Here is a 111,978-nt window from a genome sequence, read left to right on the forward strand (position 1 = left end):
TTAATTGGGTCAACAGGTAAAAAATGAGTAAGATTACTCATTGACAATAGTGTTTTTAGCTTAACTTGTGAGCAATGTGCTGGCATCTACAGCTCACAGGATATTGGCTCTGAAAAATACCATTTTATACCCACTAATAAAGGAGCAAATTGGGAAACTTCCGCCCAGGAAATCGCTCCGCAATCAGAATAAGATGTCAAAAAAAATCTTCATGATTTATATTAATAGCAGAAACTCTTGATTTGTGGCTGGTAATAGTGTCAGTGCGCTCGATGATGTTTCTCTATCAAGTTCATCGCCCTAATGAATTATTTGATTGTTATGCAGCAAGATACCACTACTTGAGATATTTGCGGTCTAACTCCTCCGCAATGCCTTCCTGGCTGCCACGTTCAATCATATCTGCATGACAGCTTAGTGCGGTTTAGTCTAGTGTCCGGTGAGTAAAGAAAGCGATCGCCCAAACAAATCCTTTTTTAGGTAAAATGACAGCGATCGCCTATTTCCTCCCCATAGTTTCTCCCAGTTAATTTAGGCAGACCAAGCTTCGCGAAAGTCACCATAAAGGGTCAATCCACCATCAATATAGAGCGTTTGTCCCGTAATGTAAGCCGCTTCATCTGATGCAAGAAAGGCAACAGATGCAGCCATTTCCTCCGATGTACCTGCCCGTCCCATTGGGATATGGCTTTCCACTACTGCCTTTTGTCCTGGATTGTCCGTCCAACTTTCATTAATCGGTGTAATTGTTGCACCCGGGGCAATAGCATTGACGCGGATGACTCGGCTTGCGTATTCCAACGCTAGGGTTTTAGTCAGATTTCCCATGCCACCTTTGCTGATGGAATAGCTGATATACATCGGGCAGGGAATGATTTCATGCACACTCGAAATATTGATAATCACCCCAGAGCGCTGCTGCTCTAACAGATGCTTAATGGTTTCCCGCGCACAGAGATATGCACCTCGCAAATAGACTGCTATCACGCGATCGAATTCATCCGTTGGCACTTCATGGGATGCGCTTTCTGTTTGAATCCCAGCATTATTAATCAGGATATCCAGACTACCAAATTTATCAATGACACTCTTCACCATACGAAGGATATCATCTTCTTTGGAGACATCTCCCTGAACTAATAGCGTTTCAACCCCGCATTCCGATGCTTGTCCACAGGCTTTTTGCAGAGCTACTTCTTCATTATCTTCTGCCTCTTCTAAGCTTTTGCGATAGTTAACGGCAATGTTGCAACCTTCTTGAGCAAGACGAATGGCGATGCCTGCCCAATACCTGAACTCGCTCCAGTAATGAGTGCGTTTTTTCCCTTTAAACCTTTCATTATTGCTCTCCCAGAGATTTAAAACAAAATATCTTAACCGAAATCTCAAGCCAACTAGCTTCAACATCAACCAGAAAATTGTTCTGTCTTTTCCCCACGAATTTCATCGCGCCAATACGGGGAATAAGGTCAAATGCGCCTGCGACTGCCGCCAGGAACAGTGCATAGGGAATATCCACCAAGATAAACACCACAAAGGTAGAGAAGCCGAAAAATATTGATAATAGCAACCGAGCCAAAAGAAACCTAAAAATTTATTTTGGATTTCCCTGGTCAAATCCTCGTATAAGCCGGGTGGAAAGAGCCTCACATCAGATCCCAATAGTCGTCTACCATCGATCAGCATAAAGAAGGGAACCACGTAAGCACAATCACATCTAGCAAACTGAATAACAGATTTTGCACTGTGGAAAATTCCAGGCAGATTATGCCTATGACTTGTTGGTGCAGTGGTTGCTTAAAAGTGCTAAAATCTAACGTAATATGGGGATTTAACAGAAACTATTGAAATGTTTCCAACAGTGCCAGTGGCGAGTCTAAAAATTGAGGATCCTGTTCTAATAAATGCTGTGCTTGGGAAATGTTAGCTAATCCTAACGTTGCCATTAACGCACCTACAATCAATCAATAAGGCAAGTAAAAAAGCCAGCACTACCGCTAGCCAACGAGGGAGGAAACGAGATACAAATTTGACGGGTTAGTTCAGCAGAAAGGCGAGAGTAGCTGCAAAAATAAAAGCCAACACCTGCACGATAGCCCAAGCAAGCACAAAGAGTAGCAGGTAGCGAATTAGTTGAGCATTGTTGAGGTGTTCCCACATCCGATAGGTGTTAATTTTTGGGTTGTCCATTACAGCCTGTCAACCTTTCCACCGTTCCTCATCCGCTCGATAAAGGTTTTGCTCTACCTTATGGATTTGATGTATGCTTACCTAACTATTGAAGTTTCCACGCAATTAGACCAACAAGCACAATCAGACCTAATGCTCTACGAAAGTAATTAACGCCTTGAAATAATTCTTCCCAAGCCCAAGTAAACAAAGAGCCAAAGGCTACTAGCTCCAACCCTAAATTAATTTTACCTGTTGTAACAATCAGCGTTAATAAAGTAGCTACAATCCCGACACTCAGTGGTAGATTGGGCATCTGAGCTATAACTATTTTGCCTTCGCTGTCCCGGAATGTGCGATCGAATAATGTGTTTTCCATGAGTTTATCGTGTCAATGCAATAAATAGAAACAGCTTAACATTCAATCAATACTGCGTTTTTTTGGGAAACGATGATACAAGCTTGATAGGGCAAGGACCATAAAAAAGTCGAATTAAATGCAAGTCAGGAGTGGAGATGACTTTGATTTAATTATCCCCCGTGGCTCTAAGTCTTATAAAATCAGGCATTGAGCCAGAGCAAAACTGTCGGCACTATTGAACAGTGAAATAAGAGATTAATCCTGAATAAAGTTTTTTTGTCTCTATCAATAATTTATTCTGCTTGTTTTTTCCATCATTTTATTTTTTTTATTTGAGTGGTTAGAGGATATTTTTATATTAAAATTCAAAATTTAAAAGATCATCTCTCGCTTGGAATAGTTTAGAGTAAAAGGTAATCTATAATTGGACAGACATCATCGTTTCTCTAGTATCGTATCGAGAGCGATCGACTCGATCCTCAAATCCAAGGTCAGCAATTCACAGGTCTAAACCTTTTCCTCAAGCAGGCTTGAACCTTCGCAGTGCAGTAATTTTTGTTTCCACAGCTTGAATTGATTGTGTAGCAGCTATTTCTGCTCCATCGCTCTCAGCATCCTGACTCACAAAAAATGTGCCCAGCGTTGCTGTCAAATAACCACCTAGCGCGATCGCACAAAATGCCAGGAAAAAACAAAGCACCTGCCCTTGGGCTGTTCTAGGAAATTCGCACTCAAACGCATTAATGCTAGCCGCTCCAGCTATGGTGACTATAGCGATCCTAAATGATTTTCTATGTAAAAGTATAGCAACCGCCAAGGCGGTTAGAACGCTTTGCTGAGGACATCTTCCAGAGCATCTCGAACACAGCTAAATCTATGGGTTTGTTGACGGATGCGACTTTTTTGCCATGACCATCATTCTCAATTTTGTTTAAATCTGTCGCATAAGGTGCCAAATATAGCAATCGACATCCCGTACATTCAATTATCTCTTGAATACGTCCACCTTTGTGGAATGTTATATTATCTGCTATCACAACGGGTCCAGGTTTTAATACTGGTACTCAACAAGTTTCTAGTCAGATTTCAAATACGCTTCGATTACAAGCTCCTTCTACCGTAAATGGTGCTAGTAATTTTCCATTAAACTCCCGCCGCAATTATATTTATTCGTCCTCTTCTTATTTTACCAATTTTTAGTGCTTCAAACCTGTCACCTATCTCATTATACCCATACCCATATTCATCTCGGTCATCCATCCCTGACTCATCTATATAAACTCGTTCTTCTTGGCTATATCTGGCTAACTGTTCTGTGAATTATGGGTCTTTTTATTCGCCCCTTTCTCGATATCCATAAGTTTTTTACGACTAAAACCAATTTTTTCTAAGACTTTTGAGATTGTTATATCGCTAATTTCCTCAAACAATAGTTCTGCCATCTCTACTTGTGTTTTATCCCCATGGGCCCTCACAAATTCTTTAAATTGTACCCCCTGTAATTTTATGACCATTACCCAACGGTTGATTGGGCAATGCCTCAAACCCCCCTGTTTGGGCAAGTCATTTTAGCCAGAGACCGATCGTGTTGCCACTAATATTGAACAGTTGACTGGCTTCAGTAGTTTTCAAGACATCGACTTTGATAGCGATTATCACCTGTTGACGAAGGTCGTAACTTTAGGGCTTGGGCATAAGTTGTACGCTCGCAATCGAGCAATTGGGAATACTTACAGTTTATGCCATAACCGCCTTGGCGGTTGCTATATCAAAGAAGTGCCCGATGTTGAATTACATATTTTTTATGGTTGGCAAGGAATTGATTCTTTAATTAATTTACCTTATCTTGAGAAATTTCTATATTTACCCGATAAAAAGAAAAGAAATTACAACTTTTAGAGCAGGAAAATGTCTATGAAGATGGCAGTATTCGACACAAGGAGTTAGTGAAAAAATTATTCAAATCAGGTATCTGGGTTTATCCTTGTCATACTGCTGCGGAGATTTTCTGTATTAGTGCTTGGCGCAAGCTACTGGTTGTGTTCCTGTGGTGACAACTTATGCAGATTTAGATGACACTGTAAAATCAGGTATCAGAATTAAGGGATCTGCGGGGAATGAGGAAACTAATAATGCTTTTATTGCAGCAGTGATTGACTTGGTAAAAAATCCTGAAAAACAAGACTTTTTAAGACAACAAGCATTAGCTATTAAAGATTACTTTGGCTGGAATAGAGTCACTCAACGATGGGATCGGGAGTGTATATAGGCTGAAATTAAGTAGAAAATAATGAATCAACAACCCGCATTTTGAATGTGGTTCAGGCTTCAGGTGATTCAGGCAGGATACAACCGCTATCTTTAAACCATCAAGATAGTAAAAACCTCCTGCTTATTTACTATTTTTTTGACGCAATGGATCGAAGCCAGCCACTTCTGCCAGCGTATAAAGTGGCCGGCCCTTCACCTCCTCGTAAATCCGCCCTATATACTGGCCCAAAATCCCAATACTCACCAACTGTACCGCCCCCAAAAAGAAAACTGCCATCATCACAATTGTCAAACCAGTTAAGGCAGAGTTTGGATAAAAAAGCCGCCAGTACAAAATCAAAAAAGCCATTAACACTGATATAAATGCAGCAAACAACCCCAAATAAATCGAAAGTCGGAGGGGAACTTTTGAAAAAGATACTAAACCATTCATCGCTAAACTCAAAGATTTTCTGAAGGTATACTTAACCTCACCTGCAAAGCGCGGATCACGTTCAAACTTAACTGCGGTTTGTTTAAAACCAATCCAAGCGCGCAATCCCCGAATGTAGCGGTTACGTTCTGGCATGGCGTTGAGTACATCCACCACGCACCTATCCATCAAACAAAAATCTCCCGTATCTATGGGAATATCCACATCAGCAAGATTCCGCAAAATGCGATAATACATATAAGCTGGCAATCGCTTAAACCAACCTTCTTGACGGCGTTGAGTGCGCTGAGCGTAAACAACTTGATAGCCCTGCTGCCACTGTTCTACCATATCTATAATTAGCTCTGGTGGGTCTTGCAAATCGCCGTCCATGATGACTACCACTTGACCTCTAGAAAAGTTTAAACCTGCAGTTACAGCTATTTGATGACCGAAATTGCGGGCCAAACTGAGGTAACAAATTCGTGAGTCTTTTTCGTGCAATTCTCGCAAAAGTTCTAGAGAGCGATCGCGACTGCCATCATTGATTAAAATTAATTCTACTGGACCGTCCATTCGATCCATCACGGCACTAATTCGCCGATACAATTCAGCGAGATTTTCTTCTTCGTTATAGATAGGAATTACCAAGGAATACTTAGGTGTATCTTTCATAGCAGTTTCTGTTTAAGAATTGGCTTTTCAACCGTTAAATCAAAAGTTTCTTTTTCCCCACACCCCCTAGCTGCTTCACGAGAGAGGTTCGGCACGTAATTTCGCTCTTTTAGCCGGACAATATCCGCCCACAAAATAGCCGCGTACCAACAATTATCTATTTTTTTAAATACAAAAAATAAAAGATATCATAAAAATGACACACGCCACGCGAAAACATCTGTTATCATAGATGTTTAGTCAGATTATAAAAATTACAATCATAACCCATCGATTCAAAATTGCATGACAAATTCCAATTATCTTTGGCAAGCAAATCAAGACTTAAGCGAAGCTTGTCTACAACATCCCTTTGTCAGAGGCATTGCTGACGGCAGCCTCCCCCAAAATAGTTTTGCATATTACGTTGCACAAGACGCATTTTTTCTGGGAGCATTTGCTCGCGCTTACAGTATCGCTGCCGCAAAAGCACCTGACTGGGAGGGGTTTGAAATCCTTCACGATCTCGGTAGTGGCGTTTTAGAAGAACTTCGTTTGCATCAAGGATATGCAGCCAAATGGGGTGTAAACTTGCAAGAGGCAAAACCGGAAATTGCTACCCGTCGCTATACAGATTTTTTATTAGCGACAGCTTGGGGAAGTGGTGTAGGTTTAACAGCAGCCGCGATGACTCCTTGCTTGCGGTTGTACGCTTTTTTGGGACAGCAGCTAGCTAAACCTAATATACCGGAACACGCTTTTAGCGACTGGATTTCCACCTATAGCAGCCCGGATTTTGAGATTTTAGCAAAACGGCTGGAAATTTTAGTCGATCGCTACGCAGAAGCTGGGCTGGAGGTAGAAACAACCTATCGCTACGCTATGCTGTGTGAAAGAGACTTTTTTCAGGCAGCTTGGGAAATAGAGTAAATTAAGTTTATGCAAAAGATAGGGAGAAGTATATTAAGCTACCTAGACCCACGCAGCAAATTCAACAGCCATGTACAGCACTAATGTAGCAAATAATGTCATAACACCATATTCCCAACAAGTCGGATTAATCAACACGAAACCGAGTGCCATTGAAACCTCCATAATGCCGTAAGCTTAGGGGTCCAATGATTGCATATCAACGGAATTTATCAGTAGCGCTAAAGATCCAACCAAAACCGGAATATCCGACTGTAATGCTCAGCCTCTTTCACAAATCCAACAAATAGCTACCGCCCTAAATTAGGGTAACTTTACTAATAGTTTGAATCTGCTAATAAGGCACCAAAAAATGCCCAAATATTAATTAGTAGCCCGGCTACTTCCACTTGCATTCCAAAAGTTGTGAAGCCGCGCATTAGCAAAAGTGACAGAGGCTAAAAAGCCATAGAATGCTGCTGCTCATCATCTGCATAGCTGTTACCTAAATTAGCGATTTATAGGTGCCATTTATCGTCCCATCAGAAAGCACCTAGCAGCGACAAAAATTACCTCGTCCAGGCTTTTGGAGCGCTCCAGGCGCGGAATTACTTCTAGCCTTAAATCCGTATTTGTCAGGGCTAAAACAGCGCCCGACTGTAGATTTAAAATTAAAGTATAGTCCGCTGCCGAGCGATCGCCAAATATATACCTAAGTACAGCGGTACTGATAATTTTAACGTCCGAGTTTATTGGGAATCCCTTCGCAGCCACCGGGAATAGTCTCTCTCGACTTCGAGCCGCACCAAGCGCAGCAGTAATAGCGCTGTTCCTCCGACAGCCGCTTGACACCGGTGAAATCAGCACGTTCAACCACAGCGCCGGTATGTTCACCCGTTTGATAGTTAGGAAATTCGGTACGGCTGCGAGGGGATGCAGTTTGTGCCGAGCCGTAGAATAATGCGGCGGCTCTCATGTCGGCGCGAGCGAGATTGGCGTCGTACAAGACAGCGCGCGAGAGGTTGGCTTTCACTAAATCGCATTTGCTGAGATTGGCGCGGACGAGGTTGGCTTCGCTCAAATCCGTCCACCGCAAATCGGTGCCAGCCAGGTTAGCACCCGCTAACATGACATTGAGATCGATAACGCGGATACCGTGATCTCTATCTTCCGCGTAGCCACCGTCGCCGTCAAGGATGGGGCGGCCTAAAAGCCGATCGCGCTTCAGAGGAGTAACCAATCTAGACTGCGACAAAAACCGCAGAATTTTAGCTTTACCTTCAGCATCTACACTGCTCATAATCGCAGCGGTGCGGCCTTCTGCGATCGCCCTTTCCTGCGGCCAGTCTTCCAAAAACCCTTGTTCGTCAAGGGCTAAGTCGGAAACCCCTTGAAAATAAGCATCGATCGTTTGCTGCTGCGTAATTCTATTTTGCTGAATCGTCAAATCTTTCGAGATCACGTACTGCCGCCAAGCCACGTAAACGCCCAAAATTGCGATCAAAATTTGGCCCAAAGCGCCGATCAACTCGCCCAAAGCGCCGATGGCGTCCCAGTTGATTTGGATGTTGCGGCTTCCCGGTTCAGTATTAGTACCGCTGAGCATCAGCAAGCCAACAATCCCAGCTAACAGCCCGAAGCAGGCGACGATCAGCGTGCGCCAAGTCGGCGGAATTACCTGCGCCCAGATTTTGCCCCAACTCGGCCACATCAGCCGCAGCGATATGCCGATCGCACCTACGGCGCCAATTAAGCCCAGCCAAATGTTGTCATTTGCCAGCCCAAAAATCATCGCAGCGATCAACCCCAGCGTCAGCACGGACCCCGACTTCTCAGCAGTCGTTTGTTCCGGCTGCGGTGGCAAAAAAACCTTGCGAGTTGGAGGCGGTGGCACCGGTTTTTCCGGTTCAGCAGTAACGACGATTGTCCCTGATTCTGGTGGCACAGTAGGGCTCGCACCGTTCTGACTTTCTACAGTCACGTTAGACTCAGGGCGATTGGGTTGAGAAGAGTTGTTTTCTGGTGTCATGCGTTGAGGCAAATTCTAATTTTAGCCGGTCATTAAAATGATTTTAACTAACTTTCGCAGGATTATAGATAGCCTTACAATAGAAACATCCACTAATTACACTCAAAGAGGTAACATATTATGACCCTGGTACTCCCCAATCTACAAGAAAAACAAATGGGTCAAGTAATCACGACAATCACCGTCACCAATCGCATCGATATAGTTATGGCTGAACGGGGATTCATTGGTGCTGAGGAAGTTCGCTCTGTTACCCTCGATAACGTTGTTGTCGATACCGGAGCGACACTACTTTCCTTGCCAGCTCTTATTATTAGCCAACTAGGTTTAAAACAAGTAGGAGAAAGAGATGTAGAAACATCGCCTGGCATCAAAAAAGGTAGAATTTTTGCAGATGCTCAAATTATTGTAGAGGGGAGAGAGGGCAGATTTGATTGTTTAGAACTGCCCGCAGGCGTTTCCGCTGTTTTGTTGGGGGTGATTCCAATGGAAGAACTAGGCTTAGAACCTGATTTAAAAAATCGACAGTTGCGAGTATTGCCGATCAACAATAAGCAAACATATCTGATGGGTTAGTCGAGCGGCATCTACCGTATAACTAACCCCTCGCGTATGATTACTATCATGTCTCCTCAATTACCAGAAATCAAAAATGTTTGTAGTGATAACTAAACTCCTCATAAAACTTAGATGACTTGAGTCCTCAATACAAAAAAAAATATTTATTTATTTAGGCACAATAATATTACCTGGAGTTAAAAACATCATACCAAAAAACTTTATTGTTGGGTATATAGCGGTTCTCAAAAAAGTGAGGAAGGCCCTATGCCCTATGCCCACTCGTACCTCATATTTCTGAGAAAGGCTATATGTAAGTTTTTTGCCCTAGATCTAGCGAGCAGAATAAGCCTTGAGCAAATACACGCCAACTGTCCCAAATATCAAAAAAACTAACCCTAAAAGTAACTCCATACTCAATCTTTGAGCATTGCCCAAAGCGACAAGAATTTGCTGTCGCACCACAAACGCCAACAGCCAGCAAATCTCCGCCTTCAGCCAAGCCAAAAGGTCTCTGCCCAACAGATATTGCCGATGAGCGTTCTCAGAATTAATCGGTACCGGATAATTAAAAGTATGGGGATAGCGCGAAACCGCAGTTAAAACGGCAAAAATAATGGCAGCAACCGCCGGCACGATCCAAATCATCACCTTGTCTCCCCAAGCATCAGCTAGCCCCCCCAAGCCGAAATGTATCGGAATTCGATCGGGCAAAACCGCCCAAAACTTGACGATGAGCAAAACAGCTAGCAAAATCGCGATCGCACCCAAAAGCTCTACCGCGACTATAACAGGCGAAAGCCCCAGAGAAATAATCGGCCGTTGGTTTGGTTTGTTTCCAGTCATGGCTACTTAAAATTAGATTAATATTGAAAACAATAGTATTGGTTCCAATTTCATTCCCCAACAGCTTTCGTTGGGGGTTTCCAAATATCCCGCGAGGTTTTATGACGGCTCAGGTCTTGATTGAAAAGAAAAAGTTAGAAAAACCGCCCCTAACAATACACACATTAGGCGATCGCGTCCTGCGGCAGCCAGCCAAGCGTGTCAAAAGCGTCGATGCAGAAATTAGGCAGCTAGTCCGAGAAATGCTGCAAACCATGTACAGTGCCGACGGTATCGGTTTGGCCGCCCCCCAAGTGGGAGTCCACAAACAAGTAATCGTCCTCGACTGCGACCCGGAAAACCCCGCCACACCACCAATCGTTTTGATCAACCCCACCATCAAAAGTAGCAGCAGCGATATCTGCATCTTGCAAGAAGGGTGTTTGAGCATTCCGGGAGTTTATTTAGAAGTCAAACGCCCAGAAGTCATTGAAGTCTCCTACCGCGACGAATACGGCCGCCCACAAACCCTGATAGCAACAGACTTACTGTCGAGGGCAATTCAGCACGAAATGGATCACCTCAACGGAGTGCTGTTTGTAGACAGAGTAGAAAACAAGCTGGCACTGAATGAAGCATTAGTCAAGCATAAATTTTCGCCAAAGGCAGTAAAATCAGTATGATGGCAGGAACTCCGAAAAGTGGTTTACTCTTAGCTCTTTCGTGCATCACTGCGATCGCGGCAGTCGGCTCCATCTTTGAGCTGTCATCGGGAGAAGCTCAACTTGGCAATTTAGTCACGGGCATCATCCTCGCCCTGAGCGTACCGCTAACTGGCATATTTTTCTATGCAGCCGTTCAGGATGCCAGAGCAAATCTATAAGCAGAGTGATTAGTCATTAGTCATTAGTCATTAGTCAGCAGTTATTAGTAATTAGTAATTAGTCAGCAGCTAACAACTAATAACTGTGGAATAAAGACTGCTCAAAAATAACATCAGCTAACAGCTTGCGAGCTCATGACCAATGACTAATGACTAATGACTAATGACTCATAACTCATGACTAATGAAATCGGATTTCTGCGACAAGTGCCAGCCAAAGATGCTGTGGGAACCCCAGCATCCCAGTACCAACTTTCTGAAGATGGGGAATTGGTCATAGGACGCGATCGCAATTGTCAAATAGCCTTAGAGTCGATCGGTCACGGCATGGTTTCCCGTCGCCACGCCACGATCCGTCCCCTAACTCAGGGTAATGTGACGAGATGGGAAATTTGCGACCTCAACAGCGCTAACGGAACTTATATCAACGGAAAAAAGCTCTCTGGCTGCCAAACTTTAGAAACAGGCGATCGCATCAGTCTCGGCCTTGACGGCCCTGAATTCATCTTTGAATCTCCCGTAACCCCTTACCAAAATCAACCCGGATTCCCTGCACCACAAACGGGCAATTTTGCGGCTAGCGAAAAAGATGCTCTCACTTTAACTCAATTATTCCCGATCGCCTCCACTGGCAAACAATTAAGTCAAAAAGCTTACTTATATCCAGGTATCGCCACAGTTATTGTTGTCGTGTCGATGTTTGTCGCAGTTGGCAATTCTGCAGCATTCAACTTGCTGCTGTCAGCTTACCTCGCCGGTGCGGCTTACTACTTTATCTATCAACTGTGCGGCAAACACAAGCCTTGGTGGGTATTGCTTGGTTCTGCCTTAGCTACAGTCCTGATTGTGATCAGCCCCTTATTAATTGGATTTATATTCGTATTTAGAGAAATTTTGCCCGGCCGCCTGCCAACCGAAGGCGAAACAATCAGTTTTTTGCCTTTTTTGAACAGAATGTTTTTCGGGGCGGGTCTGATGGAAGAATTACTGAAAGCCTTGCCCGTTTTGGGAGCGATGCTGCTGGGAAATTGGCTGCGAAATCCGTGGCGCGCTCGAATCGGCGTTTGGGAACCTTTAGACGGAATTCTGTTAGGAAGTGCCTCGGCCGTCGGCTTTACACTGTTAGAAACTCTGGGACAGTACGTTCCCAATGTCATCCAAAATGTCACCCTGCAAGCAGGGGCGGAGGCGGGACAATTAGTAGGATTGCAGTTGCTAATTCCCCGCATTTTGGGTTCCGCCGCCGGACACATGGCTTACAGCGGCTATTTGGGATATTTTATCGGTTTGAGCGCCCTCAAACCTAGGAAGCGCTGGCAAATTTTGGGCGTCGGCTATTTCAGCGCTTCGGCACTTCACGCTTTGTGGAACGCGTCGGGAGCCGTCAGCGTACTTTTGCTGGCCTTGGTGGGAGTTTTGTCCTATGCGTTTTTGGTAGCTGCGATTTTGAAAGCCAGAGCTCTGTCTCCCAATCGAGAGCAAAATTTTGCAACTCGAATATTCTTTGAAAAGTGACTTCTGAGTGCTTAATTGTTGAGGTGCGATCGCACCTCAAGCTGCCATTTTTTTCTTGTGTTTTAACCAGCTTAAACCTGCCAATGCTAAAGCTGTACTCCCAACGGTGAGAGGTTCGGGAACTGGTTCGGGTTCGGTATTCACTAGGGTGTAATAAACATCGGCAGAGTCTATCTTCTGTCTGTGTTCCTCTGAAATACCGTTGCTGCGGCTAATAGATACCTCCTTAAACCCCTGGAACCAAGATGGCCCAATAATACTAATACCCCTATAATGCTGCACGTACATTTCCATATACGCAAATGCCCTGCCGCTATACTCAATACGATCGGGTCCTCCTAGTTGGTCTGGAGGAACTATTAATTCTCTTGTCGCTGAGTCATAGCCGCCTCCTGTGATTCCGTGAAAAACCCCTTCATAAAATATAGCTATAGCCCCTGCCAAATTGTAGTATTCTTTGCGTTCTTCAAAAAAAGGCTCAAGAATAAAAGGAGTGTTTAATCTTCCCTCGCTTACAGCAATTTCTTGATATCCTCTTTCTGCGCTAACCGAGGAGTAATTCACCTTGAAAAAACCACTACCTCCACCCTCGTCCACTTGAAAATTGTAGGTAAGTACGGCGGCTTGTGTTTTGTCAACTCCTACCAATGAGAGGGCTGAAAACAAACTTAAAATTGTGCTAGCGATCGCACTTCCTAATCTGGGCCTTTGTTTTTGAATCATTGTTTTTTATTAAGCTTTACGTAAGTCTAGTTTATTTGAGTGAACCGTCGCCCGTAATTATCCGCATTCTTAAACTAAATTTTTTTGAATTCAAAGATTGCAAAATGTAAATAACCGAACTAATACGGATGCATCCTCTGTTCTGTTTGTATAATTTATGACTTTTACTATTACTTTTGAACATAAACTAGAAAAATGTTTTATCGTCATAGCCAAATATTCCGACGGGTTTGTGTTCTGGTGATGCAGCAGGCGATCGTCCCAATGCCAATACATATTTAATATATTTTGTCAATACGCAATGTCCAGACATTTGACCCCTGTATTCTGCCCTTGTGTATGACTAGCTTCTGCTTAATTGCCTGATGCGATAATCGCAACTGAACTTAGAAATTCTTCACAAATAGTTTGACTGTGGTACTATCTGGATGGCTGTGAGTAGCTGAGGGAAGCCAAGGGGCTTGATTCCTGTGGTGGTGGAGGAGAATCCAGGAGTGCTAGATAGGATGTCATTGGGATACGCAAACGTTTTCGCCCAGCGAAGTCAACTCGAACCCCTCCGCATTGGGGTGATTGGGGTTGGCAATATGGGCCAGCATCACACGCGAGTTCTGAGCTTGCTAAAAGATATCGAACTCGTGGGTGTTGCAGATATAAATGTAGAGCGGGGAATAGATGTAGCAAGCAAATACCGGGTTCGCTTCTTTGAAGACTACCGAGATTTGCTCGCCCACGTAGATGCAGTTTGCGTCGCCGTTCCAACTCGCCTGCATCACCCTGTGGGGATGTCTTGTCTCCAAGCGGGTGTTCACGTTTTAATTGAAAAGCCGATCGCGGCTAGCATTGCCGAAGCCGAATCTTTGGTAAACGCGGCTGCTGAGGCCCACCGGATTTTACAAGTGGGTCACATCGAGCGCTTCAATCCAGCTTTTCAGGAACTCGGCAAAGTGCTGAAAACTGAAGAGTTACTGGCATTGGAAGCTCACCGGATGAGTCCCTATTCCCAGCGGGCTAACGACGTATCGGTTGTTTTGGATTTAATGATCCACGACATCGACTTGCTTTTGGAATTGGCAGATTCCCAAGTGGTGAAGCTGACAGCCAGTGGCAGCAGAGCCTCAGATTCAGGTTATTTAGACTACGTGACAGCGACGTTGAACTTTGCTAACGGCATTGTCGCCACTCTGACTGCCAGTAAGGTGACGCACCGCAAACTCCGTTCAATCGTGGCTCACTGCAAGAATTCTCTGACAGAGGCAGATTTTCTCAACAACGAAATCTTGATTCACCGACAAACAACCGCCAATTACGTGACGGATTACGGTCAGGTGCTTTACCGTCAAGATGGGTTGATCGAGAAAGTTTACACCAGCAATATTGAACCGCTCCACGCAGAATTGGAGCATTTTATTAATTGCGTGCGGGGTGGAAATCAGCCTTCTGTAGGAGGAGAACAAGCTCTCAAAGCTCTGCGGCTTGCGAGTTCGATCGAGCAAATGGCTCTCGACGGTCAAGCTTGGTATCCGAAAGAGCTAGAGTCTACTTTGCAAGTTAGCTAAATCGAGACAAATCGTGTCGTTTCCGGGTGCTTTTACAGTTTGGGTTTGTTGTTCGTTGAAGAGGGTAACTGTTCCCATGCAACCGGATTCGATGTCAGTCGATTTGAGATTGGACAATTCGGCGTGAGAAGTTCGGCGAGTGCGAGCGTCGAGTTGCCCTCAGTCGAACGATTTTATATCTTAGATTGACTCTGCAGATAAATCTGGGGGCTTCAACTAAGGTTTCAAATTTTTTGCTCTCGACAACAGAAGTCGTGGGCAAGTATCCGTTTTTAGGTGAAGTCACGATTTATGCCAAAAAAGAGCGACTATTTGACGACTGATGGTTTTGCTAACTAGCTGATTTCCTTGAGGACTGAGGTGAATGCTGTCTCGATACAAAGTTGGAAATTCGGCCGCACAATTGAAAATGGAAAGAAAATCTATGTAAGTAATTTTCTCTGTTTCTACGAGTTCGGCGAGACGCGCTCTAGCATTGACTTCCCAGTCGCGAGGGCCCGGGCCGCCGAGTTCGCCACGCTTGGGCGTGACGGCTAGCAAAAACTCGATGTTGGCGGATACAGCTATTTTCTGGATTTGCCGAATAGCCTCTAAGTTGGAGCCTACTACATCGCCGCTTGTGGCTCCGGGTACTGCCAATTGGCGAGTCGGCGCCGCAGGGAGCAGGTAGCGGCTCAATAACTCTAGCGTAGCCGATCGGGGTTTGCGATCCGGGTAAGATCGATCGCGCCCCACAACCAGAGAACAGGGAGCCGACGCAAACAAATCGTCCGTATTGAGCAGCAAAACCAAAGCCTTTGCCCCAAAAATACCGAACCGCTTGGCGTAAGCAAGTTGATTCCTCGGTCCCCAAGAATTGGCTGAGGCGTTTAAAACTTCAAAATCTGAATAGTTGACTTGTGGATCTAATTGTGTATGGTTCGCCAGATTCTGTACTAGCAGTCTCAAATTCCGAGCCATAATTTCCGAGATCGTATCTGTCTGATGTGTCCACCAACCGCCGTTGGCGACAGAATCTCCCAACAGCAAGAGGCGCAGAGTTTCTGGAGGGGCTATCGGGGCGATCGCTCCACTACGCATCGAATACTCGTTAATCTCAATCCGGTTGCCCAAGCGACGCACCTTCTGGTTAGGCGCCAACAAATAGCCGCACTCGGCATCGGCAATGTAAATCAAGGGATTGCCAAAACCCAGCAGCACCCGCAGCAGCACTTCGATTGCTGCTGCGGGTGCTGCGGTGACAGCCAAAATTATGAGAACAACTTCCACCACTTAACCTCGATATAGAAGGAAAAACCCCTGCCGAAACCAAGGTATAAAAAAGAATGCAACAGCAGTCAAGCTCTCAACCCCGATTGTAGTCAGTAGATTTTAGATTAAAGATTAAAGTATTGACTCCACAGATGAATCTGGGAAATCTCCCTAAAATCTAAACTTTTTTTGCTTTCGAGGACTCGTGCCTTGAAGCAAGTATCCCTCTTGGAGTGAGGTAAGTATGTTGTCCTTGTAAAAACTAAAATCTAAAATCTAAAATGTTATGCCGTCGGGCTTTGAGCAACTTGGCAACCCGATTAAGTCAACCGGATCGCCCTCGTGGATATAGAATTCTAGAATATACCGTCAAAATCCGCCGTCAGCCGTCAGTGAACTTGGTGGTTTCAGGAAAATCCGTGGACTTAAAACAAATATTCAAAACGCCGAATCCCATAATCGGTGTCGTACATTTACAGCCTTTGCCAACTTCTCCCCGCTGGGGCGGAAACCTCAAAGCTATTATCGGAAGAGCCGAGCAAGAGGCTACAGCGCTGGCTTCTGGTGGCGCAAACGGTATCATAGTCGAGAACTTTTTCGACGCTCCTTTTGCTAAAGACAGCGTAGATCCGGCTGTTGTAAGTGCCATGACTCTGGTAGTTGAGAGGCTAACAAATCTCGTGACGCTGCCGATCGGCGTTAACGTACTGCGAAACGACGCCCAAAGCGCGATCGCCATCGCCTCCTGCACAGGAGCTCAATTCATCCGCGTCAACGTCCTCAACGGCATCATGGCTACAGACCAAGGCTTAATTGAAGGCCAAGCTCACCAGCTACTGCGCTACCGCCGGGAATTGGGCAGCGATGTCAAAATATTAGCAGACGTGTTAGTCAAGCACGGGCGCCCCCTAGGCAGCCCCAACTTGACCACAGCCGTTCAAGAGACGATCGGGCGCGCTTTAGCCGACGCCGTGATCCTTTCCGGCTGGACAACTGGCAGCCCTCCCAATCTCGAAGACTTAGAACTCGCGAGTGCAGCAGCGGCGGGAATTCCAGTTTTCATCGGCAGCGGCGCCTCCTGGGAAAACATTTCCACCCTCATGCAGGCCGCTGACGGCGTAATCGTATCGAGTTCCCTGAAGCGAAACGGCCGCATCGAGCAGCCCATCGATCCGATCCGCGTCAGTCAGTTTGTAGAAGCCGCCCGCCGCAACTTGTCACAGAAAGAGCGCGAACAGGAAAACAGAGACGCTAATGGCTCAAGAGGGCCCACACCGGAACCGGGCAAACTTACAAGTAAAACGTAAAATGGGAATTGTTGACTGTTGACTGTTGGCAGTAGTCATTTGGCAGTTGGCAGTAGTCAGTAGTCATCAGTTATCGGTCATTAGTTAACAATTAACAGTCATTAGTCAACAGTCATTAGAACAGTCAACAGTCAACAGTCAACAGTCAAAAATTCCCAATTCCCAAATTACCAAATCAAAAAATGATTCGCCGACGTTCAACCCCTTGGATTCATCGCTGGTCTAGGACTCTGATGGCAGCGATCGCAGCCATAGGCGTCGTAGAAACGGCCTATCTCACGATCGCTAAATTCACGACTGGCTCGGTCATTTGTCCCACCAGCGGCTGCGACAAAGTTCTCAACAGTCCCTACGCTACAGTCTTTGGTACAGTGCCTTTAAGTTTGTTAGGCTGTCTGGCTTACCTGAGCATAGCAATCCTGGCATGGGCTCCCAAAGCTGTAAATCCCGACACCAAGAAAGGACTGCACTCTCAACTAGAAAACAAAACTTGGCAAGCGCTATTTATCATCACCGCTGCGATGGTAATTTTCAGCAGCTATTTGGTGTATTTGATGGCTTTTGAAATTCAGGAACTGTGCATTTACTGCATCACTTCTGCCTTATTTTCGCTGTCGCTGTTTGTGCTGGTGCTAGTCGGGCGCGAGTGGGAAGATATCGGACAGTTGGTGTTTACAGGCATTTTGGTGGCAATGGTGAGTTCGATCGGTGCCTTGGCACTTTATAACAGCGTCAACTCACCTGCTCCTACTGTCTCTACCCCCGGAATTTTACCCCCTGCAGTCACTACAACCTCCGGCCCTGCAGAAATTGCTTTGGCCCGCCACCTCCGACAAATTGGCGCTAAAGAGTACGGCGCTTATTGGTGTCCCCACTGCCACGACCAAAAAATGCTGTTCGGCCAAGAAGCAGCCAAAATAATTGATTATTTTGAATGTGATCCCAGGGGGCAAAATTCCCGTGCTGAAATTTGCCAAGCTGCTGCTGCGAATGTTAAAGGTTTCCCGACATGGGAGATTAATGGTCAGTTTTATTCGGGGACGCAATCTTTGAATAAACTCGCTGATTTATCTGGTTACACCGGCCCGCGCAACTTTCAAAACTAACAGGAAATTTGGAGATTTTAGATGACAGATTTTAGATTGATGGGCAAGAAATATCCTAGTTTTTAACTCTGTTTATTTTTGGCTCGTGCTGCGAAATTAATCTAAAATTTGCCATCTATGTATAATCAATAAAAATATAGTAAAAATTAGTGAAAACAAAAAAATCAACCAGTTGTGGGTTTCTGGTATTTAGATCGGTAAATAACTACTAAAAATTTTACATAAAAATGCAAGAAACCGGGTTTCTGCTTCCAGAATGATTTTTGAAATGACATATTTTGGTTGTAAAACCCGGTTTCTGCTCTTGGAGTCCGATCGCACCGAAAAACCAAAAAATTGGATAATCTAAAATCTAAAATCGACTCGCCCGCACCGAAAAACCAAAAAATTGGATAATCTAAAATCTAAAATCTAAAATCGACTCGCCCGCACCGAAAAACTAAAAAATTGGATAATCTAAAATCTAAAATCTAAAATCGACTAGGAGATGTAAAACCTATAGTTAGTAGTAGTTTAGATGCTCACAGGGCGAGGCCCAAATCCCCAAAATATGCTAAAAACTATCAAAAAATGGGTCGATAGAGAACGCCGAGTATTGATTACTGCAAGTGCCGTTGCTAGTACGGTTATTGTAATGCGCTGGTTCGGATTTTTTCAGGTGTGGGAATGGGCTGCTTTCGACCACTTTGTGCGCTGGCGGCCGGCCGAACCCATTGACTCGCGCATCGTCATTGTAGAAATTAAGGAGGCTGACTTGCAAAAATACGGCTACCCAATTTCGGATGCTGTCTTGGCCCAACTGCTGCAAAAATTGCACGCTGGCAAGCCGCGGGCGATCGGCCTCGACGTTTACCGAGATTTGCCAACTCAACCGGGTAACGCAGACTTGCTCAAAACTTTTAAAACTATTCCCAACTTAATCGGCATTGAGTTGATGCCAGACGAAACCAGGCTCGGAGTTCGCCCGCCTCCGGTACTTGACAAGCTCGATCGAATTGGTTTCAACAATGTTGTGATCGACGCTGACTCAAAAGTGCGGCGAACTTTGCTCTATGCTTGGCCCGGAGACGGCAAAACTCATCAAAGTTTCGCACTCCGACTGGCTTTGCTTTACCTCAAAAGCGAAGGAATTTCTCCTCAACCAGCAAGAATCAATCCTAAATACTTGCAGTTAGGCAAGGGGGTTTTTCGGTCTTTTCAACCGAATGATGGTGCTTACGTTCGATCGGACAGCCGTGGCTATCAAATTTTGACCAACCTGCGCGGCCCGCGAGGCAGTTTTCGCACTGCATCGATGAGTGATTTGCTCTCTGGCACAGTACCTGCGGATTTTGTACGATCGCGCGTTGTCTTGATCGGCTCAAATGCCCCCAGCCTCAGAGACTTTTACCAAAATGCTTACAGTTCCGGTTGGTTTGGTCCTCCCCAACAAATACCGGGAGTCGAGCTTCAGGCTCATTTCTTGAGCCAAATTTTGAGTGCGGCCCTCGACGGGCGCGGGGGTATCAATGTCTGGCCAGAGGCTGCAGAGTTGCTGTGGATTTTACTGTGGTCTTGGGCTGGAGCAAAGGTGAGTTGGAATTTGCGATCGGTTGGTCGATCGGCTTACTGTTTATTAAGTATCTGTCTAGGCCTGAGTACGACTTTATACTTAGTATTCTTAGCAGGTTGGTGGCTACCGTTAATTCCTCCAATCCTCAGTCTTGTGGGTTCTGGCGCAGCAGTTGTGGGTTATCTGGCTCACTTGCAAGAAGAATTAAAACGGTCTAAAGAATTTTTACAATCGCTAATCGATACAATTCCAGACCCCATTTTTGTCAAAGATCGAACTCACCGCTGCGTAGTTTTGAATCAGGCATATTGTCGGTTTATTGGCTATCCTTTAGAAATTTTAACTTGCCGAACCGATTACGATTTATTTCCCCACGCCGAAGCCGAGATATTTTGGCAGCAAAACGAATTAGTATTTCAAAATCATCAGCCGCGAGAAAATGAAGAATATTTTACTGACGCTCACGGAATTACGCATTTGATTGCGACTAAAAGATCCCTACATAAAGATGCTGCAGGCAACCTATTTTTAGTCGGAGCAATTAGAGATATTACCGAGCGCCAACTTCGGGCAAATGCTCTCGAACAAAAAAATGCTGAGCTCAGCCACCAAGCTTATCACGATGCTCTTACCGGCTTGCCCAACCGCCAAATGTTCTACGAATGCTTGCATAAGTCTCTAGAAATAGCCTCCAGCACTCAGGAATTGGTAGCTTTACTCTTTTTAGATTTAGATGGCTTTAAGTCAATCAACGACACTCTTGGACACAATGTGGGTGATTTACTCTTAAAAACAGTTGCCAGTCGGCTCAAAAAATGCTTGCGTGGCAGCGATACAATCTCGCGGTTGGGCGGCGATGAGTTCACAGTCATTTTGCCTGCAATTCCCGGTCGAGAAGAAGCTGCGAAAGTAGCGGAAAAAATTTGCGACGCCATCATGCAGCCTTTTATTTTAGAAGAACATACAATTTCTGTAACTACAAGTATTGGCATTAGTTTATATCCCATTGACGGTCAAGAGCCCGAAATTTTAGTCAAGAATGCCGATGTTGCGATGTATCGTGCTAAGGAACGCGGGAAAAATCAATATCACTTTTCTTAATTAAGAGCCATTAAAAACCTAATGCACCAGTAGGTAAATTTCCCACACTTTGCTTTATAAGTCATTTGTAAATATTCAACCTTTTATCTAAAATCTCAATTATTTTAGACAAAATTTGAGCCATTTTTAGATATCAAACCCTAATAGGGTCGTGAGGGGGATATTATTTTAAACGTCCCCTATGTACCTAACTTAAAAATAATAGCTCGATTCTTAAACTGTAAGGCCTCTAGGCTTTTTAAAACCGTTCAAGAAAAGGTCCAAATTAGTGAAACCTCAAATCTCAACTCACTTAATTTAAAATCCTCTAATTTGTCATCTGCCATTAGATATACTTAGCAAAATATAAAACTTATGAAAGTTAATTAAAGTAAATGTAAAGATATCAGTGGAAATACGGAAATTGATAGATATAATAGGTGGTATAGACGTGGATCTATTGCGGTGATTTGAATAAGGGTGTGAATACTATGCGTACTTTGATTCAGCTTACAACAACGGCAACCCTGGCGGCCTGCCTGCAAGTGAATATAGTCGGCACCGCAAATGCGGCTCGACTTGCCAGCAACTCAACTAGCAATTTCACAAAAGCCCCTAGTACGGGCGAGAACCCAACGCCATCGACCCCCAGAGTTTGGGCAGTTACACCAACCTATAGGTTTGGAAATCCCCAAAAATACGAACCACCCCCGAACGGGAACCCCGAAAGTGACGGTACGGGGACGCGCTGACCCCAAATTTTCAATAAATTTTCAATCTTCTATTCGCGGAGATTTGTACCAATTCGATTGGTTAATTAAAGTATGGCTGCACCAATCCGGATCGGTGAGGGGATAGTCCACTCGGTAATGACCGCCGCGACTTTCGGTGCGAAACGCAGCACTTTTGACAATTAAATAGCCAATATCCAATAAATTCCCCACTTCTCCCCAATTTCGCAAAATCGAGCTATTCTCCGCCTCAGCAGGGGAAAAATCAATAATTTGTCCGGGCTGTAAATTGTCAAGCGTTTGACTCAAAGGCAATGAAGCAAATTCTTGCCGCCAAATCTCAAGTTGGACGATCGCACTTTCCAAATCGCGTTGTCCCCGGCAAATTCCCGCACTCTGCCACACCAAATTCGGCAATTCGACTCGCAACTTTTCGATCGCCTCAATGTCCTTTTCAGAAATCGATTTTTCCAAGATTTCCCCCGCCTCGAACTGATCGGCGAATGCCTCGGGCCTTCCACCTTCTAGCTGCAAAAGTCCCATCTGCGCCCCAAAAACCAGACATTCCAGCAGCGAATTGCTCGCCAACCGATTAGCGCCGTGTACCCCCGTGCTCGCAGTTTCTCCCACCGCGTACAAACCCGGAATCGAAGTTTGGTTAAACTTGTCAGCGACAATTCCTCCCATCCAATAATGGGCGGCGGGCGTCACCGGCACCGGTTCGGAAAAAATATCAATTCCCCAATCAGCGCACACTTGAATAATATTGGGAAACCTGTAGCGCAGTCGATCGACCGCAATCGGCCGCAAATCCAGCCAAACATGAGGTTCCCCCGTCTTCTGCAAGTGGCGGAAAATAGCGCGGCTGACAACATCTCGAGGGGCGAGTTCCCCGCTGGGGTGAGAGTCAAAAGCAAAGCGATATCCCTTACTGTCAACCAAATGAGCTCCTTCTCCCCGCACCGCTTCGCTAATGAGAAACCGAGGCGCGCCCACTTTGCTGAGTGCCGTCGGGTGAAACTGCACAAATTCTAAATCTCGCAGCAGCGCCCCGGCGCGCCAAGCAATTGCTACCCCGTCCCCGGTACTTACCGACGGATTGGTAGTTTGAGCAAAAACCTGTCCGCCGCCGCCTGTTGCCAGCACTACGGCTTGGGCCCGCAGCCACTTGACTTGTGAGCCGCAAATCGAGCTAATCCCCTGACAGCGCCCGGTTTCGTCTAGCCACAGACTCAAAGCAAAGGCAGGGGATACGAGTTGAATGTTTTTGCGGCTCAATACTTTTGCTGTCAGCGTACTGATAACGGCTTTGCCTGTAGTGTCGGCGGCGTGGAGAACTCGGCGGCGGGAGTGGGCTGCTTCTAGGGTGAGGGCTAAATCTGGGCCGGTGCGATCGAATGCAACGCCCATTTTCACTAGGGAGTCAATGCAGGCTGAAGCTTCATCAACTAAAAATTTCACCGCATCCAAATCGCAAAGACCGGCTCCCGCAGCCAGTGTATCCTGAACGTGCAGTGCTGCGGAATCTTCAGGGGCGATCGCTGCGGCAATCCCTCCTTGAGCCCAATCGCTGGCAGAAACAGGTAGGGTATTTTTATTGATCAAGCCCACCTGCAAATGCTCTGGCAGGCAAAGTGCTGTGTACAAACCCGCCGCGCCAGCACCTATTACCAATACGTCAAATTTGTCAGTCATAAGTCTGCCGCCAGTCAATTTTAGATTTTAGATTTTAGAATTGAATCTACAGATGAATCTGGGGACTGCAACTAATGTCAGTCAAGGGATTGTAGATTTTAGATTTTAGATTTTAGATAAATCTGGGGAAACCGCTTATTTAAATCTAGGGAATTTGGGTCGGCTTTTGCCGAATCATGGTTTAAACTAAGTGTTCAGAAATTAAAGGCAGAAGTCATCAGCCTGTAGAAAAAATTTTTTCTTTCTGCCGAATGCCTTCTGCCAAATGACTTCTGCTTCAAATGAGACCCGCTGCTACCTAGTCGTAGAGACCATTATTCAACCGGTTGTCTCCTTCAATAAAGACTGATTCAACATCAGTTACGGTGAATTTGTCCATGTTAGCTTGCAGCACTTTTTTCTGAGCATCCGTCAAGTCTGAAATATTGAGTACGTCCTCAACATTTTCGTAAGGAGCATTCTTAATAATTAGTCGAGCTAAAGTGGGATACAACCCTCGAAATTCCCGAAAGTCCCGGACGGCGCTGTTGTTCAAATCAAGTTTTTTGCCGTATTCTGTGGCAAGCTTCTCATCGGCGCGATTGGTTCTAGCCGGAGCTTCAACAGCTAGGAGCGAGGATGATGGCAAGACGATGCGGCTTAATGACGCCGCCATCGCGCTTTGGTCTCCAGCCCATGCAAAGCAGCCCAGCACTAAGCCCAATACTGCCAATAGACGACCCAATCGTTTCATGAAGTTTTGTCTCCCAATTTCATACACAGCATTTATGTAGAGACTACCATTTTGCTTATGCAGTTTTTCAGATAAATCCGCAATAGGTAGAGGGATGTTATAAACTTTACATCTGGGTCTTGACAAATATGAATATATATGATAATGGTCGAGTTTTAAGCATCCCAGGCAAATTTATAAAAGGCAGTCCAAATTAAAAACTCGAACTACCATTTTCAACGGTTAATTTTTGCCCTGCACCCCATTTTCTAGCTATCGAGAACTCTTTCCTTTCCTTTTGAGAAAAGCGTTCAAGTCAGCATAAGTACCAGCGTAAGTCAGGCTGGGAGTGTCGTAACCCTTCAAAGCCACGGTGTGCGGCTCGAAAGCGCCCTCTGCCCCCAATTGCGTCAGGTATTTGTAGGTCGTTTCTCCCACAGCGATATCCTTGCCGAGTTGCTTAGTGCAAGATTCAAGGCGAAATGCTGCGTTTACAGTATCTCCCAAGGCGGTATAGTCCGATCGGTCGCTGCTGCCAGAATTTCCCACCATTGCATAACCAGTATTGATTCCGGCCCCGACTCGCAAAGGAAAAGGTAGGGGGTAACGGCTGCTGAGTTCATCTGTTGCCTTGTGCAATTCGCTCAAAGCTTGGCAAATCCGCATCATTTCCTCGCTGCTAACACCGCTGGTTTTGTGGAACCAGACGGCCATGATGGCATCGCCGATGTATTTGTCCACCCAACTGCCATGTTCGCGAATAATCTGTCCTGCTTTGCGGAACCAATTGCCGATGACTTCTGAAAGGAGGGTTTCGTCTAGCTGTCTAGTCAAAACTGTAAAGTCTCGGATGTCCATTACCATGACGCTAATCAGGCTACGCACCGTCAAAGTCGCCGTAAAATCTTCAGAGTCTGTCTCGTGTATTGGATCGTGTCGGTGTCCGGCGGTTGGGTTGTAGAAGTCCAATTCGGTTTGACCGAAAATAATCCGATCGCCATTTCTGAGAGTTACAGGAATACTGACCCGCCGCCCGTTGACAAACGAACCATTGCGGCTGCCCAAGTCGATCAGGTAGAACTCTCCTGTCTCCATCTGCTGTAACATCGCGTGATTACGGGAAATCCAGCGATCTGTCAGTACAAAATTATTGTCATCGCTCCGCCCTACTGTCCAGCAATTGCTGCCGGAGAGCGGCAAGTAGCGATTGCCGCCTTCTGTGCGAAGTACCATATGTGGATTGGGTTGCACTCGTCACAACAGTCCTAGAAACGACACAAAATTAACCGATTTGAGATTTGAGACTTCAGATTTTAGATTTTTTAGTCCATCGTCGATGCACCTAGCCCCTGCAGGATTTCAGAACCATAAATTCGATCGAGCGAGCGAAGGTATTTATGATTCGATCTACCGAAGCAGACAGTAAAAACATACTGTCTACCAAGATTGTACCTGATAATACTGCCTGCCCCAGAGCGGAGACAACTTTTATTTATTTTGATGGACCATAAAAAAGTGGGAAAATGGCTCTCTGACTAGGCTGCTAGCGTGTAAACACAAGTCCGAAATCTTGCCACACTATTCCTGAAACCCAAGTTTCGCATGAATCTCAGAAAGGAAGCTTATTTTCATGAATTTTAAGTTATTGATTCGGCCAAACGAGAAATCAAGATTTTAGGAAACAGGGTTTCTGCAATATGGGTCAGCGATCCACTTGTCTGTATAAGGTAGAGCTAGGCGTGGGGTAGGGGGGTGAGCTGGTATGCAGCTCCAGAGTTCTGTGCACTACTCCCTCTGGTGTAAGCTTCCAATTTCAACCGGAACAGCCACTCATACCGAAGATTTCCTTCCAAACGTCGAACTTCCATTCCGTTCATGGGCAGTAGTGCTAGTTCCTAACGCTAATAATCCCAGCTCTTCATCGCCAATAATGATAGCAGAATTCACATCTCTATCGTGCTTAATTTTGCAGTTGGAACAAGTCCAGCTACGTACTTCCAACGGAAGGCTACCCACCTGATTCAGACCTACGTGGCAACTCTTACTCGATGGTGCAAAAAAACTACCAGTCTCTAGGTAATTTTTACCGTCTCTTTCAGCCTTGTATTTCAACGTTCGGGTCAAAATTGACCAGCAGCAATCGCTACTTTTTTGGGATAGAATTTTATTTAACCAATTTATTAACTGCCAGCTTTTCAACAACGATGACTTGGTTTTCCTGCACCAATTTTGGAGATATTTTTTCCGGTCATTACTCACGAGCGTTTGCCTTTTTTTTGTGAGTAATGACCGCTAAACTGGCTGTATTGCGAGGATTTTAATCTTGATGTTTGCGAAATAGTTTATACTGCTTACGGTTTATATTTTTAGAAATTATGGTTTATTGTAGTAAAAACAACCCCCAGCTTTCCTAGAAAATGGAGGAATTTATCACCACCAAAAATTTGTACTTTTTGTGGGGTACTGAATTGATTGGTCTGCCTTGACTAGAAATTCGGGAAAGATGCCCGTCCTTCAAAGAAGCTGATGAATGCTGTGCATAGGTTTAGTGAACTCAAATGATGTAGTTTTGGGTGACAGGGCAATCGCATATGGTAAATAGCAATTTGTGAAGCCAAACTGAGCTAGCGGGGTAACAAGTAAGCTGGAAAACTTGCCAGGCAATGGTTTGAGGGAACCGTGTCTGAGCGCTGATATTTTTTACTGTGCATTGTGCGATCGTTACGATCGCCATTCTTGCCGGGAGCAATAATCATTCTAAATTAACCATTTTTCTCAGTATTTTTACTCAGAAATCCGACATCAATTCACCCCCATCAGCTCGAAATAACCGATGTGACAGTTGAGGGTGCGGAAGGGAATTATAAATTTACCTAAATTTTCCTTTTCTTCCGGATGAACATAGTTAGGTCTAGTAAATTATGTAAGCCTATGTCACGACCAAAAGTTTGGTGTTATTGATTACTGCCTTTGCAAGCAAAATAAAGACGGTCAAGCACCAGCAAGGGCTAGCTAATCAATGCTTAACATCCTACAGAGCGTCGTGAGCTAGGTTCGTAATAACTTATTTATCAATATTTGTAATGACCGCCATCGAAAAAGTCTGCATTCATAAGTTAGTAGAATCACAAGTAAGGCAAACACCAAATGCTATTGCTGCTATTTTCAAAAATGAGCAAATAACTTATCAATAATTAAATAATAAAGCCAATCAATTAGCACATTATTTGAAAAGCTTAGGAGTTAATTCAGAGACGCTTGTTGGAGTATGCGTTGATCGATCGCTGAATATGTTAATCGGACTTCTGGGAGTCTTAAAAGCCGGTAGTGCTTACGTCCCTCTTGACCCAACTTATCCCGAAGACCGGTTAGCTTTTATGTTGGAAGACTCCCAGCTTCCGATACTAATTACCCAAACCCATCTTCTCAGCTCCCTACCTAAAAGAAATGGTATGCGAGTGGTATGTTTAGACTCAGATTGGCAAGAAATTGAGCAATTCAGCCCAGATAATTTAGATAGCGAAGTCACGCCAGATAATTTAGCCTATACAATATATACATCTGGTTCAACTGGTAAACCAAAAGGCGTGCAAATTATTCATGCTGCTGTAGTCAATCTTCTTCTCTCGATGAAAGCAGAACCAGGATTGACAGAACAAGATGTACTACTAGCAGTCACTACGATATCTTTTGATATTGCTGTTTTAGAACTTTTCTTACCGTTAATAGTTGGTGCTCGCGTTGTGATTGTTAGTCGCGCAGTCGCCATCGATCCAATGAAGTTATCTAAAACCATCACTGAATCGGGCGCTACAGTCATGCAGGCAACCCCTGCAACCTGGAAAATGCTATTAGCCGTTAATTGGCAAGGCGATCGCAATTTAAAAATTCTTTGTGGAGGAGAACCTCTCAATCGACACTTAGCTAATCAATTGCTAGAGCGAAGTTCCTCCCTTTGGAATATGTACGGCCCGACTGAGACAACTATTTGGTCAACCATTCATCAAGTAGAAGCAGGTGAGGAAACTATACCAATTGGTCGCCCCATTTTAAATACTCAAATCTATCTGTTCAAGTATCCACGCCATTCTCACAACGATAATCTTGAGCTTGTTACTGACGGATCTGAGGGAGAGATTTACATTGGTGGTATGGGAATAGCAAGAGGTTATCTTAACCGTGCAGAGATAAATCAGGAAAGGTTTATTGATGATACTTTTAACAATGAACCGGGTGGTCGTCTTTATAAGACAGGTGACTTAGCTCGTTATCTTCCAGACGGTAATATTGCGATTATTGGGCGCAGTGATTACCAAGTCAAAATTCAGGGACACCGAATTGAATTAAAAGATGTTGAAGCAGCATGCTTCGACAATCCTGCGGTAAAGGATGTGGTAGTTGTTGTTAGTAATAATGCTCATGAACACGATTACTTAGTTGCTTATGTGGTGTTGAATTCACCAGAATTAAAGCAGAGTTCAGCAGCCTTTCGAGCAATGCTCAAAGAAAAATTGCCTGAGTACATGATTCCTGCGCTTGTGGTCTTTATGGATGCTTTGCCATTAACACCTAATTGTAAAATAGATCGGCAAGCACTACCGGCACCAACTCTTGATAATGTTGAAAAATTTGTTGCTCCACGCACGAAAATAGAGAAACAATTGGTTGAAATTTGGGCCTCTGTTTTAGGAGTGCAAATTGGCATACATCAAAACTTTTTTGAGTCAGGCGGAAATTCATTACGCGCCGCCTTATTACTAAATCGAGTATCGCAAGCTTTCCCAGTGGAATTATCTTTAGATTGCCTGTTCAAATCTCCGACAGTTGCTGGGTTAGGTGAAGTAATTGAGGCTGTGCAGTCGGCGGGGTCTACGGCGATTTTTGAAACAAATATAGCTGACTTATCGGCTGATGCAGTCTTAGATGAAACTATTCACCCATTGACAATTACCAGATTCAGACCGAAGCACATTTTCTTGACAGGGGCAACGGGTTTTGTTGGTGCTTTTCTATTGCATGAATTGTTGCTGCATAATCCCCAAGCGACTATTTATTGTTTAGTTCGTGCTGATAATTTGGAATTCGCAACCTCTCGACTGTGTAGCACTCTGCAAAATTACGAAATTTGGGAAGAAGACTTTAGTAGGAGAATTATCCCCATAATTGGAGATTTATCCAAGCCATTCTTGGGACTATCGACACCAAATTTTAGTGAATTAGCAGATGTCGTTGATGTGATTTATCACTGTGGTGCTTATGTCAATTTGGTTTATCCCTACACTGCGTTACGGGATGCCAATGTGGGCGGGACAAAGGAGATATTGCGTCTAGCCACCATGACTAAAATTACACCTGTCCACTATATTTCTACTCTGGATGTCTTTCAAGCATCGAACTATGATGGTATCAAAGTAATTGCCGAAACAGATGATTTACTTAGTGCTGAAGGATATTCCGATGGTTATGCTCAAAGTAAATGGGTGGCTGAAAAATTAGTTATGGCTGCCCGCGATCGCGGTTTACCAGTTTCCATCTATCGCTTGGGAATGGTGACAGGTCATAGCAAAACAGGTGCTTTTCAACTGAGTAATACGATTTGTTTGATAATCAAGGGCTTGATTCAATTAGGGTATGGCCCTGAATTAGATATCAAGATGAGTCTCGCTCCTGTGGATTATATAGTTCAGGCGATTCGGTATTTATCGCATCAACCAGAGTCTCTTAACAAGACATTTCATGTCTTAAGCCCCCATGTATTACCAATGAACGAACTTATCTTGAATCTTAACACCCTTGGTTATGCCCTCCCTTCTATTCGTTACCCGCAGTGGCAGGCAAAACTACTCAATATGTCTCCAGACAATGCTTTAACTCCGATGGCTTCTCTATTTGTCAAAAAAATATCTCATAGCCAAAAAACTTTTATCGAGACAACATCTTTTGTCTATCAAAAGTTTGACGACCGCAACACTCAGGATGGACTGGTCGGTACTGATATTCTCTGTCCTCCCATTAATGAGTCCGTATTAAATGCTTATTTATCCTATTTCCATCGTCAAGGTTTTCTGTGATATAGTAAAACCAAATAATGATGGATCTAAATATTGTATAGTAGTGAGCAGTGCGTACCCCATTCAGGGGGTAAAATACAGGGCAATTACTACAAAAAGCTCAGTATTAATTAAAAATTATTAGAGAATAACAAAGAAAATAGTCGGTTAACAGAGTTTGATTTAACTTTACTAAAAAAATGAAAATAAATTTGTTTTCCACATTAAAATCATCTGACTCTATCATCTCCCAAACTCGTAACAAAAAAAATCGCTCCCAAGAATCCCTGACCAAACAAACACTCTTGAAGATAGCTTTTGGCATGGGGATGGTTGTTGTCGCATCCACCGCTATTAGCTATTTCCAAATAATCTCACGGATTACTGCTAATTCACTCACGCAGTTAGAGCAATACATGGAATTACGCTCTAAACGCGAAAGAGCAATATTTACCTTAGCTGAAGATAACCATAAGTTGCTTAAACAAGCTTTATTAGAGCAACTAAAAGCAGAAGTATATCGCGACCCAAAAGCTGAATTCGATCAAAACTTTGTCAAATATCCAGATGGCTCAATTCGCAATCGCCCTGAACTATTTCAAATCGACAAGACTGGGGGATTGTTCCTCGGTAAAAATGTTAATGTTGATACTGAGATGCAGCGACGAATAGTTGCTTTATATAAAACAATAAATGCTTATGGCCCAGCATGGCGCAATCGCTTTGCTAACACCTATACGCAAATTCCTGAGAATGGTATGATCATGTATATGCACCAGTATCCCTGGTCGCTAAAAGCACCTTCTAGTGAATCGTTTCGCGTCACAGATGATGAGTCATTCCAAATTACCCGCCCTATCTACGATCCAGAACGCAAAACAGTCTGGACAGGCATATATTACGACCAAGTAGCTGTAGCTTGGATGGCATCCTGTGTGACACCATTAGATGTGGATGGCAAGCATATTGCTACAATCGGGCATGATATTTTAATAGAGGATTTGCAGAAACGGACTATTAATGAAGGACTCAAAGGCACATACAACATGATTTTTCGAGCCGATGGGCGGCTAGTAGCTCACCCAGAACTTATGCAAAGTATTCAAAAGGGAAATGGACAATTCTCCATCGCCCAATCAGGAGATGCTCATCTGCGGCGAATTTATGAATTAGTCACGACTCATAAACAGAAAAATATGATTATTGACAATCCTGACTATGATGAATACTTGGGTGTTACTAAAATTGATGAGCCAAATTGGTACTTGGTCACAGTTTTCCCCAAATCTCTGCTAACCCAAGAAGCCTTAGCTACTGCTCGCATGATTCTAGTGCTAGGGCTAAGTGCATTACTGATTGAAATTATTATTGTATTCTTAATTTTAAGGCGAGAAATTTCTACACCACTCAATAAATTAATGGCGGCAACTGAGAGTATTGCTGCTGGCAATCTTGATGTTCAAGTTAATGTAAACCGCCAAAATGAATTGGGTCGTTTGGGATATTTATTTAACAAAATGGCTCAGCAAGTCCGCGAATCTTTTGCCGCGCTTGCGAAAACCAATGAGGAATTGGAACTGCGAGTTGAAGACAGAACTGTAGAGCTTAAACACGCGAAAGAAATTGCCGATACTGCTAACCGTGCTAAGAGCGAGTTTCTAGCTAATATGAGCCACGAACTACGGACACCTCTCAATGGTATCTTAGGATATGCCCAAATTCTCCAGCGATCGAAACACATAGTTGAGTCCGATCAAAAAGGAATTAATATTATTAACCAATGTGGCTCCCACCTACTGACTCTGATTAACGATATCCTTGATTTTTCTAAAATCGAGGCCCAGAAAATGGAAATATATGCGACAGATTTTCATTTTCCCGCTTTTCTGCAAGCAGTGGTTGAAATTTGTCGGATCAGGGCATATCAAAAGGGAATTGATTTTATCTATACCATCGAAGGTAAACTCCCAGTTGGGATTTTTGCGGATGAAAAACGATTGCGACAGGTATTGATTAACTTATTAGGCAATGCTATTAAGTTTACGGAACAAGGTAGTGTGAAATTGATAATTACTTCAAAACTCTTGGAAGATGAGGTCAGGCAACTACCTTTGTATCGAATTATATTCCAAGTTGAAGATACGGGAATTGGGATATCAAGCGATCATGTTAAAAATATCTTTTTGCCCTTTGAGCAGTCGGGTAGTATAAAGAAGCAATCAGAAGGGACTGGACTAGGATTAGCTATCAGCAAAAAAATTGTTGATATGATGGGAAGTACCTTGCAAGTTGAAAGTGAATTAGGAAAAGGTAGTGTTTTCTGGTTTGAGATAGATTTACCCGAAGCTAAGGAATGGGCAAAAAATTCTAAAAGTTCTGAGCAGGGTGTTATTATTGGTTTAAAGGGCGATAAGCCAAAAGTTCTAGTAGTAGATGATCATTGGGAAAACCGTTCGGTTATTGTCAATTTACTCAGCCCTATTGGCTTTATACTTTTTGAGGCTGAAAATGGTCAAGAAGGACTGGATAAAATTGCTGAGGTTCAGCCCAATCTGGTTATTACAGATATTGTTATGCCGATTATGGATGGCTATGAAATGGTTAAAAGTTTGCGTAAATTAGCATCATCGGCTAATTTATCAGTTATCGTGTCTTCAGCCAGTGTATTTGAGTCAGATCTCCAAAAAAGTATAGAGATTGGAGCTAATGAATTTTTGCCCAAACCTATCGAAGCTGATAGCCTGTTAAATACGATCAAATCTCTCCTGAAATTAGAATGGATATATGAAGATAAATTACAACCGCAAAGCACAAGAGAATTGACAAAACAAGTGGTTGAGATTGTGCCACCTTCGCAGGATGACTTGCTAATCTTGTATAATCTTAGTCGTAAGGGATTAATTAACGATTTACTACAAGAGTTGACGAGGATTGAACTGATAGACAAGGAGTTTATCCCTTTTATTCAAAATCTGCGCGAATTTGCTAAAGCTTTTAAGCTTAAACAGGTGCGAACTTACATAGAGCAATTCCTAAATACTCCCTAGCCCCAAAATTTTTGTAAATTTATGTATCCCATACCCAGTAAATTATGTATGACTGAAAACTCAGACAATCAATCTATTTTGATTGTAGATGATAATCCCAATAACCTAGAACTTCTAGCCCACATATTGACCGACGTGGGTTATCAAGTATCCGTTGCTATTGATGGTGAAACTGCGATTGAACAAGTAGAATATCATCCGCCAGAACTAATTTTATTAGATATAATGATGCCGCCCGGTATTGATGGCTTTGAGACTTGCCGACGATTGAAAGCTAATCCCTTAATCTGCGAAATTCCCATAATTTTTTTAAGTGCTTTATCTGATTCCCATAATAAAGTCAATGGATTATCTGTAGGAGCAGTTGATTATATTTCTAAGCCTTTCCAAAGTGAAGAAGTTTTAGCGAGAATTAGAATTCATTTAAAATTATATAATCTAACTAAAAAACTAGAACAACAGAAGCAACTACTAGAAGAAAAAGTTGAATTACGGACTGTGGAATTATTAGCAGCTAAAGAAGCCGCCGAAGCAGCCAACATTGCTAAAAGCCAGTTTCTCGCTAACATGAGCCATGAACTCCGCACCCCTCTCAATGCGATTATTGGCTATAGCGAAATGTTGCAAGAAGAAGCCGAAGATTTAGATCAAAATTTTTTTATCCCAGACCTGAAAAAAATTAACGGTGCAGGCACACATTTACTTGGACTAATTAACGACATTCTTGACTTGTCCAAAATTGAATCGGGGAAGGTTGAACTTTACTTAGAAACTGTTGATATCTCACATTTAATTAGGGAAGTCATCATGATGATTAAGCCCCTGGTGGAGAAGAATGCTAATATATTGGTAGTTCACTGTGAAGACAATTTGGGAGATATGAAAACCGACTTAACTAAGGTACGTCAGAGCTTATTTAATGTGCTTAGTAACGCCAGCAAATTTACAAAAAAAGGTCAAATTACTATTAAGGTAGAAAAAAAATATAGAAAAACTGAAAGAGCCGATGGACAAGAACATAAATCAGCCATTCCGTATATTTTATTTAAGATAAGTGATACTGGCGTTGGTATAGCTCCAGAACGAATAGAAAAACTGTTTCAACCATTCACCCAGGCTGATGCTTCAACTACACGACAGTATGGGGGTACTGGATTAGGGTTAGCAATTACTAGAAATTTGTCTCGGATTATGGGTGGAGATACGTTGGTTGAAAGCGAGGTTGGTAAGGGTTCTACTTTTACTATTATACTGCCTGCAGAAGTGATACTCCCAAAGTAAAACCAGCGATCGTAATTGCACTGTAACAAACAATTTTTATAAAAGTGCCTATTTTACATCCCCATTCTTATGACCATCAGCGATTTTAAGAAATCGGGTAAAACAGCAAGAAGCTGTGGCGTGTCAAAGTCCATTCCAGCAGAAATGTTTTGAATAATTTTAATAATTTTTTAGCATACCCCGAATCGGACTGATTGAGGTCTGTTGTTCTCAGATTAACTGTTGGTGAGGAGCGTAGGGAACCACTAAGAGTAAAAATCCTCTATCCTAGAGTAGGTGCTAAATGCCATAGATCTCGCTTTTGACTGCTTGGTTATGGCAAGCGTTGCGAAATTTATGATGATTTATCAAATTTTTAAAACGAATTTTATTTATGGTTACCGTCTCGTGATAGCTGAGAGATTGGTTATTTCTTGCCTGTCTAACTCGTTCTCCAGCTAGGAGTAAAGACCACAAGGAGGACGGAAAAAAACCACCCTGGCTTTCATCCCACCGCTAAGATGAGTACAGTTATCGCGGGGCACTTCCCGCCGAGTAAGTTAAATAGGAAGAGAATTGTATGTTGGCGAAAAGAATTTTACCTTGTCTGGATGTGAAAGCCGGTCGCGTGGTCAAAGGTGTCAATTTTGTCAATCTTCAGGATGCTGGCGATCCGGTAGAAATGGCTCAGGTTTACAATGATGCGGGTGCTGACGAGTTGGTATTTCTGGACATTACGGCGACTCACGAAGACCGGAATATTATGATTGATGTGGTGTACCGCACGGCCGATCGAGTATTTATCCCTTTGACGGTGGGCGGCGGCATCCAATCTTTAGACACCATTAAAAGTTTATTGAGGGCGGGCGCTGATAAAGTGAGTATTAATTCGGCGGCGGTGCGCGATCCGAGTTTAATTGACAAAGCCAGCGATCGATTTGGCAATCAGTGCATTGTAGTGGCGATCGACGCTCGCAAACGGCAAGACGCAGATAATCCTGGTTGGGACGTGTACGTGCGCGGAGGGCGAGAAAATACCGGCAAAGATGCGATCGCCTGGGCCAAAGAAGCCGAACAGCGCGGCGCCGGTGAAATTCTGGTGACAAGCATGGACTCGGACGGCACTCAAGCCGGTTACGATTTGGAATTAACTCGAAGCATTGCCGAAATTGTCGAAATTCCGGTCATTGCTTCCGGCGGCGCCGGCAACTGCCACCACATCTACGAAGCCGTGACTGAGGGCAAAGCAGAAGCAGCCCTGCTGGCTTCCCTGCTGCATTACGGGCAACTCAGTGTAGGAGAAATTAAAACTTATCTAGCAAAATTTCAAGTTCCCGTGCGACAGCAGCAGCCATTGGTTATTAGTCATTAGTCAGTGGATAGTCGGGCGCATCTCATATCTTGCAACATTTTCCACAAACCGCTCTGCGGTTTCACTCAAGCGCCCTCTCACATTGCAAACAGGCTAAATAAACCCGCCCCCACCCCACGATAAAATCAGTTACTGACATTGATACTGCTATGTGAGGCGCCTCCGAAGGCACTTGTAGAGAGTTTTTTTGCTTCTACACAAGTGCCTTCTACATAAATCTCTTGGGGCGACCGACGCCACTCAACTAGAAATATTCCCTGAGAAGGATTTCAAATACCAGCTTTTTCAGCTAAATATTATATATTAACTCAATTTGAAAGAAAGCAACGGTTGCTTTTATCAAAATAGAGTTAAAGATTGTGCAGAATATGAGTGAGCTTCATCCTGTTAACAATCTTAGCGATCAAAACTTCTAAAAACGGAGAAATTTTGTATGTCTTTTATCAGCTTTAACTTCCCTGCCAAGCGTTTAGTCCGCACTTTAATAGCTGTTTGTTTTTGTGCCTTGATGTTTGTTTCTAATGCTTTTCCCGCTTTTGCCGTTACTAGCAGCCCCACCAAAGGTGAAGACCAACTTTTAGGGATTGAAAAAGAATCTCAAGAAGCTGTACTCAAAAAACCAATGTCCTTGGAAGAAACTCAAGAGAAAGCCAGCAAAGGACCCAACGAAGTTCAGGGAGACGCTGACATTGAAAAAATGAAAAATCCTTCCAATACACAAGCTACATCCTTTGAGCAACAAGTCAAAAAAGCTGTCAGCAAGATTAAAGACTAACTCAGCGCGCAGTAGTCACCGGACAGTTGTCTGTATAAAAGATTAGGGACACGGCGCGGTGCCGTGTCCCTATAATTTTTTTTGTAGAAACACCGCACCGCGCCACCTCCTTGGAAAAGCCGTATCCAATCTAAATTTAGCTTTAGTTTTCAGAATTGGTGTTAGATGGAATAAAAAAGTGGAAAGGACTTGGCATCTTTTGGCTTTACAAAAACTCTTTGCTGGGGCTGCAAGTTCAAGCTATCGAATCTTTCTCTAGTCAAATTAGCGTTTACTACTTGACCGTCATCTAAGGTTAATTCTACCTGAATTTCCCATCCCAAATGAATCAAGCGACTGATTCTGGCAGGCACCGTTGCACTATTTTCTGTAGTTTCAATTACTACATCGTGAGGGCGCAAGAAAATCTCTGGGTTGGCTGAGTCAAACCCGTTGTCTTGAAACATTCTTGAACTGCTGGGCAATACATTGACTGGGCCGATAAAACTCATTACGAAAGCACTAGCTGGATGGTCGTAAATTTCTGCGGGTGTGCCGACTTGTTCGATTTTACCTTTATTCATTACTGTAATTCGATCGGCAACTTCCATCGCTTCTTCTTGATCGTGCGTCACAAAGACTGTGGTAACGTGAACTTCGTCGTGCAGCCGCCGCAACCAAGCACGCAAATCTTTGCGAACTTTGGCATCGAGAGCTCCAAAAGGTTCGTCTAGCAGTAACACTTTCGGTTCCACAGCCAGGGCTCTGGCGAGGGCCACCCGCTGCCGCTGGCCTCCTGAAAGTTGCGACGGGTATCTATCGCCCAATCCTGCCAATTGCACTAAATTCAACAATTCTTCTACCCGCGATTTGACTTTCGCGGGTGGTGTTTTCTGAATTTGCATCCCGAAAGCGATGTTTTTTCGCACTGTCATGTGCTTGAATAGCGCGTAGTGCTGAAACACGAACCCAATTTTGCGGTCTTGGACGCTAGTATTGGTGGCATCCTGGCCTGTTAGCCAGATTTTGCCGGAGTCGGGCATTTCTAAACCGGCAATCAGTCGCAGCAGTGTAGACTTGCCTGAACCAGACGGGCCCAGCAATGCGACTAGGGAACCCGATTCAATTTCTAAGCTGACTCGATCGAGTGCTTGGAAACTGCCAAACTGTTTTGATACGTTTTCTACAACTATGCCCATAGGTAGGAAGAAGGAAGGGGGAAGACGGAAGAGGGAACAAGCAAGAGGGAAGAAGCAAGAGACAAGAGGCAAGAGGGAAAAATTTTAATCTCCGGTTTGTGGATGGGTTAAAGTAAGTTTTTTTATAGCACGATCGCACATCAGTTTGTTAATTTTAGGGTTTTGGCGATCGGTCAGTCGATTTTAGATTTTAGATTTTAGATTTACTTGCACCTTTGAATTTGGAAGATGGAACTTTGGTCTCAAGTTTGGGACTCTCCAGGAAAGGAGTCCGGGCTTTCCATCCGTTTTTGGGCGGGGTCAAACAGCCGAAAATTAACAAAAATGCACCTCCAACACAAAACAACACAATTCTTTGCCACCAAAGTTGGCGTTTGGTACTACAATGCAGCAAAAGTTCAAGCGTTTTTGACTTCAACGGCTGAGGGGATAAAGGAAAATGGGAGATGTTGGACGTGTGCCTGTAGGAATTATCGGCGCTTCAGGGTACGGCGGCGTGCAACTTGTGCGACTGCTGGCGGATCACCCAGCGGCTGAAGTAGTGTATTTGGGTGGGGATAGCAGTGCGGGAAAACCTTTTTCCAGCCTTTATCCGCATTTGACTAACTGCATTGACTTGACTGTGGAGGCGATCGACTTAGACAAAATAGCGGCAAAATGTGAAGTTGTGTTTCTGTCGCTGCCGAACGGTTTAGCTTGCAAAATGGCACCGACGCTGCTCGAAAAAGGCTGTAAAGTCTTGGATTTGTCGGCTGACTACAGATTTGAAAATCTGGAAACTTACAAAGCTTGGTACGGCGGCGAGCGATCGGACTCATCAGTGGCTGCAACGGCTGTTTACGGTTTGCCAGAATTGTATCGCGATCGAATTAAAGACGCTCAGTTAGTAGGCTGTGCGGGCTGCTACGTCACTGCTAGTTTGTTAGCCCTGGCACCTTTGCTAAAACAAGGCCTCATTGTGCCAGAAACAGCAATTATAGACGCCAAATCCGGTGCTTCGGGAGGGGGCCGGAAAGCCGAAGTTAATCTCTTATTAGCTGAAGCAGAGGGTTCTCTGGGTGCTTACGGCGTTGGCCGCCACCGTCACACGCCAGAAATCGAGCAAATTTGCAGCGATTTAGCGGGACACGATATTAAAGTTCAGTTTACTCCCCACCTAATTCCGATGGTGCGCGGAATTCTGGCGACTGTTTATGCAACTTTGCGCGATCCAGGTTTGGTGCGGGAAGATTTAATCACAATTTTCAGCGCTTTTTACCGCAATTGTCCTTGGGTAAAAGTGTTGCCTGCTGGAGTTTATCCGCAAACAAAATGGGCTTGTGGTACGAATCTTTGTTACATCGGCATCGAAGTCGATCCGCGTACTGACAGGGTGATTGTACTGTCGGCGATCGACAATTTAATTAAGGGACAAGCCGGTCAAGGCATCCAGTGCATGAACTTGATGATGGGCTGGGAAGAAACTTTGGGCTTGCCACAATTGGCTTTCTATCCTTAATTGGTAATTGGGCATTGGGCATTGGGCATTGGGCATTGGTAATGAAAATTAAAAACTAACCGATTACCGATTACCAATTACCCATTCCCAATTACCAATTACCAAGTGTTATTTAGGTCCGTAACCGATCGACCCAGCATAAATTGCCCGATCGCCCAATTGGTCTTCAATCCGCAATAAACGGTTATATTTGGCAACTCGTTCGCTGCGACACAAAGAACCAGTCTTGATTTGACCGGCGCGAGTCGCTACCGCTAAATCGGCAATTGTGGTATCTTCAGTTTCACCGGAACGGTGGCTGATGACTGCTCGATAGCTGTTCCGCTTGCCCAGGTCGATCGTATCCAAAGTCTCTGTCAAAGAACCAATTTGATTCAGCTTAATCAAAATCGAATTGCTAGCTTTCAAATCAATTCCTTTTTGCAGCCGCGTGCGATTAGTAACAAACAAATCGTCACCTACCAACTGAACTTTGCTGCCCATTTTCTGCGTCAGCGCTACCCAACTGTCCCAATCGTCTTCGTGCAAACCATCTTCAATCGAAATAATCGGATATTGACTCACCAAACCATCCAAATAATCGATTAATTCTGCCGGCGAATGAGCCACACCGTCGTAAGTGTACTGCCCATCTTTGTAAAATTCGCTAGCAGCAACATCCAAAGCCAAAGCAACTTGTTCACCCGGTTTGTAGCCAGCTTTTTCAATAGCTGCAATCAACAAATCCAAAGCTGCTTGATTGGATTTCAGATTAGGCGCAAAACCGCCTTCATCACCCACACCAGTCAGCAAACCCTCAGCTTTTAAGACTTTACTCAAGGATTCAAATACCTCTGCACCCCAGCGTAAAGCTTCTTTAAAAGAAGGCGCACCCACAGGGACAATCATAAATTCTTGAATGTCGACATTATTGTTAGCGTGAGATCCCCCGTTGATCACGTTCATCAAAGGCACGGGTAAAACGTTAGCTAAGGGGCCGCCCAAGTAGCGGTAAAGGGGGAGTCCTAAAGTTTCGGCGGCCGCCTTTGCTGTGGCTAAGGAGACTCCGAGAATGGCATTTGCGCCGAGGTGGGATTTGTTAGGGGAACCGTCCAAGTCAATCATGGTTTTGTCTACGAGTGCTTGGTCGATCGCATCGAGATTAGCCAAAGCGGGGGCAATTTTGTGCTCGACGTTAGAGACGGCTTTCAGGACGCCTTTACCGCCGTAACGGCTTTTGTCGTCGTCGCGGAGTTCGTGGGCTTCAAAAGAGCCTGTAGAGGCGCCGCTGGGGACTTGGGCGAGCCCCACAACACCGTTGGCTAGGTAAACTTCAGCTTCAATGGTGGGGCGGCCGCGGGAGTCGAGGATTTCTCTGGCTTGAATAGATTCGATCGCAGTGTCTAGCATATTAATTATTCCCGACTTAACTCAAGGTTTCATGACAATTAGCAGTCTCTGGGTTTTCCCACGCTGACTGCTGACGGGTAATAGAGTACGCGATCCCCAGAATTATTGGTACACAGTTCAAAATATTTGCGGATTTGGACGAGCAGATTGGTGTCAATAACCTAGGCTTGTTGAATAAAGACCTCCGGCAAGTTTGACAGTAATTTGATTGTTTTAACCCCAGATTCCCGCAGATTTCTTAATTGGAACCTTTGTTAAAGTCAGAATGTCAACCAAGTCAATCAAAAAAGGAGAAAACTAGGATGTTAGAAACAAATCTCGGAGAAATTAGAGCATTAGCTGAAAATTCAGACCCAATTATTGCTGATCCCCCAAACACCAAATTACTCACAGGGCCATTGCCAAATCCAGCCAGCGACCCCAACTTTTTTGACTTAACTCCCACTGACGACGTATTTCAATTAGCAAATGGAATTCTGCGGAATACTCCCGGAGGTTTGCGGGCCTTAGCTGGCAACGATTTTGTCAGAGGTTCAGGTGGTGCGGAACTGATGAACGGTAACAGTGGCACAGATACTTTAATCGGAGGTTGCGGCAGCGATACTATTCGCGGCGGCCAAGATTTTGACATTCTTTATGGAGAATGTGCCAGCGATTTTGTCAGCGGAGATCAAGGTGATGACTACGTTTATGGAGGCACGGCCAATGACTTTATTCGGGGCGGAAAAGGGAATGATGCTGTAGTAGGAGAGAGTGGAAACGATACTCTAATCGGTGATGCTGGAATTGATAGACTTTGGGGAAGTGAAGGCGCAGATTTGTTTGTTCTCCGCACAGAAGTGGGAGCAACTTCGGGGGAAATTGGTTCGCTTCAACCGCCTCCTAGTGGAAATTTTGATGTAGATGAAGTGCCTGCAGATTTTATTCTCGATTACAATCCGGCTGAAGGTGATGTAATTGGATTGGCGGGAGGATTGACGCGAAATGATATTGCTTTGAGCGAAAGGTTTTTAACAATTGGTGATGCCAGAGCTTACGACACTAGCGGGCCTTATCCTCCGGGAACCCCTCAAACTCTGGAGTTTAGACTGTTGAATACTAAGGCGACGGTGATTAGAGAAGCTAGCACCGGCAATATCTTGGGTTTGGTGAAGGAGGTTTCGCCGGATCAACTTCAGTTTATATCTGTATCGGAGGGGGCGATCGCTCTAGGATAATTACCAACTGGTGGGCAAGGCTAATTTGCATAGCACGGACGGGCGAAACGGCCATTCCACAAGAGGAAAGGCAAAATTCATACTCTTCCTAGGCGATGCCTGGGAACGCATTTCACTGTTGCTGTGCCTCCCGATTTCTGAGATTATGGGCCATGTAAATTGTCCCCTGTCCACCAAACTTTAAGGTTGCCAGAAATCCGCCACATCATATCCCATTTCGGTGAGCATTTGCCGCAGTAGAGGTAAGCTCAAACCAATCACATTTGTGTGACATCCTTCGATTTGTTCCACAAAAAAGCCGCCTTTACCTTCGAGTGCAAAACACCCTGCACAGGCTAAGGGTTCTCCGGTAGCGACGTAAGCCGCTATTTGGCGCGAGGTAACTTCCGCAAAATGAACTTTTGTAACTTGGCAGCGAATGACCGATCGCGACCTAGCCTCACCAAAGTCATCGAATCTAGTATCAATTAAAGCATGACCCGTATAGAGTTCGCCCACCTTACCGCGCATTTTCTGCCAGCGCGAGATTGCTTCTTCCGCATCCTTGGGTTTGCCGTGAATTTCGCCATCTATGAGCAAAATTGAATCGCATCCCAACACCAAACAAGATTTGGGATTGGGGATTTGCGCGTGAGAATTAGCCAGTAAAAACTTAGCTACAGCCTCAGCTTTTCCCTCTGCTAAAACCTGCACTAAATTAGTGGCATCCCTCATTTGTATTTGCCCTTCATCAAAGTCGCTGGGGCAAATCACAGCTTGAATGCCAGCATTTTCTAGGAGGCGACGGCGTGCTGGAGAAGCTGAAGCTAATACAAAAGTTGGAATTTTCATAATAAGTTAAGAAGGAAGAAGGAAGAAGGAAGAAGGAAGAAGGAAGAAAGAAAAGGTAAGAAGGAAGAAAAAGAAACTATTCCCCATCCCCAATGCCCATGCCTCATTCCCCATTCCCAATTACTTTTTAACCTACTAATAAACAGAGAAAGATTTAACAACTTTCTCAAAAGCTTCTTTTACTTTGGGCCAGCGTTCTTCGGTAGTGGAAACGTTAAGCGTAAAAAGTTTGCCGCGGCTGACGGCTACACTCGCTAAGTTGTGCCGTTCTTGGTTTGGTAACTTAACGGCGTATTCTAAAATGTAATAGTTTTTCGATCGCGATTCACGAGCTTCTGCATTGACTAATTCAGCTTCGCGGCCGGAATCACTCGGGGCGATGGCACTTTTGCTGAGCTTGTATCCCACATCCGTCGGCGTTCCCAAATCCGCCAGAGTTTTGCCCCCCGCGACTGGACTGATTACCACGCTGACGTTCTCGGTTTGCTGAATCAAATCGCGGAAGACCACATCGGGCCCGTTAGAAACCGCGATCGGCAGCCAGCCGTTAGGATAGAGAAATTGATAGCCGTCGCCAGTATCAACGTAGCTTTTGAGTCCGGTGACTTTAGACACACAACCTGTCAAGGTGAGGCTTAGAACCACCAGAAGTATTGCCGCAATTCGTTTGAGCATTCTTTTTACAAGTAGGGTAAAACAAAAATATTTAATTTTAATTGTCTCATCAAACCTTGCCCCTCAAAATAGTTAAGCTATGGATCGCTGTTTGTGTACCGCCAGCGATCCATAGCCATATAGTTTAATTGTTAACAAAATCATTACAGGTGAGTCAGCCAGCTAATCAGCCCGTGCTTGGTCGAAACTTCTAAAGCCAAGAGAGAAACAAAGCCAATCATGGCTAGGCGGCCGTTTAAGCGTTCTGCGTAGGGGGTAAAGCCAGTGCGGGGTTCGTCATCGACGTATACTTGCGGCTCGATCGCAAAATTGTTCATTTTGCCTTGGTCGTCCAGCATTAAGCCTCTGTTACTCATGTTTTTTTCCTAAATGGTTTTTAGTGTACTGTAAATAAATGTAACAGACTTGTGAAGATATGTAAAGGATTGTGAGAAATTTTTTTTAAAGACCTCGATCTGACACCAGTAAAAAAATGCAACTGCAGGCAAGCTCTAAACCCTTATAGAGTAAGTCTTTCCCCAATCTAAAATCTAAAATCTAAAATCTAAAATGGTAGGACTGTGGGTAGACTCTGGGCCCCGGAGGGGGGAGGATAGAGTGGAGAGGCACAAAAGTCGATGGTGTATGGCAAATCCAGTCTGGGTTTGACGAAAATTGTGGAACGGAGGAAAAATTTATGCGGGCCAGTCTGGAAATGCGGTGGTTTTATAGCGGTGCACTGCCAAAATCGATCAATCAATGGTTTGGAAGCGAGAGTCTCGGCGGGTATCTTTCGCCTCCTGAAGAGCGGGAAGACATATATTTGCTAGTACCAAGCTGCGACTACTTGGGAGTGAAGCTGCGTGGGAAAACCTTGGAGGTAAAGTGGCGTCAGGGAGAGTTGGGGACGATGCAGTTCGGCAACCGCTGGGAAGGCAAAGCCGAAAAGTGGCTGAAGTGGGTTTGTGCGGACACGATAGCGCCGATACCAGCGGATATTGTGGCGACAGGAAAGTGGGTGGCAGTCAAGAAAAAGCGAGCGCAGCGTCTTTATCAAGTTTCGACCCCTGGTTCCCTGATGTCTGTGCCTGTGGAAGCCCCAATTCCCCAAGGTTGCACCGTGGAACTTACTCAGTTGAACATTAACGGCAGCGCGTGGTGGACTTTGGGATTTGAAGCGTTTGGCAGTGAAAGTTGTTTGACAGAAAGCCTGCAAACAGTAGCTAGTTGGACTAGCAAGAGTTATCAGGCGCAAAAGTTAAAAGCTGAGGATTCTTCTGCTTATCCGATTTGGCTGGGCAGCAAGTAATATCAAATCCGGCAATAATACCTCCTGTATTTTTAGTCGCCCTCTGCTGGGACGAGAGGGAAGTGTAAACGCGGTTTCAACCGCCGAGTCTGGCAGTCCTGGACGCCACTGGCATAGATAGTAAGGTGCTCTACTACCCGTAATCTTCAATAATCTTTCAATAACGGAGTCTGACGCACCTGAGATGTTGCACCATTTTCAATGAGGTTTTTTAGCGGGCAGGATGCCCACCCCACAAGAAAACTCACTCTTTGTGTAACAGGCCGGAAAGCCTGTTGTTGAGAATGGTGCAAGATGCACCCTAAAAATCGATCGTCGTGTGATAGTTGGCTTTAGTCTTATCTAATCGAGGGGGTTTGTAACTATTCCCCCTCTCTCCCATTCTCCCCCTCTTTGATTCTCCCCACTCTGCCAGCAGTTCTCAGAATTTGACAAGCCAAAATCGCCGCCCCAAACCCATTATCAATATTCACCACACCCACACCAGCCGCACAAGAATTGAGCATAGTTAAAAGAGGAGCAATCCCGCCAAAACTCGCGCCGTAACCCACACTTGTCGGCACAGCAATCACAGGACAATCTGCCAAACCCGCAACCACACTCGCCAAAGCGCCTTCCATACCCGCAACCGCAATCAACACATCAGCACCGGCAATCACGTGCCGGTTGCTCAGCAAGCGGTGAATGCCGGCAACTCCGACATCCCACAAACGTCGCACCTGAAAACCGCAAAGTTCCGCAGTAATTGCCGCCTCTTCCGCTACAGGCAAATCCGCCGTTCCCGCACTGATAATAGTCACAGTACCCGAATGCTGCGGAGTTGGGGAATTAGGAGAAATTGCACAAATTCGAGCCTTTTGGTAGTAGCACAAATCTGGTATTTTTTGTTGCAATTGCTCGAAAACTTTCGGTTCGATTCGTGTCGCCATCACCGCATAATTTCGCCCGCGCATCGCCTCGATAATCTCAACAATTTGGTCGGGCGTTTTCCCCGGTCCCCAAATTACTTCAGGAAAACCAGTTCTTAAAGTACGGTGGTGGTCAATTTTGGCAAAATCGCCGACTTGTTCAAAGTCAAAATGCTTTAATTTATCCAAAGCTGCGATCGGGCTAATATCGCCTGCGGCAACTGATTCGAGTAACTTCTGTAAAATGTCAGGTTCCATAAATATTAGTCAGTTGTCAGTTGTCCGTTATCCGTTGTCAGTTGTCAGTTGTCAGTTGTCCGTTATCATTAGTAAAAAATAACCAATAACAACTAACAAATAACCAATAATAACTGACTATTCTGCAATTTTCAGCTCGTACAAATTCCAGAAAGCACCGCCCAGGGCACTGTAGCGAATTCCCGAAACGCGATCGCGTACCGCCTCAAAAGTCAGCGGATTCACCATATAAAGAAAAGGCACTTGTTCTGCTATAATCCGCTGCGTTTCTCCATAAAGCTCCTTGCGCTTCGCCTCATCCAGCTCCTGGGAAGCTTTCACGTAAAGGTCATCGATTTTCTGCTCCCAGTCATCAACTTTCCAACCCTTAATCGGGGGTTCTCCGGATTGCGGACCCTGGTTGAAACTGTGCAAAGTTCCATTGACTGACCAAATATTGTAGCCGCTGTGCGGTTCAGTACCTCCCGTAAAACCACCGAGGTAAGTATCCCAATTCCGCGTCAATCGCAGTTTTTCCACATAAGTGTTAAAACTCAGGAACTGCGTATCAATTTGCATCCCCAGTTTGCCTAAATCTTGCTTAATCTGTGTTCCCATTTGTTCCCGAACTTTTTTGCCCGCAGCCATCAACAAAGTAAATCGCACTTTGTTGCTATCTGCATCCAATAATTGTCCCTCACTGTTATATTTGAAACCAGCACTTAACAGCAACTCTTTGGCTTTTTCCAAATCGTAACTATAAGTTTTCAATCCCTGTTCTGGGGACAGGTAGAACGGACTTTGCGCCGGGATTGGGGAATGCAGCGGCGCGCCAAGTCCGCGATAAATATTGTTAGTCATCGCCTCGCGGTTGATGCCGTAGGCGATCGCCTGCCGAAATTCTTTACTCGCGAACCAGCGAGACTTAACCGGGTCTACAAACGGCTGATTTTGAGCATTGCGCCCCTTATTCAGATTGAAACACATAAACACGCTGCCTGTATCCGGGCCGCCGTTGAAGACCGTATATTTGCCGCGTTTTTCCTCCCGTTTCAGTAGGGGAAACACTTCCGGCTCCACGTTTAGAGTATCCAAATCGCCCGATCGAAAATTCAGCAGTTGATTATCAGTATTTTCGATAATTTGCCAAACAATTTGCTGGATGTAAGGCTGGACATTTCCCTCAGCATCTTTGCGCCAAAAATACGGATTTCTTTCCAAAACCACGCGCTGATTGGGAGTGTAGCTCAGCATTCGATATTGACCATTCCCCACAATTTTTTTAGGGTCAGTATCCGTCCCCCAAGTAGTCAGGAATTTAGGTTTGCCGTCGGCATCTGTATTTTCGACAGCTTCCTGTAAAATATGAGCTGGTAAAATTGGGATTCCCCCAGCATATCTAATAAATGGAGCAAAGGGTTCTGCAACGGAAAATTCAACACGGCGGCTGTCTATTTTTTTAACTGTTGGGAATTGGCGACTCATGCCAACCCTCAGAGTATCTTTCAAACCGCTAGGGATTTTGTCATTGAAATAAATCTTTTCATAGCTAAAGATAATGTCATCAGTAGTCATCGGTTCGCCGTCCGACCATTTCAACCCCTCTCGCAGGGTGAAGACAATCTTTTTGCCATCTTTAGAAACTTCCCACGACTCGGCTAAACCGGGTTCTAGCTCCGATGTCAAGCCGTTTTCGTTGATCAATCCCTCGTACATATAGCCAAAGACGCTGTATGCAGATTGATTTAGCGGGTAGTTAAAGGTAGCTGGGCCGCTGGGGGTAGGAACGATGAGTCTGTTTGCTAAGTTCGTCGATCGGGCTGGAGTGCACGCAGACAGAGTTATAGTGGCAATTGCCACAAGTAAAATCGCCAGCCAGCGCAGTCTTGAATGTAACATCATAGAAATTTTCATAATTTTTTAGTTTACCACCTGCGTGCAACTATGACTGAGATTGTAACCAACCGAGAAAGTCTTCAGTGCGTGAAAAATACTTGGTTATCCCTACTTCCTCCAAAGCATATTGAACTTCTGGTAGTTTGCGCAATTCTTTGACGTTGCCACTTAGAAATGCTTTGGTTTCTGTGGGGTGCAAGCGGGCATGACTCAAGATATAGTGTAAAATCAAATTGTCTGTTGGGTCTTTTTCGATGATAGTTGTGTTTAAGCTGGCTTCGATAATCTCTGTATTTAATACAATCATTTCTGCATTTTGCGACAGCATATAAATTGCTTCACGCAATCGAAATTGAATTTTATCTATTCGATTGCTATAGTAAATCAATGACTGTTCTAGGTGCAAAGATAGAGATGCGACCTGTTCAGATCTCACATCTCGCTTTGTTTCACTGATTTGACGCCCTAGCTGTTCCTTAAAATACTTTTGTCGCTTCAAGTCGTCCTCTAAAGCCGATAGAGACTCCATATAACAAATGCTGGGTATAACCAACTGAACTGATGATGATAAATCCCGCAGCAACATAATTGCTTCAGCCTCGCGCCCTGTAGCAATACTCATCAAAAAATTGGTCTCGATATATAGAATTGCCACCTAATTTCACTCCGGATTTTGTTGTTCCACCTGCTAGCAGCGGCAGCAAACCGATTGCTGCTATCTGTTCAGACGCTGGGGGAATTTCTGAATTCCAGTGATAAACCAAGTCATGCAGCCACGCTTCTACCAGCGTTTCAATCGTATGTCCAAATATCCCTTTGCTACCAAAGTCAGGCTGATAATAACGAAGTATTTCACCCGTGTTTAGAGAGCAAACAGGTTCAGATAAATTCACGCCGTCCCATTGGAAAATCCGAATTTGTTCGGTGTCAACCAACATAGCATAGGGAATGACTGTGCGTTGTTCCGACATCTTAGCTAACGCAGCTTTCATCCAAGAAATCATGTAATCAGCAATCCTCTGCTTTTTTGCTGCTGTTTCTTGAGCTTGAATAATTTTGACCTCGATTAGCGCGACTATGCGATCGTCCTTATCCAATGCGATAATATCTGCGTCTATGGGTAACTCTAAATCCAAGGTTTCAGTTTGCATGGTTTTGGCCTTCCTAAAACGTAGATTAAAGTTCTATTTTAGCACTAACAAAACTACAGCATAGGCCGCGATTCCTTCTTCTCTCCCCACCGGCCCTAACTTTTCGTTTGTAGTAGCTTTGATGCCGATTTGGTCGGGTTTTAATTGTAGGACGGAAGAAAGCCGATCGCGCATTTGCTCAATATGCGGTTTCAGCTTTGGACGTTCTGCCACCACCACCGAATCAATATTCCCGATTTCCCAGCCTTTATCTAATATTAACTGATTGACTTGTGCCAGCAATACGAGACTATCAGCACCTTTCCATTTCGAGTCAGCCGGCGGGAAATACAGACCGATATCTCCTAAGCTGAGAGCTCCGAGCATCGCGTCCATAATCGCATGAGTGAGCACGTCTGCGTCGCTGTGACCGAGCAATCCTAATTCGTGAGGAATGTGGACGCCGCCGAGGATGAGGGGGCGTTCTGGGACTAAGCAGTGAATGTCGTAGCCGTTGCCGATGCGGATGTTCATGTAAAATTGAGGTTTGGGAAGTATAGCAAAAAACAATTATTTCATATTTGTGAGGAGATAGCTGAAAAATAATGGTCTTGATTTACGGACTTTGCGGTAATTGTAGCAAAGACATATAAATGTCGGTTGGTCAGTCTGTCTTCGACAAAAAAGTTGTCTGGCATCTATCTTATAGTTGTCCTTATTGCGGGGAGGCAATCGAGTTAGATAATACTGATACTATACCTAACAAAATGACAAAAGAGATTTTAGCAAAAGAAGGGACTTGGAACTTGATTGTATTGGAAAAAAAACAAGGCGCAACAGTTGTAACAAAAATCCTGCGTCAGGCTATGGAATTGTCATTAGCTGAAGCGATGAAGTTAAAAAAGAAGATGCCTGGTTCTGTTTTTGTCGGAACTAAATGTGAGACCGATCGACTAAGACATCTTTTAGCTGCTGAAGGCTTGAAAGCTTCAATAAGCAAAACAGTAAGTTAGTGCTGCCTGGGGAGTTCTATTAGCTTTAAAGTGCTAATCATCCCTGAAGATCCAACTAATAACGGCTACCTCCTCAAACCTTATTCTTCCCTCTCCTGCAACCACCGATCGTACAAATCCGATCGGCGCGATCTAGTTCTTTCAATTTGCTGTTCCCTGCGCCAGCGAGCAATTTCTGCGTGATTACCAGACAGCAACACGTCGGGCACCTTCAATCCCCGAAAATCCGCCGGTCGAGTGTACTGGGGATAATCCAAAAGTCCGTCCTCAAAACTCTCAAACTTTAGGGAATCTTCCTTGGCAACAGTTCCCCGCAGCAATCGCAAAACCCCATTTATCAAAGCCAAAGCCGGAATTTCACCCCCCGTGAGTACAAAATCCCCCAAAGATACCTCGCGAGTGACTAAATGCAGCACTCGATCGTCCACACCTTCATAATGACCGCAAATCAACACCAACTGATCGCGATCGACCGCCAACTCCCGAAACATCCCCTGCTGCATCGGTTCCCCCTGGGGAGTCAGCAAAATCACCTCCCGCCGCGGCAAAACCGGCAGCGACTCCACCGCAGCAAAAATCGGTTCCGGCTTCATCAGCATCCCCACTCCGCCCCCGTAAGGCTCGTCATCGACTCGCTGGTGTTTGTCTGTGGTAAAATCGCGGGGATTGACAAAATTCACCTCAGCAATCTTTTTAGCTAAGGCTTTGCCCATCAGTCCCGACTCTAGGGGAGCCCGGAAAAATTCTGGAAATAAGGTAACTACGTCAAAGCGCACAATTATTGGAATTTTATTGATACATCACCTCTAGTTTGACCCTTAGGGGGAGTTCAGTTTTCAGTAATTGCTTTATTCTTTATAATTTCTTATAATTTCTGAAAATTTTTGCAAGTTAAATTCTCTTCCTTTGTCGGCGGGCCCGTTTTGTACAACAATAAATAAGTTTTTCATGACAGCGACTGCAAGCAAACTCGCCGCCAAACCACTGCGGGATCGCGCGATCGGCGATCGCACCTCACTCGCACCAACAAAAATTTATTCTTAAAAAGCCCTATTGTACCCACAGCAACGGCAAAATTGAATTTCACATCCAACAGAGGAAGACACACCATGCAGCAGTTGACATCTCAAGCCCTTGAACATAATATTCCCCAGCGCACGAAAACCTCGATTATGGTCATCGGGGGAGCCGAAGACAAAGTTCACGGGCGAGAGATTTTGAACACCTTTTTTTGCCGTGCTGGGGGTGCAAACGCTCGGCTGGCGATCGTTCCCTGCGCCTCGAGAGATCCCGAAGGAATTAGCAACCGCTACCGCACCATATTTGAGGAAATGGGTGTTAGCGCAGTCAAAGTAGTGGACATCCGCGAACGCGAACAAGCCGAAAACCCCGTCTGGAAAGATTACTTAGAAGATTGTACGGGCGTATTCATCACAGGCGGCGACCAACTGAGGCTCTGCGGGCTGCTGGCGGACACCCCGCTGATGGAGAAAATTCGCAAAGAAACTATAGAAGGCAAGATTACCCTCGCCGGTACCAGCGCGGGTGCTGCGGTGATGGGATATCACATGATTGCAGGCGGCGGAAGTGGCGCGTCACCGAACCGCTCTTTAGTAGATATGGCAAACGGACTTAACATTATTCCTGAGATCATCGTAGACCAGCATTTTCACAATCGCAACCGCATGGCTCGCTTGCTGTCGGCGGTGGCAAGCCATCCCGATCGCCTCGCTATTGGTATTGACGAAGACACCTGCGCGTTGTTTGAGGGAGACGATACTATGAAAATTCTCGGTAAAGGCACTGTGACTATCGTTGATTCTAGGGAAAATTTTTATACCAATGAGTCTATGGTAGGAGCGACAGAACCCTTAAGTCTGTTCAATATGCGCTTGCACGTTCTGTGTCATGGAGATTGCTACAATATGCCCCTCGGCAAACCAATGCCATCGGGAGCCTGTTCCGAGTCTGGCTGGCCCCCCGAATGCCGCACAGCCAACTAACGTAGAACATCTCTTGTCATTGATTCGGCAGAAATTAGGCGGCATTCCGGCCGAATCATGGATACAACAATAGAATAGATTCCGAACCAGCCACGGGCTGACCCCAGGAGGCAGAATCACAGAAAATTCTAACTTCGGGCTTTGAGTTTTTGCTAGCCATGGATCTGTACTTGTTTTTAGCAGATCGTAGGGGCATGAATTTTCAATTGGGTAGCTCATAACTGGAAATTCACTCCCAAACTGTTCGTAGCGAACAGTCGATCGAGCAATCTAGATCGAAATTGAATAAATGCTCCAATTATCTATAAGATTTCGCGCCCCATACCCCTCTAAATGCCATGAAAATACTTAAAATCCAGACCTTACGCGGCCCCAACTACTGGAGCATCCGACGCCAGAAACTCGTCCTGATGCGTCTGGATTTAGAGGAGTGGGCAGATAAAAACACCTCGGAAATTCCTGGCTTCTATGAAGGGTTGATCGCCGCACTTCCGAGTTTGAACGACCATCACTGTTCTCCAGGCCATCAGGGAGGATTCCTGCAAAGAGTCAGAGAAGGAACAATGATGGGACACGTAATCGAACACGTGGCCCTAGAACTTCAGGAAATGGCAGGAATGCCGGTCGGGTTCGGTCGCACCCGCGAGACTGCGACCCCAGGCATTTACCAAGTAGTAATCGAGTATCAACACGAACAAGCCGGTCGCTATGCAGCCCGGGCAGGCGTGCGGATGTGCCAAAGCATTGCCGAGACAGGCACTTATCCAGCAGCAGAATTAGTTCAAGATTTGAGAGACCTGAGAGAGTTTGCTGCGTCGGCGGCCCTGGGGCCGAGCACGGAAACACTGATTAAGGAAGCAGAAGCGCGCGGCATTCCTTGGATACCTTTGAGCGCCCGGTTTATGATTCAACTTGGCTACGGGGTTCACCAAAAGCGGATTCAGGCAACTCTGAGCAACCGGACGGGAGTTTTGGGGGTAGAACTTGCCTGTGACAAGGAAGGTACCAAAAATATCCTCGCCAGCGCCGGCGTGCCGGTTCCCAGAGGGACGGTGATTCATTATTTGGATGAACTGCGCGGGGCGATCGAAGATGTCGGCGGTTATCCGATCGTCCTCAAACCCCTAGACGGCAACCACGGCCGCGGCATTACGATCGACATCAATTCCTGGGAAGCAGCAGAAGAAGCCTACGACTTAGCCAGCGCGGCATCAAAAACAAAAAGTGTGATAGTCGAGCGCTATTACGTCGGCCGCGACCACAGAGTATTGGTAGTCAACGGGCAAGTAATAGCAGTCGCAGAACGAGTCCCGGCTAACGTCGTAGGCAACGGCAGGTCTACAGTAGAACAGCTTATTGAAGAAGTAAACCGCGACCCGCAGCGAGGAGACGGACACGACAACGTACTCACCCGGATCACGATCGACAAATTGTCCCTGGATTTGCTGCAAAAACAAGGATACGCGATGGACTCCGTAGTGCCTGCCGGCGAAAGAGTATTTTTGCGCGCGACAGCAAACTTGAGTACCGGTGGAATTGCAGTCGATCGCACCGACGAAATCCACCCGGAAAACGTCTGGCTGTTTTCTAGAGTCGCCAAAATTATCGGTTTGGACATCGCCGGCATTGACGTAGTAACTCCCGACATCTCCCAACCGCTGCGCGATGTCAACGGCGTCATCGTCGAAGTCAACGCAGCACCGGGTTTCAGAATGCACGTCGCCCCGAGTCAGGGTTTGCCCCGCAACGTCGCCGGCGCTGTCTTCGATATGCTTTTCCCCTCGCCTCAACCCAGCCGGGTGCCAATTTTAGCGGTAACGGGAACCAACGGCAAAACTACAACCACTCGCCTGCTTGCCCACATTGTCAAGCAGACCGGTCAGATTACCGGGTACACGACTACCGACGGCACTTACATCGGCGATTATTTGGTCGAAAGCGGAGACAATACCGGGCCGCAGAGTGCTCAATTGATTTTGTCTGACCCGACGGTAGAAGTAGCGGTGCTGGAAACGGCTAGAGGCGGAATTTTGCGATCGGGCCTCGGCTTCGATCAGTGCGATGTCGGCGTCGTCTTGAACGTCGCGGCCGATCACTTGGGAATTGGCGACATCGACACCGTGGAACAATTGGCCAAACTCAAGAGCGTCCTCGTCGAGTCGGTAATGCCCAAAGGCTATGCTGTTTTAAATGCCGACGACCCGCTAGTATCACAAATGGCGCAGCGTGTCAAGGCTCAAATTGCATATTTTTCGATGAACCCGGACAACGAACTGGTTGCCAAACATACCGCTGCAGGCGGGCTGGCAGCGATTTACGAAAATGGGTATTTGTCGATATTGAAAGGCGATTGGACGCTGAGAATTGAGCAGGCTGTGAACGTGCCGCTGACGATGGGCGGGCGCGCGCCGTTTATGATTGCTAATGCTTTAGCAGCTTGTTTGGCGGCTTTTGCCCAAGGAGTGAAAATAGAAGATATTCGATCTGCTTTGTCAAGCTTCCAAGCATCGGTAGGTCAAACTCCCGGACGGATGAATTTGTTTAAATTGGGCAACTATCACGCTTTGCTCGACTACGCCCACAACCCCCACAGCTACAAAGCTTTGGGCAGTTTCGTGCTGAATTGGCAGGGACTGCGGATCGGGGTTGTCGGGGCCCCCGGAGACCGGCGAGATGAAGATTTTGTCACGCTGGGCAAACTTTCGGCCGAGATGTTCGATCGCATTCTTGTCAAGGAAGATATTGACAGGCGCGGGCGAGAACCCGGTGCTGTGGCACAGTTAATTTGCCAGGGAATTGCAGAGGCAATTTCTGCAGGAACCGCAAACAAATCTCAAGTTGAATACGAGTTGATTCTCGACGAAACAACGGCCGTTAACAAGGCTTTAGATGAGGCGCCGGCCGGCAGTTTGGTAGTGATTTTACCTGAAAGTGTCAACAAAGCTTTGAGTTTAATTGAATCTCGGAAACCGATTAAGGAATCTGTGGAAGTTCAAAATGGTTTAGATCGATCGAAGTCACAGGAAAGTTTAAAACCGACTGTGGTGAATCAAGGCTAAACTCTGAAGTTTGATTTCATTACATTATTAATAGGTTGGGTTAACAAAAGGAAACCCAACCTTTTTGCTTTACACAACCGCCGTATTATCTTTCAATATTTTCTCTGTAACCTAAATCAGTTCGCACACAGAATTTTGCGCAAGTTGTGTAGTTTTAAACCCATGAGCAATAGCGTTCCGCAAAGAAAGCGCATTCATTAATAACTGAGATTCGGATTTAGAAATCACGCCGCCCTCAACCGTCAGTTGTTTCACTAAATAGGGCTTGCTGAATAAGTCAAGAAAACTCAAAAAAAGTTCGATCGCAAGTTCGAGCAAGCCAACAAGTTAAGTTTTTGTTTGAGTTGGCTGCCGCACACATAATTTTTGATTATCGCTGACCCGTAACCAATTGTTACTGATGAAAATTGACACAAAACAAGCCACAATAATCTTTTCAATCCTGCGACAAGATTCATCAGCAAAAAAGTAATTGCAATCGCTGTTAGAGAGGTATTATCGAGTTTAACCATCACTCGATATAGGCTAAATCTTCTCTTTACTTACCCAAATTTTCCCTCAATTGCTTGGCGGACTCTTTCATCTTCTGCTGCTTGCTTTTTTTTCTCTTTACTGACGTGAGCGGGCGGTCTTCCTAAGGGCGGATAACTCATCCTAATTCCGTTTTTTTTACACGCCCGCTAGATTGTCGAGCGTGCGGTAAATCTTGTCAACGTGAACCGATTCTGGGTAATGTCCTGTGAATTCTTTAAATGCTTCTACTTTAGCGATTAAGTCTCCTGATTAATTGAATTTGTCCCAGCTAATTCGATCTAAAAATACATAAACTTCAAAGCTGCTCGCAGATAGTTTAGCTCCAAAATCTGTATGTTTTCCTACTTTTACTCTAACTATAGGACGAACGTGGGGTTGTGTTAAACTTACAATTATATCGTCAACTTTATTTGTCTTGTGTTCGTACATCCATGCTTGTTGTCTGTAAACTTCATGACACACCAGCAGCAGCTTGTATTGCCGTTTACTCAAGTTCTTTAAATTAGCTCCTAACTCGATTAATCTTTCAATATGACAGAGATTTCTTTTGATGTATTGCAGTTGTTTTTTTTATCGCGGTTCTTTTTTTACTCGGCGACGGTCGGGGCTGCTTGGTAATGGATAGGTAGTCTTTACGTGCTTTGTTCCGGTAGGTTCGGGGTTTTTTCTGGCAGAGTTCTTGAATCGATTTATATAGGATATCTACAATCTTTTCTGTTTGCATCCTGGCTCGATCGAGAATGCTGATGTCTGTGGGATAGGTAATATCGGCGCTGGCACAGGTCGCATCTAACAGTAATTTTCCTCGGAGTACACTGTCACTCGGTTCTTCTGGTTCTTTTTTATTTGATTCAGATTGAGGGGTGGTTGCTTCTCGGAGCTTTTTCACCATTTTTTGATTCAGTTTATTGACCAGATTGATACTTATTCTGTGTCTAAAATGAACCAATAGAGAGGCATCAAACGGGATTTCATTGCTGTAAGATGAGAGACCAATAAAGTATTGTAGGTATGGGTTTTCCCGTATTTGTTCTACCGCGAGCGCGATCGCTGGTTCCTAATTTTTCTTTGATGATTAATGCCCCCAATGCCATCCGAAAAGATTTAGCGGGTGCTCCTATAGATGAGGCAAAATTTTGAGCATATTCTGATTCAAATTCCGACGCCCGGAATAAGTTGGGCCATCGTTACCCAACGGTTGTCTGAGGCTAATTTTCCACCATGAGGAAAATTAAAGCTTTCTGGTAGGGTGCTATCTGGGTCAAGTTTTCGGTACACGAGTGTCAACGGTGGTGCAAGGGTTCTGTGCCATTTTATCTGTTTTCCTTGCACCTGAGTCTCGTTCTGCCGATCGACACTCAGGCAGCGCCACCTGATGGCGCTTATTCAGCAAGCCCTACCTACTTTCACATTGCTCAAAGCTGGAATATCAATGAATCGACTGCGTTCCGGATCGTGAGGCACGTAGAGGATACATTGATTCGTTCAGGTCGGTTTAGCTTACCCGGAAAGAAAGCACTGCGACAACCTGACTCAGTTTTAGAAGTGGTTGTGGTCGATGTGACCGAAAGTCGGCGTTGCTGAATACAAGTATGAATTCAAGTTTTCGGAATGGCTATAAGCCAAGTAGAGTGAGTTTTGTAACATCAAGTGAAAAGTTTATTCATACGCCAGAATCAGCAACGCCCGAAAGTCCAGTCGAGCGTCCAAAAAAAAACAACGACAAGTGTTTTCGGGCAAAAAAAAAGTATCACACCTTGAAGTCACCATTAGTGGTCAATCAAAAGACGGGAGCAATTATCTGCATAGCTCATGGTAAAGGCAGAAGGCATTCCTGGTGACTATTCAAGACGAGTAAAGTCAGGTTAGCCACTACAATGAAGCTTTGGCGTGACAAGGGTTATCAAGGAATTGGGAAACTTCTTGCCAATAGTCAGATCCCTACTAAAAAGTCCAAAAGCTCTAATTTATCTAAGGTTCGACGGCAGGAAAACCGTACTCTGGCAACTCAACGTATTGTCATTGAACACGTCAATCGGAAACTGAAAATTTTTCGTATTCTGTCGGAACATTACCGAAATCGCCGACGTAGATTTGGTTTACGCTTCAACCTGATTGCAGGTATCTATAACTATGAACTTAACCTTTCAGAATGACTTTTGCAAGAGGTCTATTCATCACTAAAAAAGTGATGGTTATGACAGTTTGAGCCGTATCTGCTAGTTTAGCCATGACTCGACCGATACTAAATCTCCGTTTCCCTTCTTCAAATTTACCCTCAATCGCATTCCTAATTTTCTCATCTTCTGAGGCTTGCTTTTGCACTTATTTACTCACATTTAATGGTGGTCTTCCTAGCGGCGGTCTACTGATTCTGATTCCTCTTTCTTTGCACCAAGCTCGGTTCTCTCTGGTTCGATAAATACGATCGGAATGAACGGATTCTGGATAAAATTCTGTGAATTCTTTGTAAGCTTCTACTTGGGCTTTTAAATCCACTGATTCGTTAAAATTATCCCAACTCATCCGGTATAAAAATACATATCCTTCAAAGCAAATCGCTGACAGTTTTGCTCGCCTCTCTACGCTTTTTTCGGCTTTCCCTCTGACTGTGGGACGGATGTGGGGTTGGCTTAAACTTACTCTTCTATCCTCTATGCTCTGCTTGTTATTTTCAAATAACCAATGTTGTTGGCGATAGACTTCTGTGAGGACTAGCAAAGTTTTATATTGCTTTTTATTCAAACATTCTAAGCTCGCACCTGAATCAATTAGCTGTTCAATATGAGCGAAGTTTTTTTTTAATATATTGGAGTTTTTTTTTAATTGCTTGTGTGTGTTTTTTTCGTAATGGTCTTATTTGTTTTGCTATTAATAAGTAATCTTTTCGGGCGAGATTACGGTAAGTTCTTGGTTTTTTCAGGATTTGACCTTTGAGCGGTTTATAGAGAATATCTATGATTTTTTCGGTGTAAACTCGGGTTCCGTTTAATAGTCCTAAGTCGCTCGGATAGCTAATGTCCGCTGGGGCACAGGTTGCATCTACGATCAACTTTCCTCGATTGAGTGACTCATTTTTGCGTCCGAATTCTTTTTTTTTCGGTTTTGACGCTCGCTCGGTGATGGAGCGCATTTTTTCGACCATGCGTTCGTTCACTTTATTAATTAAGTTCGGACTAATTCTTTGGCGAAAGTGAACCAATAGTAATGGGTCAAATGCGAGTTCATTAAGCTCTGCTTGATTGACCGATAAAGTATTGTAGATAGGGGTTTTCCCGGATCTGTTCTACCGTTTTGCGATCGCTAATTCCTAATTTTTCTTTGATGATTAATGCCCCCAATGCCATCCTAAACGATTTGGCTGGTGACCCCATTTCTGTGGGGAAGTTTTTAGCATATTCTGCTTCAAATTCTGACCACGGGATGAGTTGGGCGATTTTTACCCAACGGTTATCTGGTGACAACCTTCCACATGAGGGGAGTTCAAAGTCGGAGGGTGAGGGGGGAGCAAGCTCAGCTTTTCTGTACACGAGCGTACTGGGTAATGCAAAGGTTTTGTACTATTTTACCTGTTTATCTTGCACACTTTTCTCTATCGCACGATCGCATAACCTGGCCGTGTAAGCTTTCTGCACTTATCCAGCAAGCCCCAAGTAGAAGCTTACAAAGAATTCACAGAATTTTATCCCGAATCGGTTCATGTAGAAAATATTTATCGAACCAGAGAGAACCGAGCTTGGTGCAAAGAAAGAGGAATCAGAACCAGTGGACCGCTGTTAGGAAGACCACCATTAAATGTGAGCAAAGAAGTGCAAAAGCAAGCCTCAGAAAATGAGAAAATTAGGAATGCGATTGAGGGTAAATTTGGAGAAGGGAAACGGAGATTTAGTATCGGTCGAGTCATGGCTAAACTAGCAGATACGGCTTAAACTGTCATAGCCATCACTTTTTTAGTGATGAATCTGTCTCGGATACTGAGAAAGATTTTTTGGGAGTTTTTTGTCCAATTTTTCCCAAACATAACTTTTGGGGCTGGGATGATTAAGAAAAATAATCGCTGGGTTAATGAGGGATAAAAAAGCTTATTAATCATTGTTACTTCATTACCTCATTCATCCTTGTGTTCCTCTTGGGTCACTTTTTCACCAAGCCCTAATTAAGCATCTAAATAGGTTATTGGGTAACCGTGAAATCCTTGCAGTGTAAGCGTCCTCGCTTGCTAGAATATACATTTTAAATGCGTAAGAGGTTAGCTAAGAATTATTGACAGTCGCTAAAAATTGCTTTTTCCACTCATTAATGGCTGTTAAAGGGATTTTTAGTAAAGTTTGTTTTTTAGTATTAATCCAATTAGCCACACTGTTTAAATCATTTCTTTGTACGACTGGCAAATTAGTATCTTTAGAAATTTCTGTAGCGCGATTATCAACTGACAGAATTAAAGTTCTCCTTTTATATTGTAAAGCTCTAATCCCAGCGTGTAATCGTGTCCCTACATAATCAACGGGATACTGAGACAAAGCGCTATCTAAAGCTGATAAGCTAGGATTAAGATAAATCGCTCGCTCGCCACATATATCTTTCATGTACTGATAATCTTTGGGCTGTTGGGTCCAGTAATAAATTAACTTATATTCCTGTTTCAGTAATTCCACTAACTGCTTATCAAAACTAGGATTTTGATTATACTCAGTAAAAGTAACTAATACTGACTCTGCTTTACCTTGAGGAATTTGGACACAATGTTCCTCTGTTAATTTCCACATAGTAGGACAAGCAGTATTAATTACATTATTAATCCCGATCGCTTTTAGCTGTTTTTCTGTGTAACTGTCTCTCACTGAGTGCAGATATTCTTTATTTAATAGCCGTTTATACAAAATTTTGGTATATAAATTAGGCTGATTTTGGTATTGCCACCATCCCACACCCATTAGGGTAATATCTGTAATAAATAGAGAGTCCATTAAATTGACCTTCCATTGATTATAGGAGTTCATGTTAGAAGACAATAAATTAGTACCACCGACAAAAATTAAACTGCTTTTTCTCATCAAGCGGTAAGAATCGCTCGATATGACATCATGGGTAGGAAAATTAATAAATAGTCGATCGGGAAACATCTCATATAAAATGCTATTCACTGCATCCATAATGATCTGGTCTCCTAAATTAGAGCTACAGATTGAGGTATCCAAGATTGAGATAGTTTTCATAGCCTATTTTTTATTAAGTAGAGTAAGTTGACAGTGATATTTCGTATCATTTCATTACGCTTCGCCAAAATCATTTTAACCAAAGTTTATCGGGAATTTTTTTTAAGTGTTTTATCACCTTATCAATCAAACTCTCATGGCTGATAAATAGTTTTTTAAACATTAATCTATCGTACTCTCGATCGGCCATCAGATTATCATTGATTTCAAGAGGAAACCTTAAATCTAATTGTTTCATTTCTGCTATTTCCTTATTGAGAGTTCCAGTATGAGTAGCTGCTAACCCAAAACCTAAATTAGCCACCAAATTGACACAAGGCACGATCGACAAGCCCCCTTGAGCCAAGCGAGCAAAACTCCATTGAAAATCCCACGTATCTACCTTACCCTGAAAAGTATTTTCCAAATCCCGCGCTCTAATTTTATACTGAGCCTCATCAGCCAGTATAGCTTTAATTTTTGCTTTCACGTCAGGATTGCTCCAAGCCTGCATATTAATATCATAAAATTGCCATGCCCTCTGCCAAGAAGCCCAGCCCCAAATACCTCCATAATAAGAAAAATGATAACTTTGCCTATCGGATTTCCATTCCTCCAAATAATTAGTCCCACTAATCATCATTACCCTGGGTTCATTTCTATATAAATCCAGCATTTCTTCACAAAATTGAAAAAAAGATGGATTGGGCAAGCAATCATCTTCGACAATAATTGCTTCTTCTACTGTATTAAATACCCAATCTAACCCACTAGCTACCCTGTGCTTACAGCCCATATTAGCCTCAGCATAATTTTTATAAACTTGACAGTCCCAGTCCACTTTTTCAATTATGGCCCTTACCTCAGCACATTTTTCAGCTTCCTCTGGCTTATCAGAGCGTGGTCCATCAACCACAAGTAGAAGTTTGGGCGGTTTAACTTCTCGAATCGCTGCAAATACCCTCTCTGTTGTATGAGGGCGATTAAATCCAAAAAAAGCCACAGGTGTTTTCATATATTAAACTCCAACTTATCATCCTTTTTGTTTTCACTACGCCTAGACTGCTTGCTCAACATTTACCAAGTTTGGCTCTCAGTAGTTCTATTCTGCCTTTTAATCCTGCTTTAGCATAGTGGATCATAGCCAGTAAACTAGGGATTATACTTTCACCTTTGGATTTGTAGGGATAGGAGTTAGGTTAGTTAAACCCCACCTACAAATCTCATCAGTTGTTCTAGCAAATGAGCTAACCTAAGCGAGTAATAATACTCATTTAGGTTAAACGAATCGTAGGGTATTTGAAATTTTAGAATACATAGTGGTAAAAGTTGTAGTTAGGGTGATTGGTATAAATCCTGCATAAGTGCTAATCTTTATGATATACTATAAATCATTACTACTTTGGCTAGATTGCAAAAAGTTCAAAAAATGTATTATTTTTTGGTAAAATTTTTAAATTGCCGATGTTAGACAAGTTGGCTGGTATGGGTCAAAAGCTTGGTCCGGGTCTGCGCCAGGTACTCAGCAACATAGCTTGGCTGTTCACTGACCAAATCTTGCAGATGGGTCTAGGTCTGGTTGTAGGCCTTTGGGTGGCTCGCTATCTCGGTCCCACACAATTTGGATTGCTCAACTACGCGATCGCCTTTGTGTCGCTGTTTAGTTCGGTAGCAACTATGGGCTTGGGTACTCTGGTAGTGAGGAATATCGCTCGCGACCCAGAATGCAAAAATGAAACCCTGGGAACTGCTTTCGGACTGCAATTTACTGGTGGCTGCATCACTTTGGTGTTAACTGTCACCGTGATTGCGCTACTCAAGCCCAACGACACTCTGACTCGGTGGCTGGTAGGTATCATCGCAGCAGGAACTATATTTAATGCTTTTGAGGCTATCAATTTTTGGTTTCAGTCCCAAATCCAGTCAAAGTATACAGTGTTGGCTAAAAATTCGATATGTTTTTTAGTTGCTGCTGTCAGAATTGGGTTAGTGACAATTAAAGCCCCCCTGCTTGCCTTCGCCTGGGTTCGATTGGCAGAGGTAGCATTGGTAGGAATGGCTTATGTATATTTTTATAAGCTTACTGGCAATAAAATTAAGGATTGGCAATTCAGTTGGGATCGGTGTAAGGAACTGCTATCAGAGAGTTGGCCGATAATTTTATCGGGATTGGCAATTTATCTGTACTCAAAAACCGATCAGATCATGCTCGGTGCGATGAATAAAAATGCTGAACTGGGCTATTATGCTGCCGCTGTTAAAATTTCTGAAATCTGCGATTTCTTGCCGATGATTTTATCAAGCTCTATTTTTCCCAAATTAGCGAATTTGAGAAAGACAAATTATGAAGAATATCTAAATAAATTTCAAATTTACTCGGATATTATGATATTTTTATGGTTGGGAGTGGCCATACCGATATCATTACTTTCTCCATGGATAGTGCATCTGCTTTACGGTGAAAACTATGCGAAGTCAGCAGCGGTACTCTCACTATATGTTTGGGCCCAATTTGGCAGTAACTTTGGAGTAGCACGGAGTACATATTTGAACATAGAAGCTCAGTTGCGCTACGGTCTTTACTTGACTGTAGTCGGCTCTATTTTTAATGTAGCGTTGAACTTTTGGCTGATTCCAAAGTATGGAGCTTTTGGAGCAACAATGGCTACTCTGATAACTTATTTTTACGTGATTATATTAGTCAATTTCTTGATTAAGGAATTGCGCCCCTTCGCAAATTTCATCTGGCGATCCCTTAACTTATACAAGGCAGCTTGTAGAATCAGAGGATTAGTAAAGTGATTCAAATTAAACCTAAAATCGAACAGCGCTCCAATTGCCCCTATTGCGGGACGCAACTCAATCCCAAAAATATTTTGTGGCAAGGGATACATATTCTTCTGGACTGTAAGTGCGGGGGATGTGGCAGCGAAATAATCGACGAGTTGAGAGTAGGTCATGGAGTGAACAACTACCTTCAAGTTAATTTAATCAAAAAAGAAATTTTTGCGGCGGTTCCTTACAGAAAAGAATGGTTAGGCAAACCATTACTCAATTCACTCCAAAATCCTCAATCAGATAAACTTGAGATAGTCAAGGAAATTTTTAAACCTTGCAATCGGGCAATTATCTTAAACTGTATCGATCATCTTTACGGTCACTCTCTGCTCAAGTTGCTAAATGCACAAAGGCACTTAGAATGCAACTCTGACTGCGGGTTAGTTGTGATAGTTCCTAAGTTTCTAAGGTGGATGGTTCCTGATGAAGTTGCAGAAGTCTGGACAGTACCTGTTTCTTTAAAAAATGGTCAAACTTACTATCCTAGCTTCGCCGAGTTTGTTGAGGAAGAAACTAAACGCTTTGATGAAATTTATGTCAGTGAAGCCCATTCTCATCCTAGTCAGTTTGACATCACGCGGTTTACTAGAGTCCCCAAACACAAATTTAATGAACCAGAAACAAGAATTACTTTTATTTGGCGGGAAGATCGTTTATTAGTTAACAGTGGGCTGTTCCGAGTTCTGAAAAAGCTAAATCAACGAGAAAGGGCATTGCCATTGCAAAATTTTAAAATTCAGCAGTTATTTGAGAAAATCAGGTTGCAAGTACCAGAAGCAAAATTTGCAGTAGCTGGTTTGGGGACAAAAACTAATTTCCCAGAATGGATTGAAGATTACAGAGTGGATAGTTTTAATGAAAAAGTTGAAAAGGAAATATGCCGTGTTTATTCACACAGCCGCTTAGTAATTGGTCTTCACGGCTCTAATATGTTGCTACCTTCTGCTCATGCTGGTATGACAATTGATTTGATTGATGAGCGTTGGGGGAACTTTGCCCAAGATATTTTATACCAAGAAAGTGACCCGAGAATGGCTAGTTTTCGCTATAGATTTTTGCCCTATCAGACTAGCAATGATACACTGGCATTCATAGCGGCTGTAATGCTTCAGAAGTGGTTTAACTTTAAATCACAGATGACTGCTGATCTGGTTAATTCAGATGTAGAAGACTACTAGGAAAAGTAGAGTCGAAGAAATGTTCAATTACCAAATCCAAACACCCATCGCTTTTATCATCTTCAAACGTCTAGATACAACGGCTAGAGTATTTGAGGCAATTCGTCAGGCAAAACCTCCCAAATTGCTAGTAATTGCTGACGGCCAATGTCCAGATAGGCCTGAAGAAGATCAAAAATGTGCGGCCGCTAGAGCTATTATTGACAAAGTAGATTGGGACTGCGAAGTTTTGAAGAATTACGCATACGTAAATCTCGGTTGTCGCCTGCGGGTGTCTAGCGGTATGAATTGGGTATTTGATCGAGTTGAAGAGGCAATTATTCTTGAGGATGACTTATCCCTCCTCCTACTTTTTTCCGCTTCGCTGAAGAATTGCTGGAGCGTTACCGAGACGCTCAGCGGATTCTGTCAATCTCTGGTCAAAATGTTCAGTTTTGGCGAAAAAAAACTGATTATAGTTACTACTTTTCTCGCTATAATCACTGCTGGATTTGGGCGAGTTGGACGCGAGCTTGGCAGCATTATGATTTAGATATGAAGTTATGACCGGAAATTCGGGATGGTAATTTTTTGATGAATATACTGGGAGACTCCAATGCTGGAAAAGTTGGGAAAAATATTTTTCAGGTTTGTTATGAAAACAAATTACAGAGTTTGGCTGGTCAGTGGACATTTGCTAACTTTATTCAAAATGGTATGAAGATTCTTGCGAATGTTAATTTAGCGTCTAATATCGGACATGGTGTAGGGGGAACTAATACGGAGGATGTCAACAGTCGTTATAGTAATATGCCTGTAGAAGCTATAACATTTCCAATGAAACACCCGCCTTTGGCAATTAGGGATACGCAAGCAGATAATTTTACACAAAAAAAATATTTGATTACGATCCGCAGTTCTTAAAAAAGTGCAAAAAAAAGGAGATAAACTTTTGAAACAATTCCGATAAAGTCACCTATAAATCTAGAGGAGAGGCAGGAGAAATGAAGGTTGTACTTCTCAATAGTTCTGATAGTGAAGGGGGGGCTGCCCGCGCCGCTTATCGGCTGCACCAAGGTTTCCAGGGGATTGGTGTGTCTTCGCAAATGCTGGTAAAAAATAAGAGTAGTGGGGATCGCAATGTAATTTCGTCACCAAATAGTATTGGGGCTAAGTTTGACAAGATGATATCAACTTTATCTAATGCACCATTGCGGCTCTACCCTCAGAGAAACCCCGTTATATTTTCTACAGAATTGCTGCCAGATTCTCTATCGGATAGACTAGGGGTACTCGCTCCTGATATTATTAATTTACACTGGGTTTGTGGGGGTTATTTACAAGTAGAAAGTATTCCCAAGTTTAAGCAACCCTTAGTTTGGACGCTGCATGATATGTGGCCTTTTACAGGTGGCTGTCACTACAGTGAAGATTGCAATCGCTACACTCAATCTTGTGGTAGCTGTCCCCAACTTCAGAGTAAGAAAGATTCGGATCTGTCGCGGTGGGTGTGGCAGCGGAAAGCTAAAGCTTGGGATAAGCTTAACCTAACTTTGGTTAGTCCTAGTATTTGGTTAGCGAAATGCGCTCATTCTAGTTCTTTATTCAAAGATTTTCGAGTTGAAATAATTCCTAATGGCATCGATACTCACAAGTACAAACCCATAAATCGTCAGTGGGCGCGAGAAATCCTGAATTTGCCTCAAGATAAGCAAATTGTACTCTTTGGAGGTGCAGGTGGAATGGGCGATCGCTGGAAAGGATTTAACTTGCTCGTACCCGCTTTACAAAGCCTTAGTAAATCAGGCTGGAAAGATCGGATAGAGTTGCTGGTTTTTGGCTCTTCTGAACCAGAAAATCCCATTGAACTTGGTTTTAAAACTCACTATTTGGGGAGACTCGCCGATGATATTGCCCTAGCCACTGTTTATGCAGCAGCAGATATTTTTGTCGCCCCTTCCGTGATAGATAACTTGCCAAATACAGTCATGGAAGCTCTTGCTTGCGGCATCCCCTGCGTCGCATTTAATATTGGGGGACTGCCCGATATGATCGAACACTGCTCAAATGGCTATTTAGCTAAACCTTATGAAACAGAAGACTTAGCGCGAGGAATTGCTTGGGTTTTAGAAGATCCCAATCGACATCAAAAACTCTGTATTCGCGCCCGCCAGAAAGTGGAACAAGAATTCACCTTGGAGATACAAGCAAATCGCTATTTGTCTGTTTTTAACGAGGTTCTGTCAACTCCCAAGTAAAGATAAAAATCTAATTTTATTGGGTAAATTTTACCTTGCATATCGTTAAAAGCCGCACAATTGGGAATAATGAACCGTACTAAAATCGCCGCCCTTTTAACTTGCTTTAACCGCAAAAAGAAAACATTAGCTTGCTTAGAGTCTCTTTTTAAGCAGGCACTTCCAGCCGATGTTGATATTGTAGCCTATCTAGTCGATGATGCCAGTACCGACGGCACCAGCGAGGCAGTTCGTCAAATCTATCCTCAAGTCAATATTTTTTCCGGCGACGGAAACCTATTTTGGAACGGGGGAATGCGTAGGGCTTTCAGCGAAGCCATGAAAGATGATCCAGACTATTACCTATGGTTAAATGATGACACTCTTATTTATCCAGAAACCGTAAGTATCTTGCTAGAAACCACTCAAAAAATATCAGAAAAAGGAGAAACGAAAGCAATCGTTGGTGGTTCTACCTGCGATCCAGAAACGGGTAAAACAACATACGGCGGTGTTGTGCGAAATAACCCTTTGCACCCCTTCCGATATGGTGTCCTAGAACCAACAAAAGAGCCTCAGCTCTGCGATACTATGCACGGCAACTGCGTATTAATTCCCCGCAATGTTGTGCAAATGGTCGGCAACCTCGATCCGGCTTTTGTCCATTATATTGGCGATTGGGATTATGGTTTACGAGCCAGACAGAAAGGATGTACAGTTTGGATTGCTCCTGGCTATTTAGGTACTTGTTCCCTCAACCCCCAGGTTACTAAAACCGCTGCTGATAATTTAAGCGAAGGATTGGATAAAATGAGCCAACCGAAAGGTTTATCTTTCAAAGATACTACCCTGCAACCGGCTCAAGAGTGGAAAGTATTTACTCAGCGACATGGTGGGTGGTTGTGGCCAATTTATTGGCTGCTACCTTATCGTAGGTTAGTTTTGCTTTCAGTGTTGAGTAAACTGGGATTGGCTAAAAACAAAACTCAAGGTGAATAGGATGGTTGATAGAAATGAAATCCGCATTGCTTGGCTTGTCCCGGAAGTGGAACTGGGAGCTTACTGGCAGCCTGTTTTGATGGAATTTACGAAAATTTTTAAGCATACTGTATTTTATACGGGTCGTGTTTGGCCGGGGTTCGATCCGAGCCTGCCGGGCGCATCGGCAATTCAGTTGGTAGGGGAGACTAAATTTGTCGAGACGGAAAAGATAGAAACAGGATACGATCGCGGATTCATTGTAGTATCGCCTCGTATTATCGGCTATTTGCTAAATTTTAGACCTCATGTGGTCTTTCCCCAAGCTTTCTCTTTGTGGACTGTAATTGTTGCGTTTTTAAAACCGCTACTAAGGTGGAAAATTGCCATTATTTACGATGGTAGTTCCCCAAATACAGACTTTCGAGATTCCAGTTTTAGGACATTTGTGCGCCGCATCCTTGTCCGGTTTGCCGATGCTTTTGTTGCCAATAGCAATGCGGGTAAAAAATATCTGATGGAAGTTCTCAAGGTACCGGAGGATAAAATTTTTACCAGAACCTATCTCGTACCTGATGCGCGAGCTTTGCTGAAACGATTGGATCAAACTCAGCCACCGAACGTGCAGTTAAAACGCCCGATTTTTCTGTATGTAGGGCGGATCACGGCGAGAAAGGGAATTAAAACGCTTTTAGAAGCTTGCGCTATTCTTAAAAATCAAGGTTATGTTGATTATTCGCTGTTGATTGTTGGCAAGGGAGATCAGCGGGAAGAACTAGAAGCTTTTATTAAAGAGCGCGGTTTTGAAGAGCAAGTAACGTGGGCTGGATGGGTGGAATACGGAAATTTGGGTGCTTATTTTCAGCAAGCTGATATTTTTGTGTTTCCTACTTTTGAGGATGTCTGGGGTATGGTTGTACCGGAAGCGATGGTGTTCGGAAAACCAGTGTTGTGTTCACATGGTGCAGCTTCCTATGAGTTAATTATGTCAGGTGATAACGGTTATATTTTTGATCCTAGCAGTGCTCAAGAGTTAGCGGATAAAATGCAAACTTTTCTAGATGATCCTGATTTGATTGAGTCGATGGGAGAGCGTTCACAACAGATAATTTCTCAAAAAACGCCAGAAACAGCAGCTAAAGCTTACGTCGAAGTTACATCTTTTTTGATGGACAATAGGTGAAAGAAGTTCGGCAACGGATTTTTTAAATGATTTAACGGAGGGATGGAAGAGGGAAGAGGGAAAAATTACCAATTACCAATTAGCAATTACCACTTAGCCATGAAAGTTTTATTATCTGCGTTTGCTTGCGAACCGAATCTCGGATCCGAAGAGGGGGTAGGATGGAATACTGTTATCCAATCTGCTAAACATCACGAAAGTTGGGTATTTACTCGAACGTTTTGTCGATCGTACATTGAAGCAGAACTAGAGCGCAACCCAGTGCCCAACCTGCACTTTGTTTATTTCGATCCTTTTGGGTGGAGCGAAGATTGGAAGGGGAAACAAGGATTGCTCCAACTTCACTACTATCTGTGGCAAATCTGGGCTTATTTTATCGCTCGGAAGCTCGATCGCGAAATTGGTTTTGACATCGTACATCACGTAACTTATGTCAAACATTGGTCTCCCAGTTTCTTGGCGCTGTTGCCACATCCTTTTATTTGGGGGCCTGTGGGGGGTGCAGAAGCAGCACCAAAGGCTTTTTGGCAAGATTTTAGCCGCCGGGGCAAAATTTACGAAACGCTGCGGGCATTGGCTCAAAGCGTAGGAGAACGCGATCCGTTTGTGGGGCTGACGGCGCGTCGCAGTGCTGTGGCGCTGGCAACTACGGAAGAAACCGCTGCCAGACTGCGATTTCTCAAAGCAAAAAACGTGAAGATTTTCTCGCAAGTTGGTTTATCGCAGCAGGAAATTCAAGAACTAGAGAAATTTCCTACCCCGCCGGAGCAACCAATTAGATTCATCAGTGTCGGTCGTCTCTTACACTGGAAAGGGGTGCACTTAGGACTCCGTGCATTTGCGGAGGCGAATCTGGAACAATCGGAATACTGGATTGTCGGAGACGGCCCGGAAAGGCAGCGCTTGGAAACTTTGGTAAGAGAATTGGGACTGGCAAATAAAGTATTTTTTTGGGGAACTTTATCTCGCACTGCAACTCTTTCTAAAATGGGGGAGTCTCACGTTCTCCTCCATCCGAGTTTGCATGACTCTGGAGGTTTTGTGTGTACGGAAATGATGGGTGTTGGCCGTCCGACGATTTGTTTGGATTTGGGCGGACCTGCTACTCAAGTGACGGAGCAAACGGGAATTAAAGTGGCTGCTACCGATCCCGATCGCACTGTGCAGGGTCTAGCAGAAGCTATAGTGTGTTTAGCCAAAGATCGTGAATTGCGATCGCGCTTGGGTCGATCGGGTCAAACGCGCGTCAGGGAAATCTATGATTGGGATGTTAAAGGTCTATTCTTCGCCCAATTGTGCGAAGATGTATTCGATGGAAAATCAGGATAACTTCTGATTTGTTCGATCGGGCAAAACAAAGAAAACTATATTTTTTCAGGCGGTGAAACGTGGGCGTTGCAATCATTACTGGCTCGGCGGGTTTAATTGGATCTGAGGCGTGTAAGTTCTTTGCCAAACAAGGCTTAGATATAGTTGGAATCGACAATAATATGCGCCAGTTCTTTTTTGGTGCTGATGGTTCTACAAACTGGAACCGCCAACTTCTCGAAAAGTCTTTGGGTACCAAGTATTATCACTTAGATGTGGACATTCGCGACTATGAAGCGATTACCAATATCTTTCAGCGGTACGGCGAGTCAATCGAATTAGTAATTCACACAGCAGCCCAGCCCAGCCATGATTGGGCTTCCCGTGCTCCGAAAATAGACTTTACAGTCAATGCCAACGGCACTCTCAATCTTCTAGAAGTAACTCGTCTGTACTGTCCCAAAGCTGTTTTTATTTTCACTTCTACAAACAAAGTATACGGCGATACGCCTAACAGTTTGCCTTTAATTGAATTAGAACACAGGTGGGAAATTGAACCCGGGCATACTTACGAAGGCGGCATTCGGGAAGATATGTCAATAGATCAGTGCTTGCACAGTTTGTTTGGTGCTTCTAAGGTAGCTGCTGACGTTTTAGTTCAAGAATACGGTCGATATTTTAATATGAACACCGCTTGTTTTCGCGGCGGCTGTTTGACGGGTCCAAATCACTCAGGAGCTCAATTGCACGGTTTCCTCGCATACTTGATGAAGTGTGCTGTCACGGGAACTCCTTACACTGTGTTTGGCTACAAAGGCAAGCAAGTCCGCGATAACATTCACAGCGCGGATTTAATTTCGGCATTTTATGAATTTTATAAAGCTCCCAGAAGTGCCCAAGTTTATAATACAGGAGGAGGCAGGTACAGCAATTGTTCGATGTTAGAAGCTATCCAAATGTGCGAGGCAATTGCGGAACGCAAGTTTAATTGGACTTATGCTGAAGGGAATCGAATTGGCGATCACATTTGGTGGATTAGCGATAATTCAAAATTTTCCAGTCACTATCCCAACTGGAAAATGAGATATGACGTTAAACAAATCTTACAGGAGATTTATGAATGTAACCGCGAGCGTTGGCTGAAAGAGGATTCCAATGATTGAGCGGGGCAAACAGAATGTGCTGGGAATTTAGGTAAACGATTGAAGAATACAAAGTTAAACAAATCTTAGGGGAGATTTATGGCTGTAACCGCGAGCGTTGGCTTAAAGAGGTGTTCCATGATTGATAAAGGGAAAAAGAATGTACTCGGCATATTAGTAAATGCCGTTAATTATGAAGCGGCTGTTAGCAAAATTATTGCGGCAGCCAGCGCCGGAAAACCAATGTCAGTTTCTGCTCTCGCGGTTCACGGGGTAATGACTGGGGTTCTCGACAGCACTCATCGTTATCGGATTAATCACATTGACTTAGTATTGCCAGACGGACAGCCGGTCAGGTGGGCGTTAAATTGGTTATACCATACGGAATTGCCCGATAGAGTTTGCGGGCCAAATGCGATGTTACAAATCTGCGAACGTGCGGCAGAAGAAGGATTACCTATCTATTTGTACGGCTCTCAAGCTTCTGTACTCGAGGCTTTATGTTCCAATCTCTGCCAGCGTTTTCCCAAGTTAATTATTGCTGGAACTCAGCCTTCTAAATTTAGGCAAGTTTCGCCCCAAGAGAAGCAAGAAATTGCACAGCAAATTCGCAACAGCGGTGCAGCAATTACTTTTGTCGGTTTGGGGTGTCCGCGACAAGAAGTCTGGGCTTACGAATACCGGGATGACTTATCAATGCCGCTGATTGCTGTAGGTGCTGCTTACGATTTTCATGCTGGTAATTTGGCTAAATCTCCTGAGTTTTTATCTAAGATAGGTTTGGAATGGCTGTTTCGGATGATCAAAGAACCTCGGCGCCTTTGGCAGCGGTATGTTTTTTTGAATCCGCTTTATATCTGGTTGTTTTTGCTACAAGCTTTGAAAATCAAAAAGTTCGACCCCACAGACGCGACGCCGCCTGTAGAAGAAGTATTATATGGTTGAAATTTAAAAGTTTCTTGTGCATTATGGGTGCTCACAAGAAAAAAGCAAACACATCGTAACTAATCGTTTTGAGGTGCAACTGCGATCGCATATTCAAGAAAACTTATATCAAATCCGGTGGCATCGGAATTATAGTGGGATATCTTAAACTCGCTACCCAAATCGCGAGCTTAAGATATCCCACTGACACGATCCAAATATATTATGCCGATGCAACCGCAAACAATATTACGCCAGAAAGCAATTTTTGCATTATCTATGCAGTAAGCTGCGGACTGCACACCTTACAAACAAAGTTGGTGGGTCAGTCTCGATCGAGTCAGGTGGATTGCTGGGTCAATAGTCGCATTTGGTGTGACTGTACTCCTGGCATGGGCGACGATCTCAGGAGATAGCCAAAGTATGGCGAGTGTGCAACCAAACTTGATAATCAAACCAAAAATTTATTGCCCTTACCTCGATCGAGCTATGGTTTTTGGGCCACAATCCGGATAGAATCGTACTTGTTTTCATCAGCAGCAAAAATTGTTTTCAGCAGTAGCTTCCAAGCTTGGACTTTACTGTTTTCTTTGGACTTTACTATCTGATGAGGTGCCATTGAATCGAACAGACGGAAAATTTTTCTTTCATCATCGATCCAAGTGTTATCGAATTGGCGATAGTAGCCATTAAATTGGGTAGAAATTATCTCAAATCCTACTTGTTGACAGATAGCGTGAAAGCTCTGCGGTGTGAAGAAATACAAATGCCTTGGTACATCTAGATGCATCCATGTAATCCCTGATGATTTCAGCCCAATACAAGAGTTATTTGGTACTTCCATTACCAATTTGCCACCATCCACGAGTAACTGCATGGCATTGCGGAGTGCAAGTAAAGGATCTCTGGTATGTTCGAGTACATGGTTCATCACAATTATGTCGTACTGTCTAGACCGGACTTCCGGGGGCAAAGATTCTGCAGTACCATAAAATACATTAAGGCCTCGCTGCTGCTGGGCCAAAACCAAAGCTTGTCGATCGGGTTCTACGCCCCACACTTTGTGACCATCTGCTTGCAGTTCTTGCAGCAGATGTCCGTTGGCGCAACCAATTTCTAAGATCGAGGAGGAAGCAGTCCCGAACTGTTGCTTCCACCATTTACTTGTGACATCTACTCCGCGATCGAAACGCCAAGCTAGATGGGTACGCAATTTATCGAAGAAAGAAATAGAAGAGGCAGATACAAAGCCTGTAAAGTCTATATGATGAGTATAATACTCATCGATGTCGTAGAAGCTGGCGATTTTGTTGAGTTCGGGTAGAGGATGAATGCATCCAAGTTGTGACTTTTCGCACCAGTACAATTGAAATGACTCTTTATTTCTAGGTCTGCGCCAATCACCGGGTATAAATAGCCACGGTTTCATACTCTGTCCCGATATCGGACAGGTGAGGGTAGGGCTTAAGCACTGTTGATTTTGCTGCATTTTAGTTTGCCTTACTTAGGTAATGGACTTACTAATAACCAATTATGTTATATCGATCCGGGAGATTATGTGTGAGTGATAATTGGGGGATGCTAAACACAGCAGATGAATACCTAAAACTTATGAATTTTTAGGAATAAAATTGCTAAGGTGGGGTTTTCAGGTAACATCCAATTTAAGCTAACGCATTTAACTTAACTCTATCAGTTTTTATAAAAAAATACACCTTCTACTAGCTGGGTGTGACTAAGTTTGTATGTTGTCAATAATTAAGCACTAATTCAAGGATATATTAAGTTATCAACATGGTAGGTCTCTAGGCTATGATACTAATAAAAGCAGTTGTGCATATATGTAAATAATGAAGCCGTTGATTTAACAAGATTTCAACTCAAACCACTGTTACTTTTGCCAGTTCCCGTGGAAAGGAAAATGAGTTGGTTGCTCAATGGTTTAGGGTTGCTATGGGATCTGGTAGTTGGTCAGAAAATGTAGCCCGTTGAGATTTGAAAACCTATGGAAGAAGTGCGATCGCCCAGTCGAGTTTGATGCTATTAAGTTTGAAAAAAACATCTAATTCTAATGGCGATCGCTCACCTCAAGCATTGCGTTTACGATACCTCCAATTTCCGTGACTACCTTAATGAAGCCTGTCTCAATCATAGGCAGAAGATTCTTAAGGCAGTTGACTGTACGCCAAAACCATATCTGGAGCATCACTTACTTGACTTTCGGTGACTTGATTAGGCAGCGTTGAATAGGCAATAGCCTGCATATGTTTTATGCGCGCTTGAAAAGTCTTCTCAAATGTGTGCTGTTGAGCAAACTTCAGGGACTTTAATGACATTGATGTAATTTCTTCCCGGTTGTGGCTAAGTTCTGCAATTTTCTTCGCCATCTGTTTAGGCTGATTCATTGGCACAACCCATCCTGCCTCCGACATTTCTGCAATTCCCTGGAATGCTTCGTTAGCATACCCAACAATCGGCACGCCAGCAGCCATAGTTTCTATGTAAGTACAAGAAGGATCGCCCTGCCGGTGACAGCAAACAAACAAATCAATATTGTTCTTAACAAAGGGGAAAAAATCTGTTTTAAAGTCAGGCACTCCGAGCATTTTCACGCAATCATTAAGTTGATTTGCATCTATTTGCTGGTGCATCATCTCTTCTAAGTCACCAATACCACTGATGAACATTTCAAATTTCACATTCAGTTGTTTGAGCTCTCTAGCGACCTCAAGTAAATGATCGGCCCCTTTCATCTTAATTAGGCGACCTGAGAATACTAGCCGGAGAGGCATATCTTGAGAGCGGTTTTCAGTGCGTCGTTCAATGTCAGCTTCTGTTGCTAACATATCCTCTCTAATCCGCGTGTCCAAGAACAACTGTGGGTTGCGATTGAGATGTTTGTATTCTTGGTATGTAGGGGTGCCGTTGCACTGCAATCCCTCTGCCATTGCGATCGCCTTGCGCTGCTTATATTCCTGGCTGTAAGTCCAGATCATTCTCCGCAAGCGGATCAGGGGATTTTTCGTACTCACATTCACGATCTGTTTGCGAGTTTTCAGACTGTATTCGGAAACGTAAATACACGGTACTCCCGCTATTTTACACACTTGACTGATATGGTTCTGTCTGTATTCCGGGGCTGCCAATACCAGCGCACTCTGATGCTGATGTAGTAAAGCTGGGGTGATTTGATCAAAAGAAATTATTTCCAGTTTGAATGGCAATTCATTAAGTTTGAATATTTTTGCATCCATCTGGTCGTTGTCTTCTTTCGTTTCTTCCATTATCACAGTAATTGAACCAGACCAATACGTGGCTAACTCACCAACTGCTTCTATCAATTTGCGGGTCAGTAAAACTTCGCTGTTTGGCAAAAACTTTGCTTTTAGTGGCTGTACGATTGTCAGATTGTTGTTAGTAAGCATAAGTGAGGTAGGTCCTGATTTTAAGTTTTTACTGATGCGGTAGTGAATCTTTGCTGTACTTGGCAAGGGTTGTTGATCGATCTATATAACAGACATCTACCTAATTTAAATTTCGCCGCCTGATACAAGCAACATTTCAGACTCTGTTTGGGAGATATCTAATACTTAAGATGGAGGCAGCAACTGGATTAGACCTTTATTATTTCAGGTAAGGTCTGTTTGATATGTCGCCATCATCTGCGATCTACGTATAACTGTCAATAACCTTTTACGAGCTTTACTCAATCTTTATAATTGAGCGGTCAATTATAAAGAAAAGCGCAATTATAGGGTAAATTTGGTTAAAACAAGGGCTGTTACAAGTGTTTATACTTAAATGAAATTATCTAACTGCTTCTAGCTAGCAAGAATGAGCGCGAGTTTCGAGTACGGCGAGGCAAATGCTTTAAGTAAGTCGGCGCGAAAAAACGCCCCTAGGCAAATGAAGGCCAAGTCTCCAAATGCTCTCTACTGGCTGACTTAAGCCTGTTTACATAGTGTTACATTATACGGTTTAGTCCCGCCTACCTACTTACTGGCTGACTTAAACCTGTTTACATAGTGTTACATTATGCGGTTTAATCCCGCTTACCTACTTAAACCATAAACTTATAATAAATTTATTAAAACTTTACATAAATAGATATGTTGTAAATTAATAATAATATTTCTTTACAATTAGCAATGGAAAGCAGAAGGAATAAAAAAAAGAAATTTTACCCTTCTGTCTTCGCTAATGCGAAGCCTTGATGCTGAACTTTTCTTTAATAAACCGGATATAAAGGTGTTTGAAAGCCGACTTCACCACGCGGGGCATACCGAAGTCGATCGCCATCATGGTTTCGGGCAACTTCCAATCCAAAACCTTGAGAGTTTCCGGCTGCAAAAGCGGAAAATCAAGATCCTCTAAATTCGAGCAAAGTCCCAATCTCATCGCCGCAGCTACAGTGGGAACCGCCGCCGGATCGGCATTAATAATATCAACTAAAGTTCTGTCCAAAGCAAACACATCATCAGAGGCCGCCAAAATTCCCAAAAACTTAGGTTCGCCGCCGCTTGGCCCGTTACCTTCGTGACCGATAATGCCATCCAAAATTGTCAAATTTGGGTTAATTGTCCGGGCAGTTTCTACCAGCATTTCACCGAATCTGGCACTATCTTTACCAGCTTCCATGTGCCACCAAGCCTTCATTTTGCCGGGGACGCAGCCGAACAAATTTTTCACGCCCATTGTCACGGTTAATTGAACGTGAGATTTTAGCTTTGGCAAATTAATAACTACATCCGCTTCCATAGCTTCTTTGCAAATTCGCAGATGGTTGAAATCTTGGCTGACAGTTTCGTAGCGTTTTCCTTGAAACTCAACTACAGGCAAATTCAGTTCTTCCAACAGCGGCAAATAACCGTTGGCTTTGGCTACACCCATTGCGCTGCCAAAAGCTGGACTATCACCTAAAAACGGTTTTCCTCCCGCTTCAATCACCATTTTAGCGACGCAGTAAACCAATTCCGGGCGGGTGACACATTCTTTTGTAGGGCGAGAACCGGTGAGGAGATTTGGTTTGAGTAAAACCCGATCGCCCGATTTGACAAAAGCCGAAATTCCGCCCAAGGGTGCCAGCAAACTTTCTAAAGAGGTTTGCAAGATTTGGCGATCGTATGAATTGGCACGAATTAAACTAACAGCAGACATAATTATGAATTAATTGGTAATTGGTTATCTATCGGGAATAATCTCAATGTAACGCAGACACGGAACACCCTAAGCAGGGTGATCTGCGCGTGCGTTACCAAGAATAATCTCAATACAAATGAACCCTAAGTATTCATCGGCAATCTACCAACAGCAGCCCGCTGCATGGTACTAACTCGCAGCGCGTTAGAGAATATTCCTTGGCCTTGCAGGTCGGGAATCGCGGGTTTTACTTCTACTTTTACCACCCTGGCTGTGCAGATAAAAACCGTTTGATCGGCTAAATGGAAAGTTAACCAAGGTTGACTCAACAAAGTCAGCACTTCCTCTTGGAATTCTTGTGCAGGCATCGGAATAGTAAACGTTTCTGCGTGACCTTCCACATAATGAAATGTCACTTGAGTTGTGTTCTCTTTATCTTGAGTTAATTTTGCAAAAGAACCTGCGCGCATAAATTTTGCCCCCAAACTTTAGACTATAAAAAAAATCAGAATTAAATCTAAAAAAATTGAATTCTGAATTGTTTAACTTTAACCTGTGACAGGGCTTAGGCAGAAATTAGAAGGCAGAAGGCAGAAGGCACAATAAAATCGAGTTCAGCCTTCTAGTTTCTAGCTGATACCTGTGAGATCCTAAACGTTAGCAGAAGATGTTGGCATCGCACTCATTTTCTCTAAATCTAGAACTTTTGCCAAGTCTTCTGCACTCATTAAACCCCGTTCTAGCACAATTTGCCGCAAAGATTTGCCTGTTTCTAGAGATTCTTTGGCGACGGCGGCGGCGTTGAGATAGCCGATGTGAGTGTTGAGGGCGGTAACGAGGGCGAGACTACCTTCAGCATAAGCGAGACATCGATCGCCCTTAGCTTCAATTTTGGCGAGGCATTGTGCAGTCAAAGCGCTGATGGTATTGCCCAAAATTTCGATGCTGTGAATGAGATTGTAGGCAATCAAGGGCATCATCACGTTCAATTCTAATTGTCCCGCTTGGGCGGCCAGGGCGATCGCGCTATCGTAACCCATAACTTGAAAACACACCATCGATGTCATTTCTGCCATCACAGGATTGTATTTTCCCGGCATAATTGACGAACCCGGTTGCACGGGAGGCAGTTGAATTTCTTTCAAACCCGTTTTCGGCCCGGAGTCCATTAAACGCAAGTCATGGGAGATTTTAACGCAATCCTGAGCGAGATTTCGCAGTGCACCGGACACATTTACAAACGGCGCCATACTCTGCATAGCCGCCATTAAATGCCTTGCTGGTTTCAGGGGTTGGTCGATTAATTCTGAGAGAATTTCAGCAACTTTTTGACAGTATTCAGGATGAGTATTTAAGCCTGTTCCTGCCGCACTTCCCCCCAATCCCAGGGATGTCAAATCATCGGATGCCCTGTCAATTCTCAATGTATGTTCTCTGAGAATTTGGGCCCAAGCGCCGAAGGTATCGCCGAGTCGAACCGGTACGGCATCTTGCATATGAGTGCGGCCGGATTTAACAATATCTTTGAATTCTTCGGCTTTGTTTTCTAGGGCAACTACGGCCTCCGACAAAGCCGGAAACAGAGTCTTTTCTAACGCCAACAATCCGCCGATCCGAATCGCAGTCGGAATCACATCATTGGTCGATTGACCGTAGTTTACATGATCGTTAGGACTGACGCGCTTGTAGTTGCCTTTTTCCTCGCCCATAATTTCTAAAGCGCGATTTGAAAGAACTTCATTAACATTCATGTGGTGAGAAGTTCCAGCCCCAGCTTGGTAGACATCAACTACAAATTGGTCGCGCAATTTGCCCGCTAGGATTTCATCTGCTGCTTGCACAATTGCTTGACTGATGTCTTGGGGAATGCAGCCGAGTTCGCCATTAGCGATCGCTGTTGCTTTTTTAATTAAAACACAAGCATCAACGTATGTTGATAAAGGCTTAATGCCGCTGATAGGAAAATTTTCCACTGCGCGCAGGGTTTGGATGCCGTAGTAGACATTAGATGGGATTTGTTTGTCTCCCATCGAGTCGCTTTCAGTGCGATAGGTTGCGGTTGGGTTTTGAGTCATATCGTCTGGTTTGTGATAATTAGGAATTGTGCAAATAGAACTTACGCACAGTTGGTCAGGAACCGGGTTTCTTGTCGGTAAATATGTTTGAAAGCGTAGTCTTTTGTCAAGAAACCAGGTTTCTGAAGGTTTTTGTGTGTCGTGGAATGGCATTTTTTTTAGTAACACGGCTGACGGGCGATCTTACTTTTCTGGGCCCGCAGGCAACTTTACAGTAATGCGTAAGTCCCGAGCGTACAAAATTATCTCACATCTTAGGCTTCAATCTAAAATTTTAAATTTCCAATCGATTGACAGTTTGCCAAATCTAAAATTAGTCGAGCGACAAGGGACATCGCACGCAGACAAGGCGAGTCAGCTATAATCATACAAGTAAATCCATTTCACAAGAGTGTTATACTCTCATGAACAAACAAGCAAAAACTTTCAAACACCCGATAAATATTTTGATAATCGGCTTAAGCACCTTGGCAATTATTCCTGCTTCAGTCAAAGCTGTATCCCGCAATATTCCCGCCACCAACAGCCCGGAAAAACCGGCGATTTTAATGAGTCAGCGCCAGCAGGAGATTCAGTTTAAGCGCAGTGCTAGTTCAGCGGAAGTAAAAGGAGGAGTAGCGCGCGGCGAAGTCATGATTTATCTGATTAACGCCAAAGAAGGTCAAACCATGAATGTTGAGATCCAATCAGTTGAGGGAAATGCTGTTTTTAAGATTGTCGATCCCAATACAAACGCCGTAGTTGAAGGGGAAAAAAGTTGGTCTGGAGAATTGCCCCAGACGGGAAAATATCAGATAGTTGTTGGTACAGAACGAGGAGGCGCTAGTTACACTCTATCAGTTTCGATCGACTAATTGTATGGTGCGTCGCCACGAGATATTGAAGATCCTTTGAGATTGTTGGTAGCGACGCACTCTACCTTCTAGAGTAGTTGTGTAATTACGAGTTTTTTCTATCGCCTACTTCTGTACTTGATTAGATAAAAATCGAGTGTGTTTAACAATAAATATTAAACCATAATCGGGAAACTTGTAACAAAAATTCAAGTTACAAAATTCGGAAAGTTGTTATATTGGGTAGCACAAACAATTTTGCAGCAGGCGAATTGCCAAAAATTATGCCGCGTTACCAAACCCTAGATGATGTTACTACCCTCCAAGAGGCACTCGAAGGAATAGTTGTTGAAGATTTAAAAAAGCTGTATGCACTGTTGTCGGGAGATCGTAAATTAACCCGCAAAGCTGACCTGGTTGCTGGGATTAAACAGCAAATGCAGGGAGAAAAACTCAAGCAAGTTTGGGCGCAATTAGACGACCTGCAAAAAGCCGCCGTAGCGGAAGTTATACATGGGTCAAGTGGTGGCTATGATGCCGATGTATTTATGGCGAAATACGGACAACAACCAAACTGGGGAAAGAGCGATCGCTATGGATACAACCGAGAACCATCCCTACTATGCTTGTTCTTCTACGGCACTGCGATACCCTACGATCTTGAAGAAAAATTGCTGAAGTTTGTGCCAAAACCTCAAGGAAATTCCTTAAATCTGCTTGGCGATGTACTGCCAGATAATTTTATAATTCGTGTAGAAAAACATAACTTTCGTACATCTCAAAGAGAGGTATCCGAGTACGAACTTCCTTTGACTATTTGTGAAATGGAACGGGCAGCCCCAAAGGATTTGGAAGCAGTTTTGCGTCTGATTCAGTCGGGCAAAGTTGCCGTTAGTGAAAAAACCGCATTACCTGGTGCCGCAACTCTGAAAGCGATCGCCGCCGTATTGCAAGGGGGTGATTTTTATAACGACGAACAGCGCCAAGCTACCGTGGAAAAGGGCGATATATTCTACGAGGTTGGTAACATCAAATCCTTTGCTTGGGCCCCGATCGCCCAAGCAAGCAAATTCGCCGAACTATCGGGCAAAAAGCTAGTTTTGACCAAAGCGGGACAGAAAGCTTTGCAAGAATCATCTGCCAAAGGATTACAGACAGCATGGAAGCGCTGGTTAAAAACAAACACTTTTGATGAATTTCGCCGCATTGATGCGATTAAAGGACAAACGGGCAAGGGCGCGCGCGGCATGACAGCGGTGGCGGGGCGGAGAGAGGCGATCGCCTCAAGGCTAGTAGAATGTCCTGTCGGTAAATGGGTTCTGTTTAGCGAATTTAGCAGGTATATGTTGGCAACGGGCAATCGGTTTGAAGTAACGCGCGATCCCGACAATCTCTATATTTCTGAATTTGGGTATGGTAACTTAGGATATTCGGGCAGTCACGATTGGCATATTCTGCAAGAAAGATATATGCGCTGCCTGTTGTTTGAATATGTTGCTACCCTGGGAATAATTGATGTTGCCTATGCCGATCCGTCCCTCATCCCCAGCGATTTTGACGATCTTTGGGGAACGGACGATTTGAGATTTCTCAGCCGCTACGACGGCTTAATATCTTTTCGCCTGACAGCTTTGGGGGCTTACTGTTTGGGATTGACTGACAATTACACCGCGCCAGCAATTGAGTTTCGTCAAACACTCCGCGTACTGCCCAATTTAGATATTGTTGTAGCAGGAGAAGGCATCGCGGCATCAGATGCGATCGTCCTCGATCTCTATGCTAAAAAAGTTTCAGATGTCGTCTGGCAACTCGATAGACAAAAGCTATTTACTGCCATAGAAGCCGGATACCCGCTAGCAGAATTTAAAGAAGTTTTAGAGACCAGAAGTATCGAACCGCTACCCGAAACCGTACAGCAATTTCTGACGGATGTTACAGAACGATCGAATAGTTTGCAAGATGCAGGAACTGTCAAGTTAATCGAATGTAAAAACGCCCATTTAGCTGTGTTGATTGCCAATGATTCCCGTACTAAAAAATTCTGTCAGCTAGCGGGCGATCGCACTTTAGCAGTTCCATTATCCCAGGAAACTAAATTTCGCAACGCCCTGCGGCAGCTCGGCTACGTCTTACCCCAGCGGGATAAATAGTACACTTGATACTATTAGTGTCAAAAATCACCCGACAACCTTTTTATCTTTCGTTTCTAGCTGAGTCCCGATCCCCCTAAATCCCCCTTAAAAAGGGGGACTTTGAGTATTTGTAGGGTGCGTCCCTGGCGATAAATCCTAAAAAAAAGATCGACAATCTCAATCGCGACGCACCTTATAACATGGACTGGAGCAAATAAACCAAACTTTTCTGTTCTAACAAACTTATTCCGTCTTCCTTCTTCCTTCTTCCCTCTTCCGTCTTCCTTCTTCCGTCTTCCTTCTTCTTATGAATTATGTTCCCGAAAATGCTTTGATCGTGCAAAGCGATCGATCGATCTTACTAGAAGTTCACGCCCCCACAGCACAACAGGCGCGAGAAGCGATCGCCCCCTTTGCGGAATTAATCAAAAGTCCCGAACACATCCACACCTATCGCATCACGCCCCTCAGCGTGTGGAATGCGCGGGCGGCGGGAATGCCAGTGGAAGAGGCGATCGCAGCTTTGCGAAAGTATGCCAAGTATCCCATTCCTGAGTCCGTAGCGCAGGAAATTGAACTGTTGGGGGCGCGGTATGGATTAACTGTAATTGAAAGAATCGATGCGGCTAGCCCGGATTTACAACTGCGAATTGCCGATTTTCCCCTAGCGGAATTGCTGGTACGGGACGATCGCGTTAAACCAATGTTGGGCAAGCGCATCTCCGATCTTTGCTTTCAAGTCGATGCCGGGAATCGCGGCGTACTCAAGCAAGCTTTACTAGCGGTGGGCTATCCGGCAGAAGATTTGGCTGGATATGTCGAGGGTGCCGAATTAGGGATTTCTTTGCGCGATCGTACTTTAGGAGACTTGCCCTTTAAGTTGCGTGCTTATCAACAAGAAGCAGCAGAGGCATTCTATCAGGACGGGGAGGTAAAAGGTGGAAGCGGGACGATCGTCCTACCCTGCGGGGCTGGTAAAACCATAGTCGGGATGTTAGCCATGAGTTTGGTAAAGCAAAAGACACTCATCCTCACCAGCAGTTTGACTTCTGTGCATCAGTGGCGCAGGGAAATATTAGACAAAACGAGTTTAACTGAGGATGCGATCGCTGAGTACAGCAGTGTCACCAAACAGACGGCTGCTGTCACCCTATCGACTTACCAAATGCTAAGTTATCGATCGAATAAAGATGATGAATTCCCGCATTTCGAGTTGTTTAACGCTCAATCGTGGGGACTGATTATTTATGATGAAGTCCATCTATTACCTGCACCGATATTTCGGATCACCGCTGAATTACAAGCACGACGCAGGTTAGGTTTAACTGCGACATTGATTCGCGAAGACGGGAAAGAAGGGGATGTATTCACGTTGATTGGGCCTAAGCGCTATGACGTACCTTGGCGCGAATTGGAAGGACAGGGATTTATTGCGACTGCCAATTGTACGGAAATCCGCGTCGCCCAAAATGAGGCGGAAAAAATGGAATATGCCCTAGCGCCCCGCCGCAATCAGTTTCGGATTGCTGCAGAAAATCCAGCTAAGTTGGATGTGGTGCAAAGTTTGTTGCAAAAGGAGGCGGGACACCGGATTTTAATTATTGGTGAGTATCTCGAACAGTTGGATGCGATCGCCAAAATTACCGACTTGCCTCTGATTACGGGAAAGACAAAACAGGCCGAGCGCGATCGGTTATACGAAGCATTCCGTCACAAAGAAATTCCCGGATTAATTCTATCTCGCGTGGGCAATTTTGCCGTCGATTTACCCGATGCCGATGTTTTAATTCAAGTATCGGGAAAGTATGGTTCTCGCCAAGAAGAAGCGCAGCGCCTCGGACGAATTCTCCGCCCCAAAGCCGACGGGCACAATGCCAGCTTTTATACATTAGTATCGCTACAAACTTGCGAGGAAGATTTTGCCCGACACCGCCAACTCTTCCTCACCGAACAGGGCTACAACTATCGCATAGAAGTTCAAAAAGATAAAAGACAAAAAGACGGCGCACGATCGGCATCACCATCGAACGAGATGGTAAATTAATTTTGGCAACTCCCCCAGAAGTGCCAATAGAAATATTAGAAAAAGTTGTCAACGATAAGCGTTTATGGATTTACAGCAAACTGATCGAGAAAGAATCCCTCAATCCTCCCACTGCTGCTAAAGAATATGTATCAGGCGAAGGATTTTACTATCTGGGACGCAGGTATTGCCTCAAACTGGTGGATGGAGTCAAGGGAAAGCCACCCTTGAGATTCTATCAAAGTCACTTTGAATTGCAGCGGGAAGCCCAGAAGCAGGGGAGAGAAGCGTTTATTAGATGGTATTGCGATCGCCTTTCCTCGATTTTAGATACACAAATTGCTGCTGTTGTCTCACGCCTCGAAGCTTCTCCCCGTTCGGTGCAAGTGCGAGATTTAGGCTATCGCTGGGATTCCTGCGGGCACAAGGGAGATTTATATTTTCAGTGGCGAGTGGCGATGCTACCGCCAACCATGATAGAGTATGTGGTGGCTCACGAGTGGGTGCATTTGATTGAATCGAACCATAATCATGCGTTCTCGATAGGGTCGAGCAAATTGTGAGTGATTGGTGCGATCGTAAGCAGTGGTTAGCCCAGAATGGGGCAAGTTATGATCTTTAGGGATGGGTGAGACGTGGGTGCGATCGCTTTCATAATTGGGCTGTAGAAACTTGGAAACTCTCGCTATACCTTTATTCACCTGTGATATCAAATCCGTTTGATGGCACACACAATAGAAATGCTCCAGCTAACGCCCATCTTGGATTATCCGATTTTGATAGTGCTGCCTATTAACCGAATTTGATATGAGACATTACTGGAGGGTGAGACAAGTTTGAATCGAAGTAAATACTGGACGCTAGCATAATTGAAAAGTTATGATTCAACTGAAAATATCATCTTCTAGGAACCCATTCAAATAGATGCCTACAGATACTAATAGTTCAGAAAAAAATAGTGCACATCTAGAAATAATTCAAGGGTTAAAAGTTCAACCCGAATACTTGTTTATATTTGGAATCCTTTTAGTTTTTGCAACAGGATCGGTTTTAGTTGGAATAACTTCAAGCAGCCCAAGCGTTCAATTACTTACATTTGCAGTATTCTTTATCTCTTTGACGGCTTCAATAACTGTTATATGGCTTGTTATAAGCAGTAAAAAAGATATTCGTCAACTTAGATTAACTGAAGAAATATTGAGATTGAATGAAAAAGTTGATCGTCTTTCAAATGAAATTGAATCCGCTTGCAAATTAATTAATATAGTGCATTATGGCTCACTGATATTTCCTCCTGAGCAGATATACAGTATTTGGAAAAAATTGATGTATGACTTAGATAATAAGTTCTATGCTTTTAGCTATATTAATCCAGAAGAATGGACACAAGAATATGCTAGAAGATTGCTGTCTCCACTCAAAAGCAAAATTGATACTGACCAGGCTGATGTAAATCGGATATTTGTAATTGATGAATTGAGTGAATTGCAAAAATTAAGTGAAGTCATTGAATATCATCGCAGGTATGGAATAAATGTTTCATATGTTGAGGCTAAGCAATTGCATGAATCACTTCCTCCGATTTGTGAAAAACCTCTTAATTTCGGGTTCATACTTATTGATGATATGCGTTTAGCTATATTCCGCCTTGACGAGAATCGTAAACTCAAGCAGATTGAAGTTGTTTCGGATAGAGAAATATTTAAAAAATATCAAAAGATTTATGAGCGTACTCGATATATAGCAAAACCTTTACATTCTTCAACTTCAGGAATTTAATTTCATAGCATCCCACCGTCTAACAACGCCGCTGCACCGGAACGAATTTAAGTTGTTGTTAGGAGGGAGCATCCCAATTTTGCAACTGGCTCCAAAAATTAACGGCAGAATGAGTCTTTCAGAGAGTGGTAGGAATGTTTTTGCACATTTGGGATGCTCCCAAAAAGATGTTTAGTCGGCGTTGCATCATAGACCTCTGACAATATGACTGCTAACCCCAAAGGAGGATAGATTTGGCTAGAACAACTCTATCTCACCCGAGAACAAGAAATTTAGAAAACACGTCCTGCGGTTGTGAGTAGTGCGGAAATGTTTAGTTCTATCCCCATTCTGATTATAATTCCTGTGGCTATATTGCTACCTAAATTTTAAAGTCGCCCTTTCATGATTCTGATTCAGCTAACTGAAGAAAATTGTTTAGACGCAGACTCAGCAAGGAAGGTTTTGCAAGTTCGGAGTGTAACTACTGAGCGATTTGTCAGATGTATCGGAAAAGTTTATGAAACGGTTGTGCAAGAATTAGTAATCGGCTTAATTATCTGTGTTGATTATGGTCCATAAAATCAGGAATTTCGATCGCCCGAATTAGCTTTCTGAACATAAAACACACCAGAGGCTACTCAGTAGGTTGGGTTGTACTGGATTCAGGCCAACAGTCGCAAACCATCATCTAGTGGCGTTTCCTCCCTCAACCCAAACCTACCAAACCTACCCAACTATCAGCCGACTTCCCGCATCCAAATTTACTATCCTGCAGGATGTTGATTTATTCCCACCGATATGATTTCTTTGTGACACAATAGATTCTAGTATCGATCTATGTGAGGATTGTTTATGGCTCGTTTTAATCAAATCCTTGTCCTTAGCGCCATCAGCCTTCTAGCTTTAGCTGGTTGCGACAGCGCTAAGGAAGCTTCCACTCCGCAAACTTCATCCGCCCCGGTTCCTGCTGCTACTGCTGTAAAAACTGAGAAACCAGCATCGCAGGGAAACTATGCAGAATTGAGTGGTGTGGTTTCCAGTACCAAAGCAGCAGTTCAGGCTGGAAATTTTGCCAAAGCCAAAACCGAATTTGACAAATTTGAGAATGCCTGGAAGAAAGTAGAAGACGGTATCAAAGCTAAAGCTCCTAAAAGCTACGATGCAGTTGAAGAGACTACAGACAAAGTAATGGGCGATCTCAAAAAGTCTAAGCCAAGTAAAGACCAAGTGCTGACTCAATTGCAGTCGCTGGAAAAGACGATCAGTAGCATTCCTAAGTCTTAAATTTCAGTGTTGAGTGCTTGATTCTAAAGTCTCCGACGCAGAAACCGAGTTTTTTAACCCCGGTAATTGGTTCAAACCTTGAATAAAAGTTAAAATATCCGGTTTCTCTGCGTCGGAGTGCGTAAGTCCTGTGAGAGTTCTGCGATCGCAATTACTCAGAAACAAGCACTCAACGCTCGCTCCTTATATAACCTCAGTATTCCAAAATTTTCAACCACTATGAAGAGAGCATTTCGCAAGTACCACCGCATTCTAGGCCTTATTGTTGCTTTGCCGATCGCGCTGACTGTGTTGACTGGAATGGTGATCACAATTGTCCGAGAGTGGCCGCTGGGTATAGAAATTTCATCGAGATTTTTATTGAAAATTCATACAGGTGAAATATTTCACCTGCAAGCTATTTACCCGATTTTGAACGGCTTGGGAATGATTGGCTTGTTAGTGACTGGTTTAAGTATGTCTGGTTTGTTTGGAAGAAGAAAGCAGCCAACTTCCAAAGATTCACACTAAAAAAGTAGTGACTCCCGCTAACAAAGCTGAAGGAAAAAAATAATGATACAAAGCATGAATATCGAATAAACCCTATTAGAAAATCTGCGGCTGCTTCCGACTGAAGAACAACAGGAAGTGGTCAATTTCGTGCAATTTCTCTTGTACAAAGCCCAACAGACAAAGCAGTTACCGAAGGCAAGTTATGAGTAGAGTATTTCGCTAACAGTAGTTATGAGTCAAACATTTAATTTTTCAAAATAGCCTAATTCTGTACTTTTTTCCGTTCCATTGTATTGAGTAGTTGCGAGATATTCTGGTTGAGAATCGCATACCCCTGTGCGTTCAAGTGTAGTTCATCTGCTCTATATTTCGGCAATATCATGCCCTGACTATCGCCAAGAATAGGGAATGTATCAAACACTATAATTTTATCTCCAGCTAAGGTCGCAATGTAGGCATTGACTTCTTTAATTGCCCGACTGATGTCATCAGACCAAAAAGGCTTGCGCTGGAGTGGCACTTCTCCTACTGGGAAAATAGTAGTCACGATTACTACTGCACCCAAATTCCTAGATTCTTCGACAATTCGCTTAATATTTGCTTGACAATTGGCAACGATCACATTTCTGCGTTCAGGAAACAAGGGAATGGTTTTCAGATCGTTAACACCAACTTGGATGATGACTATATTTGGTTTTAAGGAACTCACATGATAGGCAAATCTCTCGATAGCCTGAACTGAGGTTTGAGAACTAATTCCCCGGTTGATGAACTCATATTCACTGATATTAGGCGATGTCCAACTAGCTGCTCTAGAGTCACCAAAGAAAACCACACGAGTTGGATTGGTATTAGTAAGTTGCTGGAGATTTGTAGGATAGTTGTTTAATCCCAGAGGATCTAAACGAGTTTGATTAAGCTCTAAATAAAACTGTTTAGCTCGACGGAAAAGAAGAATATTTATAAAAATTGAACTTCCCAGCACTACTAATAGAAGAGCGGTTAACAAAATACTATGTTTGCTCAATATCATATTTTATTGATTTTTGTGGTTTGGGCGTAAGTTTTGCCGATCGCCTCGTAAACTGCGATCCTGCCTCATCAATGCTTGGCTGTAAATTTATTATACCGATCGCCCTTCACCCTCCCCAGCCCATGCCCAACCACAATACTTAATAAAAACTTTACAAAACTTACCCGATCGCCCAACATGGGTTAGAGTTATCCTATAAAATCCAGCAATCCTGCAAAGCGTCAACCTTCTCGTCACTTATCCAGTGGTTCGATGACTCAAACCCAAAGCACTAAGACCGCCACCACACCAGCAATTTATTCCTTGACAATTGCTCCCGCCTGTGTATTGCGAGGTCGATCGGCCATCGCACAAGCCGGAGATGCGATCGGCCGTTTCGGAAAGCGGCCGCTAATCGTCGGCGGCAGCAACTCCCTCGCCGCCGCCCAACCCTACCTGCAACCAATCCTCGAACAGCAGCAGTTACAATCCTCTGAAACAGCATACGGCAAGGATTGCAGCGAAACCAGCCTCGAAACCCTCCGCGCAGCAGCCCAAACCCATGAAGCCGATTTCATCATCGGTGTAGGCGGTGGCAAAGCCTTAGACGCAGCAAAACTCGTCGCTTATCAGTGCAAAATCCCGATCGTCACAATACCCACATCAGCAGCCACCTGTGCCGCTTGGACAGCCCTTTCTAACATTTATTCAGAACAAGGTGCATTCCAATACGATGTCACATTAGCTAGATGTCCCGACTTATTAATACTCGACTACGGCTTAATTCAAACCGCACCGCAGCGGACATTAGTAGCAGGAATTGGAGATGCGATCGCGAAATGGTACGAAGCATCAGTCAGCAGCGGACACTCCGAACAAACCCTGATAATTTCTGCTGTTCAACAAGCTAGAATACTGCGCGATATTTTATTCCAAAAATCAGCCGCCGCCCTCAAAGAACCCGGTAGCGAAACCTGGCAAGAAGTCACAGATGCCGCCGTATTGCTAGCAGGAGTAATCGGCGGAATCGGCGGCGCCCAATGTCGCACCGTCGCCGCCCACGCCGTCCATAACGGCCTAACTCATCTATTAGCAAGTCACGGCACATTGCACGGCGAAAAAGTCGCCTACGGCATTTTAGTACAACTGCGACTAGAAGAAATGCTGCAAAACAATCAACTCGCCGCTAGCGCCAGACAGCAACTGCTAAAATTCTACGCCGAGATTGGATTACCCCAAACTTTAGACAACCTCGGACTCGGAGACATTACCATAGCAGAATTGCAGCGCGCCGCCGACATAGCCTGCAATCCTAATTCCGACATTCACCGACTGCCTTTTAAAGTTGTTCCCCAACAATTAATGGCAGCGATGGTTTCTACCACCGCACCTGTGGGAGAATTAAAGATTAAGAATTAAAACAGTTTGTAGTAAGGACTAAAGTCCTGAAAAGGCTGTGCTAGCAAGGACGGAAGTCCTTACTACAAACCAGGAAAACTGACAACTGACACAAAATAAATGACCTTGGATTGGATTAGCCCTGCTGACAGGTTGCAAAAACTACCGCCCTACGTATTTGCCCGTCTCGACGAACTCAAAGCCCGCGCCCGCGAACAAGGACTCGATTTAATAGACTTAGGAATGGGAAACCCCGACGGTGCCACTCCTCAACCAGTAGTAGAAGCCGCCGTCGCAGCTATCCAAAATACTGCCAATCACGGCTATCCACCCTTTGAAGGAACTGCCAGTTTCCGCCGTACTATTACTAAATGGTACAGCCGCCGCTACAACGTTGAACTCGATCCAGAAAGCGAAGCATTGCCTTTGTTGGGTTCTAAAGAAGGTTTAGCACATTTTGCGATCGCCTATATCAATCCAGGGGACGTAATATTAGTACCGAGTCCCGCTTATCCCGTATTATTTCGCGGGCCAATTATCGCCGGTGCAAAAGTTCACAACATCATTCTCAAACCACAAAATGACTGGGTAATTGACTTAGCCGACATTCCCGACAGCGTAGCCGAACAAGCCAAAATACTCTATTTCAATTATCCCAGCAATCCGACTGGAGCAACTGCACCCCGCGAGTTTTACAAAGATATTGTTGCTTTCGCCCACAAACATCAAATCTTGCTGGTTCATGACTTGTGTTATGCAGAATTAGCCTTTGACGGCTATCAACCGACGAGTTTATTAGAAATTCCCGGCGGGAAAGAAATCGGTGTCGAATTTCACACGATGTCCAAAACCTACAATATGGCAGGCTGGCGAGTCGGTTTTGTAGTAGGAAATAGCAAAATTATTCAAGGTTTGCGGACATTAAAAACTAACCTAGATTACGGTATATTTTCCGCTTTGCAAACAGCAGCCGAAACTGCACTGCAATTGCCCGACAGTTACTTGCACGAAGTGCAGAATCGTTACAGGACTCGCCGGGATTTCATGGTGGAAGGATTGGCAGAATTAGGCTGGAATATTCCCAAACCTCTGGCGGCAATGTATCTTTGGGTTCCGTGTACTCCGGGCATGAGTTCGACTGATTTTGCCCTCAATGTTTTGCAGCAAACTGGTGTTGTGGTGACTCCTGGCAATGCTTTTGGGCCGGGCGGCGAAGGATATGTGAGAATTAGTTTAATTGCAGATTGCGATCGACTGGGAGAAGCATTGCGGCGCTTGAAACAAGCTAATATTCGATATCAATAGTCATTGGTAATTGGTAATTTGCGATCGGCCGCTCACTCTGCATCAACTCATTATTATGTTGAGGATGACACCCGTTACCCCCTAAACATAATAATGAGATTAACAAGCTCAGGCTTAAACCGAGGAGCAGATGATTTACCTCTCCCTTTTCCCCATCTTGGGAGGAGTTGATGTTATTGGTGATGGGCTTAGCTATCATAAATTAATCGGTATTGAAAAGAGCTTGTCCTCAGTGATGGGGTTAACTCAATTTAAACTAGAGAGAAAACACAATGGAAAACGGACAGAAGGCTATCAGTGATCTGTTTGAAAGCCGCAGAATTTTCAACATTCCCAAGTATCAACGTGCATACGCATGGGAAACAAAGCAACTGCGAGATTTTATTAGCGATCTTGATAACCAAGCTTTAGGCAAAGATTACTTTTTTGGGACAATCCTACTGCAAATAGGAGACAGCGAGGGGTATTTCAAGATAATCAACATTGTAGATGGTCAACAAAGGCTGACAACACTCACAATTTTCATGCGGCTGTTGCTTGATAAACTTGATTCCTTCGGTGACGATGTATCGATTCTTCGTGAAACCTACGTTCAGTACCGAAATGAATATAAATTACGAGTTTTGGAATACGATCAACCGTTTTTTTGCAAGTGTATATTAGAAGATTGTGAGGATACTGAAAGCTTGATTTAAACCCCTTCACAACGTCGTTTATTAGATGCCAAGGACTTCTTCATCAAGGATTTAGAAAAGCGAACTCTTGAAAAGTTGCGTGAGATACGCGAGAAGATTGAGAAGGCTAAAGTCCTGACATACGCTGTTATAAATAATGCAGAAGCAACACTAATTTTTGAGACGACTAACGACAGGGGTAAACCTCTGACAAGTCTTGAAAAAATCAAAAGCTTCTTAATGTATAAGGTTTATCTTGCAGCGAATGATCCAGAGAGCTATCTGAGAACAATACAGAATCGGTTTGGTGAGATTTACAGGGATTATGAAGAGACTATTCAAAATATTACCGGAATCAGCGAAGATTTTATCTTGCGACAGCACTATATTGCTTTTGAGGCTAATGTAAAAACAGACGGTCAAAAGGATTATTCGCGTCATTTATCGTTGATCAAGGAAAGAATTAACTCACTTACAGCAAGTCCCGCTACTTTTGCTGATGCAACAAAATTTATAGATGAGTATTCATGTCAACTGAGCAAAACTTTTGCAATATTTAATCAAGTATCCCAAAATCTCAGGGGAAACTTACTCAATCTTTTCCATCTAAAGAAAACAGCACATTTCTGGCCACTACTCATCGTGTCTTGGAAGCATGATAATAGCCAAGAACACTCTAACTTCGGCAGAGTAACGAAACTGATGGAAATTATAAGTTTCAGAGTGTATGGAATACGAAAGCGAAAACTCACAAACACTACAATTTCAAAGCGGCTACATGAGTTAGCACAAAACTTCCAGGGAGACTTTGAGGTTTTAATATCAGGTCTCAAGGATATTGTCGGTGAGTTCTGTAGTGATCGTGAGTTTCAGGAGAGACTTATTTCACCCGACTTTTATGAAGCTATTTCAGAAAATGATTTGAACTATCTATTTTGGCAGTATGAAAATTATCTTCGACAAACGGAGTACCTACAAGATGAACTGATAGGATTTCGCCAGTACCAAGGTCTCTCGATTGAGCATATCATTCCCCAAGTACCTAGACAAATTCATCCTTGGATGCCTGAAGGTTTCTGGGGTAATTATATTCATAGTATTGGGAACTTAACGCTTGATCTATCCTGGGAAAATTCCGCCAAATCCAATTCTAATTTTGATTATAAATATAACTACTTCTATAAGAATTCAAAATTTCGTTGTCAGCAAGAACTTATCACGTTTACTAACTCAGATAGTAGTGAGTGGGATGAAACATCCATTACCAAGCGGCAGACAAAAATTGTAAACTTTGCAATGATGTACTGGAATTATCAGAGTAGGTAATACCAATTCACTATGAAGCTGCATTTAATATAATGCTAAGGATAGAGTTCCAACCAGAAAGACATCAGCCTCATTTAGTGTATCTTCATAGTGAATTGGTATAACATTCAACAGTCAATGGAAGAAGGCTTTAACCGAGCCGTTTCCCTACAATTAATGGGGGTAGGGAAACCGCACTGCCGTGTCCTCCGTTTCTATCATCTCTGAGTGTAACTATAAGGTTTGAATTTGCTCAATCACCCAATCAAAAGTTTCCATAACTTGCTTGAGGGCAGATTCGTCTTGCAAAGTAAACAAAGCCAGACTCGGCGACCTTCTCTCGCCCGGTTCTATAGGTAGCGACAGACCGATCGAACTCAGCTTACTTCTCAATTCCAGCCAATTTTCTTCCGCATTAAACGGCGGCTGGGAACCGTAATTATCAGCAGAAATCTCCATTCTGCCAGCAATATCTACAGTGAATAACTGATAGGGTTTTCTTCCCTTTTGAGGCAATTGAGCGGCGAAACCGCCGTAGGCATCCCCCGTTCCCCAGTGGATTTGAACTTCGGGCTCTTGACTTTTTGCCCAAACGTAAATTGCTTTTGCCATTTGCGCCTCGTCCGCGCCCCGTCTAGCTTTGATTTCCGCAAAAAATGAAGATTCATCCCAGCGCCTTCTTTCGCGCGTTGCGCTGGATTTTTTCTGCTGTGCTTCCGCTGTCTGACCGATCACTCTGGGAACCAGCGTTTTTAAACCGTCTTCACTTACATACTGCTTAATTTCCAGCGCCAAAACTTCAACCGGGTCCATTTGTTCGTTGAGAAATTCCACAACTCGGCGCATTTCAGCGGAAATCTCGTCAGCTACAAACACTAAGCGAACTTTACCGGCTTGCAAATTAGTTTTAACTTTCTGCCAAAATCTGTCTTCATTAGCATCTGCACCGAGAAACTCTTCAAAAATCTGTTCGGGATCGCGACCTCGATCGCGACAATTAGCTTCAAACAGAGCAATAATTGAATCGATGGGCCAGTAAAACAACGCATTAGCAGCATAGTCGATCGACTGACCCAAAACTTTTTGCCGCAGTTCGGCATTAGGAGTTCGCCGGACATCTACCAAAGTAGGAACTGCATTTTGGTCGAGAAACAAATGATCTAGCGACCACTGCACCGCTGTTTCCTCATCGCTGGGTGCAGCTTCCCGCGAAATTAACAGCCACCTCCGCGCCGTAGCCCGATCGATTTGGTCTCCCGCGATCAAATTGGGATAAGTTACTAGCAAGTCTTGTAACTGGTCTTCCAAGTCGTAGGGCTGTTCCATCATTTCTACCAGCCTGTCGTCGTCCTGAATCAGATAAATACCTCCAGCCATGCCAGCCCACCTACTCAATTTTAGATTTTAGATTTTAGATTTTAGATTTTAGATTTCTGGCTTAGTGATTAGTCTTCAGTCTTCAGTCGGCAGTCAATAATTTGTGAAGGCCGAAGGTCTTGGTCAGAATTCAATAAAAATTTTGAGTTCAATAATTTTTATTGTTTGTTAATTCCACCAAAAAAACCTTCTGACTGATGACTGATGACTGATGACTGATGACTAATCACTAATCACTAATACAACCAGTAAATACTCGCTGTGCCGGCCCGGTCATGTAAATCCGCCCAGAAACTTCTGCCCATTCGATTTCCAAAACGCCACCGGGGAGCTCAACCGCAGTTACCCGATCGCACTTCCCTACCAACACTCCAGCTACCACAGCAGCACAAGCACCAGTCCCACAAGCTAGAGTAACACCCGCGCCTCTTTCCCACACCCGCATTTTTACGTAGTCTGAACGTATCACTTGAATAAACTCCGTATTGGTACGCTGCGGGAATGCTTTGTTGTGCTCGAATTGAGGCCCGACAGTTTCTAAAGCAACAGCCGCAACATCCTCTACAAAAGTAATGCAGTGAGGATTACCCATGCTGACACAGGTAACAGACCAAGATTTATCAGCAACTTCGATCGGCACATCTATAGCTTTGGCATCCGCTGCAGCCAAATTTGTCGGAATTTCCGCCGCCAGAAGCCGGGGCACTCCCATATCCACCTTCACCTGGCCGTCCGATCGCAATTCCGGGGTAATCACACCAGCCAGAGTGTGGATGCGGTACTGAGTTTTCGCCTCTGACCCTTCCAAATCGGCGATAAACTTAGCCAAACAGCGAATCCCGTTGCCGCACATTTCCGGTTCCGAACCGTCGGAGTTAAAAATCCGCATCGTATAGTCAGTGTCGTTTTGACCCGGAAGAGCAAATATCACACCGTCTGCGCCAATCCCGAAATGTCGATCGCACAAATCCACAGCTTGTTCTGGTGTAATCGTCGGTTCTGACGAGTGGCGGTTGTCAATCAGAATAAAATCATTTCCCAGTCCCTGATACTTCGCAAACTCTTTCGGCATAAAAACCAACCTCTTTTCGTTAAAAATGATAGATAATTTGCTGGCCAAATTACCCATTTCCCAGTATTATAAAACTTTATGCAATTTATAGTCCTTTCTATTGAAATACAAACAAATATAATTTTTATAAATCTCTAGGGATATCTAATTAATGCTGATGTCAATGGCTCAATTAAGATCGGTCGAAAACTAGCTGCCAACTGGTTTCTATCTCATCGTGCAGACGCGCTTGTAGTTGGGACACTAAGGGTTAAACGGTATAAACAGAAGAATATGGTTTAAGGTAATATTTGACTATATTTTTCTGAACTATGTCTGAATTTGAAACCGGATTGCCCAGCGTTCGCTTAATACAAAGCTACATCAAAGACAAACAACAGGTGGAGATCAAACTCCTGACCGGCGACTTACTAGCGGGCAGAATTTTTTGGCAGGATAATAGCTGCATTTGCCTCCTCGATCCCTCAGAAACACAAATTCTGATCTCGCGGCCAGCAATTGCTTATCTCAAACCCAACGGCTGAGGAGAGGGGGAGAGTGGGAGAGTGGGGTAGGGGGAGATGGGGAGATTGGGAGAGGGAGACAGTGGAACAAATCTTCGTTCTTCGTTCTTCGTTCTTCCCTCTTCCCTCTTCCCTCTTCCCTCTCCCCTCTTCCTTCTTCCCTCTTCCTTCTTCCTTCCCTAATCGCTAAACAGCTTTTCGATGACTTGGGCCTTGACCAAAGGCACCTTTAAAGCAGGTTGCGGCACCGGTGGTGAGGCCGTCCGCTGCATCAAGCCGAGCTCGTAGAAGCCGCCGCACAGCAGCAAACGATCGCCTTCTTGCAAATTGCTAGTTCCGTCCGGCCAGCGAGTAAATTTCCCTTCCCGGCGGATCGCCCGCACCTGCACCCCGTACTGGGTCAGCAAATCTATCTCTGACAGTTTTTTGCCCGCCCAAGGGCTGTTTGCTGGCAGTCTCAGCCACTGGCAAGAACTGTCCCCCTGCGGCACAGCAACTTCCCCTTTCGCCAGCAACTCAAAACTGATGAGTTCTTCCGGTTCTCCGACTACAAAAAGTCGATCGCCCGAGTGCAAAGCTGTCTTGCCGTTAGGATAATCAATTTCCTCGCCATTCTCGCGGACGATCGCCATCACGCTGACCCCTGTCAACTGCCGCAAGTTAGTTTCTTCCAGAGTCATGCTGGCGATGGGAGAACCTGACGGCAAGTTGTACCACTCGCTGTTCATATCTCGAACCGCCACTTTCAAATCCCGCGAAACAGCCAAAGGTTCGCGCGGTGGCCGCAATTCCAGATAGCGGCTGCTGCGAATTTGCTGCACATCCCGCCCGATCGCGGTTGCCGAGAGTCCCATGCCAGCCAGCAAGTGGGAAGACAGTTCTAAACTGGCTTCAAACTCCGGCTGCACAACTTCCCAGGCCCCCAGTTGGTAAAGCAGTTCGATGTCTTTATCTTGGTTCGCGCACACCACAATATCCAAATCCGGGACTAATTCTAAAGCCCGCTTCAGACACAACCGAGTGCTCATGGGATCGGGAAGGGCGATCGCCATTGCTTTTGCCCGTTCCACCCGCGCGGCTTCCAATACGTGCAAGCTGGCAGCATTCCCGTAAATGTAAGGAATTCCTTGCACTCTGCACTCTTGAATTCTACTTTCTGACTCGTCGATCACCACAACTGAACAGTTGCGACTTTGCAGCATTTTGACTAAAATTCTGCCTACTCGCCCGTAGCCGCAAACCACAACATAATTTTGTTCCGGTAAAGTTTCAGCTATAGCCACAGGTTGAGATGTTTCGTCAAAATAGCGCTGCAAAGGTCCGAAATTTTCCGCCCATTTCAATAACTGCGGCACGCTTCTCAATACAAACGGAGTTAGCACGAGGGTGACGGCTGTCGTTCCTAAAATTAACAGGTAAACGTTCCGCGAAACCAGCCCCATAGCTTGGCCGGAACTAGCGAGTACAAAGGAGAATTCTCCTATTTGAGCTAAGCCCAAACCTGCGATCAATGCTGTTTTTAGCGGATAGCCAAATAGTCGGACGATCGGCGCGACGATCAAGAATTTGCCGACAAATACTAGAAATACCAGTCCCAGAATTAATTCTAGATGGTTCCACAGAAACACCGGGTCGATTAACATTCCGATCGTGACAAAAAATAAGGATGCAAAAATATCTCGCAAAGGCTCGACATAAGTGAGAGTTTGGTCGGCATATTCAACTTCTGAAATCATCAAACCCGCCACAAATGCGCCCATCTCGATCGAAAAACCCAAATATTCTGTCAGCAGCGCAATTCCTAAAGCCAAAACCACAACTCCCAGCAAAAACAGTTCCCGACTTTCTGTTTTCGCCAGGTAGCGCAGCAACTGCGGTACGATCCAAATGCCCGCGACTACAGCACCGATAGCAAATAACCCGATCCGCACTAGGGCCCACGCTACCGTCATGCCGATCTCTTCTGCTGGCTGATTGAGTGCCGGCAAAACTGCTAGCATTAACCCCAAGGCTAAATCTTGAACTACTAATATTCCCAGCATGACTTGACCGTGGGAAGTACCGGATTCATTGCGCTCCATCAAGCACTTGAGTACAACTGCTGTCGAAGAAAGCGACAGAATCGCTCCTAAAAACACGCCTTGAGCGGGCGATTCTACCCAGCCTACAGCCAAGGAAATTGCAGTAGTAATGGCGATCGTCAGCACAATTTGCAAGCCCCCCCCGCCCAAACTAATGGCTTTTACTTTCTGGAGTTCGGCGAAAGAAAATTCCACTCCCAAGGCAAATAACAGAAAAGCAACCCCGAATTCAGCCAGGGTGTCTACCTGAATTAATTCTTTAATCAGCCCCAAACCGGCCGGTCCAACTACGATCCCTCCCAGGAGATACCCGAGAATTACCGGCTGTCGCAACAGCGATGCAAAGAGTCCTCCTGCTGCGGCAGCAGCGAGAACTAGAACTAAGTCAACGATCAGTCGGAAGTCTTCTTGCACAACTTTATGAAAAAAGTATAAAGTTATATTATAGTATCTAATGTGTTGACTATATTTGGCGCGTTGACTATAGTTGATAAACCAGCACAACGGCCACCCTTGACCCAGGTATTTTCTCATGGCACAGAGTTCAACTCCTCACAAAAAGCTTAACCTCTTGCAAGTTTATCGAGGGATTGCGGCTGTATTAGTGGTAATGTTTCACCTCAACGAGATGAGCGGCGAGAGATTAAATCAAGTTACTTTTTTTAATTTATTTCAGGCTGGGTGGAGCGGTGTTGATTACTTTTTTGTATTGAGCGGTTTTATTATGGTGTATGTTCACCGATCGGCGATCGGTAAAAAAGACCAGTTAAAATCGTTTTTAGTCAAACGTGGCGTGCGAATTTACCCCATATACTGGATAATTACTCTAACAGTTTTGTGTTTTTTCCTAGTAATTCCCGGTTTTGCTAACAATAAAGATTTAAGTGTGGGACAGGTAATTGTATCGCTGCTCTTGATTCCTCAAAAGGACAAGCCCATTCTGGATGTAGGTTGGACTTTAACTTACGAAATATATTTTTATGTATTGTTCAGCATAGCTATTTGGCTGAAGCCCAAACATTCTGCGCCTATACTTTCGGCTTGGCTATTGGTAACGATTTTAAATTTTTGTAAATTTATAAATTTTCCCAAATCTTTTTTCTTGCTAAGTCAAGTATTTGGTAATATGAATCTAGAATTTGTTTTGGGCTGCTTGGCTGCCTATATTGTGATTAAATATAATAATAAGATTGGCAAGTACAGGTGGATATTATTTGGAATAGCCAATTTAGGATATGTTATTTTAGGAATTCTCGTTGCATGGGGAAACATAGAGTTTGAGCGCGTCACTACTTTTGCAGTGCTAGCAGCTCTGTTAATCATTGCTGCTACCTCGATAGACCTCAAGGATTCCCCGAAAATTCCTTATATTTTAATTTTTTTGGGAGATGCGTCATACTCGATATTCTTGACCCACGGGCCTCTGATTTCAGCAAGTACAAAAATTCTCCAAAAGGCGAAATTAGAAAAATATTTTGACGGTTTCTTTGCTCCGGCTCTACTGGCAATGTTCGCCGTAGTTTTCGGTTGCATATTCTACTCTTTGATAGAAAAACCATTGACAGTTTTTCTGCGGAAAAATATTGTTGAAAAAATGTTTACTCCCAACGCAGAGAGCCGAATTTAAAAAATCCGAAGGTTGGCCGCTTTGGGAAGTTAAGAATCACGATACTGTCTGCTGTGAAATTAATCTCCTTCTAACGGGTTATTGTTACTTTCGGACTCCCAAGCCTAAACTGTGATTTTATTGCTCAAAAACGCACTCGGTCGAGATATTTGAGCTGTATACTGACAAGCCCTCGGAGACTCGAGATTATGGGGATTATGGACAGCCATCTCTATGCACTCGCGATCGAGTCAATTGCCATTGAACGTCTGATTGTGTCTAGCCAGGGGAGTCAAAGTGACGAGGATTAGGTGAAAGCTGCAGTAGCACCTGTAAAGACTGCGCCAGAGCCGATCGAGTCCCTAACTGCAGGACACCCGTATGAGCTAGCTCGGTCACGAACTGAGCATTGCCGATTTCTACATAATTCCCGTCTTCACCTACCTATCGCAGACCCCAGAGTACGAAGCAACGATCGCGCGAACTTCAAAGCTGCGGACTGGGTGGAATGAGGTCAGTCAACTTCCCACTGTGAAGAAAGTCTGTACTTGAGATCTGTGCACTTTATAACTTAAGGGTTTACAACCATGTCGCATTTATTTGAGCCATTGGATCAACGCGGTGTTACATTCCGAAATCGCATTGCAGTTTCTCCCATGTGTCAATATTCAAGCGTTGATGGATTCGCCAATGATTGGCATTTGGTTCATCTCGTCAGTCGAGCCGTAGGAGGGGTAGGGCTTGTCATGACTGAAGCAGCGGCGGTCGAGCCTGAAGGACGAATTACGCCGCAAGATTTGGGAATGTGGCAAGATCCTCACATTGAAATGTGGGCGCGAATCGTCGAGTTAATTCACCGCAACGGTGCAGTTGCGGGAATTCAACTTGCTCATGCAGGTCGAAAAGCCAGTACAGCAGCTCCGTGGGATGGCGGCGATGTGCTTTCGGAATCCCAAGGAGGATGGACTTCGATCGCCCCTAGCGCCATTCCATTTGAACCCGATAGCCCCGCCCCGATCGCTGTGAGTATCGAAGACATTCAAAAGTTGACCGCATCCTTTGTTAAGGCAGCTCAACGCGCCCTCGAAGCAGGATTTGACGTAATAGAGATTCATGCGGCTCACGGCTACCTACTGCATGAATTTATGTCTCCTTTGAGCAATCAACGGACAGATGACTATGGTGGCAGTTTTGAGCATCGCATCCGGTTTTTATGTGAAGTTGTACAAGGGGTGCGAAATGTTTTGCCGGATCAAACACCGCTTTGGGTTCGCATCTCTGCAACCGATTGGGTTCCACATGGTTGGGACATTGAACAAAGTATTGTACTCAGCGATAAATTAAAGTCACTGGGCGTTGATTTAATCGATTGTTCTTCAGGTGCAATTGTACCGGGTGAAAAGATTCCGACGGGTGCAGGTTATCAAACTATTTTTGCCGATTGCATTCGACGCGAAGCCAACATTGCCACCGGAGCAGTTGGTATGATTACTGCACCCGCGCAGGCTGACCACATCATCCGTACCGGTCAAGCAGATATGGTATTACTTGCCAGAGAAATGCTGCGCGATCCTTATTGGCCGATGCGGGCTGCGAAGCAACTACGTCAATCAGTGCCTGCTCCAATTCAATACGCTCGCGCTTGGTAATTAAGCGGCTTTGCGATCGCCCGGGCGATTGCCTATGCCATTGAGCAGCCCGGTGATGTGGATGTCAACGAAACGATCGTCCGTCCGACTCGTCAGCATTTGTAAAGTGGGGCGCATGAAAGTCGATCGACTCAACGGAATTTAACCCAATGGCTCAACCTGAGACCGAATGGCTGGTGAAATGCACTACATTCGAGGTTGCACAGGTAAGCCGTTAGTGCTGATTCACGGTTTTGCGCGAAGCTGGCGATCGGGGCATCCCATCCTCAACGATCTCGCTGCTAAACGCAATCGGCTTGCTTACGGAGAAATCAGCAAAGTTTGTCGGTGGGTTCGATCGCACATCCCCTCGCGGTCGGTTGGCACTTCCAATCTTTTTGTCGGAGGGCATCGTTGTGTCGATCGCACCTTCCCCCGTCCAACCCAACAATCTAATCAATCTAGCAACCATAATATCGGATAATTGTAAAGCAATTCACCAAGCCAAAAGCATGAGTATTGACCAATTAAACACAGACTACGGCATTGCCGGGAACCTCACCTTCGCCACGGGAAATGGTGGTTTCCCGATGATTCACATCGACAACGGTCAAGCCAAAGCCTTAATTTCTGTGTATTCCGGTCAAGTTCTCTCTTTTCAACCAGCCACCGAAACCACAGATTTGATGTTCGTTAGCGAAAAAGCCTACTACGCTGAAGGGAAAGCCATCAAAGGCGGTATACCCATCTGTTGGCCCTGGTTTGGCCCCGATCCCGAAGCCTTGGGGCGTCCGAGTCATGGGTTTGTGCGGAATCGTCTCTGGAATGTGTTAGAAACCGCCACAACCCCAGACGGCGCAACCAAAGTCACTCTCGGACTCAAGGATACCGATGAAACTAGAGCAATTTGGCCCCAAGCCTTTGAACTGGCGATCGTGATTACGATCGGCACCACCCTCACTGTAGAATTAATCACCCGCAATCTAGGCGACAAAGCATTTCCCCTCACGCAAGCTTTCCACACCTATTTCCAAGTCGGCGATATTAACCGCGTGCAGGTTTTAGGTTTAGAAAATAGCCAGTATCTTGATAAAGCGGATGGTGGTGTCGAAAAAACTCAAGTGGGTGCAGTGGTAGTAACAGGTGAAGTCGATCGCATTTATCTTGATGTCACCAATGAATTAGTCATTGACGATAGCGCCCTCAATCGTCGGATTCGCATTAAATCATCGGGTAGTAAATCCGTCGTAGTGTGGAATCCCTGGGTGACAATTTCTGCAAATATGGCCGACCTTGATGATGAAGATTATCAGCGTTTGCTCTGCGTAGAAACGACCAATGCAGCTACAGATATTGTGGAAGTTCCCCCTGATGGTGAGTTCCGCTTGCAGGCAATTTACAGCGTTGAACGCGACTAAGGAATTAGAGCTTAATTTTAGCGGTGATGGGGCAAAAATTCTCAGTAAGCTGTTCAACATTGCAATTGGATATTATGGGTGTTGCTCACATCCCACCTACAAGACTGGGATTGTTTCTTTAAATACAACTTAAATGCCGATTAGCTGATTGAATAGAAAAACTCTGTCACCCTAATGACTAATAATACCGAATTTGATATTTCTCCCGTGTTTATTTATTAGTCCTCGAAGGACGTTCGGCGAATCTGAGTCGGACCGTTTAGCGGCAGAGGAAAGTTTGTATAATTAGTTTCAACCGCGGACTCCGATATTTTTACTTACCATCAATATATTATGCAAAACTTCAACTGGACAAAACTTCAAAATGGATCGGACATTCGCGGTATCGCCCTCGAAGGCGTTCCCAATGAAAAAGTCAACCTAACGCCCGAAATTGCGACAATCTTAGGTAAATCCTTTGTCAGTTGGCTGGTGCAAAAACTCAATAAACCAGCGGCAGAATTAACGATCGCGATCGGTCGTGACAGTCGGCTATCAGGCCCAACCTTAATGCAAGCAGTGATCGAGGGAATCGCCTCAGTTGGTGCAACAGTGTACGACTTTGATATGGCCTCAACCCCCGCCATGTTTATGAGTACCATTACCCCTGGTTTTGATTGCGACGGCGCGATTATGCTCACTGCTAGTCATTTGCCATTTAATCGAAACGGCTTAAAGTTTTTCACTGCCAAAGGTGGGTTACAAAAGCAGGATATTACAGAGATCTTAACACTAGCCCAAAGCAATTACTTTGAGCCAGCCTCATCGCCCGGTAAGCTTACAAAGCATGATTTTATCTCTGTTTATGCTAACCAATTTGTCACAAAAATCCGGGAAGCAGTCAATCACGCCGATAACTTTGAGCAGCCGCTGAAAGGATTAAAAATTGTTGTGGATGCGGGCAATGGCGCTGGCGGTTTTTATGTTGATAAAGTCTTAAAACCTTTAGGTGCAGACACCACGGGCAGTCAGTTTTTAGAACCAGACGGTACTTTTCCCAATCATGTGCCAAATCCCGAAGATAAACAGGCAATGCAGTCAATTTGTCAAGCGGTAATTGAACATAAAGCTGATTTTGGGATTATTTTTGATACCGATGTCGATCGCAGTGCGGCTGTCGATCGAGTTGGCAAGGAACTCAATCGCAATCGCTTAATTGCGTTGATTTCTGCGATCGTATTAAAAGAACACCCAGGCTCTACCATTGTCACCGATTCTATCACCTCTGATGGCTTGACACAATTCATCGAACAGGATCTAAAAGGGATTCACCATCGCTTTAAACGCGGCTACAAAAATGTGATTGATGAGTCGATACGCCTCAATGAAGCGGGACAGGAATCATGGCTGGCGATTGAAACCTCTGGACATGGAGCTTTGAAAGAAAATTACTTTTTGGATGATGGCGCTTATTTGGTCAGCAAATTATTAATTGAATTGGCTAAGTCAAAGCTAGCAAACCAATCTTTACCAGATTTAATTGCGAATTTAAAAGAACCCGAAGAAAGTGTAGAATTTCGGATTAAACTTGGTGTAGATGATTTCAAGGCTCACGGATCTCGCGTTATTGAGCAACTGCAAGAATTTGTCTCAACGCAAGCTGACTGGAAAATAGTTCCCAACAACTACGAAGGTCTGCGAATTTCCTGCACGTCAGCTTGCGAATCCGGCTGGTTTCTGTTACGCTTATCGCTCCACGATCCGGTAATGCCTTTGAATGTTGAGTCTAATGTTAAGGGTGGTGTTGCTCACATAGTCGCTCGGCTTTTAGCTTTTTTCCAAACCACCGAATCCCTTGATTTTTCCGCACTATCGATTTCAGTTTGACTGGTGTCTGACTATTACTAAACCAAACCCAAGGAGGAATTTAATCATGTGGCTTTTAATCATAAAATGTTCTGCAGAAAGCTGGGAGACCCATTCCAAAGCTTTCAAAGCCATCGCGGCCAAATATCCGGCCACGCCTTCCTCTTCCAAAAAGATGAAAGGCGATGGTCAACGCATCATGGAATATCAGCTTGAGAATGTCAATGATGTAGAGGAATTTATGGAAGAATGCTTGACGTTAGATGGTTTCACTGCTACCTTTGAATCCCTATAATTCTAGGCGATCGGATTATAGCAAGTCTCAATTTTTATCTCATACCATTTTAGAGGTGAGATTTTAAAATTGGGAATCAATATTATTTTGCCAAAAACAGGCTACAATAACTAGAGAGTTTGAGGAAGGTTCTAGGAAAGTCAACGGCTAAGAAAGAATTCATTTAACAGCTCTTGAGTTAAAAATAATTCTGTTGTAGCGCCGTGAACTATAACTAATATTAATTGTCAAAAATTATGTAATAGTACCTAGGACTGATAAAATACAATCATCTGGTTATAGATTAAGAGTTTTGCTGTTGAAACTTGGGTTCTCCGATATTTGTAATGGAAACTATAGTGTGAGCGTCTGCCTCAAGCGGGCTTTCCTCCCCGCACTACGGGAATTTTTATTATTCTTATCACCTCAAGTTGAGTATTTATTTAAGTTAGTCTCTCATCTCCAAATTTTTGACCAAGCTTTTTACCTAAGGCTTTTTCTCTTGACTTATTGCGGATTGCTATAGTTAGTCTAGATAGTTAAAAATATATCAGCGAGACAAAGATTAAGGACACCTAGTGATGATAATGACTGTGATTCGAGGCAACGGCGGGCTAAGTGCCGAAATAGTTACGGGTCGGATTTGGCGGTGGGGGCAGTTGAAAGCAAACAAGCTAACCGCCAGTTCGATCGGGGGAATTGTTGCTGGCTTTCTGAGTTTTGCCCTGCCGGTGCAAGCTTTGCAGGTAGTTGTGACGCCGACAAATCCAGAACTGGGAGATACGCTGTCAGTAATGATTCAGGTTGACGGTAACGGGGGGGAAACTCCAAAAGTTTCTCTCCAGCAAAAAAACTACCCCGCGTTTCCCATCGGCAATGGGCGCTTTCGTGCCTTGCTGCCGACGACGCCGGTAGAGAAAGCAGGTGCCCGCCAAATCCAGGTCACAGGTGACGGACAAGTGCAGAAGTTGATCGTGCAAGTGCGCGATCGAGATTTTCCCACTCAATCTATCTGGCTTCCGCCTGGGAAAGACGAGGAAGGTACAGATGCTGAATTCGATCGCGTAGACGCATTTAAAGCACTGGTGACACCCGAAAAATTTTGGGACGGCAAATTGTTGCGCCCCAACTCCGGCGAAATTACTACTATTTACGGGGTGCGACGTTATTATAATGGGGTATTTGCTCAAGACTACTACCACCGCGGCGTTGATTACGCAGGTGCTTACGGTTCCCCTGTCGTGGCACCGGCAGCAGGTCGGGTGTCTCTAGTGGGACGCGAATCGCAAGGCTTCAAAATCCACGGGAATGTGGTTGGTCTCGACCACGGTCAGGGGGTAGCAAGTATTTTGATGCACCTCAGCCGGATTGATGTCAAGGAAGGCGATGTCGTGAAAGCCGGTCAAGTAATCGGTGCTCTGGGGTCAACGGGGGCTGCTACAGGCCCTCACCTGCACTGGGGACTTTACGTGCACGGGCAGTCCGTCGATCCTGTACCTTGGCGGCTTCAGGGAGTTGAGTAGGAATTTTTACAGGTTTTGACGGATTTATCAGTCAATTATGGGGTAAGTTTGTGGCTGGGGTGTGCAGATAACTGTTATGGGTTATCTGTAATTGAGTTAGGATTTGTATAAAATTTCTCAACTCAACCCTCACAACTCAAATCTCAAGACGCTAACCATCGCGTCTTCACAAAACTTTATTAATGATGCCGTTGAGCGGGGACGCATATATGAGTATTGAAAAAATTGTTGAACAGGCTTTGCAGGATGGTTATTTAACGCCGTCTATGGAAGCTGAGGTGGGACGGATCTGCAATACGGCTTCGGAATTGTCGATCGAAGAGTACATGGCTCTCGATCGTCTGATGGGATCTTTGTTAACTGGGGAAGTGGTGGTACTGCCACGCAAACAGTTCATCAATGTGATGGAAGAATTGGTACTCAGCGATGCGATCGCTAGGGTGGCCGAAATTGAGGCGACGAGCGACCTGAGTCTGGATGTGGGAGATATTGCAGCTTATGCGTTAAATAGGCTGCCACCTCTGTACGCTACGACAGAAGAGGGCGCTCACTTTCAAAGGGCTAGGGCTAAAGAGCAACTTCACGATTTGATTTCCAAAGAAGTCAACGCAGCCATCGCCCGCAACTTAGACAGACCCGACACCCCAAACCCGACAGCTTTGGGCAAGTCTTCGGGAAACGAGGTTCTTTCACAGCTAAGCACTTGGCTGCAAGCTAACGCCACTAATTTTGAACCCCAGCCTTAGTACGACCCCAACAGCTCTATTTCAGTTAAGCCGATCCCGCTCAATTCAGAAAGCGGGATTTTTAGTTTCTGAGCAACCAACATCTGAAGGCACAAGGTGGAAGCCAGAATTCAAGAAGAACAATTAAAATTTAAGATTTATTTATTTTGTGTCAAAAATAAAAAATCCCTCTTTCTTATTCCTTGTTCCTGACATCCGTTACATCCGAAGAAAGCGAATCCGTTGCCAAACTTCCTGCTTCCCTGAAAGGATTAATTGTTGCTGTCAGAAGAGTCTGCCGAGGGGCCAGCGGTAACTTTTGTTTCTCGCTTTTCGCGTTTTTTCCGTTCCGCTTGGATGACATCTTGAAGCACTATTCGCGCTTGAGCCATTTTTTCTAAATTGCTGCGGTACAAATCTAAATCTTTGCTAACTTTGTCTTCTGGCAGGTGCAAGGCCGCACTGACTTTAGCGATCGCACCGTTTCGCGTTTCTTGGTCTTTTACTAAGTTAGGATCAGCTTTTTCTAACAGCGAGAACAAACCGATCGCGAACAAGCGGCTGTACTTAAATTGAGGGTTGCTGGCTATCGCCCCTAAAGACGCTTGCAAATCCGCTGTATCTTCAAAGCTGGTCGAGCGATCGAGCCACGAGAGCAACTCTTGTCCGGAAAGTCGCTCTGCCAAGCTTTCCAATCGCTGAGCGTCTTGCTTGTAGCGCTCTGGATCGTCTTCTAGGGACTTGCACAAAGCGTTAAAAATCGAAACTCTGTCTGCTTCTGGGGCGTACCCAAGCATGAATCGATCGAAAGCTGTCACTACACCCAAAGCATAAATCGGGTCGTATTGAAAATCGGCATTCGCCGAAAGCAAGTGCATTTCTACCATCAACTCTTCCACCACTCGACGGTAAATTGAGTTGATCGGTCGAGTGTGAATCGTATAGAAACTTCGCTTAGTATCTGAAACAGTACGGTTATTGTTCACCTGAGTCTTATAGATAAATAATTTTGCCGTAGCGGGCGTGCCAGCGCGGCGTGAGTAAAGTCGGGGGAGTCAATTCTGCGATCGATCTGACAAAAATTGCCAGTTTTTTTAAGCGTTGCCACCTCCTTGCGAGAAAAAAAATTATCAAAAATATTTTACGCGCGATCGGCAGCAACAATTAATATGTCGCAATAGGAGGGAAAAACCCCAGTATCTTTACAATCATAGCTTAGCTGGGATCGCTCATAAATCTAATCTTCTGACTTCCCCAGCCTAGAGATGGTCTTGCATAGCACAATAATTTTTTCTTGTCAACCCCTAATGGTGAAAAATCAAACAAACATGACAATTTCTCCTGAATTAATAGCTTTAGCCCAGTACATGGCGGGCGAATTTGACAACCGGGAACAAGCGCTAGCAGAGCCGACGTGGTACGTCCACCTTCGTTTGTGGCAAAGACCACTATCGGTTCGTTTATTTTCCGAACCCAGCATTGCGCTGTTTGCTGAACAAGCCAACATCCTGGAATTAGATAAGCCATACCGCCCCCGCATCGTGCAACTGAGGCACTCACAGATAGCGCCGGGACTTATCGAAGCTCAGTATTATATGTTCCACGACATTACAGCCGTCAAAGGAGCCGGTTGCAACCCCGACTTGCTTGGAAAGCTAACGAAGGAAAAAATCCAACTCCTCCCCGGCTGCACCCTGTCGGTTGCAGTGCAAAATTTAGCCTCAAACAGCTATCGCTTTCGGGCATCTTTGCCGGAGGGCACTCGCTGCGGCTTTGCCTACGGGGGGCAAAATTACCAAGTAGACTTGGGATTTGAAGCCGCAGGCGAGGAATTTCTCAGCTACGACAAAGGAATAAACCCCACGACAGGCAAGGCTATCTGGGGAGCTTTAATGGGCCCTTTTAGATTTGTCAAGCGTCAGGATTTTGCTGCTGAGATATTGGTTTGAAGCAAGAAGCAACAAGAAACAAGGAAGAAAGATTTAGCTATCTAGGATAGAAGGCAAGACTTTACCTTGACCTATTCTTCTACTTTAGTGTTTTGGTGAACCCCTCAACCTCTCAAGAAAGGAAGAAAGCATAAGGAAGCTGGCAAGAATTTACCTGCTTCCTGTTCTTGTGCAGGGTTCCGGCGCATTTTGTGAGCCTCAAGCTTAAATTGCGCTTACACCGCAACCGATGCAAGCGGGAGCGGTCAACTTGCGCGCGGCACCCCCTCTAGAGCTTCTTCTTCCGTTTCAAAGATTTCAAACACAGAATCCATCATGGTGACTTCAAACACCAGTTTGGCTTCGGGATGAACATTGCAAATGCGGAAACTTCCCTTAACTTTATCCGCATCCCGCATACCTGCTACAAGTGAGGTCAGGCCAGAGCTATCGATAAAGTTAACCTGACCAAGATTCACTACAACATGGCGGCTAAGTTTGGAAATACACTCTTGCAACTTGAGGCGGAATTGCCAAGCTGTAGTGATGTCCAACCGTCCTGTCGGTGCTAAGACGATAACTGTTGTACCGTCTTGAAGCGTGTGGGTTTTTTGATCAATATGAATCACTGACCCTTCCCTCAAATTTATTATCTATCGCGGTGGTTACTGTCCCAGTAGTTTAACTCAGGTCGGTGACTGCTGAGGCATCCAATTCGCCCAATCTTGCGGTTTTAAGAACTTGGAGTAGAGTTCGGCTTCGGGAGAGTTGGGTTCTGGCTCGTAAGAGTATTCCCAGCGTACCAAAGGTGGCAGGGACATTAAAATCGATTCGGTGCGTCCGTTGGTCTGCAAGCCAAAGGTCGTGCCTCGATCGTACACCAAGTTAAATTCAACGTAACGGCCGCGGCGGTAAAGTTGGAAATTACGCTCGCGCTCGCCGTATTCTTTCGATCGGTGCTTTTCAATAATAGGGGTGTAAGCCGGCAAAAAGGCCCGGCCGCAATCCTGTACGAAGGCGAACAGCGACTCCCAAGTTCTAGGTTCCGGCACGCCGATGTTGTTGCTGCACTCAGCGGCTTTGCCTTTGACATGATGGTCGCGGTAAAGCGCGCCTTGAGCGCTTTGGTAGTCAAAAAACAGACCGCCCACGCCGCGGGTTTCTTGGCGGTGGGGGAGGTAGAAATATTCGTCGCACCAGAGTTTAAAGGTCGGATAATATCCGGGATGGTGGCGATCGCAAGTTGCTTTCAGAGTTTTGTGAAAATGAGCTGCATCCTCAGCGAACGGGTAATAAGGAGTCAAATCCACACCGCCGCCAAACCACCAAATTGGGCCGGCCTCAAAATAGCGGTAATTCAGGTGAACCGTAGGCAAGTATGGATTGCGGGGGTGCAGCACCATCGAAGTGCCCGTTGCATAGAAATCGTGACCGGCAGCTTCTGGGTGCTTTGCCAAAATCAAAGCCGGCAAACTTTCGCCCCACACTTGGGAAAAATTGACTCCCCCTTGTTCAAACACATCGCCTTCGCGCATGACGCGAGAACGTCCGCCGCCGCCTTCGGAGCGTTCCCAAGAGTCCTCCTTAAATTTGCCAACGCCATCGAGCTGTTCGAGGGATTGACAAATTTCGTCTTGTAGGGTTTTCATAAATTGGCTGACTCTAGCTCTAGAGTCAGCGGGGGGCAAAAACGGGGAAGTGGCTGTTTTAAGTGTTGTAGAAACTGTCATAAAATTTTCTGTTGTCAGATTTGAGTCTTAGATGGGCGATGAATCCCAAATCCAGTCGTCATGTAATTATGCCACCGTAGGTCTGCAAATGATCGCTATGAAGTTACATTAAAAAATAGCAATAAAAATATACTTGTGCGATTCGTTTAACCTAAATGAGTAGAAATACTCAGGGACGGTTAGCCTAATCAACCGATTAGGACAACTGAGT

The 111,978-nt window shown here is 44.4% G+C and carries 95 protein-coding genes and 6 pseudogenes; 58 read left to right on the forward strand and 43 right to left on the reverse strand.

The window, feature by feature from the left end; genetic code table 11:
* Window positions 1–531 precede the first annotated feature (531 nt).
* The 5 genes and pseudogenes from QUA53_RS12300 to QUA53_RS12320 form a co-directional block, all read right to left on the reverse strand.
* Window positions 532–1,407, reverse strand: coding sequence for an SDR family oxidoreductase (locus tag QUA53_RS12300; RefSeq protein ID WP_333097714.1), 876 nt, complete (start codon window positions 1,405–1,407; stop codon window positions 532–534).
* Between the two features lie 630 nt (window positions 1,408–2,037).
* On the reverse strand, window positions 2,038–2,190 hold the full coding sequence (locus QUA53_RS12305) for a hypothetical protein (protein WP_333097711.1): 153 nt from the start codon (window positions 2,188–2,190) through the stop codon (window positions 2,038–2,040).
* A gap of 85 nt (window positions 2,191–2,275) precedes the next feature.
* Window positions 2,276–2,548 (reverse strand): hypothetical protein, encoded by a 273-nt coding sequence (locus QUA53_RS12310; protein WP_333097709.1) that lies wholly within the window; start codon window positions 2,546–2,548, stop codon window positions 2,276–2,278.
* Window positions 2,549–3,050: 502 nt separating this feature from the next.
* Complete coding sequence (locus QUA53_RS12315) at window positions 3,051–3,230, reverse strand: hypothetical protein (RefSeq protein WP_333097707.1); 180 nt, start codon at window positions 3,228–3,230, stop codon at window positions 3,051–3,053.
* A 122-nt stretch (window positions 3,231–3,352) separates the two neighbouring features.
* Window positions 3,353–4,189: pseudogene (locus QUA53_RS12320) on the reverse strand (IS630 family transposase).
* 361 nt (window positions 4,190–4,550) lie between these two features.
* Between QUA53_RS12320 and QUA53_RS12325 the strand changes: the two are divergent.
* Entirely contained in the window at window positions 4,551–4,799 is a 249-nt protein-coding gene (locus QUA53_RS12325; RefSeq protein ID WP_333097705.1) for a hypothetical protein, read from the forward strand.
* A 123-nt stretch (window positions 4,800–4,922) separates the two neighbouring features.
* Here the strand turns inward: QUA53_RS12325 and QUA53_RS12330 are convergent, their stop codons facing one another.
* A complete protein-coding gene (locus QUA53_RS12330) occupies window positions 4,923–5,888 on the reverse strand; it encodes a glycosyltransferase family 2 protein (RefSeq protein WP_333097704.1) in 966 nt (321 codons plus the stop codon).
* A gap of 285 nt (window positions 5,889–6,173) precedes the next feature.
* Between QUA53_RS12330 and QUA53_RS12335 the strand changes: the two genes are divergently transcribed.
* Window positions 6,174–6,797 carry a TenA family protein gene (locus tag QUA53_RS12335; protein WP_333097702.1) on the forward strand — a complete coding sequence of 208 codons (624 nt, stop codon included), beginning with the start codon at window positions 6,174–6,176 and terminating at the stop codon, window positions 6,795–6,797.
* A gap of 715 nt (window positions 6,798–7,512) precedes the next feature.
* On the opposite strand, the gene QUA53_RS12340 is transcribed toward QUA53_RS12335, so the two are convergent.
* The gene (locus QUA53_RS12340) at window positions 7,513–8,805 is read right to left on the reverse strand and encodes a pentapeptide repeat-containing protein (RefSeq protein ID WP_333097700.1); all 1,293 of its coding nucleotides are present in this window, start codon (window positions 8,803–8,805) and stop codon (window positions 7,513–7,515) included.
* A gap of 120 nt (window positions 8,806–8,925) precedes the next feature.
* On the opposite strand from QUA53_RS12340, the gene QUA53_RS12345 reads away from it, so the two are divergent.
* Complete coding sequence (locus tag QUA53_RS12345; protein ID WP_333097698.1) at window positions 8,926–9,381, forward strand: aspartyl protease; 456 nt, start codon at window positions 8,926–8,928, stop codon at window positions 9,379–9,381.
* Window positions 9,382–9,696: 315 nt separating this feature from the next.
* Here QUA53_RS12345 and QUA53_RS12350 read toward each other — a convergent pair whose 3' ends face one another.
* Window positions 9,697–10,209, reverse strand: a complete 513-nt coding sequence (locus QUA53_RS12350; protein WP_333097697.1) for a DUF1648 domain-containing protein — start codon at window positions 10,207–10,209, stop codon at window positions 9,697–9,699.
* A 101-nt stretch (window positions 10,210–10,310) separates the two neighbouring features.
* Here QUA53_RS12350 and def point away from each other — a divergent pair, with 101 nt between their 5' ends.
* From def to QUA53_RS12365, 3 genes are all read left to right on the forward strand, one after another.
* Complete coding sequence (def, locus tag QUA53_RS12355; protein WP_333097695.1) at window positions 10,311–10,871, forward strand: peptide deformylase; 561 nt, start codon at window positions 10,311–10,313, stop codon at window positions 10,869–10,871.
* Window positions 10,871–11,071 carry a hypothetical protein gene (locus QUA53_RS12360; RefSeq protein WP_199292547.1) on the forward strand — a complete coding sequence of 67 codons (201 nt, stop codon included), beginning with the start codon at window positions 10,871–10,873 and terminating at the stop codon, window positions 11,069–11,071. The genes def and QUA53_RS12360 overlap by 1 nt, the downstream gene beginning before the upstream one ends.
* A gap of 177 nt (window positions 11,072–11,248) precedes the next feature.
* The gene (locus tag QUA53_RS12365; RefSeq protein ID WP_333097693.1) at window positions 11,249–12,586 is read left to right on the forward strand and encodes a PrsW family glutamic-type intramembrane protease; all 1,338 of its coding nucleotides are present in this window, start codon (window positions 11,249–11,251) and stop codon (window positions 12,584–12,586) included.
* 36 nt (window positions 12,587–12,622) lie between these two features.
* On the opposite strand, the gene QUA53_RS12370 is transcribed toward QUA53_RS12365, so the two are convergent.
* Window positions 12,623–13,309 (reverse strand): PEP-CTERM sorting domain-containing protein, encoded by a 687-nt coding sequence (locus QUA53_RS12370; RefSeq protein ID WP_333097691.1) that lies wholly within the window; start codon window positions 13,307–13,309, stop codon window positions 12,623–12,625.
* A 187-nt stretch (window positions 13,310–13,496) separates the two neighbouring features.
* Window positions 13,497–13,622, reverse strand: coding sequence for a hypothetical protein (locus QUA53_RS12375; RefSeq protein ID WP_333097689.1), 126 nt, complete (start codon window positions 13,620–13,622; stop codon window positions 13,497–13,499).
* A 193-nt stretch (window positions 13,623–13,815) separates the two neighbouring features.
* Between QUA53_RS12375 and QUA53_RS12380 the strand changes: the two genes are divergently transcribed.
* Window positions 13,816–14,868, forward strand: a complete 1,053-nt coding sequence (locus QUA53_RS12380) for a Gfo/Idh/MocA family oxidoreductase (RefSeq protein ID WP_333097687.1) — start codon at window positions 13,816–13,818, stop codon at window positions 14,866–14,868.
* 282 nt (window positions 14,869–15,150) lie between these two features.
* Here the strand turns inward: QUA53_RS12380 and QUA53_RS12385 are convergent, their stop codons facing one another.
* Complete coding sequence (locus QUA53_RS12385) at window positions 15,151–16,137, reverse strand: GDSL-type esterase/lipase family protein (RefSeq protein ID WP_333097685.1); 987 nt, start codon at window positions 16,135–16,137, stop codon at window positions 15,151–15,153.
* 401 nt (window positions 16,138–16,538) lie between these two features.
* Between QUA53_RS12385 and btpA the strand changes: the two genes are divergently transcribed.
* The 4 genes from btpA to QUA53_RS12405 all read left to right on the forward strand — a co-directional run bounded on the left by btpA (window position 16,539) and on the right by QUA53_RS12405 (window position 21,916).
* Window positions 16,539–17,426: a photosystem I biogenesis protein BtpA gene (gene btpA / locus QUA53_RS12390; RefSeq protein ID WP_333097725.1), complete on the forward strand. Its 888-nt coding sequence runs from the start codon at window positions 16,539–16,541 to the stop codon at window positions 17,424–17,426.
* 182 nt (window positions 17,427–17,608) lie between these two features.
* The gene (locus QUA53_RS12395; RefSeq protein ID WP_333097683.1) at window positions 17,609–18,532 is read left to right on the forward strand and encodes a vitamin K epoxide reductase family protein; all 924 of its coding nucleotides are present in this window, start codon (window positions 17,609–17,611) and stop codon (window positions 18,530–18,532) included.
* A 517-nt stretch (window positions 18,533–19,049) separates the two neighbouring features.
* Complete coding sequence (locus QUA53_RS12400; protein WP_445304951.1) at window positions 19,050–21,185, forward strand: CHASE2 domain-containing protein; 2,136 nt, start codon at window positions 19,050–19,052, stop codon at window positions 21,183–21,185.
* A gap of 470 nt (window positions 21,186–21,655) precedes the next feature.
* Complete coding sequence (locus tag QUA53_RS12405) at window positions 21,656–21,916, forward strand: hypothetical protein (protein ID WP_333097679.1); 261 nt, start codon at window positions 21,656–21,658, stop codon at window positions 21,914–21,916.
* 21 nt (window positions 21,917–21,937) lie between these two features.
* On the opposite strand, the gene nadB is transcribed toward QUA53_RS12405, so the two are convergent.
* From nadB to QUA53_RS29200, 4 genes are all read right to left on the reverse strand, one after another.
* Window positions 21,938–23,590, reverse strand: coding sequence for an L-aspartate oxidase (nadB, locus tag QUA53_RS12410; protein ID WP_333097677.1), 1,653 nt, complete (start codon window positions 23,588–23,590; stop codon window positions 21,938–21,940).
* A 298-nt stretch (window positions 23,591–23,888) separates the two neighbouring features.
* Complete coding sequence (psbU, locus tag QUA53_RS12415; RefSeq protein WP_333097676.1) at window positions 23,889–24,323, reverse strand: photosystem II complex extrinsic protein PsbU; 435 nt, start codon at window positions 24,321–24,323, stop codon at window positions 23,889–23,891.
* A 252-nt stretch (window positions 24,324–24,575) separates the two neighbouring features.
* Window positions 24,576–25,535, reverse strand: coding sequence for an adenylate/guanylate cyclase domain-containing protein (locus tag QUA53_RS12420; RefSeq protein WP_333079327.1), 960 nt, complete (start codon window positions 25,533–25,535; stop codon window positions 24,576–24,578).
* Window positions 25,536–26,132: 597 nt separating this feature from the next.
* Window positions 26,133–26,561, reverse strand: a complete 429-nt coding sequence (locus QUA53_RS29200; protein ID WP_445304950.1) for a zinc ribbon domain-containing protein — start codon at window positions 26,559–26,561, stop codon at window positions 26,133–26,135.
* Window positions 26,562–27,508: 947 nt separating this feature from the next.
* On the opposite strand from QUA53_RS29200, the pseudogene QUA53_RS12425 reads away from it, so the two are divergent.
* The 6 genes and pseudogenes from QUA53_RS12425 to QUA53_RS12450 all read left to right on the forward strand — a co-directional run.
* Window positions 27,509–28,870: pseudogene (locus QUA53_RS12425) on the forward strand (non-ribosomal peptide synthetase); the annotation flags it as partial.
* Entirely contained in the window at window positions 28,850–30,373 is a 1,524-nt protein-coding gene (locus tag QUA53_RS12430; RefSeq protein WP_333097723.1) for a thioester reductase domain-containing protein, read from the forward strand. The pseudogene QUA53_RS12425 and the gene QUA53_RS12430, both read left to right, overlap by 21 nt.
* Window positions 30,374–30,552: 179 nt before the next feature.
* On the forward strand, window positions 30,553–33,399 hold the full coding sequence (locus QUA53_RS12435; RefSeq protein WP_333097673.1) for an ATP-binding protein: 2,847 nt from the start codon (window positions 30,553–30,555) through the stop codon (window positions 33,397–33,399).
* Window positions 33,400–33,447: 48 nt separating this feature from the next.
* Window positions 33,448–34,680, forward strand: a complete 1,233-nt coding sequence (locus QUA53_RS12440; RefSeq protein ID WP_333097672.1) for a response regulator — start codon at window positions 33,448–33,450, stop codon at window positions 34,678–34,680.
* A gap of 559 nt (window positions 34,681–35,239) precedes the next feature.
* Window positions 35,240–36,031 carry an imidazole glycerol phosphate synthase subunit HisF gene (gene hisF, locus QUA53_RS12445; protein ID WP_333097670.1) on the forward strand — a complete coding sequence of 264 codons (792 nt, stop codon included), beginning with the start codon at window positions 35,240–35,242 and terminating at the stop codon, window positions 36,029–36,031.
* A 433-nt stretch (window positions 36,032–36,464) separates the two neighbouring features.
* On the forward strand, window positions 36,465–36,806 hold the full coding sequence (locus tag QUA53_RS12450) for a low temperature-induced protein (protein WP_333084133.1): 342 nt from the start codon (window positions 36,465–36,467) through the stop codon (window positions 36,804–36,806).
* A 161-nt stretch (window positions 36,807–36,967) separates the two neighbouring features.
* Here the strand turns inward: QUA53_RS12450 and QUA53_RS12455 are convergent, their stop codons facing one another.
* A complete protein-coding gene (locus QUA53_RS12455; protein WP_333041096.1) occupies window positions 36,968–37,984 on the reverse strand; it encodes a sulfate/molybdate ABC transporter ATP-binding protein in 1,017 nt (338 codons plus the stop codon).
* Between the two features lie 439 nt (window positions 37,985–38,423).
* Between QUA53_RS12455 and argC the strand changes: the two genes are divergently transcribed.
* Entirely contained in the window at window positions 38,424–39,482 is a 1,059-nt protein-coding gene (gene argC, locus QUA53_RS12460) for an N-acetyl-gamma-glutamyl-phosphate reductase (RefSeq protein ID WP_333071368.1), read from the forward strand.
* Window positions 39,483–39,590: 108 nt separating this feature from the next.
* Here the strand turns inward: argC and eno are convergent, their stop codons facing one another.
* Window positions 39,591–40,871 carry a phosphopyruvate hydratase gene (gene eno, locus QUA53_RS12465; protein ID WP_445243280.1) on the reverse strand — a complete coding sequence of 427 codons (1,281 nt, stop codon included), beginning with the start codon at window positions 40,869–40,871 and terminating at the stop codon, window positions 39,591–39,593.
* 302 nt (window positions 40,872–41,173) lie between these two features.
* Here eno and QUA53_RS12470 point away from each other — a divergent pair, with 302 nt between their 5' ends.
* Window positions 41,174–42,088 carry a calcium-binding protein gene (locus QUA53_RS12470; protein WP_333097668.1) on the forward strand — a complete coding sequence of 305 codons (915 nt, stop codon included), beginning with the start codon at window positions 41,174–41,176 and terminating at the stop codon, window positions 42,086–42,088.
* Between the two features lie 180 nt (window positions 42,089–42,268).
* On the opposite strand, the gene QUA53_RS12475 is transcribed toward QUA53_RS12470, so the two are convergent.
* From QUA53_RS12475 to QUA53_RS12485, 3 genes are all read right to left on the reverse strand, one after another.
* Window positions 42,269–42,919 carry a nucleoside triphosphate pyrophosphatase gene (locus QUA53_RS12475; RefSeq protein ID WP_333097666.1) on the reverse strand — a complete coding sequence of 217 codons (651 nt, stop codon included), beginning with the start codon at window positions 42,917–42,919 and terminating at the stop codon, window positions 42,269–42,271.
* A 135-nt stretch (window positions 42,920–43,054) separates the two neighbouring features.
* Window positions 43,055–43,594, reverse strand: coding sequence for a photosystem II reaction center PsbP (gene psbP, locus QUA53_RS12480; protein ID WP_333097664.1), 540 nt, complete (start codon window positions 43,592–43,594; stop codon window positions 43,055–43,057).
* A 143-nt stretch (window positions 43,595–43,737) separates the two neighbouring features.
* Window positions 43,738–43,950 (reverse strand): high light inducible protein, encoded by a 213-nt coding sequence (locus tag QUA53_RS12485; RefSeq protein WP_190659021.1) that lies wholly within the window; start codon window positions 43,948–43,950, stop codon window positions 43,738–43,740.
* A 320-nt stretch (window positions 43,951–44,270) separates the two neighbouring features.
* On the opposite strand from QUA53_RS12485, the gene QUA53_RS12490 reads away from it, so the two are divergent.
* Window positions 44,271–44,882 carry a hypothetical protein gene (locus QUA53_RS12490; RefSeq protein WP_333097663.1) on the forward strand — a complete coding sequence of 204 codons (612 nt, stop codon included), beginning with the start codon at window positions 44,271–44,273 and terminating at the stop codon, window positions 44,880–44,882.
* Window positions 44,883–45,244: 362 nt separating this feature from the next.
* Here the strand turns inward: QUA53_RS12490 and larB are convergent, their stop codons facing one another.
* The 5 genes from larB to ispF all read right to left on the reverse strand — a co-directional run bounded on the left by larB (window position 45,245) and on the right by ispF (window position 49,587).
* Window positions 45,245–46,048: a nickel pincer cofactor biosynthesis protein LarB gene (gene larB, locus QUA53_RS12495; RefSeq protein ID WP_333097661.1), complete on the reverse strand. Its 804-nt coding sequence runs from the start codon at window positions 46,046–46,048 to the stop codon at window positions 45,245–45,247.
* A gap of 117 nt (window positions 46,049–46,165) precedes the next feature.
* The gene (locus QUA53_RS12500; RefSeq protein WP_333097719.1) at window positions 46,166–47,929 is read right to left on the reverse strand and encodes an ABC transporter substrate-binding protein; all 1,764 of its coding nucleotides are present in this window, start codon (window positions 47,927–47,929) and stop codon (window positions 46,166–46,168) included.
* Window positions 47,930–47,969: 40 nt separating this feature from the next.
* Window positions 47,970–48,545 carry a PIN domain-containing protein gene (locus QUA53_RS12505; RefSeq protein ID WP_333097659.1) on the reverse strand — a complete coding sequence of 192 codons (576 nt, stop codon included), beginning with the start codon at window positions 48,543–48,545 and terminating at the stop codon, window positions 47,970–47,972.
* Window positions 48,517–49,074, reverse strand: a complete 558-nt coding sequence (locus QUA53_RS12510) for a hypothetical protein (protein WP_333097657.1) — start codon at window positions 49,072–49,074, stop codon at window positions 48,517–48,519. Before QUA53_RS12510 ends, QUA53_RS12505 begins: the two co-directional genes overlap by 29 nt.
* A gap of 33 nt (window positions 49,075–49,107) precedes the next feature.
* Window positions 49,108–49,587, reverse strand: coding sequence for a 2-C-methyl-D-erythritol 2,4-cyclodiphosphate synthase (gene ispF / locus QUA53_RS12515; protein ID WP_333097656.1), 480 nt, complete (start codon window positions 49,585–49,587; stop codon window positions 49,108–49,110).
* A gap of 119 nt (window positions 49,588–49,706) precedes the next feature.
* Between ispF and QUA53_RS12520 the strand changes: the two genes are divergently transcribed.
* A complete protein-coding gene (locus QUA53_RS12520) occupies window positions 49,707–50,066 on the forward strand; it encodes a hypothetical protein (RefSeq protein ID WP_333097654.1) in 360 nt (119 codons plus the stop codon).
* 80 nt (window positions 50,067–50,146) lie between these two features.
* Here the strand turns inward: QUA53_RS12520 and trmD are convergent, their stop codons facing one another.
* Window positions 50,147–50,842 carry a tRNA (guanosine(37)-N1)-methyltransferase TrmD gene (gene trmD, locus QUA53_RS12525; RefSeq protein ID WP_333097652.1) on the reverse strand — a complete coding sequence of 232 codons (696 nt, stop codon included), beginning with the start codon at window positions 50,840–50,842 and terminating at the stop codon, window positions 50,147–50,149.
* A 170-nt stretch (window positions 50,843–51,012) separates the two neighbouring features.
* Window positions 51,013–51,177, reverse strand: coding sequence for a hypothetical protein (locus QUA53_RS12530; RefSeq protein WP_333248870.1), 165 nt, complete (start codon window positions 51,175–51,177; stop codon window positions 51,013–51,015).
* Between QUA53_RS12530 and QUA53_RS12535 the strand changes: the two genes are divergently transcribed.
* Window positions 51,176–52,069, forward strand: a complete 894-nt coding sequence (locus tag QUA53_RS12535) for a cyanophycinase (RefSeq protein WP_333097650.1) — start codon at window positions 51,176–51,178, stop codon at window positions 52,067–52,069. The two genes, QUA53_RS12530 and QUA53_RS12535, sit on opposite strands and share 2 nt — an antisense overlap.
* Before the next feature lie 338 nt (window positions 52,070–52,407).
* Window positions 52,408–55,128 carry a cyanophycin synthetase gene (gene cphA / locus QUA53_RS12540; RefSeq protein ID WP_333097649.1) on the forward strand — a complete coding sequence of 907 codons (2,721 nt, stop codon included), beginning with the start codon at window positions 52,408–52,410 and terminating at the stop codon, window positions 55,126–55,128.
* 287 nt (window positions 55,129–55,415) lie between these two features.
* Here the strand turns inward: cphA and QUA53_RS12545 are convergent.
* Window positions 55,416–56,940, reverse strand: a pseudogene (locus QUA53_RS12545) (IS5 family transposase).
* 120 nt (window positions 56,941–57,060) lie between these two features.
* On the opposite strand from QUA53_RS12545, the pseudogene QUA53_RS12550 reads away from it, so the two are divergent.
* Window positions 57,061–57,228 (forward strand): annotated as a pseudogene (locus QUA53_RS12550) (transposase family protein); the annotation flags it as partial.
* Window positions 57,229–57,539: 311 nt separating this feature from the next.
* Window positions 57,540–57,818 (forward strand): transposase family protein, encoded by a 279-nt coding sequence (locus QUA53_RS29205; RefSeq protein WP_445304949.1) that lies wholly within the window; start codon window positions 57,540–57,542, stop codon window positions 57,816–57,818.
* Window positions 57,819–57,834: 16 nt separating this feature from the next.
* Here QUA53_RS29205 and QUA53_RS12555 read toward each other — a convergent pair.
* Window positions 57,835–59,192, reverse strand: a pseudogene (locus QUA53_RS12555) (IS5 family transposase); the annotation flags it as partial.
* A gap of 114 nt (window positions 59,193–59,306) precedes the next feature.
* Here QUA53_RS12555 and QUA53_RS12560 point away from each other — a divergent pair.
* A pseudogene (locus QUA53_RS12560) lies at window positions 59,307–59,738 on the forward strand (transposase); the annotation flags it as partial.
* A gap of 177 nt (window positions 59,739–59,915) precedes the next feature.
* Here QUA53_RS12560 and QUA53_RS12565 read toward each other — a convergent pair.
* Both QUA53_RS12565 and QUA53_RS12570 read right to left on the reverse strand, forming a co-directional pair.
* The gene (locus QUA53_RS12565) at window positions 59,916–60,878 is read right to left on the reverse strand and encodes a polysaccharide pyruvyl transferase family protein (RefSeq protein WP_333097648.1); all 963 of its coding nucleotides are present in this window, start codon (window positions 60,876–60,878) and stop codon (window positions 59,916–59,918) included.
* Between the two features lie 70 nt (window positions 60,879–60,948).
* Window positions 60,949–61,872, reverse strand: coding sequence for a glycosyltransferase family 2 protein (locus tag QUA53_RS12570; RefSeq protein ID WP_333097647.1), 924 nt, complete (start codon window positions 61,870–61,872; stop codon window positions 60,949–60,951).
* Window positions 61,873–62,321: 449 nt separating this feature from the next.
* On the opposite strand from QUA53_RS12570, the gene QUA53_RS12575 reads away from it, so the two are divergent.
* The 10 genes from QUA53_RS12575 (at window position 62,322) to QUA53_RS12620 (ending at window position 72,645) form a co-directional block, all read left to right on the forward strand.
* Window positions 62,322–63,659, forward strand: coding sequence for a flippase (locus QUA53_RS12575; protein WP_333097645.1), 1,338 nt, complete (start codon window positions 62,322–62,324; stop codon window positions 63,657–63,659).
* Window positions 63,656–64,873 (forward strand): hypothetical protein, encoded by a 1,218-nt coding sequence (locus QUA53_RS12580; RefSeq protein ID WP_333097644.1) that lies wholly within the window; start codon window positions 63,656–63,658, stop codon window positions 64,871–64,873. Before QUA53_RS12575 ends, QUA53_RS12580 begins: the two co-directional genes overlap by 4 nt.
* Before the next feature lie 19 nt (window positions 64,874–64,892).
* On the forward strand, window positions 64,893–65,405 hold the full coding sequence (locus QUA53_RS12585) for a hypothetical protein (protein ID WP_333097643.1): 513 nt from the start codon (window positions 64,893–64,895) through the stop codon (window positions 65,403–65,405).
* Window positions 65,406–65,446: 41 nt separating this feature from the next.
* Window positions 65,447–65,776 (forward strand): hypothetical protein, encoded by a 330-nt coding sequence (locus QUA53_RS12590; RefSeq protein WP_333097642.1) that lies wholly within the window; start codon window positions 65,447–65,449, stop codon window positions 65,774–65,776.
* A gap of 80 nt (window positions 65,777–65,856) precedes the next feature.
* A complete protein-coding gene (locus QUA53_RS12595) occupies window positions 65,857–67,110 on the forward strand; it encodes a glycosyltransferase family 4 protein (RefSeq protein WP_333097641.1) in 1,254 nt (417 codons plus the stop codon).
* A 69-nt stretch (window positions 67,111–67,179) separates the two neighbouring features.
* Window positions 67,180–68,088, forward strand: a complete 909-nt coding sequence (locus QUA53_RS12600) for a glycosyltransferase family 2 protein (RefSeq protein ID WP_333097640.1) — start codon at window positions 67,180–67,182, stop codon at window positions 68,086–68,088.
* Between the two features lies 1 nt (window position 68,089).
* On the forward strand, window positions 68,090–69,250 hold the full coding sequence (locus QUA53_RS12605) for a glycosyltransferase family 4 protein (RefSeq protein ID WP_333097639.1): 1,161 nt from the start codon (window positions 68,090–68,092) through the stop codon (window positions 69,248–69,250).
* Between the two features lie 42 nt (window positions 69,251–69,292).
* Window positions 69,293–70,579 carry a glycosyltransferase gene (locus tag QUA53_RS12610; protein WP_333219863.1) on the forward strand — a complete coding sequence of 429 codons (1,287 nt, stop codon included), beginning with the start codon at window positions 69,293–69,295 and terminating at the stop codon, window positions 70,577–70,579.
* A 59-nt stretch (window positions 70,580–70,638) separates the two neighbouring features.
* Window positions 70,639–71,721 carry an NAD-dependent epimerase/dehydratase family protein gene (locus tag QUA53_RS12615; RefSeq protein ID WP_333097636.1) on the forward strand — a complete coding sequence of 361 codons (1,083 nt, stop codon included), beginning with the start codon at window positions 70,639–70,641 and terminating at the stop codon, window positions 71,719–71,721.
* A gap of 78 nt (window positions 71,722–71,799) precedes the next feature.
* The gene (locus QUA53_RS12620; RefSeq protein ID WP_333097635.1) at window positions 71,800–72,645 is read left to right on the forward strand and encodes a WecB/TagA/CpsF family glycosyltransferase; all 846 of its coding nucleotides are present in this window, start codon (window positions 71,800–71,802) and stop codon (window positions 72,643–72,645) included.
* Window positions 72,646–73,111: 466 nt separating this feature from the next.
* Here the strand turns inward: QUA53_RS12620 and QUA53_RS12625 are convergent, their stop codons facing one another.
* The 5 genes from QUA53_RS12625 to QUA53_RS12645 all read right to left on the reverse strand — a co-directional run bounded on the left by QUA53_RS12625 (window position 73,112) and on the right by QUA53_RS12645 (window position 79,838).
* Window positions 73,112–74,053: a class I SAM-dependent methyltransferase gene (locus QUA53_RS12625; protein ID WP_333248873.1), complete on the reverse strand. Its 942-nt coding sequence runs from the start codon at window positions 74,051–74,053 to the stop codon at window positions 73,112–73,114.
* Between the two features lie 736 nt (window positions 74,054–74,789).
* The gene (locus QUA53_RS12630; protein ID WP_333097632.1) at window positions 74,790–76,049 is read right to left on the reverse strand and encodes a glycosyltransferase; all 1,260 of its coding nucleotides are present in this window, start codon (window positions 76,047–76,049) and stop codon (window positions 74,790–74,792) included.
* Between the two features lie 772 nt (window positions 76,050–76,821).
* Window positions 76,822–77,781 (reverse strand): DUF362 domain-containing protein, encoded by a 960-nt coding sequence (locus QUA53_RS12635; RefSeq protein WP_333097630.1) that lies wholly within the window; start codon window positions 77,779–77,781, stop codon window positions 76,822–76,824.
* Window positions 77,782–77,906: 125 nt separating this feature from the next.
* Complete coding sequence (locus tag QUA53_RS12640; protein ID WP_333097628.1) at window positions 77,907–78,233, reverse strand: hypothetical protein; 327 nt, start codon at window positions 78,231–78,233, stop codon at window positions 77,907–77,909.
* A 180-nt stretch (window positions 78,234–78,413) separates the two neighbouring features.
* The gene (locus tag QUA53_RS12645) at window positions 78,414–79,838 is read right to left on the reverse strand and encodes an aspartate ammonia-lyase (RefSeq protein ID WP_333097626.1); all 1,425 of its coding nucleotides are present in this window, start codon (window positions 79,836–79,838) and stop codon (window positions 78,414–78,416) included.
* 404 nt (window positions 79,839–80,242) lie between these two features.
* On the opposite strand from QUA53_RS12645, the gene QUA53_RS12650 reads away from it, so the two are divergent.
* From QUA53_RS12650 to QUA53_RS29210, 8 genes are all read left to right on the forward strand, one after another.
* Complete coding sequence (locus QUA53_RS12650) at window positions 80,243–80,692, forward strand: hypothetical protein (protein ID WP_333097624.1); 450 nt, start codon at window positions 80,243–80,245, stop codon at window positions 80,690–80,692.
* 218 nt (window positions 80,693–80,910) lie between these two features.
* Window positions 80,911–82,821, forward strand: coding sequence for a hypothetical protein (locus tag QUA53_RS12655; RefSeq protein ID WP_333248876.1), 1,911 nt, complete (start codon window positions 80,911–80,913; stop codon window positions 82,819–82,821).
* Between the two features lie 289 nt (window positions 82,822–83,110).
* Window positions 83,111–84,847 carry a DNA repair helicase XPB gene (locus QUA53_RS12660; protein ID WP_333097621.1) on the forward strand — a complete coding sequence of 579 codons (1,737 nt, stop codon included), beginning with the start codon at window positions 83,111–83,113 and terminating at the stop codon, window positions 84,845–84,847.
* A 2-nt stretch (window positions 84,848–84,849) separates the two neighbouring features.
* Complete coding sequence (locus QUA53_RS12665) at window positions 84,850–85,389, forward strand: SprT family zinc-dependent metalloprotease (protein WP_333097619.1); 540 nt, start codon at window positions 84,850–84,852, stop codon at window positions 85,387–85,389.
* A 361-nt stretch (window positions 85,390–85,750) separates the two neighbouring features.
* The gene (locus QUA53_RS12670; protein ID WP_333097617.1) at window positions 85,751–86,605 is read left to right on the forward strand and encodes a hypothetical protein; all 855 of its coding nucleotides are present in this window, start codon (window positions 85,751–85,753) and stop codon (window positions 86,603–86,605) included.
* Window positions 86,606–87,439: 834 nt separating this feature from the next.
* The gene (locus QUA53_RS12675) at window positions 87,440–87,871 is read left to right on the forward strand and encodes a hypothetical protein (RefSeq protein WP_333097615.1); all 432 of its coding nucleotides are present in this window, start codon (window positions 87,440–87,442) and stop codon (window positions 87,869–87,871) included.
* A 219-nt stretch (window positions 87,872–88,090) separates the two neighbouring features.
* Window positions 88,091–88,381, forward strand: coding sequence for a peptidase (locus QUA53_RS12680; protein ID WP_333097614.1), 291 nt, complete (start codon window positions 88,091–88,093; stop codon window positions 88,379–88,381).
* An 84-nt stretch (window positions 88,382–88,465) separates the two neighbouring features.
* Window positions 88,466–88,573, forward strand: a complete 108-nt coding sequence (locus QUA53_RS29210) for a hypothetical protein (RefSeq protein WP_445304952.1) — start codon at window positions 88,466–88,468, stop codon at window positions 88,571–88,573.
* Window positions 88,574–88,625: 52 nt separating this feature from the next.
* Here QUA53_RS29210 and QUA53_RS12685 read toward each other — a convergent pair whose 3' ends face one another.
* On the reverse strand, window positions 88,626–89,396 hold the full coding sequence (locus QUA53_RS12685) for an SGNH/GDSL hydrolase family protein (protein ID WP_333097613.1): 771 nt from the start codon (window positions 89,394–89,396) through the stop codon (window positions 88,626–88,628).
* Window positions 89,397–89,648: 252 nt separating this feature from the next.
* Here QUA53_RS12685 and QUA53_RS12690 point away from each other — a divergent pair, with 252 nt between their 5' ends.
* The 4 genes from QUA53_RS12690 to QUA53_RS12705 all read left to right on the forward strand — a co-directional run bounded on the left by QUA53_RS12690 (window position 89,649) and on the right by QUA53_RS12705 (window position 94,078).
* Entirely contained in the window at window positions 89,649–90,794 is a 1,146-nt protein-coding gene (locus tag QUA53_RS12690; protein WP_333097610.1) for an iron-containing alcohol dehydrogenase family protein, read from the forward strand.
* 99 nt (window positions 90,795–90,893) lie between these two features.
* The gene (locus QUA53_RS12695) at window positions 90,894–92,078 is read left to right on the forward strand and encodes an aspartate aminotransferase (protein WP_333097608.1); all 1,185 of its coding nucleotides are present in this window, start codon (window positions 90,894–90,896) and stop codon (window positions 92,076–92,078) included.
* Window positions 92,079–92,350: 272 nt separating this feature from the next.
* Window positions 92,351–92,773: a DUF262 domain-containing protein gene (locus tag QUA53_RS12700; RefSeq protein ID WP_333097606.1), complete on the forward strand. Its 423-nt coding sequence runs from the start codon at window positions 92,351–92,353 to the stop codon at window positions 92,771–92,773.
* A gap of 75 nt (window positions 92,774–92,848) precedes the next feature.
* Window positions 92,849–94,078 (forward strand): HNH endonuclease family protein, encoded by a 1,230-nt coding sequence (locus QUA53_RS12705; RefSeq protein ID WP_333097604.1) that lies wholly within the window; start codon window positions 92,849–92,851, stop codon window positions 94,076–94,078.
* Between the two features lie 213 nt (window positions 94,079–94,291).
* Here the strand turns inward: QUA53_RS12705 and QUA53_RS12710 are convergent, their stop codons facing one another.
* Together QUA53_RS12710 and dapF are read right to left on the reverse strand one after the other, a co-directional pair.
* Window positions 94,292–95,434 carry a hypothetical protein gene (locus tag QUA53_RS12710; protein ID WP_333097718.1) on the reverse strand — a complete coding sequence of 381 codons (1,143 nt, stop codon included), beginning with the start codon at window positions 95,432–95,434 and terminating at the stop codon, window positions 94,292–94,294.
* A 229-nt stretch (window positions 95,435–95,663) separates the two neighbouring features.
* Window positions 95,664–96,506, reverse strand: a complete 843-nt coding sequence (gene dapF, locus QUA53_RS12715; protein WP_333097602.1) for a diaminopimelate epimerase — start codon at window positions 96,504–96,506, stop codon at window positions 95,664–95,666.
* A 311-nt stretch (window positions 96,507–96,817) separates the two neighbouring features.
* On the opposite strand from dapF, the gene QUA53_RS12720 reads away from it, so the two are divergent.
* Window positions 96,818–97,030: an Hfq-related RNA-binding protein gene (locus tag QUA53_RS12720; protein ID WP_333097600.1), complete on the forward strand. Its 213-nt coding sequence runs from the start codon at window positions 96,818–96,820 to the stop codon at window positions 97,028–97,030.
* A gap of 158 nt (window positions 97,031–97,188) precedes the next feature.
* Here QUA53_RS12720 and QUA53_RS12725 read toward each other — a convergent pair whose 3' ends face one another.
* The gene (locus QUA53_RS12725; RefSeq protein WP_333097598.1) at window positions 97,189–99,504 is read right to left on the reverse strand and encodes a cation:proton antiporter; all 2,316 of its coding nucleotides are present in this window, start codon (window positions 99,502–99,504) and stop codon (window positions 97,189–97,191) included.
* Between the two features lie 118 nt (window positions 99,505–99,622).
* Between QUA53_RS12725 and QUA53_RS12730 the strand changes: the two genes are divergently transcribed.
* From QUA53_RS12730 to QUA53_RS12770, 8 genes are all read left to right on the forward strand, one after another.
* A complete protein-coding gene (locus QUA53_RS12730; RefSeq protein WP_333097596.1) occupies window positions 99,623–100,717 on the forward strand; it encodes an acyltransferase in 1,095 nt (364 codons plus the stop codon).
* Between the two features lie 566 nt (window positions 100,718–101,283).
* On the forward strand, window positions 101,284–102,345 hold the full coding sequence (locus QUA53_RS12735) for an NADH:flavin oxidoreductase/NADH oxidase (RefSeq protein WP_333097594.1): 1,062 nt from the start codon (window positions 101,284–101,286) through the stop codon (window positions 102,343–102,345).
* A 169-nt stretch (window positions 102,346–102,514) separates the two neighbouring features.
* Window positions 102,515–102,808 carry a hypothetical protein gene (locus QUA53_RS12745; RefSeq protein WP_333097592.1) on the forward strand — a complete coding sequence of 98 codons (294 nt, stop codon included), beginning with the start codon at window positions 102,515–102,517 and terminating at the stop codon, window positions 102,806–102,808.
* 28 nt (window positions 102,809–102,836) lie between these two features.
* A complete protein-coding gene (locus QUA53_RS12750) occupies window positions 102,837–103,742 on the forward strand; it encodes a D-hexose-6-phosphate mutarotase (protein WP_333097591.1) in 906 nt (301 codons plus the stop codon).
* 333 nt (window positions 103,743–104,075) lie between these two features.
* Window positions 104,076–105,608, forward strand: a complete 1,533-nt coding sequence (locus tag QUA53_RS12755) for a phosphomannomutase/phosphoglucomutase (protein ID WP_333097590.1) — start codon at window positions 104,076–104,078, stop codon at window positions 105,606–105,608.
* A 46-nt stretch (window positions 105,609–105,654) separates the two neighbouring features.
* On the forward strand, window positions 105,655–105,882 hold the full coding sequence (locus tag QUA53_RS12760; protein ID WP_190658651.1) for a hypothetical protein: 228 nt from the start codon (window positions 105,655–105,657) through the stop codon (window positions 105,880–105,882).
* 560 nt (window positions 105,883–106,442) lie between these two features.
* Window positions 106,443–107,384 (forward strand): M23 family metallopeptidase, encoded by a 942-nt coding sequence (locus tag QUA53_RS12765; protein ID WP_333097716.1) that lies wholly within the window; start codon window positions 106,443–106,445, stop codon window positions 107,382–107,384.
* A 209-nt stretch (window positions 107,385–107,593) separates the two neighbouring features.
* The gene (locus QUA53_RS12770; RefSeq protein ID WP_006631395.1) at window positions 107,594–108,130 is read left to right on the forward strand and encodes a late competence development ComFB family protein; all 537 of its coding nucleotides are present in this window, start codon (window positions 107,594–107,596) and stop codon (window positions 108,128–108,130) included.
* Between the two features lie 251 nt (window positions 108,131–108,381).
* On the opposite strand, the gene psb29 is transcribed toward QUA53_RS12770, so the two are convergent.
* On the reverse strand, window positions 108,382–109,095 hold the full coding sequence (gene psb29 / locus QUA53_RS12775) for a photosystem II biogenesis protein Psp29 (RefSeq protein ID WP_333097587.1): 714 nt from the start codon (window positions 109,093–109,095) through the stop codon (window positions 108,382–108,384).
* Between the two features lie 342 nt (window positions 109,096–109,437).
* Between psb29 and QUA53_RS12780 the strand changes: the two genes are divergently transcribed.
* Complete coding sequence (locus QUA53_RS12780; protein WP_333097585.1) at window positions 109,438–110,058, forward strand: chromophore lyase CpcT/CpeT; 621 nt, start codon at window positions 109,438–109,440, stop codon at window positions 110,056–110,058.
* A gap of 245 nt (window positions 110,059–110,303) precedes the next feature.
* Here the strand turns inward: QUA53_RS12780 and QUA53_RS12785 are convergent, their stop codons facing one another.
* Together QUA53_RS12785 and hemF are read right to left on the reverse strand one after the other, a co-directional pair.
* The gene (locus QUA53_RS12785) at window positions 110,304–110,666 is read right to left on the reverse strand and encodes an STAS domain-containing protein (protein ID WP_006631392.1); all 363 of its coding nucleotides are present in this window, start codon (window positions 110,664–110,666) and stop codon (window positions 110,304–110,306) included.
* Between the two features lie 57 nt (window positions 110,667–110,723).
* Complete coding sequence (hemF, locus tag QUA53_RS12790; protein WP_333097583.1) at window positions 110,724–111,767, reverse strand: oxygen-dependent coproporphyrinogen oxidase; 1,044 nt, start codon at window positions 111,765–111,767, stop codon at window positions 110,724–110,726.
* Between the last annotated feature and the right edge of the window lie 211 nt (window positions 111,768–111,978).

Origin of the sequence: Microcoleus sp. Pol12B3 (assembly GCF_036701355.1) — a bacterium.
Classification (GTDB): Bacteria; Cyanobacteriota; Cyanobacteriia; order Cyanobacteriales; family Microcoleaceae; genus Microcoleus.

Bases quoted from the DNA above. Each gene is read 5' to 3' on its own strand.
- QUA53_RS12630 (WP_333097632.1), bottom strand. From the start codon at position 76,049: ATGCTTACTAACAACAATCTGACAATCGTACAGCCACTAAAAGCAAAG.
- QUA53_RS12620 (WP_333097635.1), top strand. From the start codon at position 71,800: ATGGCTGTAACCGCGAGCGTTGGCTTAAAGAGGTGTTCCATGATTGAT.
- QUA53_RS12400 (WP_445304951.1), top strand. From the start codon at position 19,050: ATGCTCACAGGGCGAGGCCCAAATCCCCAAAATATGCTAAAAACTATC.
- QUA53_RS12350 (WP_333097697.1), bottom strand. From the start codon at position 10,209: ATGACTGGAAACAAACCAAACCAACGGCCGATTATTTCTCTGGGGCTT.
- QUA53_RS12670 (WP_333097617.1), top strand. From the start codon at position 85,751: ATGCCTACAGATACTAATAGTTCAGAAAAAAATAGTGCACATCTAGAA.
- psbP (WP_333097664.1), bottom strand. From the start codon at position 43,594: ATGCTCAAACGAATTGCGGCAATACTTCTGGTGGTTCTAAGCCTCACC.
- QUA53_RS12720 (WP_333097600.1), top strand. From the start codon at position 96,818: ATGTCTGAATTTGAAACCGGATTGCCCAGCGTTCGCTTAATACAAAGC.
- QUA53_RS12695 (WP_333097608.1), top strand. From the start codon at position 90,894: ATGACCTTGGATTGGATTAGCCCTGCTGACAGGTTGCAAAAACTACCG.
- QUA53_RS12530 (WP_333248870.1), bottom strand. From the start codon at position 51,177: ATGGTGTGTCTTCCTCTGTTGGATGTGAAATTCAATTTTGCCGTTGCT.
- QUA53_RS12685 (WP_333097613.1), bottom strand. From the start codon at position 89,396: ATGATATTGAGCAAACATAGTATTTTGTTAACCGCTCTTCTATTAGTA.
- argC (WP_333071368.1), top strand. From the start codon at position 38,424: ATGGGAGATGTTGGACGTGTGCCTGTAGGAATTATCGGCGCTTCAGGG.
- dapF (WP_333097602.1), bottom strand. From the start codon at position 96,506: ATGCCGAAAGAGTTTGCGAAGTATCAGGGACTGGGAAATGATTTTATT.
- QUA53_RS12405 (WP_333097679.1), top strand. From the start codon at position 21,656: ATGCGTACTTTGATTCAGCTTACAACAACGGCAACCCTGGCGGCCTGC.
- QUA53_RS12660 (WP_333097621.1), top strand. From the start codon at position 83,111: ATGAATTATGTTCCCGAAAATGCTTTGATCGTGCAAAGCGATCGATCG.
- QUA53_RS12625 (WP_333248873.1), bottom strand. From the start codon at position 74,053: ATGAAACCGTGGCTATTTATACCCGGTGATTGGCGCAGACCTAGAAAT.
- QUA53_RS12760 (WP_190658651.1), top strand. From the start codon at position 105,655: ATGTGGCTTTTAATCATAAAATGTTCTGCAGAAAGCTGGGAGACCCAT.
- QUA53_RS12340 (WP_333097700.1), bottom strand. From the start codon at position 8,805: ATGACACCAGAAAACAACTCTTCTCAACCCAATCGCCCTGAGTCTAAC.
- QUA53_RS12595 (WP_333097641.1), top strand. From the start codon at position 65,857: ATGAAGGTTGTACTTCTCAATAGTTCTGATAGTGAAGGGGGGGCTGCC.
- QUA53_RS12735 (WP_333097594.1), top strand. From the start codon at position 101,284: ATGTCGCATTTATTTGAGCCATTGGATCAACGCGGTGTTACATTCCGA.
- QUA53_RS12745 (WP_333097592.1), top strand. From the start codon at position 102,515: ATGGCTGGTGAAATGCACTACATTCGAGGTTGCACAGGTAAGCCGTTA.
- QUA53_RS12505 (WP_333097659.1), bottom strand. From the start codon at position 48,545: ATGAGTATTGCTACAGGGCGCGAGGCTGAAGCAATTATGTTGCTGCGG.
- nadB (WP_333097677.1), bottom strand. From the start codon at position 23,590: ATGACTGACAAATTTGACGTATTGGTAATAGGTGCTGGCGCGGCGGGT.
- larB (WP_333097661.1), bottom strand. From the start codon at position 46,048: ATGGAACCTGACATTTTACAGAAGTTACTCGAATCAGTTGCCGCAGGC.
- QUA53_RS12380 (WP_333097687.1), top strand. From the start codon at position 13,816: ATGTCATTGGGATACGCAAACGTTTTCGCCCAGCGAAGTCAACTCGAA.
- QUA53_RS12640 (WP_333097628.1), bottom strand. From the start codon at position 78,233: ATGCGCGCAGGTTCTTTTGCAAAATTAACTCAAGATAAAGAGAACACA.
- QUA53_RS12435 (WP_333097673.1), top strand. From the start codon at position 30,553: ATGAAAATAAATTTGTTTTCCACATTAAAATCATCTGACTCTATCATC.
- QUA53_RS12610 (WP_333219863.1), top strand. From the start codon at position 69,293: ATGGAAGAGGGAAGAGGGAAAAATTACCAATTACCAATTAGCAATTAC.
- QUA53_RS12370 (WP_333097691.1), bottom strand. From the start codon at position 13,309: ATGATTCAAAAACAAAGGCCCAGATTAGGAAGTGCGATCGCTAGCACA.
- QUA53_RS12600 (WP_333097640.1), top strand. From the start codon at position 67,180: ATGAACCGTACTAAAATCGCCGCCCTTTTAACTTGCTTTAACCGCAAA.
- QUA53_RS12330 (WP_333097704.1), bottom strand. From the start codon at position 5,888: ATGAAAGATACACCTAAGTATTCCTTGGTAATTCCTATCTATAACGAA.
- QUA53_RS12605 (WP_333097639.1), top strand. From the start codon at position 68,090: ATGGTTGATAGAAATGAAATCCGCATTGCTTGGCTTGTCCCGGAAGTG.
- QUA53_RS12570 (WP_333097647.1), bottom strand. From the start codon at position 61,872: ATGAAAACACCTGTGGCTTTTTTTGGATTTAATCGCCCTCATACAACA.
- QUA53_RS12730 (WP_333097596.1), top strand. From the start codon at position 99,623: ATGGCACAGAGTTCAACTCCTCACAAAAAGCTTAACCTCTTGCAAGTT.
- QUA53_RS12590 (WP_333097642.1), top strand. From the start codon at position 65,447: ATGAATATACTGGGAGACTCCAATGCTGGAAAAGTTGGGAAAAATATT.
- QUA53_RS12710 (WP_333097718.1), bottom strand. From the start codon at position 95,434: ATGGCTGGAGGTATTTATCTGATTCAGGACGACGACAGGCTGGTAGAA.
- cphA (WP_333097649.1), top strand. From the start codon at position 52,408: ATGAAAATACTTAAAATCCAGACCTTACGCGGCCCCAACTACTGGAGC.
- ispF (WP_333097656.1), bottom strand. From the start codon at position 49,587: ATGAACATCCGCATCGGCAACGGCTACGACATTCACTGCTTAGTCCCA.
- QUA53_RS12420 (WP_333079327.1), bottom strand. From the start codon at position 25,535: ATGGTACTTCGCACAGAAGGCGGCAATCGCTACTTGCCGCTCTCCGGC.
- QUA53_RS12650 (WP_333097624.1), top strand. From the start codon at position 80,243: ATGAACAAACAAGCAAAAACTTTCAAACACCCGATAAATATTTTGATA.
- QUA53_RS12365 (WP_333097693.1), top strand. From the start codon at position 11,249: ATGACTAATGAAATCGGATTTCTGCGACAAGTGCCAGCCAAAGATGCT.
- QUA53_RS12305 (WP_333097711.1), bottom strand. From the start codon at position 2,190: ATGGACAACCCAAAAATTAACACCTATCGGATGTGGGAACACCTCAAC.
- psbU (WP_333097676.1), bottom strand. From the start codon at position 24,323: ATGAAACGATTGGGTCGTCTATTGGCAGTATTGGGCTTAGTGCTGGGC.
- QUA53_RS12430 (WP_333097723.1), top strand. From the start codon at position 28,850: ATGGATGCTTTGCCATTAACACCTAATTGTAAAATAGATCGGCAAGCA.
- QUA53_RS12575 (WP_333097645.1), top strand. From the start codon at position 62,322: ATGTTAGACAAGTTGGCTGGTATGGGTCAAAAGCTTGGTCCGGGTCTG.
- QUA53_RS12780 (WP_333097585.1), top strand. From the start codon at position 109,438: ATGACAATTTCTCCTGAATTAATAGCTTTAGCCCAGTACATGGCGGGC.
- QUA53_RS12675 (WP_333097615.1), top strand. From the start codon at position 87,440: ATGGCTCGTTTTAATCAAATCCTTGTCCTTAGCGCCATCAGCCTTCTA.
- QUA53_RS29205 (WP_445304949.1), top strand. From the start codon at position 57,540: ATGAAGCTTTGGCGTGACAAGGGTTATCAAGGAATTGGGAAACTTCTT.
- QUA53_RS12475 (WP_333097666.1), bottom strand. From the start codon at position 42,919: ATGAAAATTCCAACTTTTGTATTAGCTTCAGCTTCTCCAGCACGCCGT.
- eno (WP_445243280.1), bottom strand. From the start codon at position 40,871: ATGCTAGACACTGCGATCGAATCTATTCAAGCCAGAGAAATCCTCGAC.
- QUA53_RS12700 (WP_333097606.1), top strand. From the start codon at position 92,351: ATGGAAAACGGACAGAAGGCTATCAGTGATCTGTTTGAAAGCCGCAGA.
- QUA53_RS12500 (WP_333097719.1), bottom strand. From the start codon at position 47,929: ATGATGTTACATTCAAGACTGCGCTGGCTGGCGATTTTACTTGTGGCA.
- QUA53_RS12345 (WP_333097698.1), top strand. From the start codon at position 8,926: ATGACCCTGGTACTCCCCAATCTACAAGAAAAACAAATGGGTCAAGTA.
- QUA53_RS12565 (WP_333097648.1), bottom strand. From the start codon at position 60,878: ATGAAAACTATCTCAATCTTGGATACCTCAATCTGTAGCTCTAATTTA.
- QUA53_RS12690 (WP_333097610.1), top strand. From the start codon at position 89,649: ATGACTCAAACCCAAAGCACTAAGACCGCCACCACACCAGCAATTTAT.
- QUA53_RS12300 (WP_333097714.1), bottom strand. From the start codon at position 1,407: ATGTTGAAGCTAGTTGGCTTGAGATTTCGGTTAAGATATTTTGTTTTA.
- QUA53_RS12360 (WP_199292547.1), top strand. From the start codon at position 10,871: ATGGCAGGAACTCCGAAAAGTGGTTTACTCTTAGCTCTTTCGTGCATC.
- QUA53_RS12755 (WP_333097590.1), top strand. From the start codon at position 104,076: ATGCAAAACTTCAACTGGACAAAACTTCAAAATGGATCGGACATTCGC.
- QUA53_RS12335 (WP_333097702.1), top strand. From the start codon at position 6,174: ATGACAAATTCCAATTATCTTTGGCAAGCAAATCAAGACTTAAGCGAA.
- QUA53_RS12520 (WP_333097654.1), top strand. From the start codon at position 49,707: ATGTCGGTTGGTCAGTCTGTCTTCGACAAAAAAGTTGTCTGGCATCTA.
- QUA53_RS12490 (WP_333097663.1), top strand. From the start codon at position 44,271: ATGCGGGCCAGTCTGGAAATGCGGTGGTTTTATAGCGGTGCACTGCCA.
- QUA53_RS12680 (WP_333097614.1), top strand. From the start codon at position 88,091: ATGAAGAGAGCATTTCGCAAGTACCACCGCATTCTAGGCCTTATTGTT.
- def (WP_333097695.1), top strand. From the start codon at position 10,311: ATGACGGCTCAGGTCTTGATTGAAAAGAAAAAGTTAGAAAAACCGCCC.
- QUA53_RS12485 (WP_190659021.1), bottom strand. From the start codon at position 43,950: ATGAGTAACAGAGGCTTAATGCTGGACGACCAAGGCAAAATGAACAAT.
- QUA53_RS12470 (WP_333097668.1), top strand. From the start codon at position 41,174: ATGTTAGAAACAAATCTCGGAGAAATTAGAGCATTAGCTGAAAATTCA.
- hisF (WP_333097670.1), top strand. From the start codon at position 35,240: ATGTTGGCGAAAAGAATTTTACCTTGTCTGGATGTGAAAGCCGGTCGC.
- QUA53_RS12310 (WP_333097709.1), bottom strand. From the start codon at position 2,548: ATGGAAAACACATTATTCGATCGCACATTCCGGGACAGCGAAGGCAAA.
- QUA53_RS12455 (WP_333041096.1), bottom strand. From the start codon at position 37,984: ATGGGCATAGTTGTAGAAAACGTATCAAAACAGTTTGGCAGTTTCCAA.
- QUA53_RS12450 (WP_333084133.1), top strand. From the start codon at position 36,465: ATGTCTTTTATCAGCTTTAACTTCCCTGCCAAGCGTTTAGTCCGCACT.
- hemF (WP_333097583.1), bottom strand. From the start codon at position 111,767: ATGACAGTTTCTACAACACTTAAAACAGCCACTTCCCCGTTTTTGCCC.
- QUA53_RS12510 (WP_333097657.1), bottom strand. From the start codon at position 49,074: ATGCAAACTGAAACCTTGGATTTAGAGTTACCCATAGACGCAGATATT.
- QUA53_RS12645 (WP_333097626.1), bottom strand. From the start codon at position 79,838: ATGACTCAAAACCCAACCGCAACCTATCGCACTGAAAGCGACTCGATG.
- QUA53_RS12535 (WP_333097650.1), top strand. From the start codon at position 51,176: ATGCAGCAGTTGACATCTCAAGCCCTTGAACATAATATTCCCCAGCGC.
- QUA53_RS12440 (WP_333097672.1), top strand. From the start codon at position 33,448: ATGACTGAAAACTCAGACAATCAATCTATTTTGATTGTAGATGATAAT.
- QUA53_RS12770 (WP_006631395.1), top strand. From the start codon at position 107,594: ATGAGTATTGAAAAAATTGTTGAACAGGCTTTGCAGGATGGTTATTTA.
- QUA53_RS12395 (WP_333097683.1), top strand. From the start codon at position 17,609: ATGATTCGCCGACGTTCAACCCCTTGGATTCATCGCTGGTCTAGGACT.
- QUA53_RS12750 (WP_333097591.1), top strand. From the start codon at position 102,837: ATGAGTATTGACCAATTAAACACAGACTACGGCATTGCCGGGAACCTC.
- QUA53_RS12375 (WP_333097689.1), bottom strand. From the start codon at position 13,622: ATGTCTGGACATTGCGTATTGACAAAATATATTAAATATGTATTGGCA.
- QUA53_RS12585 (WP_333097643.1), top strand. From the start codon at position 64,893: ATGTTCAATTACCAAATCCAAACACCCATCGCTTTTATCATCTTCAAA.
- QUA53_RS12635 (WP_333097630.1), bottom strand. From the start codon at position 77,781: ATGTCTGCTGTTAGTTTAATTCGTGCCAATTCATACGATCGCCAAATC.
- QUA53_RS12765 (WP_333097716.1), top strand. From the start codon at position 106,443: ATGATAATGACTGTGATTCGAGGCAACGGCGGGCTAAGTGCCGAAATA.